Annotated in this window: 97 protein-coding genes, 5 tRNA genes and 1 pseudogene (1 of these 103 running past the window's edge); 25 read left to right on the top strand and 78 right to left on the bottom strand. The window is 71.6% G+C overall.

Annotated elements, in window-relative coordinates; translation table 11 throughout:
* Positions 1–188: 188 nt before the first annotated feature.
* From OO62_RS09925 to OO62_RS09915, 3 genes are all read right to left on the bottom strand, one after another.
* Positions 189–3,869 (bottom strand): AAA family ATPase, encoded by a 3,681-nt coding sequence (locus OO62_RS09925; protein ID WP_033266896.1) that lies wholly within the window; start codon positions 3,867–3,869, stop codon positions 189–191.
* A 304-nt stretch (positions 3,870–4,173) separates the two neighbouring features.
* Positions 4,174–4,377: a hypothetical protein gene (locus tag OO62_RS09920; RefSeq protein WP_033266895.1), complete on the bottom strand. Its 204-nt coding sequence runs from the start codon at positions 4,375–4,377 to the stop codon at positions 4,174–4,176.
* A gap of 381 nt (positions 4,378–4,758) precedes the next feature.
* Positions 4,759–5,040 carry an acylphosphatase gene (locus OO62_RS09915; protein WP_033266894.1) on the bottom strand — a complete coding sequence of 94 codons (282 nt, stop codon included), beginning with the start codon at positions 5,038–5,040 and terminating at the stop codon, positions 4,759–4,761.
* 132 nt (positions 5,041–5,172) lie between these two features.
* Here OO62_RS09915 and OO62_RS09910 point away from each other — a divergent pair, with 132 nt between their 5' ends.
* Positions 5,173–6,102, top strand: coding sequence for a CAP domain-containing protein (locus OO62_RS09910; protein WP_033266893.1), 930 nt, complete (start codon positions 5,173–5,175; stop codon positions 6,100–6,102).
* A 136-nt stretch (positions 6,103–6,238) separates the two neighbouring features.
* On the opposite strand, the gene OO62_RS09905 is transcribed toward OO62_RS09910, so the two are convergent.
* On the bottom strand, positions 6,239–6,829 hold the full coding sequence (locus OO62_RS09905; RefSeq protein WP_445655166.1) for a flavodoxin family protein: 591 nt from the start codon (positions 6,827–6,829) through the stop codon (positions 6,239–6,241).
* A gap of 150 nt (positions 6,830–6,979) precedes the next feature.
* Between OO62_RS09905 and OO62_RS09900 the strand changes: the two genes are divergently transcribed.
* Complete coding sequence (locus tag OO62_RS09900) at positions 6,980–7,405, top strand: winged helix-turn-helix transcriptional regulator (RefSeq protein WP_033266891.1); 426 nt, start codon at positions 6,980–6,982, stop codon at positions 7,403–7,405.
* 27 nt (positions 7,406–7,432) lie between these two features.
* Here OO62_RS09900 and mutM read toward each other — a convergent pair whose 3' ends face one another.
* The 9 genes from mutM to OO62_RS09855 all read right to left on the bottom strand — a co-directional run bounded on the left by mutM (position 7,433) and on the right by OO62_RS09855 (position 17,627).
* Positions 7,433–8,359: a bifunctional DNA-formamidopyrimidine glycosylase/DNA-(apurinic or apyrimidinic site) lyase gene (gene mutM, locus OO62_RS09895; RefSeq protein ID WP_033266890.1), complete on the bottom strand. Its 927-nt coding sequence runs from the start codon at positions 8,357–8,359 to the stop codon at positions 7,433–7,435.
* A gap of 106 nt (positions 8,360–8,465) precedes the next feature.
* Entirely contained in the window at positions 8,466–9,335 is an 870-nt protein-coding gene (gene rnc, locus OO62_RS09890) for a ribonuclease III (protein ID WP_180290199.1), read from the bottom strand.
* Between the two features lie 7 nt (positions 9,336–9,342).
* Entirely contained in the window at positions 9,343–9,516 is a 174-nt protein-coding gene (gene rpmF, locus OO62_RS09885; RefSeq protein ID WP_028802425.1) for a 50S ribosomal protein L32, read from the bottom strand.
* A gap of 2 nt (positions 9,517–9,518) precedes the next feature.
* A complete protein-coding gene (locus OO62_RS09880) occupies positions 9,519–10,184 on the bottom strand; it encodes a YceD family protein (RefSeq protein WP_051732929.1) in 666 nt (221 codons plus the stop codon).
* Between the two features lie 126 nt (positions 10,185–10,310).
* Positions 10,311–11,456 (bottom strand): ATP synthase subunit B family protein, encoded by a 1,146-nt coding sequence (locus tag OO62_RS40165; RefSeq protein WP_033266888.1) that lies wholly within the window; start codon positions 11,454–11,456, stop codon positions 10,311–10,313.
* 130 nt (positions 11,457–11,586) lie between these two features.
* Positions 11,587–12,069, bottom strand: coding sequence for a pantetheine-phosphate adenylyltransferase (gene coaD, locus OO62_RS09870; protein WP_180290226.1), 483 nt, complete (start codon positions 12,067–12,069; stop codon positions 11,587–11,589).
* A 26-nt stretch (positions 12,070–12,095) separates the two neighbouring features.
* The gene (gene rsmD / locus OO62_RS09865) at positions 12,096–12,695 is read right to left on the bottom strand and encodes a 16S rRNA (guanine(966)-N(2))-methyltransferase RsmD (protein ID WP_033266886.1); all 600 of its coding nucleotides are present in this window, start codon (positions 12,693–12,695) and stop codon (positions 12,096–12,098) included.
* Positions 12,696–12,874: 179 nt separating this feature from the next.
* On the bottom strand, positions 12,875–15,907 hold the full coding sequence (locus OO62_RS09860; protein WP_033266885.1) for a helicase-related protein: 3,033 nt from the start codon (positions 15,905–15,907) through the stop codon (positions 12,875–12,877).
* Positions 15,908–15,965: 58 nt separating this feature from the next.
* The gene (locus OO62_RS09855) at positions 15,966–17,627 is read right to left on the bottom strand and encodes a DAK2 domain-containing protein (RefSeq protein WP_033266884.1); all 1,662 of its coding nucleotides are present in this window, start codon (positions 17,625–17,627) and stop codon (positions 15,966–15,968) included.
* Positions 17,628–17,859: 232 nt separating this feature from the next.
* Here OO62_RS09855 and rpmB point away from each other — a divergent pair, with 232 nt between their 5' ends.
* Positions 17,860–18,045, top strand: a complete 186-nt coding sequence (gene rpmB, locus OO62_RS09850) for a 50S ribosomal protein L28 (protein ID WP_006602870.1) — start codon at positions 17,860–17,862, stop codon at positions 18,043–18,045.
* A 119-nt stretch (positions 18,046–18,164) separates the two neighbouring features.
* Here rpmB and thiD read toward each other — a convergent pair whose 3' ends face one another.
* Complete coding sequence (gene thiD / locus OO62_RS09845; protein WP_033266883.1) at positions 18,165–18,974, bottom strand: bifunctional hydroxymethylpyrimidine kinase/phosphomethylpyrimidine kinase; 810 nt, start codon at positions 18,972–18,974, stop codon at positions 18,165–18,167.
* 97 nt (positions 18,975–19,071) lie between these two features.
* Positions 19,072–20,031 (bottom strand): thiamine-phosphate kinase, encoded by a 960-nt coding sequence (locus OO62_RS09840; protein WP_033266882.1) that lies wholly within the window; start codon positions 20,029–20,031, stop codon positions 19,072–19,074.
* 158 nt (positions 20,032–20,189) lie between these two features.
* On the opposite strand from OO62_RS09840, the gene OO62_RS09835 reads away from it, so the two are divergent.
* The gene (locus OO62_RS09835) at positions 20,190–20,423 is read left to right on the top strand and encodes an Lrp/AsnC ligand binding domain-containing protein (RefSeq protein WP_033266881.1); all 234 of its coding nucleotides are present in this window, start codon (positions 20,190–20,192) and stop codon (positions 20,421–20,423) included.
* A 9-nt stretch (positions 20,424–20,432) separates the two neighbouring features.
* Entirely contained in the window at positions 20,433–20,924 is a 492-nt protein-coding gene (locus OO62_RS09830; protein ID WP_033266880.1) for a DUF3515 domain-containing protein, read from the top strand.
* Here OO62_RS09830 and OO62_RS09825 read toward each other — a convergent pair.
* The 3 genes from OO62_RS09825 to OO62_RS09815 all read right to left on the bottom strand — a co-directional run bounded on the left by OO62_RS09825 (position 20,921) and on the right by OO62_RS09815 (position 23,998).
* Positions 20,921–22,057, bottom strand: coding sequence for a D-alanine--D-alanine ligase family protein (locus OO62_RS09825; protein ID WP_033266879.1), 1,137 nt, complete (start codon positions 22,055–22,057; stop codon positions 20,921–20,923). The two genes, OO62_RS09830 and OO62_RS09825, sit on opposite strands and share 4 nt — an antisense overlap.
* An 82-nt stretch (positions 22,058–22,139) precedes the next feature.
* Positions 22,140–23,141, bottom strand: a complete 1,002-nt coding sequence (locus tag OO62_RS09820) for an NAD(P)H-dependent glycerol-3-phosphate dehydrogenase (protein WP_033266878.1) — start codon at positions 23,139–23,141, stop codon at positions 22,140–22,142.
* Complete coding sequence (locus OO62_RS09815; protein WP_033266877.1) at positions 23,138–23,998, bottom strand: lysophospholipid acyltransferase family protein; 861 nt, start codon at positions 23,996–23,998, stop codon at positions 23,138–23,140. Before OO62_RS09815 ends, OO62_RS09820 begins: the two co-directional genes overlap by 4 nt.
* 161 nt (positions 23,999–24,159) lie before the next feature.
* Here OO62_RS09815 and cofC point away from each other — a divergent pair, with 161 nt between their 5' ends.
* Complete coding sequence (gene cofC, locus OO62_RS09810) at positions 24,160–24,810, top strand: 2-phospho-L-lactate guanylyltransferase (RefSeq protein ID WP_228332543.1); 651 nt, start codon at positions 24,160–24,162, stop codon at positions 24,808–24,810.
* On the opposite strand, the gene OO62_RS09805 is transcribed toward cofC, so the two are convergent.
* From OO62_RS09805 to leuC, 5 genes are all read right to left on the bottom strand, one after another.
* A complete protein-coding gene (locus tag OO62_RS09805) occupies positions 24,791–24,994 on the bottom strand; it encodes a hypothetical protein (protein ID WP_033266876.1) in 204 nt (67 codons plus the stop codon). The genes cofC and OO62_RS09805 overlap by 20 nt on opposite strands.
* Positions 24,995–25,091: 97 nt before the next feature.
* Positions 25,092–25,751, bottom strand: coding sequence for an HU family DNA-binding protein (locus OO62_RS09800; protein WP_033266875.1), 660 nt, complete (start codon positions 25,749–25,751; stop codon positions 25,092–25,094).
* A gap of 125 nt (positions 25,752–25,876) precedes the next feature.
* Complete coding sequence (locus OO62_RS09795; protein WP_033266874.1) at positions 25,877–26,122, bottom strand: SCO5555 family protein; 246 nt, start codon at positions 26,120–26,122, stop codon at positions 25,877–25,879.
* A gap of 135 nt (positions 26,123–26,257) precedes the next feature.
* On the bottom strand, positions 26,258–26,851 hold the full coding sequence (gene leuD / locus OO62_RS09790) for a 3-isopropylmalate dehydratase small subunit (protein ID WP_033266873.1): 594 nt from the start codon (positions 26,849–26,851) through the stop codon (positions 26,258–26,260).
* 3 nt (positions 26,852–26,854) lie between these two features.
* The gene (leuC, locus tag OO62_RS09785) at positions 26,855–28,294 is read right to left on the bottom strand and encodes a 3-isopropylmalate dehydratase large subunit (RefSeq protein WP_033266872.1); all 1,440 of its coding nucleotides are present in this window, start codon (positions 28,292–28,294) and stop codon (positions 26,855–26,857) included.
* A 174-nt stretch (positions 28,295–28,468) separates the two neighbouring features.
* Here leuC and ndgR point away from each other — a divergent pair, with 174 nt between their 5' ends.
* Positions 28,469–29,185, top strand: coding sequence for an IclR family transcriptional regulator NdgR (gene ndgR, locus OO62_RS09780; RefSeq protein WP_026169203.1), 717 nt, complete (start codon positions 28,469–28,471; stop codon positions 29,183–29,185).
* Between the two features lie 69 nt (positions 29,186–29,254).
* Here ndgR and OO62_RS09775 read toward each other — a convergent pair.
* The 10 genes and pseudogenes from OO62_RS09775 to OO62_RS09730 form a co-directional block, all read right to left on the bottom strand.
* Positions 29,255–29,428: pseudogene (locus tag OO62_RS09775) on the bottom strand (monooxygenase family protein); the annotation flags it as partial.
* A gap of 278 nt (positions 29,429–29,706) precedes the next feature.
* A tRNA-Glu gene (locus OO62_RS09770) sits at positions 29,707–29,779 on the bottom strand.
* Between the two features lie 41 nt (positions 29,780–29,820).
* A tRNA-Gln gene (locus OO62_RS09765) sits at positions 29,821–29,892 on the bottom strand.
* A gap of 16 nt (positions 29,893–29,908) precedes the next feature.
* Positions 29,909–29,981: transfer RNA gene (locus OO62_RS09760), tRNA-Glu, on the bottom strand.
* A 62-nt stretch (positions 29,982–30,043) separates the two neighbouring features.
* Positions 30,044–30,116 (bottom strand) — tRNA-Glu (locus OO62_RS09755).
* A gap of 21 nt (positions 30,117–30,137) precedes the next feature.
* Positions 30,138–30,209, bottom strand: a tRNA-Gln gene (locus tag OO62_RS09750).
* Between the two features lie 87 nt (positions 30,210–30,296).
* Positions 30,297–31,034 (bottom strand): HAD family hydrolase, encoded by a 738-nt coding sequence (locus tag OO62_RS09745; RefSeq protein WP_033266870.1) that lies wholly within the window; start codon positions 31,032–31,034, stop codon positions 30,297–30,299.
* 96 nt (positions 31,035–31,130) lie between these two features.
* The gene (gene gltX / locus OO62_RS09740; RefSeq protein ID WP_033266869.1) at positions 31,131–32,612 is read right to left on the bottom strand and encodes a glutamate--tRNA ligase; all 1,482 of its coding nucleotides are present in this window, start codon (positions 32,610–32,612) and stop codon (positions 31,131–31,133) included.
* Positions 32,605–33,366: a fumarylacetoacetate hydrolase family protein gene (locus OO62_RS09735; RefSeq protein WP_033266959.1), complete on the bottom strand. Its 762-nt coding sequence runs from the start codon at positions 33,364–33,366 to the stop codon at positions 32,605–32,607. Before OO62_RS09735 ends, gltX begins: the two co-directional genes overlap by 8 nt.
* 83 nt (positions 33,367–33,449) lie before the next feature.
* A complete protein-coding gene (locus tag OO62_RS09730; RefSeq protein WP_077193543.1) occupies positions 33,450–33,641 on the bottom strand; it encodes a hypothetical protein in 192 nt (63 codons plus the stop codon).
* A gap of 599 nt (positions 33,642–34,240) precedes the next feature.
* Here OO62_RS09730 and OO62_RS09725 point away from each other — a divergent pair.
* The 8 genes from OO62_RS09725 (at position 34,241) to OO62_RS09690 (ending at position 44,569) form a co-directional block, all read left to right on the top strand.
* Positions 34,241–37,837, top strand: coding sequence for a nitrate- and nitrite sensing domain-containing protein (locus tag OO62_RS09725; protein ID WP_033266867.1), 3,597 nt, complete (start codon positions 34,241–34,243; stop codon positions 37,835–37,837).
* Positions 37,838–37,846: 9 nt separating this feature from the next.
* A complete protein-coding gene (locus tag OO62_RS09720; RefSeq protein WP_018087200.1) occupies positions 37,847–38,260 on the top strand; it encodes a roadblock/LC7 domain-containing protein in 414 nt (137 codons plus the stop codon).
* Positions 38,261–38,366: 106 nt separating this feature from the next.
* Positions 38,367–38,777: a DUF742 domain-containing protein gene (locus tag OO62_RS09715; protein ID WP_033266866.1), complete on the top strand. Its 411-nt coding sequence runs from the start codon at positions 38,367–38,369 to the stop codon at positions 38,775–38,777.
* A complete protein-coding gene (locus OO62_RS09710) occupies positions 38,758–39,351 on the top strand; it encodes a GTP-binding protein (RefSeq protein WP_033266865.1) in 594 nt (197 codons plus the stop codon). The genes OO62_RS09715 and OO62_RS09710 overlap by 20 nt, the downstream gene beginning before the upstream one ends.
* A gap of 398 nt (positions 39,352–39,749) precedes the next feature.
* Positions 39,750–42,911 carry a sensor histidine kinase gene (locus OO62_RS09705; RefSeq protein ID WP_033266864.1) on the top strand — a complete coding sequence of 1,054 codons (3,162 nt, stop codon included), beginning with the start codon at positions 39,750–39,752 and terminating at the stop codon, positions 42,909–42,911.
* Between the two features lie 10 nt (positions 42,912–42,921).
* Positions 42,922–43,335, top strand: a complete 414-nt coding sequence (locus tag OO62_RS09700) for a roadblock/LC7 domain-containing protein (RefSeq protein WP_030257992.1) — start codon at positions 42,922–42,924, stop codon at positions 43,333–43,335.
* Between the two features lie 84 nt (positions 43,336–43,419).
* On the top strand, positions 43,420–44,010 hold the full coding sequence (locus OO62_RS09695; RefSeq protein ID WP_033266863.1) for a DUF742 domain-containing protein: 591 nt from the start codon (positions 43,420–43,422) through the stop codon (positions 44,008–44,010).
* Entirely contained in the window at positions 43,991–44,569 is a 579-nt protein-coding gene (locus tag OO62_RS09690; protein ID WP_073760799.1) for a GTP-binding protein, read from the top strand. Before OO62_RS09695 ends, OO62_RS09690 begins: the two co-directional genes overlap by 20 nt.
* A 160-nt stretch (positions 44,570–44,729) precedes the next feature.
* On the opposite strand, the gene OO62_RS09685 is transcribed toward OO62_RS09690, so the two are convergent.
* From OO62_RS09685 to OO62_RS09670, 4 genes are all read right to left on the bottom strand, one after another.
* On the bottom strand, positions 44,730–45,383 hold the full coding sequence (locus OO62_RS09685; protein ID WP_033266861.1) for a DUF4360 domain-containing protein: 654 nt from the start codon (positions 45,381–45,383) through the stop codon (positions 44,730–44,732).
* A 236-nt stretch (positions 45,384–45,619) separates the two neighbouring features.
* Complete coding sequence (locus OO62_RS09680; RefSeq protein ID WP_033266860.1) at positions 45,620–45,826, bottom strand: acyl-CoA carboxylase epsilon subunit; 207 nt, start codon at positions 45,824–45,826, stop codon at positions 45,620–45,622.
* Between the two features lie 52 nt (positions 45,827–45,878).
* Positions 45,879–47,462, bottom strand: a complete 1,584-nt coding sequence (locus tag OO62_RS09675) for an acyl-CoA carboxylase subunit beta (protein WP_033266859.1) — start codon at positions 47,460–47,462, stop codon at positions 45,879–45,881.
* A gap of 209 nt (positions 47,463–47,671) precedes the next feature.
* Positions 47,672–50,095, bottom strand: a complete 2,424-nt coding sequence (locus OO62_RS09670) for a polysaccharide lyase 8 family protein (RefSeq protein WP_033266858.1) — start codon at positions 50,093–50,095, stop codon at positions 47,672–47,674.
* 257 nt (positions 50,096–50,352) lie between these two features.
* Between OO62_RS09670 and OO62_RS09665 the strand changes: the two genes are divergently transcribed.
* Positions 50,353–50,961, top strand: coding sequence for a YceI family protein (locus tag OO62_RS09665; protein ID WP_033266857.1), 609 nt, complete (start codon positions 50,353–50,355; stop codon positions 50,959–50,961).
* Between the two features lie 107 nt (positions 50,962–51,068).
* Here OO62_RS09665 and cimA read toward each other — a convergent pair whose 3' ends face one another.
* From cimA to ureA, 7 genes are all read right to left on the bottom strand, one after another.
* Positions 51,069–52,715 carry a citramalate synthase gene (cimA, locus tag OO62_RS09660; RefSeq protein ID WP_180290200.1) on the bottom strand — a complete coding sequence of 549 codons (1,647 nt, stop codon included), beginning with the start codon at positions 52,713–52,715 and terminating at the stop codon, positions 51,069–51,071.
* Positions 52,716–52,999: 284 nt separating this feature from the next.
* Positions 53,000–54,379, bottom strand: a complete 1,380-nt coding sequence (locus tag OO62_RS09655) for a S28 family serine protease (protein WP_051732927.1) — start codon at positions 54,377–54,379, stop codon at positions 53,000–53,002.
* Between the two features lie 98 nt (positions 54,380–54,477).
* Positions 54,478–55,809: an MFS transporter gene (locus OO62_RS09650; RefSeq protein ID WP_033266856.1), complete on the bottom strand. Its 1,332-nt coding sequence runs from the start codon at positions 55,807–55,809 to the stop codon at positions 54,478–54,480.
* A gap of 80 nt (positions 55,810–55,889) precedes the next feature.
* Complete coding sequence (locus OO62_RS09645; RefSeq protein WP_033266855.1) at positions 55,890–56,507, bottom strand: TetR/AcrR family transcriptional regulator; 618 nt, start codon at positions 56,505–56,507, stop codon at positions 55,890–55,892.
* A gap of 34 nt (positions 56,508–56,541) precedes the next feature.
* Complete coding sequence (locus OO62_RS09640) at positions 56,542–57,582, bottom strand: agmatine deiminase family protein (RefSeq protein WP_033266854.1); 1,041 nt, start codon at positions 57,580–57,582, stop codon at positions 56,542–56,544.
* A gap of 44 nt (positions 57,583–57,626) precedes the next feature.
* Entirely contained in the window at positions 57,627–59,315 is a 1,689-nt protein-coding gene (locus OO62_RS09635) for an urease subunit alpha (RefSeq protein ID WP_051732924.1), read from the bottom strand.
* On the bottom strand, positions 59,312–60,022 hold the full coding sequence (gene ureA, locus OO62_RS09630; RefSeq protein ID WP_033266853.1) for an urease subunit gamma: 711 nt from the start codon (positions 60,020–60,022) through the stop codon (positions 59,312–59,314). The genes OO62_RS09635 and ureA overlap by 4 nt, the downstream gene beginning before the upstream one ends.
* A 267-nt stretch (positions 60,023–60,289) precedes the next feature.
* On the opposite strand from ureA, the gene OO62_RS09625 reads away from it, so the two are divergent.
* The gene (locus OO62_RS09625; protein ID WP_033266852.1) at positions 60,290–61,735 is read left to right on the top strand and encodes a cytosine permease; all 1,446 of its coding nucleotides are present in this window, start codon (positions 60,290–60,292) and stop codon (positions 61,733–61,735) included.
* An 82-nt stretch (positions 61,736–61,817) separates the two neighbouring features.
* Here the strand turns inward: OO62_RS09625 and OO62_RS09620 are convergent, their stop codons facing one another.
* The 3 genes from OO62_RS09620 to OO62_RS41290 all read right to left on the bottom strand — a co-directional run bounded on the left by OO62_RS09620 (position 61,818) and on the right by OO62_RS41290 (position 64,753).
* The gene (locus OO62_RS09620) at positions 61,818–62,906 is read right to left on the bottom strand and encodes a branched-chain amino acid aminotransferase (protein WP_033266851.1); all 1,089 of its coding nucleotides are present in this window, start codon (positions 62,904–62,906) and stop codon (positions 61,818–61,820) included.
* A 363-nt stretch (positions 62,907–63,269) separates the two neighbouring features.
* A complete protein-coding gene (locus OO62_RS09615) occupies positions 63,270–64,310 on the bottom strand; it encodes a 3-isopropylmalate dehydrogenase (RefSeq protein WP_033266850.1) in 1,041 nt (346 codons plus the stop codon).
* Between the two features lie 311 nt (positions 64,311–64,621).
* The gene (locus tag OO62_RS41290) at positions 64,622–64,753 is read right to left on the bottom strand and encodes a hypothetical protein (protein ID WP_099055466.1); all 132 of its coding nucleotides are present in this window, start codon (positions 64,751–64,753) and stop codon (positions 64,622–64,624) included.
* Between the two features lie 350 nt (positions 64,754–65,103).
* On the opposite strand from OO62_RS41290, the gene OO62_RS09610 reads away from it, so the two are divergent.
* Complete coding sequence (locus tag OO62_RS09610; RefSeq protein ID WP_078617095.1) at positions 65,104–65,793, top strand: Uma2 family endonuclease; 690 nt, start codon at positions 65,104–65,106, stop codon at positions 65,791–65,793.
* Here OO62_RS09610 and pruA read toward each other — a convergent pair.
* Together pruA and OO62_RS09600 are read right to left on the bottom strand one after the other, a co-directional pair.
* Positions 65,741–67,381 (bottom strand): L-glutamate gamma-semialdehyde dehydrogenase, encoded by a 1,641-nt coding sequence (gene pruA / locus OO62_RS09605; RefSeq protein ID WP_033266849.1) that lies wholly within the window; start codon positions 67,379–67,381, stop codon positions 65,741–65,743. The genes OO62_RS09610 and pruA overlap by 53 nt on opposite strands.
* Positions 67,382–67,460: 79 nt before the next feature.
* Positions 67,461–68,387, bottom strand: a complete 927-nt coding sequence (locus OO62_RS09600) for a proline dehydrogenase family protein (RefSeq protein WP_033266848.1) — start codon at positions 68,385–68,387, stop codon at positions 67,461–67,463.
* Positions 68,388–68,591: 204 nt separating this feature from the next.
* Here OO62_RS09600 and OO62_RS09595 point away from each other — a divergent pair, with 204 nt between their 5' ends.
* Complete coding sequence (locus tag OO62_RS09595; RefSeq protein ID WP_033266847.1) at positions 68,592–69,851, top strand: PucR family transcriptional regulator; 1,260 nt, start codon at positions 68,592–68,594, stop codon at positions 69,849–69,851.
* Between the two features lie 119 nt (positions 69,852–69,970).
* Here the strand turns inward: OO62_RS09595 and OO62_RS09590 are convergent, their stop codons facing one another.
* Positions 69,971–71,344 carry an MFS transporter gene (locus OO62_RS09590; protein WP_033266846.1) on the bottom strand — a complete coding sequence of 458 codons (1,374 nt, stop codon included), beginning with the start codon at positions 71,342–71,344 and terminating at the stop codon, positions 69,971–69,973.
* Positions 71,345–71,437: 93 nt separating this feature from the next.
* Here OO62_RS09590 and OO62_RS09585 point away from each other — a divergent pair, with 93 nt between their 5' ends.
* Positions 71,438–72,358: a LysR family transcriptional regulator gene (locus OO62_RS09585; RefSeq protein ID WP_033266845.1), complete on the top strand. Its 921-nt coding sequence runs from the start codon at positions 71,438–71,440 to the stop codon at positions 72,356–72,358.
* A gap of 90 nt (positions 72,359–72,448) precedes the next feature.
* Here OO62_RS09585 and OO62_RS09580 read toward each other — a convergent pair whose 3' ends face one another.
* The 8 genes from OO62_RS09580 to OO62_RS09545 all read right to left on the bottom strand — a co-directional run bounded on the left by OO62_RS09580 (position 72,449) and on the right by OO62_RS09545 (position 84,128).
* On the bottom strand, positions 72,449–73,048 hold the full coding sequence (locus OO62_RS09580) for a TetR/AcrR family transcriptional regulator (protein WP_033266844.1): 600 nt from the start codon (positions 73,046–73,048) through the stop codon (positions 72,449–72,451).
* An 86-nt stretch (positions 73,049–73,134) separates the two neighbouring features.
* Positions 73,135–74,196 carry a PRC and DUF2382 domain-containing protein gene (locus tag OO62_RS09575; protein WP_033266843.1) on the bottom strand — a complete coding sequence of 354 codons (1,062 nt, stop codon included), beginning with the start codon at positions 74,194–74,196 and terminating at the stop codon, positions 73,135–73,137.
* Positions 74,197–74,348: 152 nt separating this feature from the next.
* The gene (serA, locus tag OO62_RS09570) at positions 74,349–75,941 is read right to left on the bottom strand and encodes a phosphoglycerate dehydrogenase (RefSeq protein WP_033266842.1); all 1,593 of its coding nucleotides are present in this window, start codon (positions 75,939–75,941) and stop codon (positions 74,349–74,351) included.
* A gap of 270 nt (positions 75,942–76,211) precedes the next feature.
* Positions 76,212–77,210, bottom strand: coding sequence for a ketol-acid reductoisomerase (gene ilvC / locus OO62_RS09565; protein WP_033266841.1), 999 nt, complete (start codon positions 77,208–77,210; stop codon positions 76,212–76,214).
* A gap of 113 nt (positions 77,211–77,323) precedes the next feature.
* Positions 77,324–77,848: an acetolactate synthase small subunit gene (gene ilvN / locus OO62_RS09560; RefSeq protein WP_033266840.1), complete on the bottom strand. Its 525-nt coding sequence runs from the start codon at positions 77,846–77,848 to the stop codon at positions 77,324–77,326.
* A 28-nt stretch (positions 77,849–77,876) separates the two neighbouring features.
* Positions 77,877–79,736 (bottom strand): acetolactate synthase large subunit, encoded by a 1,860-nt coding sequence (locus OO62_RS09555; RefSeq protein WP_033266839.1) that lies wholly within the window; start codon positions 79,734–79,736, stop codon positions 77,877–77,879.
* Between the two features lie 208 nt (positions 79,737–79,944).
* Positions 79,945–82,860 (bottom strand): putative bifunctional diguanylate cyclase/phosphodiesterase, encoded by a 2,916-nt coding sequence (locus OO62_RS09550; protein ID WP_033266838.1) that lies wholly within the window; start codon positions 82,858–82,860, stop codon positions 79,945–79,947.
* Between the two features lie 305 nt (positions 82,861–83,165).
* Entirely contained in the window at positions 83,166–84,128 is a 963-nt protein-coding gene (locus tag OO62_RS09545; RefSeq protein ID WP_033266837.1) for a 2-hydroxyacid dehydrogenase, read from the bottom strand.
* A gap of 88 nt (positions 84,129–84,216) precedes the next feature.
* Here OO62_RS09545 and OO62_RS09540 point away from each other — a divergent pair, with 88 nt between their 5' ends.
* Positions 84,217–85,245 carry an aldo/keto reductase gene (locus tag OO62_RS09540; protein WP_077193527.1) on the top strand — a complete coding sequence of 343 codons (1,029 nt, stop codon included), beginning with the start codon at positions 84,217–84,219 and terminating at the stop codon, positions 85,243–85,245.
* A 63-nt stretch (positions 85,246–85,308) separates the two neighbouring features.
* A complete protein-coding gene (locus OO62_RS09535) occupies positions 85,309–86,496 on the top strand; it encodes a PQQ-dependent sugar dehydrogenase (RefSeq protein ID WP_033266835.1) in 1,188 nt (395 codons plus the stop codon).
* A gap of 22 nt (positions 86,497–86,518) precedes the next feature.
* Here OO62_RS09535 and OO62_RS09530 read toward each other — a convergent pair whose 3' ends face one another.
* The 3 genes from OO62_RS09530 to OO62_RS09520 form a co-directional block, all read right to left on the bottom strand.
* Positions 86,519–89,602, bottom strand: a complete 3,084-nt coding sequence (locus OO62_RS09530) for a helix-turn-helix transcriptional regulator (RefSeq protein WP_033266834.1) — start codon at positions 89,600–89,602, stop codon at positions 86,519–86,521.
* A 69-nt stretch (positions 89,603–89,671) separates the two neighbouring features.
* Positions 89,672–89,869, bottom strand: a complete 198-nt coding sequence (locus tag OO62_RS09525) for a hypothetical protein (RefSeq protein WP_033266833.1) — start codon at positions 89,867–89,869, stop codon at positions 89,672–89,674.
* A 147-nt stretch (positions 89,870–90,016) separates the two neighbouring features.
* Positions 90,017–90,664 carry a hypothetical protein gene (locus tag OO62_RS09520; protein ID WP_033266832.1) on the bottom strand — a complete coding sequence of 216 codons (648 nt, stop codon included), beginning with the start codon at positions 90,662–90,664 and terminating at the stop codon, positions 90,017–90,019.
* 186 nt (positions 90,665–90,850) lie between these two features.
* Between OO62_RS09520 and OO62_RS09515 the strand changes: the two genes are divergently transcribed.
* Positions 90,851–91,288, top strand: a complete 438-nt coding sequence (locus OO62_RS09515; RefSeq protein ID WP_033266831.1) for a VOC family protein — start codon at positions 90,851–90,853, stop codon at positions 91,286–91,288.
* A gap of 22 nt (positions 91,289–91,310) precedes the next feature.
* On the opposite strand, the gene OO62_RS09510 is transcribed toward OO62_RS09515, so the two are convergent.
* Together OO62_RS09510 and OO62_RS09505 are read right to left on the bottom strand one after the other, a co-directional pair.
* Complete coding sequence (locus tag OO62_RS09510; protein WP_033266830.1) at positions 91,311–93,572, bottom strand: MMPL family transporter; 2,262 nt, start codon at positions 93,570–93,572, stop codon at positions 91,311–91,313.
* Positions 93,573–93,793: 221 nt separating this feature from the next.
* Positions 93,794–94,408 carry a hypothetical protein gene (locus OO62_RS09505; RefSeq protein ID WP_129322871.1) on the bottom strand — a complete coding sequence of 205 codons (615 nt, stop codon included), beginning with the start codon at positions 94,406–94,408 and terminating at the stop codon, positions 93,794–93,796.
* A 578-nt stretch (positions 94,409–94,986) separates the two neighbouring features.
* Between OO62_RS09505 and OO62_RS09500 the strand changes: the two genes are divergently transcribed.
* Complete coding sequence (locus OO62_RS09500) at positions 94,987–96,744, top strand: chitinase (protein WP_033266828.1); 1,758 nt, start codon at positions 94,987–94,989, stop codon at positions 96,742–96,744.
* A 230-nt stretch (positions 96,745–96,974) separates the two neighbouring features.
* Positions 96,975–97,859 (top strand): COG4705 family protein, encoded by an 885-nt coding sequence (locus tag OO62_RS09495; protein ID WP_063738990.1) that lies wholly within the window; start codon positions 96,975–96,977, stop codon positions 97,857–97,859.
* Here OO62_RS09495 and OO62_RS09490 read toward each other — a convergent pair.
* From OO62_RS09490 to mnmA, 15 genes are all read right to left on the bottom strand, one after another.
* Positions 97,820–98,722, bottom strand: a complete 903-nt coding sequence (locus tag OO62_RS09490) for an LLM class F420-dependent oxidoreductase (RefSeq protein WP_033266827.1) — start codon at positions 98,720–98,722, stop codon at positions 97,820–97,822. The two genes, OO62_RS09495 and OO62_RS09490, sit on opposite strands and share 40 nt — an antisense overlap.
* 184 nt (positions 98,723–98,906) lie before the next feature.
* Positions 98,907–100,415 (bottom strand): Asp-tRNA(Asn)/Glu-tRNA(Gln) amidotransferase subunit GatB, encoded by a 1,509-nt coding sequence (gene gatB, locus OO62_RS09485; RefSeq protein WP_033266826.1) that lies wholly within the window; start codon positions 100,413–100,415, stop codon positions 98,907–98,909.
* A gap of 16 nt (positions 100,416–100,431) precedes the next feature.
* Positions 100,432–100,665 carry a hypothetical protein gene (locus OO62_RS09480; protein WP_033266953.1) on the bottom strand — a complete coding sequence of 78 codons (234 nt, stop codon included), beginning with the start codon at positions 100,663–100,665 and terminating at the stop codon, positions 100,432–100,434.
* Positions 100,666–100,670: 5 nt separating this feature from the next.
* Complete coding sequence (gene gatA / locus OO62_RS09475; RefSeq protein WP_033266825.1) at positions 100,671–102,164, bottom strand: Asp-tRNA(Asn)/Glu-tRNA(Gln) amidotransferase subunit GatA; 1,494 nt, start codon at positions 102,162–102,164, stop codon at positions 100,671–100,673.
* A gap of 5 nt (positions 102,165–102,169) precedes the next feature.
* Positions 102,170–102,466 (bottom strand): Asp-tRNA(Asn)/Glu-tRNA(Gln) amidotransferase subunit GatC, encoded by a 297-nt coding sequence (gatC, locus tag OO62_RS09470; protein WP_033266824.1) that lies wholly within the window; start codon positions 102,464–102,466, stop codon positions 102,170–102,172.
* Between the two features lie 396 nt (positions 102,467–102,862).
* The gene (locus OO62_RS09465) at positions 102,863–104,971 is read right to left on the bottom strand and encodes a putative bifunctional diguanylate cyclase/phosphodiesterase (protein WP_033266823.1); all 2,109 of its coding nucleotides are present in this window, start codon (positions 104,969–104,971) and stop codon (positions 102,863–102,865) included.
* A gap of 156 nt (positions 104,972–105,127) precedes the next feature.
* On the bottom strand, positions 105,128–107,344 hold the full coding sequence (gene ligA / locus OO62_RS09460; RefSeq protein WP_033266952.1) for an NAD-dependent DNA ligase LigA: 2,217 nt from the start codon (positions 107,342–107,344) through the stop codon (positions 105,128–105,130).
* A gap of 30 nt (positions 107,345–107,374) precedes the next feature.
* Positions 107,375–108,388 (bottom strand): methionine synthase, encoded by a 1,014-nt coding sequence (locus tag OO62_RS09455; protein ID WP_033266822.1) that lies wholly within the window; start codon positions 108,386–108,388, stop codon positions 107,375–107,377.
* A 112-nt stretch (positions 108,389–108,500) separates the two neighbouring features.
* Positions 108,501–109,913, bottom strand: coding sequence for an MFS transporter (locus OO62_RS09450; protein ID WP_078617085.1), 1,413 nt, complete (start codon positions 109,911–109,913; stop codon positions 108,501–108,503).
* A gap of 158 nt (positions 109,914–110,071) precedes the next feature.
* Positions 110,072–110,449, bottom strand: a complete 378-nt coding sequence (locus OO62_RS09445; RefSeq protein ID WP_033266821.1) for a MarR family winged helix-turn-helix transcriptional regulator — start codon at positions 110,447–110,449, stop codon at positions 110,072–110,074.
* A gap of 127 nt (positions 110,450–110,576) precedes the next feature.
* Positions 110,577–111,266: an SDR family oxidoreductase gene (locus tag OO62_RS09440; protein WP_033266820.1), complete on the bottom strand. Its 690-nt coding sequence runs from the start codon at positions 111,264–111,266 to the stop codon at positions 110,577–110,579.
* Between the two features lie 73 nt (positions 111,267–111,339).
* Entirely contained in the window at positions 111,340–111,882 is a 543-nt protein-coding gene (locus OO62_RS09435) for an LOG family protein (RefSeq protein WP_033266819.1), read from the bottom strand.
* A gap of 157 nt (positions 111,883–112,039) precedes the next feature.
* Positions 112,040–113,416 (bottom strand): NADP-specific glutamate dehydrogenase, encoded by a 1,377-nt coding sequence (gdhA, locus tag OO62_RS09430; RefSeq protein WP_033266818.1) that lies wholly within the window; start codon positions 113,414–113,416, stop codon positions 112,040–112,042.
* A gap of 351 nt (positions 113,417–113,767) precedes the next feature.
* On the bottom strand, positions 113,768–114,565 hold the full coding sequence (locus OO62_RS09425) for a VC0807 family protein (RefSeq protein WP_228332541.1): 798 nt from the start codon (positions 114,563–114,565) through the stop codon (positions 113,768–113,770).
* A 159-nt stretch (positions 114,566–114,724) separates the two neighbouring features.
* Positions 114,725–115,343, bottom strand: the 3' portion of a protein-coding gene (mnmA, locus tag OO62_RS09420; protein ID WP_033266817.1) for a tRNA 2-thiouridine(34) synthase MnmA. Its footprint extends 512 nt past the window's final position; only the last 619 of its 1,131 coding nucleotides appear in the window; its start codon lies beyond the right edge, outside the window; it ends in the stop codon at positions 114,725–114,727.

Below are 115,343 nucleotides of genomic sequence, written 5' to 3'. Positions count from 1 at the left end.
AAAGCGACGTTGCAGAGACTATGCCTTCAAGTTTCGAAGTCAATACCGCGTGATGGATTTGTTTCCCGAGCGGCGAGGCGACCCTTTGTTCAAGTTGTGAAGCGATAGTGAACTGATGATTCGTCGGACACCCGACGCAGTCGGCGACGGTGCGAGGAGCGGTCCCGCCCGGCTCCGGCCCGGCGGGATCAGTGCAGCCGCTGGCTGATCACCTTCGACACACCGTCACCCTGCATCGATACCCCGTAGAGCGCGTCCGCGACCTCCATCGTCCGCTTCTGGTGCGTGATCACGATCAGCTGGGAGCTCTCCTGGAGCTCCTCCATGATCCGGATCAGCCGCTGCAGATTGGTGTCGTCCAGCGCCGCCTCGACCTCGTCCATCACGTAGAACGGACTGGGCCGCGCCTTGAAGATCGACACCAGCAGCGCCACCGCGGTCAGCGACCGCTCGCCGCCCGACAGCAGCGAGAGCCGCTTGACCTTCTTGCCGGGCGGGCGCGCCTCCACGTCCACCCCGGTCGTCAGCATGTTGTCCGGGTCGGTCAGCACCAGCCGCCCCTCACCGCCCGGGAAGAGCCGCGAGAAGACGCCCTCGAACTCCCGGGCGGTGTCGTGGTACGCCTCGGTGAAAACCCGTTCCACCCGCTCGTCGACCTCCTTGACCACCTGCATCAGATCGGCCCGGGTCTTCTTCAAGTCTTCAAGCTGCTCGCTCAGGAACTGATGGCGCTCCTCCAGCGCGGCGAACTCCTCCAGCGCAAGCGGGTTCACCTTCCCGAGCTGCTGATACGCCCGCTCGGCGGCCCTCAGCCGCTTCTCCTGCTCGGCCCGCACGTAGGTCACCGGCTGGTGACGGGGGTGGGCCGGGTCCTCGGGCAGCACCTCCCCCTCGGCGGGCGGCGACGGCGGTACGAGCTGGTCGGGGCCGTACTCGGCCATCAGCGCCGCCGGTTCCACCCCCAGCTCCTCCAGCGCCTTGGTCTCCAGCTGCTCGATCCGCAGCCGCTTCTCCGCGCCGAGCACCTCGCCCCGGTGCACCGAGTCGGTCAACTTGTCGAGCTCGGACTTCAGCTCCCGGGCCGCGGTGCGCTCGGCCCCCAGCGCCTGCTCCCGCTCGGCCTTGGCCCGTTCCGCGGCGCCCCGCTCCTCCTCGGCCCGTACGACCGACACCTCGACGTGCGCCAGCAGCTGCCGGGCACCGGAGGCGACCGCTCCGGCCACCTCCGCCTCGTGCCGCAGCCGGGCGCGCCGCCGTTCGGCCCGCGCCCGCGCCTCGCGCTCGGCGCGCGCCCCCCGGTCCAGCGCATCCGCCCGGCCGGCCAGCGCCTTCACCCGCTCCTCGTGCGTACGCGCCTGGAGCCGCGCCTCCATCTCGGTCTGCCGGGCATTGGCCCCGTCGGCCGCCAGCCGGTCCCGTACGGAGGTGTCGGGCTCCTCGTCCCCGACGCCCGGCTCCTCCTCCGCCACCAGCAGCCGCTCGGCCAGCTCCTCGGCCTCCTCGGTGGCCCGCGCCAGCGCCTCCTCGGCCCGGGCGGCGGCCGCGGCGGAACGCTCCGCCTCCCCCGCGGCCGCCCGCGCCTGCCCGCCGAGCCGCCCCAGGTCCCCGGCGACCTTCGACTTCTCCCGGTCCGCCGCCCGCCGCCGCTCGGCCAGCTCCTCGACCAGCGCGGCACACTCCGTACGCTTCTCGGCCGCGGCCCGCTGCGCCTCGGCCAGCTCCTCGCAGCGCGCCGCCAGCTCCTCCAGTTCGGCCGCCGCCTCGTCGACCGACGCCTGCACCTCCAGCAGGCTCGGCGCGCCGGCGGAGCCGCCCTGCGCGAAGTGCGCCCCGAGCAGGTCCCCCTCACCGGTCACGGCCAGCAGCTCCGGACGGGCGGCCACCAGGTCCTCGGCGTCCTCCAGCGTCCCGACCACCACGACGTCCCGCAGCAGCCGGGCCACCGCCGGCGTCAACTCCGCCGGCCCCCGGACCAGTTCACCGGCCGGCACCGGTGCGGAACGCGGCCCGGGGACCCGCGGCCCGCCACCCGGCCCCCCGGCATCCGCCACACCGCCGCCGGCACCCGCCCCACAGACACCATCAACACCACTGGTGCCGTTGAAACCATCAGCCCCTGTAGTCACAGCAGATGCCCCGGTCGCGCTCCCAGCGCTCCCCAGCACCATCGCCGCCCGCCCCGCGTCCTGCTTGCGCAGCAGCCGGATGGCCTCGGCGGCGGTGGCCGGGTCGGTGACCGCGACGGCGTCCGCGGCCGCACCGAGAGCGGCCGCGACCGGAATCTCGAAGCCGGGGGTGACGGTCAGCAGCTCGGCGGCCGGCCCGAGCACGCCGCTGAGCCGCTCGGCCGCGGCCAGCAGGGCGCCCGTACCGTCCTTGCGGCGCAGCCCGAGTGCCAGCGCGTCGTGCCGGGCGGCGGTCGCGGCGCGCTTGCGCTCGGCCGTGGTCAGCGCCTCCCGGGCGGCGGTCAGCGCGGCCTCCGCCTCCGCGAGCCCGTCGCGGGCCGCCCGGTGGGCCGCCGCGCTCTCCTCGTCGTCCGCGTCCAGTCCGTCGACCTCGGCCTTGAGCTGCTCGTACTCCTCTTGGGCGACGGCCGCCCGCTGCCGGGCGTCGTCCCGTGCCTCGACGAGCCGGCCGATCTCCGCCTGCGCGGAGGCCGCCCGCCCGCGGGCGGCGGTGACCTGCCCGCTCAGCCGGGCCAGGCCCTCGCGCCGGTCGGCGATGGCCCGGGCGACGTCCCGCAGCCGGCGCTCCTCGGCGGCCAACTGCCGCTCCAGTTCGGCCCGGTGTTCGACGGTGTCCTCCAGCGCCCGGCTGGCCGCCTCCAGGGCGGCGGTCAACTCCGCCTCCTGCTCGCGGATCCGGGCCGCCTCCCGCTCCATGTCCTCGGGGTCGCGCCCCTGCCGCTCCTCGGGCGGGGCCGCCGTGGCGCTCTTGACCCGCGCCTCGGCCAGCGAGATCGTGCCGCGCACCCGCTCCGCGAGCTGCGACAGCTCGTACCAGGTCTGCTGGGCGCGCTGCACCCGCGGCGTGAGGGTACGGACCTCCTCCTCCAGCGCCGCCTCCCGCTGCTGGGCGGTGCGCAGCCGCTCCTCGGCAGCCTGCTTGCGCTCCTTGAGCGCCGCCTCGTCCGCGATCTCCGCCCGCAGCGCCTCGCGCAGCGTGACGAGATCGTCGGCGAGCAGCCGCAGCCGGGCATCGCGCAGGTCCGCCTGGATCACCGCGGCGCGCCGGGCCACCGCGGCCTGCCGGCCCAGCGGCTTCAGCTGGCGCCGCAGCTCGTCGGTCAGGTCCTGGACCCGCGCGAGATTCGCCTTCATCGCCTCCAGCTTCCGCAGCGCCTTCTCCTTGCGCCTGCGGTGCTTGAGAACGCCGGCCGCCTCCTCGATGAAGGCCCGGCGGCCCATGGGGTCGGCGTGCAGTACGGAGTCGAGCTGGCCCTGCCCGACGATGACGTGCATCTCCCGGCCGATACCGGAATCGGAGAGCAATTCCTGGATATCGAGCAGCCGGCAGGTGTCACCGTTGATCTGGTATTCGCTGCCGCCGTTCCGGAACATGATCCGGGTAATGGTGACTTCGGCGTACTCGATCGGCAGCGCGCCGTCGGAGTTGTCGATGGTGAGCGAGACCTCGGCCCGGCCGAGCGGCGGCCGCCCGGTCGTCCCGGCGAAGATGACGTCCTCCATCTTCCCGCCGCGCAGCGACTTGGCACCCTGCTCGCCCATGACCCAGGACAACGCGTCCACGACGTTGGACTTGCCGGATCCGTTGGGACCCACGACGCAGGTGATGCCCGGTTCGAACCGCAGCGTCGTGGCGGAGGCGAAGGACTTGAAGCCTCGCAGGGTCAGACTCTTGAGATGCACGCCTTTGGACTCTACCGGCCGCCCCTCGGCGAGCGACCCCAACATTCCGGGCACGGCGACCCGCCCCGTACGGCCCCCGGGTATACCGCGCCGTTCATTTTCGGTTTCACCGAGGAAAGCGCAGGGCACATCATGCGGTAAGGGAGGGCCGGCACCGCACGGGTGGCCGTTCGGTCGGGGAAAGAAAAGCCGGCAGACGCAGAACTCGGAAACGACGAAGGGACGCCGAAGCGTCCCTTGCAGATCTTGAAAGCGGTGCCTCAAGCGGCTGGCGAGCAGCCCTACCGGCCCCGGGGGGTGAGGGTCAGGTGAGCGCGGGCTCCGCCTGGGGTACGTCGATGTCGAGCACCGACTCGTCGCGACGTGCGGCAGCCGACAGCATGTCGTTTTCGGCCTGCATCCGAATGAGTTCGGATTCAAGGTCTTGGACGCGCTGCTGAAGCCGTCGCATCTCGGAGAGGACTCGGGGGTCGGAGCCGCCGACGTAACCGAGAAGCGCCTTTGCCATGATGGATGGTCCTCCACAATGAGTGACCGACCGAAGCGGTGTGGGTCGTGAGGGATTCGCACCCGCGGTGCTTGTCATTCTCTGGTGTACTCAATGCCAAACAGCTAAGGTGCGCGGGGATTCCAGAGTCTCACCAAACGGTTTGACGGTCAACACGATCACACCCCGTATCCTCGGGCACCTGAGAGTGCGCGGCCGCGAGGGCGCTGCGCCTACTCCCCAGAAAGGTCCCGCGGGGCGTGGAGATCATCCGTACAGCGGCAGCCTTGCACGGGACGGCCGAGTTGGCAACCACCAGGGCTTATCTCCTGTAAGCAGCTGACAAAGGCACACCGGAAAGATCGCTGTCAACGCCCGTACGGACGGTTCCGGCAGGCCGGATCAGCGGATCTCGAAGCCGTCGTAGCCACCCCGGGGCGTGTCCCATATCTCAGTGACTCCGTCCACGCGCCCGGGCGTGTCTCCGGTCCGCAGCCACTCCAGCAACTGGTCGCAGTGATCCTTCGGTCCCTCGGCGACCACTTGGACCCGGCCGTCACCGAGGTTGACTGCAAACCCTGCGAGTTCGCCGATGCGAAGCGCGTTGGCGCGGGTGAACCAGCGGAAGCCCACACCCTGGACCTGACCACGCACCCACGCGGTCACACGGACATCTTCCTTCATGTGTGCACGTTAACCGGCCAATTGCTCAACGAGCACTTCGCCCCCTTGCGCCATGGCGTACAGTCCCCCGTCAGCGAGACTCACTCTTTCGGGTGAATCATCTTGACGCTGAGGACGGAAGGAAGACAGCGGATGGGCCGCCATCGACGCTCTGCCCCCCACGCGCCCGCAGCCCCCGGAGCGGGGCCTGTTGACGCCCCGACGGCAGTCCTGCCGGCCGCATCGGCTCCCGCGGCGCAGCGCTCCCACCGTGCGGCGCGCGGCCGTGGCGCGGCACCCGTACGCACCGGACTGCTCGGCGCCTCCGCCGCGGTGGCGATGGGAGCGGTGGCGGTCGCCACCGGACTGATCCCCGGCGGCGGCCAGTTCGACGGCGGTACGGGCGGCGACCAGGACCGGGTCCGCGCCGACGCCCTGCCGGAGGCCACCGCCCCGATGGGCGGCCTGTCGGTGTCGCCTTCGGACCGGGCCACGGCCCCGACGAGCCGCGGCGACGGCCGTTCCGCCCTCCCCGGCACCGGCCGCCCCTCCTCCCCCACGACACCCTCGACGTCGCCCGTACCCCAGCGGTCAGCCAAATCCCCCGCCGCGACCCCCGGTTCGCACCGCTCCACCAAGCCCCGCACGGCCCCCTCCCCGGCCGCGCCGCACCCCACCGCGGCCGCGTCGAAGACCCCCGACGCCGGATCGTCCACCGCGGCCCAGGTCCTCTCGCTGGTCAATCAGGAGCGCGCGCAGGCCGGCTGCTCCCCGGTCACTGCAGACCCGGAATTGGACGCGCTCGCACAGGGGTTCAGTGACGACATGGCCGCCCGCGGCTTCTTCAGCCACACCGACCCCGACGGCCACACCCCGTGGGACCGCGCCCGCGCCAAGGGCATCACCGACCTCGGCGGCGAGAACATCGCCCGCGGCCAGGCCAACGCCCAGTCCGTCATGGACTCCTGGATGAACAGCCCCGGCCACCGCGCGAACATCCTCAACTGCGAGTACAAGACCCTCGGCGTCGGCGTCCACTTCGGCCCGGGCGGCCCGTGGTGGACCCAGGACTTCGGCTTCTGAGCCCACCCGCAGCAGCCGCCCCGCCGGCATCCCCGGCCGCTCCTGTACCGACAGCCCGCGCCGCCCCGTGACGGATCACGGGGCGGCGCGGGCTTTTGGTTGCCGTGTCGCGGGCCTTCCGGGCCGCGGCGGCGGGTCAGGCAGCGAGGGCGGCGCGTCCCGCGAGGACGATGCGGGTCTGCTCGGCGATGCGGCGTCCGAGGTGCTCGGCGGTGGCGACATCCGCCTTGTGGACACCCTCGGCACCCTGGTCGTTGTTGGACTGGGCGGCGGCCCCGAGGAAGAAGCCGAGCCGGTTCAGGTCGTTCTCGGACGCGGTGGAGGAGTTCCAGCCCGGGAGCAGGTTGAGGCCGACCCAGCTCATGCCGTGCTGGGCGGCGAGCACCGTAAAGAACTGCAGGGTGTGCAGCTTGTCCCCGCTCTTCGAGGCGGAGTTGGTGAAGCCGGCGGCGAGCTTGTCCTGCCAGGCGCGGGTGGCCCAGCGCGCGGCGGTCGCCTCGGCGAAGACGTGGAAGGCGCCGGAGGCGGTCCCCATGTAGGTCGGCGAGCCGAAGACGATGGCGTCGGAGGCGTCGAGCTGTTCCCACTGCGCGTCGGTGATCTCGTCCACCTTGATCAGGTGGACGGTGGCGCCCGCGTCGGCGGCACCGGAGCGCACCGCCTCGGCCAGGACCGCGGTGTGGCCGTAGCCGGAGTGGTAGGCGATCGAGACGACGGGGGCGGGCAGGGCGGGGCTGGTCATGGCGGATTCTCCTCCGGGTAACGGCGTCCGGGCGGTCGTGCCTCGCGGACGGTCAGGGCGACGACAGAAAGAGAAGCACTAACTTTTAGAAAGCGCAACCCAACGGTTAGCGCTGTGCGGAGGTAAGGTGTTCGCATGGCGACCGAGAGCACCCCACAGCCGGCCGGCGAGTCCGCCGCCGGCTGTACGGACGACCTGGCCTACGACGTGTTCGCGCGCGACTGCCCCTCCCGTGACGCGCTCAAGCACATCACCGACCGATGGGGCAGCCTGACGCTGGGCGCACTGCTCGACGGGACGTTCCGCTTCAACGAACTGCGCCGCCGGGTGGCAGGGGTGAGCGAGAAGATGCTGGCCCAGACCCTGCACGCGCTGGAGCGGGACGGACTCGTGCACCGCGAGGCACAGCAGACCAACCCGCCCCGGGTGGATTACGCGCTGACGCCGCTGGGACTCCAGGTCGCCCACCAGCTGCGGCAGCTGATCGATCTCGTGGAGGACCGGATGCCGCAGGTACTCGCCGCGCGGGAGCACTACGACGCCCGGCACACCGGGGCCTGATCCGCCCGGCCCGCCGGCGCCCCGCGGTCAGGCCCGCGGCGGCCGCTGGCAGCGGGGGCAGAAGTAGCTGGAGCGGTTCATCCAGGGGCGGCGGCGGATCGGGGTGCCGCAGCGGCGGCACGGTTCGTCCTCGCGCCCGTAGGCGTCCAGGGAACGGTCGAAGTAGCCGGACTCGCCGTTGACGTTGACGTAGAGGCTGTCGAAGCTGGTGCCGCCGACGGCGAGCGCGGCGTTCATCACGTCGCGGACGTGGCCGAGCAGTTCGGTGGTCCGCGGCCGGGTGAAGGTGGCGGTGGGCCGCTCGTAGTGGAGCTTGCTGCGCCACAGCGCCTCGTCGGCGTAGATGTTGCCGACCCCGCTGATCAGCGTCTGGTCGAGCAGCGCCCGCTTGACGGTGGTCCGGCGGCGGCGCAGCGCGTCGTGGAAGGCGGCGTCGTCGAAGGCCGGGTCGAGCGGGTCGCGGGCGATGTGCGCGATGACGTCCGGCAGCTGGTCGGCGTCGCCGGGGACGGTGTCGTGCACCGAGAGGCCGCCGAAGGTGCGCTGGTCGACGAAGCGGAGCTCGGTGTCCTGGTCGTCGTCGAAGCGGACACGGATGCGCAGATGCTTCTCGTCGGGGGCGTCGTGCGGCTGGACCAGCAACTGCCCGCTCATACCGAGGTGGGCGAGGATCGCCAGGCCGTGGGTGACCGACGGCGTGACGAGCGGGCCGATGCCTTCGGCCGCGGTCTGCGCGGCCGGGCCGCCCCCGGTCACCGGGAGCCAGAGGTACTTGCCGCGCCGGCGGGCCACGCCCAGCCGCAGCCCCTTGAGCCGGGCCGCGAAGTCGGCCGCACCGGCGGTGTGCCGGCGAATGGCGCGCGGATGGTGCACCTCGACCGTGTCGATCGTCCGGCCGCTGACCCAGCGCTCCAGTCCACGGCGTACGACCTCGACCTCGGGCAGCTCGGGCACGGAGGGCTCCTCGGGACGGCGGGAGGGGGCAACTGGGGATGCGGGAAAGACTTCTGACCCCGTACGGGCGGCGCGCGGCCGCCCGTACGGGGTCAGAAACGGTGCTTCAGTGCCCCGGCGACGAGGTGTCGCCGGAGGCCGGAGCCGAGCTGTCGGAAGCCGGCGACGCATCGTCGCCGGAGGATGCCGCCTTGGCCGCCTCGTCCGCCGCGGCGCGGATCGCGCGCCACGCCGACTCGGCCGCCTGCTGCTCGGCTTCCTTCTTGCTGCGGCCGGTGCCGGTGCCGTACGAGACACCACCGACGCGGGCAGCAGCAGTAAAGGTCTTCTCGTGGTCCGGGCCGGTCTCGGTGACCAGGTACTCCGGGACGCCGAGACCTTCGGTCGCGGTGAGTTCCTGGAGGCTGGTCTTCCAGTCCAGACCCGCGCCCAGGCTGGAGGACTTCTCGATGAGCGGGTCGAAGAGCCGGTGCACCAGCTCGCCGGCCGCGTCGAGGCCCTGGTCGAGATAGACCGCGCCGATCACTGCTTCAAGAGTGTCGGCGAGGATGGATGCCTTGTCCCGGCCGCCCGTGCCTTCCTCGCCCCTACCGAGGCGGATGAAGGCGCCGAGGTCGAGGCCGCGGCCCACCTCGGCAAGCGCACGCGAGTTGACCACCGCGGCCCGCAACTTGGCCAGCTGGCCTTCGGGCAGGTCGGGGTGGATGCGGTACAGCGTGTCGGTGACCACCAGGCCGAGCACCGAGTCCCCGAGGAACTCGAGCCGCTCGTTGGTGGGCAGACCGCCGTTCTCGTATGCGTACGAGCGGTGCGTCAGCGCACGCACCAGAAGGGCGGACTCGAGCTTGTACCCGAGCCGCCCTTCCAGAAGCGTGTGAGACGAGGCCGTGTCCGCCGGAGCCGGTTCACCCTCGCGAGTGCGAGGAGTCGAATGGGCGTCTTCCGCCTTTTTGGGGCTAGACACAGTGCCTGTCACCAGCCGCTCAGACCTCGAGGACCTGGCGCTTGTTGTAGGTGCCGCAAGCGGGGCACGCGATGTGCTGCTGCTTGGGCTCGTGGCAGCGCTCGCACGCCACCAGGGTGGGGACCGCAGCCTTCCACTGCGACCGGCGGTGGCGCGTGTTGCTGCGCGACATCTTCCGCTTCGGAACAGCCACGGCTACTTCTCCTGAGGTTCATCCCCGCCGTCGCGGGGTGCGTTGTCCTTCTCGCCGTCCTTGACGGTCTCGGCGAGTCCCTGCAGTGCCGCCCAACGGATGTCGACGGCGTCGTGATGGTGGTCCGGGTCGTCCGCGAGCCGCGCTCCGCAATCGGAGCAGAGGCCCGGGCAGTCGTCCTGGCACACCGGCTGCATCGGCAGTGCGAGCACCACCGCATCGCGCAGCACGGGTTCGAGGTCGAACAGGTCGTCCTCGAGGAAGAGGGTGTCCTCCTCATCCTCGGCGTCGTCGCCGGCGTCCTTGTCATGGACGCGGGCATCGGCGTCGGGGTAGGCGAACATCTCCTGGAAGTCGCTGTCGAGCTCACGCTCCAGCGGCTCCAGACACCTTACGCACTCCCCCTTGACGGTCGCACGGCCGGTACCTGTGACAAGCACACCGTCCATGACCGATTCCAGGCGGAGGTCGAGTTCCACCGTCGCGCCCTCGGGCACACCGATGACCTCGTTGCCGAGATCCCGGGGGGCCTCGACGGAGCGGGAGACCCTCTTGAGCGCACCGGGACGCCGGCCCAGCTCACGCGTGTCGAACACGAGAGGGGAACGGTGGTCGAGGCGGGCGTTGATGGCTTCCTGCTTTCTACGGGGTCTGCACGCCGCCCGCATTCCCTCTGTGGAATTCGGGCAGCAGAGATCGCGTCAATACGCGCGACCGAAGAGCCAGGATACTGGACGGGCCCCGATAGGCCCAATCCGCTCCCGGCCGGCAAGCGGTTTCCGGCGCCGGACCGCCTACTGGCGGCCCTCCTCGTACTGCCGCAGCTGATCCAGGTCGATCATGCTGGTGTCGAAGAGGCTGGTCTCGTCCAGCGCACCGGGCTGCGGCGCGTGGTGCTGGGCCTGCTGGGGCACCTGCTGCTGGAGATAGGCGTTGGGGTCGTAGCCCTGCTGCTGGGCCTGCTGCTGCCAGTCGTAGCCGTACGGATCCTGGTGCTGGGCGTAGGCGGCCTGCTGGGGCTGCTGGTAGCCGTAGACGTCCTGCTGCTGGTAGGCGGCGGGGTCGTAGTAGTCCTGGTGCTGGGGCTGGAGCGGCTGCTGGTGGTCCTGGGGGTGCAGGGGCTGCTGGTGGTCCTGCACCTGCTGGGGCTGCACCTGCGGCATCGGGGGAACCTGGACCTGGGGCGCCTGGGCGTCCCGGTCGGCGCCGATGCCCGCCAGCTCGGCCAGATACTCGGCGTCGGCCTGCGGCTGCCCGGTCTGCGGGTCGCCGGCGCTCGCCATGTGGGCCGCGAGCTCGTCGATCGCCCGGGCACCCTGGAGCTTGTCACGGCCCCGGCCGACCGCCTCCAGCGTCTTGGTCAGCACCGCCTGGAACGCCCCGAACTTGGCGTCCACATAGGCGTCGGCGCGCTGCCTGAGGGTCTCCGGGTCGGCGCTGCGCTCGGGGGCCTGGGTGCCGTCCTCGTCGAGGTAGCCCTGCTCGTCGTGGTCCGGCCCGCGGCCGAGCAGCTTCTCGCGGCCGCGGTCGACGGATCCGATGGTCTTGGTGAGCACGACCTCGAAGTTGGCGAGCTTGCTGTCGACGTAGTCGTCGGCCTCGGCGCGGATCTCCTCGGCCTCCCGGCGGGCCTCCGCGAGGATCCGGTCCGCCTCCTCCTGGGACTGCCGGGCGATCTCGGTGTCGGAGATCAGCGAACCGCGCTGGGCGTGCGCGGACTCGATGATCCGCTCCGCCTCGGCCCGCGCGTCCTCGACCAGCTGCTCCCGGCCGCCGATGAGTTCCTGCGCCTGCGCGAGCGAGCCGGGCAGCGCCGCGCGCACCTCCTCCAGCAGGGCGAGCAGCTCGGCGCGGTTGATCACGCACGATGCCGACATGGGCATGGACCGGGCGCTGCCGACGGTCGCGACGATGTCGTCGAGCTTCTTCTGCACGTCCACCTTGGACTCGCCACTCTCTGAAGGGGGTTGGAACGACGGAACGGGTCGACTGTACGTCCACGGGCCCTCCGCCCGACACCGACTGACGCTCCATCAGTCGGGCGGTACGGCCGGTGTGCCGTGGCCGGCGTCAGTCCTTCGTGCGCAGCCGCTCGCTGAGCGCGTCGAGGACGAACGGCGGGACGAGATGGGAGACGTCACCGCCCCAGGCGGCGACCTCCTTGACGAGGCTGGAGGACAGGAAGCTGTAGGTGGGGTTGGTGGGGACGAAGAGGGTCTCCACCCCGGAGAGGCCGTTGTTCATCTGGGCCATCTGGAGCTCGTAGTCGAAGTCGCTGACGGCCCGCAGCCCCTTGACGATCGCGGGGATGTCGCGCTGCTTGCAGAAGTCGACCAGCAGGCCGTGGAAGGACTCGACCTCGACGTTGCCGTACTCGGCGGTGGCCCGGCGGATCAGGTCGATCCGCTCCTCGACCGTGAACAGCCCCTTCTTGGACTGGTTGATCATCACGGCGACATGGACGACGTCGTACAGCTTGGAGGCACGGGCGATGATGTCCAGGTGCCCGTTGGTGATGGGGTCGAAGGACCCCGGACAGACAGCACGGCGCAACTTCGGTTCCTCGCTCTCCGATCGGGTCATGACACGCTTGTTGACGTCGATCCGGCGGACGTCGAAGCGGCGCGACCGTACCAAAGCGTGCCCTCGCCGTAGCGACGGGCCTTGATCGGTTCGAAGCCGGCCGGCCACGGGAACGTGCCGCCTCTGGTGCTGCGTTCCACGGTGACGAGTGCCTGCTCGGCCAGCCACCCCTGACCACGGAGTGTGAGCAGGATCTCGCAGAGGTCCTGATCGGTCACCGCGTACGGCGGGTCCAGGAAGACGATGTCGTACGGCTCGCCCGGCGCCGCCGCGGCGGCGGTCTGCTCGGCCTTGCCGGCCCGGACCTCGACGCCCGGGAGGCCCACCGCACGGACGTTGTCCCGGATGGTGCGCACCGCGCGGGCGTCGGCCTCGACGAGCAGGACGTGCGCGGCACCGCGCGAGAGGGCCTCCAGGCCGACCGCGCCGGAACCGCCGTAGAGATCGAGCACCCGGGCGCCGGCCAGCGGGCCGTCGAGCGACTCCCAGGTGGAGAACATGCCCTCGCGCGCCCGGTCGGAGGTCGGGCGGGTGCCGTTGCCCGGTGGTACGGCCAGGCGGCGGCCGCCGGCCGTACCGGCGATCACGCGGGTCATGGGCCCGTCCTTACGTTGTGCGTGGTCGGTGTGGAGAGGCGGGAGCCGGTGGCGGCTCCGCTCCTCCACGATATGGCGTCGGCCGGGGGGCGGGCGCCCGCCGAGGACGCCGCGCGGGCCCCCGGGCCCGTGATCGATCTCACGCGGCCGGCGACCGGGGTGCGGCCGGGTCGTTCCCGTCAGCCCTTGTCCAGATACTGCTCCCGCTCCTCGTCCAGCAGGGCCGACAGGGCGGTCCGCAGCTCCGGATAGCCGGTCAGTTCGGGATCGGCGGTGACCAGTGCCGTGGCCTCCTCCCGGGCGGCCGCGATGACCTCCTCGTCGTCGATGACCGCGAGCATCCGCAGCGAGGAGCGGACGCCGGACTGCGCCTGCCCCAGGACGTCGCCCTCGCGCCGCTGTTCCAGGTCGATGCGGGAGAGCTCGAAGCCGTCGAGGGTGCCGGCCACGGCGGCGAGCCGGGCGCGGGCCGGGCTGGCCTCGGGCATCTCGCTGACCAGCAGGCACAGGCCGGGGGCCGAGCCGCGGCCGACCCGGCCGCGCAGCTGGTGGAGCTGGGAGACGCCGAAGCGGTCCGCGTCCATGATCACCATGGCGGTGGCGTTCGGGACGTTCACGCCGACCTCGATGACCGTCGTCGCGACCAGCACGTCCAGCTCGCCGGCCGCGAAGGCGCGCATCACGTCGTCCTTGTCGTCCGGCGCCATCCTGCCGTGCAGCACCGCCACCCGGAGGTCCGACAGCGGGCCCTTCGAGAGCTGCTCGGCGATGTCGAGGACGGCCAGCGGCGGACGCTTCTCCGCCACGTCCTCCGGTGAACTCGCCTTCGCCGCCGCCCCCTTGGAACTGCCCGACGCCTTCTTGGCGCCCTTCGGCGTCTCCGCGGCCGTCTCCTCGTCGTCGCCGATCCGCGGGCACACCACGTACGCCTGGTGGCCGGCGGACACCTCTTCGCGGACCCGCTCCCAGGCGCGCGACAGGAAGTGCGGCTTGTCCTTGGCGGGCACCACGTGGGTGGCGATCGGCGAGCGTCCGGCGGGGAGTTGGTCCAGGACGGAGGTCTCCAGATCGCCGAAGACGGTCATGGCGACCGTGCGGGGAATGGGCGTCGCGGTCATCACCAGGAGGTGCGGCGGCTGTTTGCCCTTGCCGCGCAGCGCGTCCCGCTGCTCGACGCCGAAGCGGTGCTGCTCGTCGACGACCACCAGCCCCAGGTCGTGGAACTGCACCTTGTCCTCGATCAGGGCATGGGTGCCGACGACGATCCCGGACTCGCCGGTCACCAGGTCGAGCAGCGCCTGCCGGCGGGCCGCGGCCCCCATGGAGCCGGTCAGCAGCACCACCTTGGTGCCCTGCTCCGCCCCGCCCAGCATGCCGCCCTCGGCCAGCTCCCCCATCATCTCGGTGATCGAGCGGTGGTGCTGCTGGGCCAGCACCTCGGTGGGCGCCAGCATCGCGGCCTGACCGCCGCTGTCGACCACGCCGAGCATGGCGCGCAGCGCGACCATGGTGTTGTGCGTGACGGTGAAGTGGTCGGTCACATAGGCGTGGTCGGGGTGCGCCACGCTGATGCACTGGACGGGCTTGCGGCCGACGTGCTCGACGGCCCGGACGGCACGCCGGAAGTCCTCGCCGCCGTCGCCGGACGCGGCGTCCGCGCCGCCCCCCGCCCGGAAGGGCGGATACCCGCCCGGCAGCGCCACGTCCACGTCGCAGGCGCCCTCCCCCACGGCACGCAGCTGCGCACGGCCCCCCAGGGAGCGCACCAGCCACCCGAGGTCGGCGGCCAGCGGGCCGGCCGCCGCGCGGAACACCGCCCGGCCCCCGGCGGGCGCGCCGCCCGCGTCCAGCAGGCCCTGCACCACGGCCAGCCGGTCCTTCAGCGGCGCGTTGCGGTAGGCGTCCGGTACGCGGTCGCCGGAGCCGCCGCCCAGCGCCTTCCCCAGTTCGTACGGATCGAGCGGACGCTCCCCGCCGTCCTCCAGGTCCACCGGCGTGGCCGGGGCGATGGACCACTTGGGGCGGCCGTCGGGCCGCAGCAGATCCGCCCGCAGCGCGCGCGTCGTCAGCACCCGCTCCGTCACCCGCTCGCCGGTGTCGCGGGTCCCGACGATCCACAGGTGCTCGTCGTCGCACTCGACGGTGCTGCCGTCGGACAGGACCAGCCGCCACACGTCGCGCTCGCCCTGTGGGAAGACGCCGTCCACCACGGCGAGCTCGCCGCTGGGCACCACCACTTCCGTGCCGACGGTCATCTCCCCCATGGGCCGGAAGCCGCGCGGGGTGAGCACCAGGGAGTCCAGCGGCTGCGCCTTGCCCGAACCGACCTCGCCCTGGAGGAGGCGGTGCATGGGGTGTTCGGTCGCCAGGTCGTCGAAGATCTCCCGGCTGACCTTCTGCTGTCCCTCGGTGAGCGTGAAGGGCAGCTTGGCGTCGAACGCGTCGAGAATGCCGCCGTCGACCAATCTCCGTGCGACGGCAGGGAGTTGGGTGTCGGCGAGGCGGCGCCGGGCGAGCGCGACCTGCATCACGAACGCCTCGTCCCACTTCAGCCGGGCCCGCGCGTCGGCGATATCGGCCTTGCCGGCCGGCCGGTGGATCTTGAGCAGTGCCTCGGTGAGCGGGACCAGCGACCGCCCCTCGCGCAGCGCCTCCGGCAGCGGGTCGACGGCGTCCTGCGCGCTGGGCAGCACCGCGTCGACCGCCTTGGCGATCTTCCACGACGCCATCTGCTGGCAGGCCGGGTAGATCGGCATCAGCTGCTGGGCGAAGGCGTCCACGGCTTCGCTGTCGGCGTCCCGGTCGAGGAGCTCGTATTCGGGGTGGGCGAGCTGGAGTTTGCGGTTGAAGACGGACACCTTGCCGGCGAACATCGCCCGGCGGCCCGGCAGCAGCTCCTTGTGCGGCTTGTGGATGCCCTTGCCGAAGAAGACCAGCTGGAGCCGGCCACTGCCGTCCGTCAGCGTCACTTCCAGCCGCTGTCCCCGGCCGGCGTTGAACTTCAGCACCCGCGCGTCGGCGACCTGCGCCACGACCGTGACGTGTTCGTCCAGCGGGAGGTCGGCGAGCCGGGTCAGCTCACCGCGCTCGGCGTAGCGCCGCGGGTAGTGGTGCAACAGGTCGCCGACCGTATGCAGGTCGAGATGCTCGGCCAGCACCTTCGCGGTGGTGCCGCCGAGGATTTTCTTCAGAGGTTCGTCGAGCGCTGCCACGCGTCTATTGCACACCACACCTCTGACAATTGCGCCGGTCCCGGCCGCCGGGGTGCCGTCACTCCACGCCTATGAGCAGGGGCGCGCCGTGCTGCCCGCCGTCGTAGACGACCGTGTCCACGGCGAGGTGCCGCTCGTGGACGTGCCGCTCCAGCCGCTCGGCGAGCGAGGGGGGCGCCTGGGCGCCCAGGACCAGGGTCACCATCTCCCCGCCGGCGGACAGCATCCGGTCCAGCACGGTCGTCGCGGTGACGGTCAGGTCGGAGCCGATCACCGCGACATCGCCGTCGATCAGTCCGAGGACGTCCCCGGCCTGGCAGACGCCGGCCATCGTCCACGACTGCCGCTCGGCGACCGCCAGCTCGGCGTAGCGGGTCGCGCCCGCGGCCGAGGTCATCGCGACCACGTCCTCGTCGAAGCTGCGGCCCGGCTCGTGCACGGCCAGCGCAGCGATGCCCTGGACCGCGGAGCGGGTGGGGATCAGGGCGACCCGGACGCCCTCGGTACGGGCCTGTTCGGCGGCGGCCGCCGCGGTGTGCCGCAGTTCGGGGTCGTTGGGCAGCAGCATCACCTCGCGGGCGTGCGCCTGCCGGATCGCCTGCACCAGTTCGCCGCTGGCGGGCGGCTCCCCCGGCCGTACGGCGACGGGGGTCGCGCCGACCTCCGAGCACAGCCCGGCGAGCCCGGCGCCCGGCACCACCGCGACCACCGCGCGCGCCGCCATCGCCGGTTCCTTGACGCGGGTGGCGCCGCCGAAGTGGGTGATGCGGATCCGGTAGGGGCGGCCCGCCTCGATGCCGGCCTCCACGGCGGCACCCGCGTCGTCGACGTGCACATGGACGTTCCACAGGCCGTCCCCGCCGACCACCACCAGGGAGTCGCCGAGCCCGTCGAGCCGGGTGCGCAGCCGCGCCACGGCGTCGTCGCCGGCCTCCAGCAGGTAGATCACTTCGAAGGCGGGCCCGTCGGGGTTGTGGCAGCCGTCCGCCGCGGCCCGGGTGGCGGCCTCGCAGCCGGCCGCCTCGGGGAGCGGGGCATCGGCCCGTACGGCGACCGGGGTCACCGAGGTCTCCCCGGAGAGCGCGTCGGCGAGCGCGCCCAGCAGCGCGACGAGCCCGCAGCCGCCGGCGTCCACGACGCCGGCCCGGCCGAGGACCGCGAGCTGGCCGGGGGTCGCCCGCAGGGCGCTGCGGGCGCCCTCGTGAGCGGCGCGGGCCACCTCGGCGGCGCCGCCGGTCCCGGCGGCCCGCTCGGCGGCGTCCGCGGCGGCGGTGGCCACCGTCAGGACGGTGCCCTCCACGGGGTGCGCGACCGCCTCGTACGTCGAGGCGGCAGCCCGGCGCAGCGCCCGGCGCAGCGCCTCGGCGGCACCGCCGGCGTCGGTGGGGGCCGCGTCGGCCGCCAGCACCTCGGTCATCCCGCGCAGCAGCTGGGCCACGATCGTGCCGGAGTTGCCGCGCGCCCCTATGAGGGCACCGTGCGCCATGGCGCCGATGGCGTCGGCGAGGCCGGGTGCGGTGCCGGCCGAGGCGTGCCCGTCGAAGGCGGCCTCGACCGCGCGGGCGGCCGATTCGAGGGTCAGGTAGAGATTGGTTCCGGTGTCACCGTCGGCCACGGGATAGACGTTGATCGCGTCGATCCGCTCGCGTTCCCGGCCGAGCGCCTCCAGGGCCAGTCCGCACCAGGCGCGGACGGCGGCGGCGTCGAGCGGGTTCGGCACGTCGTCCTCCTGGGTCGCGGGATGCACCGCACAGTAGCCGCGCGAGGACGGGGAGGCCGGGGCGGGGGCCCGCGGGTGCGTGGTAGTTTCGTTCTGCGGGAGCGGTCGTTGTATGCTGCTCCGGTTGCCCGATGCGAATCGGGCCATTCCTCTCCTGACGACGCCGGCCGGGCAATGCACTCGGCTCGTCGGGATCTCACCGTAAGTGCATCTGAAGTCTTTGGAGTGACCCGTGGCTGCCAACTGCGACGTCTGCGGCAAGGGGCCGGGCTTCGGCAAGAGTGTCTCGCACTCGCATCGCCGTACCAACCGTCGTTGGAACCCCAACATCCAGACGGTGCGTGCAGTGATCGGGCGGACGCCGAAGAAGCTGAACGCCTGCACCTCGTGCATCAAGGCCGGCAAGGTCTCGCGCTGACGCCTTAGCGGTAGCGCAGCCCGACCGGTTGCCTCTGAAGCCGGTCCACCCTCGTGGTGGACCGGCTTTTGCTTTTCCTGATCCCGTGGGGCCCTCGCGGGCCCCCGCCCGTCCGGTGGTCAGCGCTCGCCGCGCAGCCGCCAGCCGTGGTCCACGGGGCCGATGCCCGCACCCAGCCGGAATCCGGCCGCGAGGGCGCCGGTGACGTACTCCTTGGCCGCCGCGGCGGCCCGCACGACGGTGTCCCCCTTGGCGAGCCGGGCGGCGAGCGCGCTGGCGAGGGTGCAGCCGGTGCCGTGCGTGTGCCGGTTGTCGTAGCGGGGCGCGCGCAGCCAGTGCTCCTCGGTGCCGTCGGTGAGCAGATCGACGGCGCTGTCGCCGGCCCCGGCCGGCAGATGGCCGCCCTTGATGAGCACCCAGCGCGGCCCGAACTCCAGGACGGCGTCGGCCGCCCGGCGCATACCGGCCTCGTCGCGGACGTGTACGCCGGTGAGCTGGGCGACCTCGTCCAGGTTGGGGGTGGCGACGGTGGCGGTCGGCAGCAGCTTGCCGCGCACCGCGTCCAGGGCGCTCGCGGCGAGCAGCGGATCACCGTGCTTGGAGACCCCCACGGGGTCCACGACGACCGGGGCGGGCACCCCGGCGAGGAGTTCGGCGACGGTCTCGACGAGTTCCGCCGAGGACAGCATCCCGGTCTTGACCGCCTCGACGCCGATGTCGTCGACGACGCTGCGGAACTGGGCCCGCACGGCCTCGGCGGGCAGTTCCCAGGCGCCCTGCACGCCCAGGGAGTTCTGGGCGGTGACGGCGGTCAGCACGCTCATGCCGTGCGTACCGAGCGCCAGCATCGTCTTGAGGTCGGCCTGGATGCCCGCGCCGCCGCCGGAGTCGGACCCGGCGACGGTCAGGACGCGAGGAGGTATGTGCATACCGGCGAATCTACTCGCCCTCCCTCCCCCAGCTACCGCTGGGAGGGGCCCCCATCCCGACCTCCACCCCCAGAAGACGCCGCTACGCGCCGCCCCTCTACTCGTTGTCCCCGAAGTGGTCCCAGCCGGCCTTCGCCCAGGGGGCGCCGTCCACCGTCACCTGCGGCAGCGCGGACGGGTTGAGGACCTCGCCGATGACCTTCCACCGGGCGGGCAGCTTCACGTCCGGCGGGAAGGTGGCCACGATGGCGTGGTCCTCACCGCCGTTGAGCACCCACTGCATGGGGTCCACGCCGACCGCGGTACCGATGTCGGACATCTGTGAGGGGATGTCGATCGCGGCGGACCGCAGATCGATCCGCACCTTGCTCGCCTCGGCGATGTGCCCGAGGTCGGCGACGAGTCCGTCGCTGACGTCGGTCATCGCGGTGGCGCCGAGCCCGGCGGCGGCGGGGCCCGCGTGGTACGGCGGCTCGGGGCGGCGGTGCGCCTCCACGAAGGCGCGCGGCGAGCGGAAGCCGCGGGAGAGCACCGCGTGCCCGGCCGCGGACCAGCCCAGCCAGCCGGTGACCGCGACCACGTCGCCGGGCTGGGCGCCGGCCCGGGTGACCGGCTCCTGGTTGCGCAGATCGCCGAGCGCGGTGATGGCGACGGTGATGGTGTCGCCGCGTACGACGTCACCGCCGACGACCGCGGCGCCGGCGACCTGGCACTCGTCGCGCAGCCCGTCCATCAGCTCGGTCGGCCAGGTCGCGGGGAGTTCCGCGGGGACGACCAGGCCGAGCAGGATCGCGGTGGGCACCGCGCCCATCGCGGCGATGTCGGCGAGGTTCTGTGCGGCGGCCTTGCGGCCGACGTCGTAGGCGGTGGACCAGTCCCGCCGGAAGTGCCGGCCCTCCAGGAGGACGTCGGTGCTGGCGACCACCCTCCGGTCCGGCGCGGTCACCACCGCGGCGTCGTCCCCCGGCCCGATCCGTACGGCCGGGGTGGAGGTGAGCCGGGAGGTGAGCTCCCTGATCAGACCGAACTCCCCCAGTTCCCCCACGGTGCCCTTCATGATGTTGCCCTTCCCATGTGTACGGACGGTCCGTACGTGGCTGACGACTGCGCCGCACTTGCCGTGTTCACCGCGCGGGTCTCCCCGCTCCGCGCGGTGACGCGGTACCGTGGCGTCCCTTCTCCCCACATGATCCTCGTAGCCGCCCTGGAGGTTCCGTGGTACAGGCTTACATCCTGATCCAGACCGAGGTCGGCAAGGCCTCGGCGGTAGCGGAAGTCATCTCGAAGATCCACGGTGTGCTGCAGGCCGAGGATGTCACCGGCCCGTACGACGTCATCGTGCGCGCACAGGCCGACACCGTCGACGAGCTGGGACGGATGGTGGTCGCCAAGGTCCAGCAAGTGGACGGCATCACCCGCACCCTTACCTGCCCGGTCGTTCATCTGTAGCTCCCCCGTATGCTCGGCCGGGTGATCTGGACGCGCCGCCGGTACCTGGCCCTGCCCCTGCTCACCGTGCTGTTCACCACGGTGAGCTGCTCGTCTTCCGAGGAGTTGGCCGTGCCCTCGCCCACGGGGGAGGCGGCACGGCACTGCAGGGCGCTCCATGAGGCATTGCCGCGGTCCGTGGACGGGCTGAAGCGGGGTACCGCCGAGCCCGTCTCCGACTTCACTGCCATATGGGGCGATCCTGCCGTGAAACTGCGCTGCGGGGTACCGAAGCCCGACGTCCTGAGGTACGGGAATGAACATTACAACCCCAACCCCGAGGCGGCGGAAGTCAACGGCGTCCGATGGCTCTTCGAGAAGCAGGACGACGGCTACCGCTTCACGACCGTGCTGCGCAAGGTCTACGTCGAGGTGACCGTCCCGCACGACTACGCCCCCGAGGTCGATGTACTCCCCGACCTCGCGGGCGCCGTCACCAAGACCGTGCCGAAGGGCGTCTAGCGCAGCCCCGTCGAGCGCCGCAGCGCGGCCTGGAGGAGCCGGTCGATCAGCTCCGGGTAGCTCACGCCGCTCTCCTGCCACATCCGCGGGTACATCGAGATGGGCGTGAAGCCGGGCAGCGTGTTGATCTCGTTGATCACGAACTCGCCGTTGTCCTGAAGGAAGAAGTCCGCGCGCACCAGGCCCTCGCAGGAGGCGGCCTCGAAGGCCGCGACGGCCAGTTCCTGGATCTTCGCGGTCTGCTCGGCGGTCAGCGGCGCCGGGACGATTCCGGTGGCCGAGTCGATGTACTTGGCCTCGAAGTCGTAGAAGTCGTGCGCGGTGACCGGCGGGATCTCGGCCGGCACGCTGGCCCGCGGGCCGTCCTCGAACTCCAGCACCCCGCACTCGATCTCGCGGCCGCGCAGCAGCGACTCCACGAGGATCTTGGGGTCGTGCGACCGGGCCTCCTCGATCGCCGCGTCCAGGCCATTGAGGTCGTCGACCTTGCTGATCCCCATGGAGGAGCCGGCCCGGGCAGGCTTCACGAAGAGCGGCCAGCCGTGCTCACCGGCGAAGTCCACGATCTTCTTGCGGGCAGCGGCAGGATCCTGCTCCCACTCCCGGGGGCGGATGACCTCGTACGGGCCGACCGGCAGCCCGAAGGAAGCGAACACCCGCTTCATGTAGTCCTTGTCCTGGCCGACCGCGGAGGCGAGCACGCCCGAGCCGACGTAGGGCACGCCGGAGAGCTCCAGCAGGCCCTGCAGGGTGCCGTCCTCGCCGTAGGGGCCGTGCAGGACGGGGAAGACCACGTCGACCTCGCCCAGCGCCTTGGGCACCGAGCCCGGCTCGCTGTAGACGACCTCGCGGTTGGTCGGGTCGACCGGGAGCACCACGCCGCCCTCGGCCGACTCGGCGAGTTCGGCCACGCTGGGCAGCCGCCGGTCGGTGATGGCCATCCGATCGGGGTCGTCGGCGGTCAGCGCCCAGCGGCCGTCGGTGGTGATGCCGATGGGCAGCACGTCGTACTTCTCGCGGTCGATGGCGCGCAGCACGGCTCCGGCGGTGAGTACGGAGATGGCGTGCTCGGAGCTGCGGCCGCCGAACACGACGGCGACGCGGGGCTTGTGGGAGGAGGTCTGGCTGCTCATATCGCGTTGAGGGTACCTGCTGGTAGCGGCTGCGTCAGTGCTGCGGCGGCCGTTGGTGGCGTGGCGCCTCCGGGACGGTCGCTCAGTGCCGCTCGGACTTCGCGCTGCGCGACATCAGCTCCTTGAGAGCCACCATCGGCGGCTTGCCCTCGTGGACGATGTCCACGACGGTCTCGGTGAGCGGCATGTCGACGCCGTGCCGGCGCGCCAGATCCAGTACCGATTCGCAGGACTTGACGCCCTCGGCGGTCTGCTTGGTGACCGCGATGGTCTCCTGGAGCGTCATGCCGCGGCCGAGGTTGGTGCCGAAGGTGTTGTTGCGCGACAGCGGCGAGGAGCAGGTGGCGACCAGGTCGCCCATGCCGGCCAGGCCCGCGAAGGTGTGGGCGTCGGCGCCCATGGCGAGGCCGAGCCGGGTGGTCTCGGCCAGCCCGCGGGTGATCAGGGATGCCTTGGCGTTGTCGCCCAGGCCCATGCCGGTGGCGATGCCGACGGCCAGCGCGATGACGTTCTTGACCGCGCCGCCCAGTTCGCAGCCCACCACGTCGGTGTTGGTGTAGGGCCGGAAGTACGAGGTGTGGCAGGCGGTCTGGAACCGGCGGGCGACCGCCTCGTCGGTGCAGGCGATGACCGCGGCGGCCGGCTGGCGGGCGGCGATCTCCTTGGCGAGGTTGGGTCCGGTCAGCACCGCGACGCGCTCCGCGGGCGCCTTGGCGACCTCCTCGATGACCTCGCTCATGCGCTTGGCCGTGCCCAGTTCGACGCCCTTCATCAGGGAGACCAGGACGGTGTCGGCGGGCAGCAGCGGCGCCCACTCGGCGAGGTTGCCGCGCAGCGTCTGGGAGGGGACGGCGAGGACGGTGAACTCCGCGCCGCGCGCCGCCTCCGCGGGGTCGGTGGTGGCCCTTACGGACGCGGGGAGCTCGACCCCCGGCAGGTAGTCGGGGTTGGTACGGCCGTTGTTGACGGCGTCGACCAGGGCCGCGCGGCGCCCCCACAGGGTCACCTCGCATCCCGCGTCGGCGAGCACCATCGCGAATGCGGTGCCCCAGGACCCCGTGCCGTAGACGGCGCAGCGCGTCACTTGCCTTCATCCTCCTGTGCCTGCTGGGTGCTTCGGGCCTGCTGCGGGGCGACGGCGCCTTCGGTGGCGGCGGCCGCTTCGGCGGGGGCCGCGGCGGCGGCCCGCTCGGCCTTGGCCGCTTCGCGGGCGGCGCGGCGCTCCTGGGCGATCGCCTTGCGCCAGTCGTACGGTTCGGCCGGCGCGGGCTCGCCGCGGAGCAGGGCGAGCTGCTCGGTGATGGCGGCCATGATGGTGTCGGTGACCGCCCGCAGCACCTCGGCGGTGGGCTCCCGGTCGTAGAACGCGCTCAGGTCGACGGGCGGGCCGGCCTTCACCCGCAGCGTCTTGCGCGGGAGGAGCTGGAGCTTCTTCTCCTTGGCGTACGGCGGCATCGCGTCGTTGGCGCCCCACTGCGCGACGGGGATGACCGGCGCCTTGGTCAGCAACGCGACCCGGGCGGCTCCGGTCTTGCCCTGCATGGGCCACAGCTCGGGGTCGCGGGTGAGGGTGCCCTCGGGGTAGAACGCGACGCATTCGCCCTTGTGGATGGCGGTGACGGCGGCGCGGAACGCGGTGGCCGCGTCGGTGGTTTCCCGGTAGACGGGGATCTGGCCGGTGCCGCGCATCATCAGGCCGACAAAGCCGCTCCGGAAGAGTCCGGCCTTGGCGAGGAATCGGGGGACCCGCCCGGTGTTGTACTGATAGTGCGCATAGGAGAGCGGATCAAGATACGAGTTGTGGTTGACCGCGGTGATAAATCCGCCGTCGGCCGGAATGTGCTCCATTCCCTGCCAGTCCCGCTTGAACAGAACCAAGAGCGGCGGTTTGCAGATGACCGCGGCCAAGCGGTACCAGAAGCCGATTCTGCGGCGGGACACTGGGACACCCTCCTTGTGGGACCTGCGAAGCTGCTACGGGCCGGCAGCCGCACAAGTGTCGCCCCAGGTACCCGCTATGTCGAGGACACCGTAACCCCGGCGCTCCCGGAGAGCGGCGGCAGCAGGTGAGAATGGCGCGGATGCGAAGAGACGGAGCGGGTGTGGGCTGGAGCCTGGTGGTGCCGCTGAAACCGCTGGTGCGAGCCAAGAGCAGGCTCTCGCGGGCCGCCGGGGAGGAGTTCCGGCCCCGGTTGGCCCTCGCCTTCGCCCTGGACACCGTGGCGGCGGCGCTGGCCTGCGCGAACGTGCGGGATGTGGCGGTTGTCACGGACGATCAGCTGGCCACGGAGCGGCTGGTGGCCCTCGGCGCGTCCGTCGTGCCCGACACACCGGGGGCCGGACTCAACGCGGCGCTGGCCCACGGGGCGGACGTCATCCGCTCCCGCCGCCCGGGCGCGCCGGTCGCCGCGCTGAACGCCGACCTGCCCGCGCTGCGCCCGGCCGAACTGGAACTGGTGCTCCATTCCGCTTCGCTATTTCCCCGTGCATTTCTCGCGGATGCGGCGGATATCGGGACAACACTTCTGACCGCGACTTCCGGAGTGGAATTGGAACCGGCATTCGGCGGTGCGTCCCGGGCGCGTCACCTGGCATCGGGAGCGCGGGAGATCGTCGCGGCGAACGTGCCGTCGGTACGCCGGGACGTGGACACCGGCGAGGATCTGCGGGCGGCGCTGGCGCTGGGCGTGGGCCCGCACACGGCGCTCCAGGCCCCGCGGCTGCCGTCGCAGGTCAGAGCGTCTGGAGCGTGATCAGCTCGATGTGCCGGGCGTCGCCCTCGCCGGTGACCTCGATACGGACCCGCTGACCGGGCCGGAGCAGCAGCAGACCACCGGCGTCGAACGCCGCGGTGTCGAAGGTCAGCGGGGTGCCGTCGTCCAGCAGCACGCTGCCGGAGCGGGTCTCGGAGTCGTACGTGTACGCGGTGGCCTGCATGGAAGAGAGCCTAGACGGCGACGTGCGGCCACATGCACCGCGGGCCGGGCTCCCCGGAGGGAGACCGGCCCGACGCATGGCGTCGCCGCTGCTGTGGTCACCGCTTGCGAGCGGTGGTCTTCTTCGCGGTGGTCTTGCGCGCGGTGGCCTTCTTGGCAGGGGCCTTCTTGGCGGTGGCCTTCTTGGCGGGGGCGGTCTTCTTCGCCGTGGCCTTCTTGGCGGTGGTCTTCTTCGCCGGCGTGGCCTTCTTGGCGGCGGCCTTCTTCGCCGTGGTGGCCTTCTTGGCCGGCGTGGCCTTCTTGGCGGTGACCTTCTTCGCGGCGGTGGTCTTCTTCGCCGTGGTCTTCTTCGCCGTCGTCTTCTTGGCGGCCGCCTTCTTGGCGGTGGCCTTCTTCGCGGCGGCCTTCTTGATGGCGGCGCCGCCGGTGAGGCTGCCCTTGGGGGCCTTCTTGACGGACACCTCGCCGCCCTTGGGAAGCTTCTTCGAGCCGCTCACCAGGTCCTTGAAGCCCTGACCGGCGCGGAAACGCGGCACCGACGTCTTCTTGACCCGCACGCGCTCACCCGTCTGCGGGTTGCGGGCGTAGCGGGCCGGGCGGTCGACCTTTTCGAACGAGCCGAATCCGGTGACCGAAACGCGGTCGCCGTTGACCACTGCGCGGACGATTGCGTCCAGCACTGCGTCGACCGCGTCTGCGGCGGCCTGTCGGCCGCCGACCTTGTCGGCAATGGCTTCTACGAGCTGCGCCTTGTTCACGTCTTCCCCTTCGGAGACATTGCTGGAAGGAAAGTTTCCAAGCTTTTTCGCACGTTAGGCAGATATATACCGCAAATCAAACACGAAACGGGCTAATCACCCTTGTGCCGCAACGAACTCGACCTTCACGGACTTCCGTCGGCGTGCACATCTTCGGGGTAACGACCTTCGTCGAGGTCTTCCATGAACCACTCCAGACGCCTTGCCGCGTCCGCAAGATCGTGTTTAGCCGCGGCCGTGATGACGAGCAGCTTCCGGGTCAGCGCCATCCGTACGCCCTCCGGGACTTGCAGTGTCCGCACACTTGCGTGTGCGTCCTTGAGTCGGTCGGCGACAAGACCGTAGAGCTCGAGTTGGTCGTCGCGTTCCATGCGCTAATTGTGCCATCTGCGGCGAGTTGTCGCTTCACGGGGCCTCAACAGCCGCCTCCACACACGGATGCGCCCCCTGCCAACTGCACAGGGGGCGCATCGTACGCAATAACGCTTTGAGCCAAAAACCCGAGGTCAGACCTCGATCGTACGCGGCTTGAATGACGGGCGATTTGCCTCGTACGCCACGATCGAGGTCTCCTCCCGAAGGGTGAGGCTGATGTCGTCCAGCCCCTCCAGCAGACGCCAACGAGCGTTCTCGTCCAGCTCGAAGTCGGCGGTGACGCCCTCGGCCCGGACCTGCCGGGAAACGAGGTCGACGGTCACCTCGGCGGCCGGGTCGGCCTCCACCAGCTTCTGCAGCCGGTCCACGGTCTCCTGCGGCAGGACCACCGTCAGCAGCCCGTTCTTGAGGGAGTTGCCGCGGAAGATGTCCGCGAACCGCGAGGAGATGACGGCCTTGAAGCCGTAGTTCTGCAGGGCCCAGACCGCGTGCTCACGGGAGGAGCCGGTGCCGAAGTCGGGACCGGCGACCAGCACCGTGGCGCCCTTGTACTGCGCCTGGTTGAGGACGAACTCGGGGTCCTTGCGCCACGCCTCGAAGAGCCCGTCCTCGAAGCCGTCGCGGGTGACCTTCTTCAGCCAGTGGGCCGGGATGATCTGGTCGGTGTCGACGTTGCTGCGGCGCAGCGGGACGGCCCGGCCGGTGTGGGTGGTGAAAGCTTCCATGGTTCAGACTCCCGCGGGCGTGGCGACGTCGGACTGGCCGGCCGTGGCCAGGTCGGCCGGTGAGGCCAGATGGCCGAGAACAGCCGTTGCGGCGGCGACCTGCGGCGAGACCAGGTGCGTACGACCGCCCTTGCCCTGGCGGCCCTCGAAGTTGCGGTTGGAGGTGGACGCGGAGCGCTCACCGGGCGCCAGCTGGTCGGGGTTCATGCCCAGGCACATCGAGCAGCCCGCGTGCCGCCATTCGGCGCCCGCCTCGGTGAAGACCTTGTCCAGACCCTCGGCGACGGCCTCCAGGGAGACCCGGACCGAACCGGGGACGATCAGCATCCGTACGCCGTCGGCGACCTTGCGGCCCTGCAGGATCGAGGCCGCGGAGCGCAGGTCCTCGATGCGGCCGTTGGTGCACGAACCTACGAAGACGGTGTCCACGTTGATCTCGCGCAGCGGCTGACCCGCCGTCAACCCCATGTATTCCAGGGCCTTTTCGGCGGCGAAGCGCTCCGAGGCGTCCTCGTACGAAGCCGGGTCGGGGACGTTCGCCGAAAGCGGTGCGCCCTGGCCGGGGTTGGTGCCCCAGGTGACGAACGGCGACAGCGCGGAGGCGTCGATGTGCACCTCGGCGTCGAAGACCGCGTCGTCGTCGGTACGCAGCGTCTTCCAGTACTCGACCGCGGCGTCCCAGTCCTCACCCTCGGGGGCGTGGTCGCGGCCCCGGAGGTAGTCGAAGGTGGTGCGGTCGGGGGCGATCATGCCGGCCCGGGCGCCCGCCTCGATCGACATGTTGCAAATGGTCATCCGGGCTTCCATCGACAGTTTCTCGATGGCCGAGCCGCGGTATTCCAGGACGTAGCCCTGGCCGCCGCCGGTGCCGATCTTGGCGATGATCGCCAGGATCAGGTCCTTGGCGGTGACGCCCTCCGGCAGCTCACCGTCGACGGTGATCGCCATGGTCTTGAAGGGGGCCAGCGGCAGCGTCTGGGTGGCCAGGACGTGCTCGACCTGGCTGGTGCCGATGCCGAACGCCAGCGCGCCGAAGGCTCCGTGGGTGGAGGTGTGGCTGTCACCGCAGACCACGGTGGTGCCGGGCTGGGTCAGCCCCAACTGCGGCCCCACGACGTGGACGACACCCTGCTCGACGTCGCCCAGCGGGTGCAGCCGGACCCCGAACTCGGCGCAGTTCTTGCGCAGCGTCTCCAGCTGGGTGCGCGAGACCGGGTCGGCGATCGGCTTGTCGATGTCGAGGGTCGGGGTGTTGTGGTCCTCGGTGGCGATGGTCAGGTCCGTGCGGCGCACCTGGCGGCCGGCCTTGCGGAGGCCGTCGAACGCCTGCGGGCTGGTGACCTCGTGCAGCAGGTGCAGATCAATGAAGAGGAGGTCGGGCTCGCCTTCCGCGCGCCGGACGACATGGTCGTCCCAGACCTTCTCCGCGAGTGTCCGTCCCATCGCTTTCCCTCCGGCCGGCCACTGTGCCGGCCTTGCTCGTCCATGCGTGGTGCCCACAGATATCCCCCTGCCGGGCCTTACGCGGGGCCCTGGTCGAGGGCCACATCTACAGACTGACGACTTCCCTGGAAAATTGAACTTGCGTTTCACAGTGTGAGACGTGAGTATCGTTGCATGGACAACTCTAGCGGCGTCGGCGTTCTCGACAAGGCAGCTCTGGTTTTGAGCGCTCTGGAGTCCGGTCCGGCCACCCTCGCCGGGCTGGTCGCGGCGACAGGGCTCGCACGACCCACGGCCCACCGGCTGGCCGTGGCACTGGAACACCACCGGATGGTGGCGAGGGACATGCAGGGCCGGTTCATCCTGGGCCCGCGGCTCTCCGAGCTGGCCGCGGCGGCCGGCGAGGACCGCCTGCTCGCCACGGCCGGACCGGTACTCACCCACCTCCGCGACGTGACGGGCGAGAGCGCCCAGCTCTATCGACGGCAGGGCGACATGCGGATCTGCGTGGCGGCCGCGGAACGGCTGTCCGGACTGCGGGACACCGTCCCGGTCGGCTCCACGCTCCCGATGAAGGCCGGCTCGGCGGCCCAGATCCTGATGGCCTGGGAGGAGCCCGAGCGGCTGCACCGCGGCCTGCAGGGCGCGCGCTTCACGGCCACCGCGCTGTCCGGCGTACGGCGCCGCGGCTGGGCCCAGTCGATCGGCGAGCGCGAGCCCGGCGTGGCCTCCGTCTCCGCGCCGGTACGCGGCCCCTCGAACCGCGTGGTGGCCGCCGTGTCGGTCTCCGGCCCGATCGAGCGGCTGACCCGCCACCCGGGCCGGATGCACGCCCAGGCGGTCATCGACGCCGCCGCCCGCCTCTCCGAGGGACTGCGCCGCACCGGCTGACCCACCGCACCCGGCCCCGTACGGCCCGTTCCGTACGGGGCCGTCCCGCGCCCGGCCCGCGGCCGCCCCTCAGGCCGCCGGCCGGTCCGCCGCCCGCTCCCCGCGCCGGCCCACCGGCGCCACTCCCCGGGCCTCCCCCAGCCCGTACGCCGGCATGTTGACGTAGCTGCTCTCGAACGACCCCGCGGGCACCACGAAGGTCGCGTGCCAGAAGCCGACCTCGCCCCTCCCCTGCCGCGCCCTCTCCCGGTCACCGGCCAGCTCCTTGATCATGCGGGGCATCACCCGGCCAACCGGTCCGCGACGACGGGAACCACTGCGGCGGCTGCGGCCGGTCCGGGCGAGGAGTGCGGGACTCCGGCGGAGCAGGCGGGGGCGGCGGCAGTGCTGAGCATGCTCTGCGGGCCGGTGCCGTTGAGCCTGCGTCGGCGGGCGGAGGCGGAGGCGGTCAACAGGCGCTTCGAAGAAGGCAGTTGACAAGAGAAGGCCCCCCGCATGACGCGGAGGGCCTTCTCTCTACGTACCCCCGACCGGATTCGAACCGGCGCTACCGCCTTGAGAGGGCGGCGTGCTAGGCCGCTACACAACGGGGGCAAGATTTCCTGCAGTTGAGCCTGTCACGAGGACACGCTGCGCTGGGCTACCAGGACTCGAACCTAGACTAAATGAACCAGAATCACTCGTGCTGCCAATTACACCATAGCCCATGGTGGTTTAGACCAGTACCCCCGACCGGATTCGAACCGGCGCTACCGCCTTGAGAGGGCGGCGTGCTAGGCCGCTACACAACGGGGGCCCTAGCGATCCTGCATGAGAGGCAGTGGGTGCGACCCGAACTGTCTCCCTGGGAAGGATCTGTACCCCCGACCGGATTCGAACCGGCGCTACTGCCTTGAGAGGGCAGCGTGCTAGGCCGCTACACAACGGGGGCTTTGCAGATGAGCTCTGCGAGCTGGCCTACCAGGACTCGAACCTAGACTAACTGAACCAGAATCAGTCGTGCTGCCAATTACACCATAGGCCATCAAAGCGCAACCCCCTGTAGGGGGCTGATTTGATCTGCGCCTCCCGGCCGGACCTCTCGGCCCTCTCGGGCGGCGCAGGAAGAACATTACCTGATCGTGGACGGGGCACCAAAACCGATAACTCCGCGCAACAGCTCGGGGAGCTCCGCCAGGCTCGCGATCCGCCGTACCCCCGGCGGCAGCTCCGCGCCGGCCTCGCCGTCCGGGCCCGTGCGGTCCAGCCAGACGGCGGCCAGCCCGGCGTCCCGGGCGCCCAGCGCGTCGATGTCCAGCCGGTCCCCGACGTAGACGACCTCCTCGGCGGCGAGCCCCAGGGCCGCGCAGGCGCTCGCGAACGCCTCGGCGGCGGGCTTGGCGTGCCCCAGTTCATCGGCGCACAGCACGGCCTCGAAGCGGGCCCTGATGCCCAGCGCGGCCAGCTTCCGCTCCTGGTTGGCGGTGGAGGAGTTGGACAGCACCGCCTGCCTGAGCAGCGGGGCCAGCGCCTCCAGGGCGGGCAGGGAGTCCGGGAAGAGCACCCAGGACGCTTCGTAATGCGCGATGTACCGCCCGAACCAGGCGTCCGCCTCCTCGTCGCTCAGCGGCCTGTCCAGAAACGTCCGGGCGCGGGCCCTGCGGTGGTCGAGGAACCCCACCTCGCCGGCGAGGAACCGGGCGAACTCGGTCTCCATGGCGTGGCGCCAGCGGGCCAGCGCCGCCTCCTCCCCGCCGTACGCGGCGAGCAGCCCCTCCGCCCGGAGGTGGCGCAGCGCGCCGGTCCGGTCCGACCCGGTGTAGTCGAACAGGGTGTCGTCGATGTCCCACAGAACGGCGCGCAGAGCCATGCGAGCAATCTAGCGGCCCGCCCGGGAGCGCCGCCGGGGAATGCCGCGGGCCCGGACACCGTGCGGCGTCCGGGCCCGGAGGCGTGCGTACGGAACTCAGCCGGCCAGCTTGGCCAGCGCGGCGTCGATGCGCTGGAGGGTGCGCTCCTTGCCCAGGACCTCCAGGGACTCGAAGAGGGGCAGGCCGACCGTGCGGCCGGTGACGGCCACCCGGACGGGGGCCTGCGCCTTGCCGAGCTTGAGGCCGTGCTCCTCGCCGGCGGCCAGGACGGCCTCCTTGAGGGGCTCGGGGCCGGCGCTCCAGTCGGCGGCCGCGAGCTTGGCGCGGGCGGTGGTGAGCAGGCCCACCGGTTCGCCCTTCATGGCCTTCGCCCAGGACGCCTCGTCCTCGACGGGCTCCTTGAGGAACAGGAAGTCGACGTTGGCGGTGATGTCCGACAGGACGGTGACGCGGGTCTGGGCGTGCGGGGCGATGGCGCGCCAGGCGGCCTCGTCGAAGTCCTCGGGCGCCCAGTTGGCGTACGGGGCCTTCAGCCAGGGCTCGCAGGACTTGACGAAGTCCTCCGGGTCCAGCCGGCGGATGTGGTCGGCGTTGATCGCCTCGGCCTTCTTCAGGTCGAAGCGGGCCGGGTTCGCGTTGACGTCCGCGATGTCGAACTTCTCGATCAGCTCGGACACCGTGAAGAGGTCCTGGTCCGCCGAGAAGGACCAGCCCAGGAGGGCGAGGTAGTTCAGCAGGCCCTCGGGGAGGAAGCCGCGCTCGCGGTAGAGGTTGAGGGATGCCTGCGGGTCGCGCTTGGAGAGCTTCTTGTTGCCCTCGCCCATGACGTACGGCAGGTGGCCGAAGGCGGGGATCTCCTTGGCGATGCCCAGCTCGATCAGGGCCGCGTAGAGGGCGACCTGGCGGGGGGTGGAGGAGAGCAGGTCCTCGCCGCGCAGGACGTGGGTGATCCCCATCAGGGCGTCGTCGACCGGGTTGACCAGGGTGTACAGCGGCGCGCCGTTGGCGCGGACGATGCCGTAGTCCGGGACGTTCTCCGGGGTGAAGGTCAGCTCGCCGCGCACCAGGTCGTTGAACGTGATCGGCGCGTCGGGCATCCGGAAGCGGACGATGGAGCTGCGGCCCTCGGCCTCGTAGGCGGCCTTCTGCTCGGCGGTCAGCTCGCGGCACGTGCCGTCGTAGCCGGAGGGCCGGCCGGCCTTGCGGGCGGCCTCGCGGCGCTCGTCGAGCTCCTCGGTGGTGCAGTAGCAGTGGTAGGCGTAGCCGCCCGCGAGGAGCTTGTCGGCGACGTCCTGATAGATGTCCATCCGCTGCGACTGGCGGTACGGCGCGTGCGGGCCGCCGACCTCGGGGCCCTCGTCCCAGTCGAAGCCGAGCCAGTGGAACGAGTCCAGCAGCTGGTTGTAGGACTCCTCGGAGTCGCGGGCCGCGTCAGTGTCCTCGATACGGAAGACCAGGGTGCCCTTGTTGTGGCGCGCGTAGGCCCAGTTGAACAGGGCCGTACGGATCAGGCCGACGTGGGGGTTACCGGTCGGGGAGGGACAGAAACGGACGCGGACGGGGGTCGCGTTAGCCACGCTTGATCACCTTGTTGGTGAGAGTGCCGATGCCTTCGATGGTGACGGCGACCTCGTCGCCGACGTTGAGGGGGCCGACCCCGGCCGGGGTGCCCGTGAGGATGACGTCGCCGGGAAGCAGCGTCATCGCCTCGGTGATGTGGACGATCAGGTCCTCGATCGGGCGCACCATGTCGCTCGTGCGGCCGAGCTGGCGCTGTTCGCCGTTGACCGTGCACTGGATGGTGAGGTCAGCGGGGTCCAGCTCGGTCTCGACCCAGGGGCCGAGCGGGCAGGAGCCGTCGAAGCCCTTGGCCCGGGCCCACTGCTTCTCGCGCTGCTGGACGTCGCGCGCGGTGACGTCGTTGGCGCAGGTGTAGCCGAGGATGACGTCCTTGACGCGCTCGCGGGGCACCTCGCGGCACATCCGGCCGATCACGACGGCCAGCTCGGCCTCGTGGTGCACCTCCTGGGAGAAGGAGGGGTACGCGATGGGGTCGCCGGGGCCGATCACCGAGGTGGACGGCTTGAAGAAGGTGACCGGTACGTCCGGGACGGCGTTGCCCAGCTCGGCGGCGTGTTCGGCGTAGTTGCGGCCCACGCCCACGACCTTGTTGGGCAGGACGGGCGGCAGCAGCCGGACCTTGTCGAGGGGCACCTTTTGGCCCGAGCGCTCGAATTCCGCGAAGGGATGCCCCTTGATGACGTCGAGTGCGTCGTCTTCGACGACGCCGAAGCCGACGTTGCCGTCGATGGAGAATCTGGCGATGCGCACGGGTTGCCGCTGCCCCTCATTGATCATTGGCCGGAGTTGACACTCCAGGCTATCGCGGGGGCACGGCCGGTCCGCTGCGCCGCTTACGCCGGTACGTCCTGCTCGGGGGCGACCATCAGGACGGTGCGGCGGGGGTTGGCGGTCTGCGTGGGCAGTTCGACGGTGTGCTCCGGGACCTCGGGGGCCGCGTTGCCGAGCTCGTCGGCGTCCTTGAGGTGGGCCAGGGTGGTGCGCCGCGGGTTGGCTATGTTGCGGAACATCATCGTCGTCTTCACTGCTGCATGCCTCGCGTGGTCGGGTCTCGGACGGCTGAAAAGCCGTTGCGGAAAGCTGCCTTGTCGTATTCGGCAACCATGTAAAGCGTCAGGCTATGCGCGCTATTCCCTCCGAAGTGGTGGGGAACTCGACGATCTCCCTGTGAGTTTGCTCACCACCTGTACGACAAATGCCGCATTTCCCATGATCAACAACCTTGGGCGAATCGGACAATGACGGATTGAACCGCACGTTCCGCTCCCGATCACCGCACCTGGGACAGCCGGTCCGAGCGATCGATTCGAGGGCAAAAGTCCGGTATTTACTGCAGTACCTTGTACAAGTCGTAACGCGCTCCGTACATTGCGTCACGCAGGTCACAGCGAGCGGCTCCGCTCTTGTTGGAGATCCTGCACTGTGCTGGAATTCCACGGACCGCCGCACGTTTCAGCCGGCGCGCAGGGCGCAAAGTCGCGCCGCGCGGTGGTGCCGCTCTCTCGGCCAGAGGGGGCAGCCCGCCGGTCATTTCACGACCGCCATGAGGGGACTTCGCGGTCTCCGACACGACTCGACACCGTCCCGCCGAGGTGGGACGCCTGGTCCAGAGGTTGCGACGCTAGTGCAGGGACGTTTCAAGAGGGATGGCAGCGCTGCGGCGGACCCGGAGCTGCGCGGCGGAAGCGACCGCGCCTCCTCGCCCCAGCGCGACCGCAACAACGGCTCCGCCGGTGGCACGTTGCCCACCGAGGTGAGCGGCCAGGCACCGGGCGGTGAGGGCACCGAGGGCCAGTCCAAGGCGGCGAAGGGCCCCACCGGGCCCGGCTCGCGAATAGCGCTGCGCAACTGGCGCATCAGCACCCGCCTGGTCTCCCTGCTCGCGCTCCCGGTGGTCGCCGCGACCACGCTGGGCGGCATGCGCATCGCCACGCAGCTGGAGAACATCGACCAGCTGGACAAGATGCAGCTGCTCACCGAGATGACCCGGCAGGCGACCGAGCTCGCCGACGCGCTGCAGATCGAGCGGGACAAGTCGGCCGGCCCGCTGGCCGGCAGCGGCAACGTCAAGGACGACGCGAACGTGGTCGCGCCCCGCGAGGCGACCGACCACGCCAAGCTGAAGTTCAACCAGGCCACCGACGACATCCGGGGCCAGGACGCCACGATGGCCGGTGTCCGGGCGACCGTCCTGGAGATCACCCGGCAGCTGAACACCCTCAACGAGATCCGCGCCACCGCGTACAAGGACGACAACAACGCCGCGCGGACCGTCACCAGCTACAACCAGCTGATCAACTCGCTGCTGTCGCTCTCCCAGGACATGGCGCAGGCGACCAGCAACCCGGAGATGATCCGCTCGACCCGTGCGCTGGCGGCGTTCTCGTCGGCCAAGGAGTACGCGTCGATCCAGCGGGCCCTGGTCAGTGCCGGTCTCGCCCACTCCGGCGGCCCCCAGCTCTCCTCCAACGACCGGCTGGCCGGCCGTAACGCCGAGGACAGCGAGAAGGCGGCCCGCGACCGCTTCCAGCAGATCTACGCCAACAACGCCGGCTCGCTCACCCGCGGTCTGGACGGCAACAACGACGAGATCAAGGCCGCGGTCGCCTTCGCGCACCGCGCCTTCGCCAGCGGCTCCGGCATCCGCAGCCAGGACTACCGGTACCTCGACTGGTACGACTCCGACACCGTCAAGATCGACGAGATGTCGCGGATCGAGACCAGCCTGCTCTCCGAGATGGAGCAGAAGTCCCGCGAGCTGCGCAACGAGGCGACGCAGGACGCCATCATCAACGGTGCGGTGATCCTCCTCGTCCTCGGCGTCTCGCTGGTCGGCGCGTTCGTCGTGGCGCGGTCCATGGTCCGCTCGCTGCGCCGGCTCCAGGACACCGCCCAGAAGGTCGCCCAGGACCGGCTGCCCGAACTGGTCAAGCAGCTGTCCGAGTCCGACCCGCAGGACGTGGACACCTCCGTCGAGTCGGTCGGTGTGCACAGCCGGGACGAGATCGGCCGGGTGGCCGCGGCCTTCGACGACGTGCACCGCGAGGCGGTCCGCCTCGCCTCCGAGCAGGCGCTGCTGCGGGGCAACGTCAACGCGATGTTCACCAACCTCTCGCGCCGCAGCCAGGGCCTGATCCAGCGCCAGCTGTCGCTGATCTCCGAGCTGGAGTCCCGCGAGGCCGACCCGGACCAGCTGTCCTCGCTGTTCAAGCTCGACCACCTCGCCACCCGCATGCGCCGTAACGGCGAGAACCTCCTGGTCCTCGCCGGTGAGGAGCCGGGACGCCGCTGGACGCGGCCGGTGCCGCTGGTCGACGTCCTTCGTGCCGCCGCCTCCGAGGTGGAGCAGTACGAGCGCATCGAGCTCAACGCCGTACCGCAGACCGAGGTCGCCGGCCGGGTCGTCAACGACCTCGTCCACCTCCTCGCCGAGCTGCTGGAGAACGCCACCTCGTTCTCCTCGCCGCAGACCAAGGTCAAGGTCACCGGCCACGCCCTGCCCGACGGCCGGGTGCTGGTCGAGATCCACGACACCGGCATCGGCCTGTCGCCCGAGGACCTGTCGGCGATCAACGAGCGGCTGGCCAGCCCGCCGACCGTGGACGTCTCGGTGTCCCGCCGGATGGGTCTGTTCGTGGTCGGCCGGCTGTCCCTGCGGCACGGCATCCGCATCCAGCTGCGGCCCTCCGACTCCGGCGGCACCACCGCGCTGGTCATGCTGCCGGTCGACCTCGCCCAGGGCGGCAAGAAGCCGGCGCCGAGCAACGCCAAGGGCGGTGCCGGCGAGCCCGGCGGCGCGCCCTCCAGCCGGCTCGCGGGGCTTCAGCCACGCGGCCAGGTCGGTTCCGGACCGGCGTCCGGGCGCCCCGCGCTGCCCGGTCGCGGTGGCCCGGGCGGCGGCGCCCCCAACACGTTCGGCTCCCCCGCGCCGGGCGGGCGTGCCACGCCGCCCGCCGCCGGCTCCCAGGGCGCGCCCGCCGCGGGCCGTCCCGGTGCCCAGCGCCCGTCGCTGCCCACCCGTGGTGCGGACGCCGGCCCGACGCCCACCGTGGCGCCGCCGACCGGTGCGCCGCGCCGTGAGGAGCGTCCGCAGCTGCCGCCGCGCAACGCCGCGGCCGAACTGCCGGGCGGTTCGCAGAGCGGTCCCCGGGGCGGCCAGGACAGCGGCTCCGGTCAGCAGCCCGGCGGTACGAGCTGGGGCGCCCGCCGTGAGCGCGGCGGCGCCGACGACTGGCCGCTGGCGCCCCGCGAGGCGCAGGACCAGCCGCGCGGCCACGAGGAGCCCGAGAGCACCGGCAGCTTCGAGCGGCCCGCTCCGGGCGGTGGCCCCGGCGACACCACGGCGTTCGCCCGTCCCGACTTCAACGGCCCGCCGCCCGCCGCGGACGGCTCGCAGGGCGGCCGTCCGGCCGGCCGGGGTGCCGCCGACGGCGCCGGTGACACCGGCCGGTTCGCCCGGCCCGGGAGCGGTCCGGACCAGTACGACACCGGCCGGTACGAGACGGAGCGGTTCCAGCCGCCCGCCGCCGAGGCCGACCCGTACGAGACCGGGCAGCTCGACACCCGGCAGTTCCAGCGGCCGGCCGGCGAGCGCGCCGGGTACCCCGACGAGGTGCAGGCCACCGGGCAGTTCCCGGTGCCGCAGCAGGACCGCGGCTCGTCCGACGACGTGCTCGGCGGTGCGGACGCCGGTCCCGGGGACGGCCGAACGCCGATCTTCGACACGATCGAGTCCGACTGGTTCAACCACCCGGCGGCGGCCGCTGCCGGGGTGCCCCCGCAGGGCACCGACGCGGGAGAACCGGCGGGCCGGGCCGAGACGCCGCAGCTGCCCCGCCGGGGCAGCGGGCAGGAGGCCGGCGGGCGCGCTGACGCACCCGTCAACGGCGCGCGCAACGGAGCGCAGCCCGACGCCGCCTCGCAGTGGCGCAGCTCGCCGAACGACGAGACCTGGCGGCAGGCGGAGCAGATCCGCCAGCCCGCCTCCGGCGGTGTCACCACCTCCGGGCTGCCCCGCCGGGTCCCGCGTGCGAACCTCGTCGCGGGCACCGCGCAGCAACAGCAGCCCCAGCAGAGCGGTCCCCAGGTCTCGCGCGCGCCCGGTGACGTGCGCGGGCGGCTGACCAACCTCCGTCGGGGTATCCAGCAGGGCCGGCAGGCAGGGACGTCGAGCACCGGCACCCACGGCATTGTCGATCCCACACACCAGCAGGAGCGTTAGTTGAGTCCGATGAGCCAGGCGGCGCAGAATCTGAACTGGTTGATCACCAACTTCGTGGACAACACCCCTGGGGTGTCGCACACGGTGGTGGTCTCCGCGGACGGGCTGCTCCTCGCGATGTCCGAGGGCTTCCCGCGCGACCGTGCCGACCAGTTGGCGGCGGTGGCCTCCGGGCTGACCTCGCTGACCTCCGGCGCCTCCCGCATCTTCGAGGGCGGGACGGTCAACCAGACGGTCGTGGAGATGGAGCGCGGCTTCCTCTTCATCATGTCCGTTTCCGACGGATCGTCGCTGGCGGTGCTGGCGCACCCCGAGTGCGACATCGGCCTCGTCGGTTACGAGATGGCCCTGCTGGTCGACCGCGCGGGGACGGTGCTGACGCCGGACCTGCGCGCCGAACTCCAGGGCAGCCTGCTGCACTGAGGCGTCCGCAGCGCCTTTCCGTGCAGCACCCGACCACCCATTCGACCGCCGCCACCCCCCACCGGCCCAGACCGACGACAGAGCTTCTGTCCCGTCCGGAGGACCCATGACCCCGCCACCTGCCACTTCCGGCCCGTACGGCGCGTACAGCCAAGCGCCGTACGGGGGCGAAGGTGACCAGCCGCTGGTGCGCCCGTACGCGATGACCGGAGGCCGGACCCGGCCGCGCTACCAGCTCGCCATCGAGGCGCTGGTCAGCACGACCGCCGACCCCTCACAGCTGCCCGGGCTGCTGCCCGAACACCAGCGGATCTGCCACCTGTGCCGCGAGGTGAAGTCGGTCGCCGAGGTCTCCGCGCTGCTGCACATCCCGCTCGGTGTGGCGCGGATCCTGGTCGCGGACCTGGCGGAGGCCGGCATGGTGGCGATCCACCAGCCCGGCGGCAGCGGCGAGGCCGGCGGCACGCCGGACGTGACCTTGCTGGAGAGGGTGCTCAGTGGACTTCGCAAGCTCTGACAGCGGCCTCGACGGGGGTACGGCCCGCGCCACCACGTCCGCCAAGATCGTGGTGGCGGGCGGCTTCGGCGTGGGCAAGACCACCTTCGTCGGCGCCGTCTCGGAGATCAACCCGCTGCGTACGGAGGCCGTGATGACCTCCGCCTCGGCGGGGATCGACGACCTCAGCCACGTCCAGGACAAGACCACGACGACCGTGGCGATGGACTTCGGACGCATCACGCTGGACCAGGACCTGATCCTGTACCTGTTCGGTACGCCCGGTCAGGACCGCTTCTGGTTCATGTGGGACGACCTGGTGCGGGGTGCGATCGGCGCGGTGGTCCTGGTGGACACCCGGCGGCTGGCCGACTGCTTCCCGGCGGTCGACTACTTCGAGAACAGCGGGCTGCCGTTCGTCATCGCCCTCAACGGGTTCGAGGGGCACCAGCCGTACACGCCCGACGAGGTGCGTGAGGCGCTGCAGATCGGTCCGGGCACCCCGATCATCACCACCGACGCACGGCACCGCAACGAGGCCAAGAGCGCGCTCATCACGCTCGTCGAGCACGCGCTGATGGCCCGCCTGAAGTAGGACACCGACGGCCCGCCGCCGCATCCGGCGTGGGCCGTACGGAAGTTGTCTTCCACTGGGTGTGTCGCCTGCCCAGGGCCGGTTCCCCTCATCCTTGAGTGGATCTGTGTCCTTCGACACGCCCACAAATTTGCTTCATAACGTTTCGACAGTGAATCAGCGCGGTTTCGACACCCCGCGCGCATGCCCGGCTTCGCTGTGCGCACACAACGCCTGTCTTTTGGCGCCTCTCGCCCCTAACGCCCCTTTTATCTCAGGCACTTCCGTGCCCTCTCCGGCTTTGCCCAGTGTTTGGAACGCACCGCCCTGACGTGCTGAAATTCGCTGAACTCCGGAGTAGGAACGCCCAGAAGAAACGGCACAGCAGGTAGTGCCGGCGCCGAGAGGTTGTTGGTCGAGTGAGGCGAAGCAAGGCGAGCCCCGAGCCGCAGGAACCGCGGCGGGGCAACTTCACCCCGCCACCCAGAGGTGGCGTACCGGCTTCCGACGCGCCCGAAAACACGGTCGCGAAGCCTCCGGTCAGCGGCAGCAAGTACGCGCCGCGCAACTGGCGGGTGGCGACCCGCCTGAACGCCATTCTGCTGATCCCCGTGCTCGTCGCGCTGGTCTTCGGCGGTCTGCGGGTGGACAGCTCCTTCGCCACCTGGCAGGAGGCGCAGGACGCGGAGAACACCGCGAAGCTGGTGCGCGCGGCGCTCTCCTACAGCACCGCCCTGATCGACGAGCGGGACCGCACCGCGGCGCCGCTGCTCCAGGGCAAGAAGGACGACCCGGCGGTGCAGGAGGCGCGGGACGCCACCGACGCCGCGGCCAACACCTTCCACCAGGCCGCCAAGGCCATGCCGGACAAGCCGGGCCTCAACCGCCGGCTCGCCGCGTTCGAGAAGACCGAGCCCAAGCTGGCGAAGCTGCGCCAGGCGGCCTACACCTCCAAGCTGCACGGCGTGCAGACCGAGGAGGGCTACGTCGAGGTCCAGCACCCGCTGATGGAGTTCGCCAACGAACTCGGCCTGGGCACCGGCAACATCACCTCCTACGGCCGCACCGTCTACGCGATCTCGCTGGCCAAGGCCGCCGAGTCGCTCCAGCGCTCCATCGGCACCCACCTCCTGGTCGACCCGGCGTCCCCGCAGGGCGGCAAGGAGCACAAGCTCCAGCTGACCGCCTTCGCGTCGTACCGCTACCTGGAGGGCATCGCCATCGGCGAGTACACCTCCGGCGGCACGCCCGAGGACGTCCAGCGGCTCCAGAAGGACGCCGCGGCCCTCAAGCAGGCCGCGCAGCAGAAGATCGCACAGGCGAAGGCCCAGGCGGAGGCCGCCAACCGGCCGTTCCGCACCCCGCCGTCGATCGACCAGATGTCCACCCTGATCGCCACCGGGGCGGCGCCGGAGACGCTGAGCCTGAAGGGCATCACCTCCGACACCTACTTCGCGACCGCGACCGGCAAGTTCAACATGTACCGGTCCATCGAGAAGGACCTGGCGGACAAGGCGGTGAACGAGGCGGCGCAGATCGCCGACGACGCCAAGCAGTCCACCTTCGTCGACTCCGCGATCGTGCTGGCCGCGCTGATCATCGCCTTCGTCGTGGCCGGCCTGATGGCCCGCCGGATGAGCCGCAACATGCGCCAGCTGCGCAACGCCGCCTTCGGTGTCGCCGAGCAGCGGCTGCCGATGCTGGTCGACCAGCTCTCGCGGACGGACCCGGGCCGGGTCGACACCCGCGTGACGCCCATCCCGATCGCCACCACCGACGAGATCGGCGAGGTCGCCCGCGCCTTCGACCAGGTGCACCGCGAGGCCGTCCGGCTCGCCGCCGAGCAGGCGCTGCTGCGGGGCAATGTCAACGCGATCTTCACCAACCTCTCCAGCCGCAACCAGGGCCTGATCGAGCGCCAGCTGGAGCTGATCACGGACCTGGAGAACAACGAGGCGGACCCGGACCAGCTGGAGAGCCTCTTCCGGCTCGACCACCTGGCCACCCGCATGCGCCGCAACGGCGAGAACCTCCTCATCCTCGCCGGCGAGGAGCCAGGCCGCCGCTGGAACCAGCCGGTCCCGCTGGTCGACGTCCTGCGGGCGGCGATCAGTGAGGTCGAGTCGTACGAGCGAATAGACCTCACCGGGGTCCCCGAGAGCGAGATCCACGGCACCGCCGTGACCGACCTCATCCACCTGCTGTCCGAGCTGCTGGAGAACGCCACCACGTTCTCCTCGCCGCAGACCAAGGTGCGGGTGGCCGCCACCCGGCTGCCCGACGGCCGGGTGATGATCGAGATCCACGACAAGGGCATCGGGCTCACCCCCGAGGACTTCGCGGACATCAACCACAAGTTGGCGAACCCGCCGAGCGTGGACGCCGCGATCTCCCAGCGCATGGGCCTGTTCGTGGTCGGCCGGCTGGCCGACCGGCACGGGATCCGGGTGCAGCTGCGCCCCTCCGGCGAGCAGGCGGGCACCACGTCGCTGGTCATGCTGCCCGAGGCGATCACCCACGGTGGTGGCGGCGACGACCGGTACGAGGACGACTTCACGGTGTCGCGGATCGTGCCGGAGCACCAGCAGGCGACGTTCGACGACCGCCAGCGCACCGCTGCCGAGCTCGGCTTCGACGACACCCGCTACGGCCGGCCGGACACCGCGGACATGGACATGGCCGGCCGCTCCCTGATGCGGGAGGAGCGCCGGGCGGCCCTGGAGGCCCAGGCGACCGGTGAGCAGCCGGCCGACGGCCGGCAGGACTTCGGTCACGAGGGCGGCAACCCGCTCTTCCGCGACCAGGCGCCGTCCGCGACGGGCTACCAGGATTTCCCGTCCCAGGACTTCCGGTCCCAGGACTTCCCGGCTCAGGAATACGCCCCCCAGGACTACCCGTCCCAGGGGTATGCGGAAGCCGATCAGCCGCTCTATGACGACCGGTCGCACGGCAGTCAGGCGTTCGGCGAACCGCACCTCGGCGAGACCACCGGCCAGCAGGCATACGGCTCCCATGAACCGGCACAGCCGGACGAATGGGCCGAACGCCCCTCATTCGAGGGCTACTTCGGGACCGAAGCGGAATCTGACCGGAATGCAACTGCCGCTCCCGCTGACGCGTCTGAGCGCGTACCATTCGAGCGTCCCGGCCCCACACCGAGCGATGCCCCCTCGCTGACGGACGCCGGCCTTCCGCGCCGCGGAGGCCGCGACCAGCAGGCACAGCAGGTTCAGCAGCAGCGGGGCACGCCGGAGACCGGCCAGGACGGCTCGGACTGGCGCAGCTCGAACGACGAGCGCTGGGTGCGGGCGGAGCAGCTGCGCGAGCCGAAGGCGGGCGGGGTCACGGCCTCCGGCCTCCCCCGGCGCGTGCCCAAGGCCAACCTGGTCGAAGGCGCGGCGGAGGTGACCCCGCAGGGCGGCCCCCAGGTCTCCCGTGACCCGGAGGACGTCCGCGGCAGGCTGAGCAACCTGCGTCGCGGAGTCCAGCAGGGACGCAGCGTCGGCACGGACCCTTCCGGGGTCCCCCACAATGACCAACAGGGCTTCGGCCCCGGCAGCACCTACGATCAGGAGCGTTAGTGTGAGCCCGATGAGCCAGGCGGCGCAGAATCTGAACTGGTTGATCACCAACTTCGTGGACAACACCCCCGGGGTGTCCCACACGGTCGTGGTCTCCGCGGACGGGCTGCTCCTCGCCATGTCCGAGGGTTTCCCTCGTGACAGAGCCGATCAGTTGGCGGCGGTGGCCTCCGGGCTGACGTCGCTGACCTCCGGCGCGTCCCGCATCTTCGAAGGCGGGAGCGTCAACCAGACCGTGGTGGAGATGGAGCGCGGCTTCCTCTTCATCATGTCCGTCTCCGACGGATCGTCGCTGGCCGTTCTCGCGCACCCCGAGTGCGACATCGGCCTCGTCGGTTACGAGATGGCCCTGCTGGTCGACCGCGCGGGCAGCGTCCTGACGCCGGATCTGCGCGCAGAACTGCAGGGCAGCCTTCTCAACTGACAAACAGGCAGTGCGTTTCCCGCCACCGGGCCTTAAGGTTCGGTGGCGCGACCGGCGTCAGACAGGCAAGTTGGAGGAGGAGACGTGGCAACGCCCCCGAACGGATACCCGTACGGTTCCGGGCAGGAGTCCGGACCTGTGGGCGAGACCCATAACAACCGCTTCAACTTCCCGTCCGCGCCGAGCCGTCGGCCGCAGCGGCTCCAGCAGCCGCAGCAGCACCGGTCGTACGACTCCCAGCCGTACGAGCCGTCGGTGTACGACGAGCCGCAGGTGCCGCGCATCCAGCCGGTGCAGCCCCCGCGGAAGCCCGAGCCCGCCCCCAGTGGCGCGAACAACCCGCTCGTGCGCCCGTACGCCATGACCGGAGGCCGGACCCGGCCGCGCTACCAGCTCGCCATCGAGGCGCTGGTCAGCACGACCGCCGACCCCTCCAAGCTGCAGGGCCAGCTGCCGGAGCACCAGCGCATCTGCCACCTCTGCCGCGAGATCAAGTCAGTAGCCGAGATCTCCGCGCTTCTCTCCATCCCCCTCGGCGTCGCCCGGATCCTCGTCGCCGACCTGGCAGAGGCCGGACTCGTCGCCATCCATCAGCCCGGCGGGGACGAGACCGCCGGCGGACAGCCAGATGTGACACTGCTCGAAAGGGTGCTCAGTGGACTTCGCAAGCTCTAGCGGTGCAGCCCGCTCCACCACCTCCGCGAAGATCGTGGTGGCGGGCGGCTTCGGCGTGGGCAAGACCACGTTCGTCGGGGCCGTCTCAGAGATCAATCCGCTGCGTACCGAAGCCGTGATGACCTCCGCCTCGGCGGGGATCGACGACCTCACGCACGCGCCGGACAAGACGACCACGACGGTCGCGATGGACTTCGGCCGTATCACCCTGGACCAGGACCTGATCCTGTACCTGTTCGGTACGCCGGGTCAGGACCGCTTCTGGTTCATGTGGGACGACCTGGTCCGCGGCGCCATCGGCGCGGTGGTCCTGGTGGACACCCGCCGCCTGGCCGACTGCTTCCCGGCCGTCGACTACTTCGAGAACAGCGGCCTGCCGTTCGTCATCGCCCTCAACGGCTTCGACGGACACCAGCCCTACACGCCCGACGAGGTGCGTGAGGCGCTGCAGATCGGCCCGGACGCGCCGATCATCATCACCGACGCACGGCACCGCAGCGAGGCGAAGAGCGCGCTCATCACGCTCGTCGAGCACGCGCTGATGGCCCGCCTGCGCTAGGACGCCGCGTACGGGCCCCCCGTGCCCGTGTACGCCGCGAACGACGAAAGGCCCCCACACCCTTGCGGTGCGGGGGCCTTCGTCGTGCACGGGCGCGTGTGCCGTCCCGGACGGGACGGTCCCGGGGCCCGCACGCACCGGCGTGCGGGACCCGGCCGGCTCACTTGCGGGCCGGGCACTCCTTCCAGGCGAAGTGGTAGACGGTGTTGATGCTGCCGTCGGTGGAGTCCATGGCCATGAAGCTGGTGGCCTTCGAGTCCGCCGACTTGCCGTCCACCCTCAGCTCGGTGTTGATGTTGAAGTAGCGCTCCTCGCCGCAGGGCGCGTAGACGAGGGCGTCGATGTCGGTCTCGTCCGAGGACTGCCAGTTGTTGTCGTAGGGGCCGGCGAAGTTGTGGCTCTTGCGCGCCGTCTGCTGCTGGCCCTGGAAGTAGTAGTTCGCCTGCTCCAGTCCCTTGGCGCCGGGGGCCAGCGAGGCGTAGCCGCGGTAGTCGGCGCGGGCGATCGCGTAGGTGAAGCCCTGGGGGACGTGGACGTTGAGCGCGATCTGGCAGTTCTTCCGGGCGTCGGTGGGCTTGCTGGAGCCGCCCGCCTGCGCGAGGTACTCGCTGTACGTCACCGTGAAGGCGGTGTTGTCGGGTGCGATGGCCACCGCGGCGCTGCCGGGTCTGCAGCCCGATCCGTTGACCGTGGCGACGGTTATGGTGATCTTTCCGGTAGGCGGATCATCGCCGAACCGTGCCGGCGTGGTGGGGGATGCCGATCCGAGGAGCAAGGATGCCACTGCGGCACCAGCACTGAGCGTGCTGAGCATGGGCACGTCCTTCCGGTCGTCCTAGGGCCCGCGGCGCGGGAACACCAGGTGTGGGATGACGAGCGCATGCCAGCACGAGGATCTCCCCTTGAACAGCTCTGCTCCCCAGGGTTGGGGCGAACCTACGCCTCTATCCGGCCGCCCCGGGCGCAGCGGGGAGGGGCGCCGGTATGCAGACGCCCGCCGCAGGCGGGAGGGCCTGCGGCGGGCGTTCCGGAGCGTGCGGGTGCGGCGGGTCAGCGCTGCCAGCTGGTCGCGCTGTGGAAACCGTTCTGGCGCTCCAGGCGGCGCCAGCGGGCGGCGGTGGCGCGCGGGCGGGCCGGGGCGTCGGCCGGCCGGTGGGCGGCGCGGGCCAGCAGGACGGCGGTCAGGGCGGCCAGCTCTTCCTCGCTGGCCTGGCCCTTCTCCACCCGGATGGCGTCGGTGCGGTGGGCAGGGTTCACGGTGTCTTCTCCGTCGTCGCGGTGGGCGGTGGGTGCCGGGTGCGGGGCGCGGTTACTGGGGCGGGTTGCCGTGCTTACGGGCCGGCAGGTCCGCGTGCTTGGTGCGCAGCATGTCCAGGGCGCGGATGAGCGTGTGCCGGGTGTCGGCGGGGTCGATGACGTCGTCGACCAGTCCGCGCTCGGCCGCGTAGTACGGGTGCATCAGCTCGGACTTGTACTCCTTGACCATGCGGGTGCGCATGGCGTCGGAGTCGTCCGCCTCGGCGATCTGCTTGCGGAAGATGACGTTGGCGGCGCCCTCGGCGCCCATCACCGCGATCTCGTTGGTCGGCCAGGCGTAGGTCAGGTCGGCGCCGATGGACTGCGAGTCCATGACGATGTAGGCACCGCCGTACGCCTTGCGCAGCACGATCGAGATCCGCGGGACGGTGGCGTTGCAATAGGCGTAGAGCAGCTTGGCGCCGTGCCGGATGATGCCGCCGTGCTCCTGGTCGACACCGGGCAGGAAGCCGGGGACGTCCAGCAGGGTGACGATCGGGATGTTGAAGGCGTCGCACATCTGGACGAAGCGGGCGGCCTTCTCGGACGCCTCGATGTCCAGCACACCGGCCAGCGACTGCGGCTGGTTGGCAATGATGCCGACGACCTTGCCGTCGAGCCGGCTCAGTGCGCAGATGATGTTGGTCGCCCAGCGCTCGTGGACCTCCAGGTACTCGCCGTCGTCGACGATCTCCTCGATGACCTTGCGCATGTCGTACGGGCGGTTGCCGTCGGCCGGGACCAGGTCCAGCAGCGCGTCACCGGAGCGGTCGGCGGGGTCCTCGCTGGCCACCGTCGGCGGGTTCTCGCGGTTGTTGGCCGGCAGCAGCGACAGGAGGTAGCGGACCTCCTCCAGGCAGGTGGCCTCGTCGTCGTACGCGAAGTGCGCCACACCGGAGGTCTCGGCGTGCACGTCGGCGCCGCCCAGGCCGTTCTGGGTGATCTCCTCGCCGGTCACCGCGCGCACCACGTCGGGGCCGGTGATGAACATCTGCGAGGTCTCGCGGACCATGAAGACGAAGTCGGTCAGCGCGGGGCTGTAGGCCGCGCCGCCCGCGCACGGGCCGAGCATGACCGAGATCTGCGGGATGACGCCGGACGCCTTGGTGTTGCGCTGGAAGATGCCGCCGTAACCGGCGAGCGCGGAGACGCCCTCCTGGATACGGGCGCCGGCGCCGTCGTTGAGCGAGACCAGCGGGGCACCGGCCTGGATGGCCATGTCCATGATTTTGTGGATCTTGGTGGCGTGCGCCTCGCCGAGCGCACCGCCGAAGATCCGGAAGTCGTGTGCGTAGACGAAGACGGTCCGCCCGTGCACGGTGCCCCAGCCGGTGATCACACCGTCGGTGTAGGGCTTCTTGGCCTCCAGGCCGAAGCCCGTCGCCCGGTGCCGCCGCAGCGGCTCGACCTCGTTGAACGAACCCTCGTCCAGCAGCAGCTCGATCCGCTCGCGCGCCGTCAGCTTGCCCTTGGCCCGCTGCGCTTCGGTCGCGCGCTCGCTGGGTCCGCGCCGGACCTGCTCGCGGATGGCGTGCAGCTCGGCGACGCGCCCGCGGGTGTCGTTGGCGCCGGCGGGCAGATCTTCGACAGTGGTCATGTATCGACGGTACGTGTGCGGGGCGCCGCACACCGATGTCGGTTTCGTACAACGTCCCACGTGTTTTCGTGGGCAGGCAGTACAGAACCGACCTGGACGAGCCCCGCGCCCCGGCACCCGTTCGGGTGGGCCGGCCCCGTCCGTCTGTAGAGGCCCGACAAACGCGACCCTGTGATGTTGTCGTGTCCGGTAGGCCGGGCGGGGGCCGCTCAGCCCGTCCGGAACGTGCAGGTGTGGGTGGCACAGCCGGTGCCGGGGGTGAGGCGCAGCCGCAGCGCCGGCCCGGTGGCCAGCACCTCGACCGCCGGATCGTGGGCGAGGACCGCGCGCACCGGCCGCGACCAGGTGATCTCCAGCGTATCGCCGGACCGTTCGGGGGCCGCGACGCACAGCCGCGCGGTCCGGCGGTCGCGCTCCTCGCGGACCAGGACGCTCGACGGGCCGCTGCTCATGAGGGCTCCGGCGCGGCCCGCCCGCCAGAAATTGGCGGCCGTTACGCCGAGCGGGTCGACCGCGACCGCCTGCCGCCCTTCGTCGTTGGCGAGCACGGTCAGCCAGCGGTGGTCGGCGGCCCGCGCGGCGAGGGTGCGGGGGGTGGCGCCCGGCATGAGGAGGTAGGCGTAGCGGGCGCCGTCCGGGTCGGTCCCGTGGTCGTGCCGGAGGGTGAGGTAGCGGCGGGTGAACGGCTCCGTGGAGGAGGTCGTGTTGATGTCGTGCCAGGAGCCGGTGCGGGCCTCGCGCAGCGCCGTGAGCGGCGCGCCGCCGGGGAAGACCCAGCCGCCGTGGCCGGCGAGGTGGGCCCAGTGGGCGCGGCGGAAGCAGGTGGTGCGGCCGAGCGCGCCGGACTGCCGCACGCCGTCGACGGTGAGCGCCTGGGTGCCGTCCTCCCCCAGGCAGCGGTTGTCGACGACGGTCTCGACGGGCACCCCGTCGCGGGCGGTGATGCCGGAGCCCAGGCAGACCACGCAGTCCGCGAGCGCGAACCAGGACTTCCGGGCGGTCAGCGTCGAGGACAGGCCGCGCAGGTCCTGGCCGATCGCGGCGAACTCGCCGTCGGTGGTGCCGCCGACCCAGCGGGCGGCGGGCTTCGGCTCGCCCCAGCCGCCGCCCTCGTTGTCGGCGAGCCGCTTGGTGGAGACGGTCGTGCCGGGCAGCCGGTAGGGGTCGACGGTGGGCCAGAAGGCGTCGGTGTACTGGTCGCCGCCGAAGTCGGCGCCCCACCAGTAGAGCATTCCGGCCCCGGTGTGCCAGCCGCGCGGGTTCTCGCCGTTGCCGTTCTCGTAGTACGCGATCCGGTCGGAGGCCATCGCGAGGCCGGCGGCCCACCCGGGGCGGCGGTGCACGGCGCGGTCCATGGCCGGGAAGAGCCGGTGGCCGACGGGTTCGGGGGCGGCGGGCACCGGGCCCTCGGCGATCTTCCGCAGCCGGGCCAGGTCGGCGACGGCGTACTGCCGGTCGGTGAGGACCGCGAGCGTCCGGTCGCGGGCCGCCCAGCCCTTGACCATGGCGTGCCAGCGGGTGCGCTCGGCGGGGCTCGCGCTCTCGGCGAGCAGGGCGACGGCGGCGATCAGCGCATGCCCGTGGAAGTGGTCGCTGCGCAGGATCCGCCGCTCGTCGCTGCGGAGGTAACCGCGGCTGACGGCACGGCCGTTGACGCTGTCCATCATCAGCCCGTTGAAGAGCAGCGGGGCGTAGGCGTGCTCGACGCTGTCGAGGACGATCTGCCGGGCCGGGTCGGTGACCTGCCAGGGCGAGGTGTCGAGCAGGGCGAACAGCCGGCCCAGGCCGTCCAGAAGGACGTAGCCGTAGGTGCCGGAGTAGGCGACCCAGGTGTGCTGGACGAACGAGCCGTCGGCGTAGAGCCCGTCGCCCTTGGTGACGTACGGGAAGACCGGCGAGAGGGCATCCCGGGCCAGCGCGATCTTCTGCGGGGACCGGCCGAGGATGCCGCGCAGGGCGACCACCCGGCACAGGTCGACGCGGTTGGCGCCGGTGCTGGTGCCGGTGTAGTCGCCGAGCATCGCGTCGGGGACGAAGTGGTCGACGGCGGCCAGGCAGCGGGTGCGCAGGTCACCGGGCAGGCCACCGCCGTCGGGCAGGTGCTCGTCCAGGATCGCGAGGGTGTCGAGGAGCAGCCTGGGGCTGCCGATCTGCCAGTCCCACCAGTTGCCGTAACGGGTGGTGTCGGTGTTGTAGACGGTGACGTCGAGGTGATCGAGGCCGGTGCGGACGGCGTCGGCGAGGCCGGGGTCGCCGGTACGGCCGGTGCCGCGCTGCGCGTACGCCTGGGCCATGGTGTTCAGCCGGCCGTAGCTCTGGGTGATGCCGGAGGACGAGTCGTAGCGGCAGTCGGGCCAGAGGGAGCCGGCGGTCGGCCGCATGCCGGCCCGGAAGGTGTCCGCGAGGTCGCCGGTCTCCTTCAGGGCGGCGGCGTACGGCGGGGCGGCGGCGTCGAAGCCGGCGCCGAGGGTGAGCGCACACCAGCGACTGCGCAGGGTGTCGTACACCTCACCGGCGGCGGGCAGGGGGGCGGCGGACGCGGGGTGGACGGCGGCGAGGGCGAGTGCGCTCGCGGTGGAGACGGTGAGAAATCCTCGGCGTGACCAGACGGACGGGGCGGGCTCGGTCGGCACGATCGGTCCTCTCCATGGCGTCAACTGGGGTGTGGCGCTGCGCACTTGGGAGTTTCCGATGGTCTAGCACGACCCCTCGCGGCACGGCAATGACCGCGCCGCAACGCCGCCCACCACCCGTCCGGCCGAGCCCGGCACCCCCTCCCGGAAGCCTTTTTTCGAGAGAGGTTGAAGATTGAACTAAATACCGCTACGCTGGCGATGTCGTTGAACGTTAAACCACCTGCTGTCCGCAGCACCCGTCCTGAGGAGGAGCCATGGCTCTGTTCACCCGCAAGCGCACCGCCGAGACCGCCGCCCCCGCCGCCGTCCTCGAGGCGGACCCCGCGCTCGCCGCGCTGACCGGCGACTACACCATCGACCCGGCCCACAGCAGCATCGGCTTCACCGTCCGGCACGCCATGGTCACCAACGTCCGCGGCACGTTCGGCGCCTACGAGGGCACGCTCGCCCTGGACGGCACCGACCCGTCCCGGTCCGCCGCCTCCCTGGACATCGAGATCGCGAGCATCGACACCGGCATCGCGGACCGCGACGCCCATCTGCGCGGTGCGGACTTCTTCGACGCCGAGAACTTCCCGCAGATGACCTTCCGCAGCACCGCCGCCGAGCGCGTGGACGGCGACCGCTACCGCATCACCGGCGACCTCACCCTCCGGGGCGTCACCAAGCCGCTCACCATCGACCTGGAGTTCAACGGCTCGGCCACCGATGTCTACGGCGCCCAGCGGGTCGGCTTCGAGGGCAGCGCCGAGATCCTCCGCTCCGACTGGGGCCTGACCTGGAACGCGGCACTGGAGGCCGGCGGCGTCATGGTCAGCGACAAGGTCAAGCTCAGCTTCGACATCTCCGCGGTCAAGGCGTAGCCGTTGGCCGACCGGGGGGCCTTGGTTGTGGACGTAAAGCGAAGCAGTCCACAGCCAAGGCCCCCCGGCCCGTTCCCTCCCGTTGGGGGAAAGTTGAAGGCCGGTGGCTACTCCTGCGGGTCGACCCCCGCCCGCAGCAAGCCGTACGCGTACGCGTCGTCCAGGGCCTGCCAGGACGCGGCGATGACGTTCTCCGCGACGCCGACGGTGGACCACTCGCCCCGGCCGTCGCTGGTGGAGACCAGGACCCGGGTGATCGAGCCGGTGCCCAGGGCGCCCTCCAGGATGCGGACCTTGTAGTCGACCAGTTCCATCGTGGCCAGCTGCGGATAGATCCGCTCCAGGCCGACCCGCAGCGCCCGGTCCAGGGCGTTGACCGGGCCGTTGCCCTCCGCGGTGGAGACGATCCGCTCGCCCTTGGCCCACAGCTTCACGGTCGCCTCGTTGGCGTGCGTACCGTCCGGGCGGTCCTCGACGATCGCCCGCCAGGACTCGACGTTGAAGTAGCGCAGCGGCTTGCCCTGCACCTCCTCGCGCAGCAGCAGCTCGAAGGAGGCGTCCGCGGCCTCGTACGTGTAGCCCGCCAGCTCGCGTTCCTTGACCCGGGCCACGACCCGGCCGACCAGCTCGCGGTCGCCGCCCAGCTCGAAGCCCAGCTCCTTGCCCTTGAGCTCGATGGAGGCGCGGCCGGCCATGTCGGAGACCAGCATCCGCATGGTGTTGCCGACCAGCGCCGGATCGATGTGCTGGTAGAGGTCCGGGTCGACCTTGATGGCGGAGGCGTGCAGCCCGGCCTTGTGCGCGAAGGCGGAGACGCCGACGTAGGGCTGGTGGGTGGAGGGGGTGAGGTTGACGACCTCGGCGATGGCGTGCGAGATCCGGGTGGTCTCGGCGAGCTTGCCCTCGGGCAGCACCCGGCGCCCGTACTTGAGCTCCAGCGCGGCGGCCACCGGGAAGAGGTTGGAGTTGCCGACCCGCTCGCCGTAGCCGTTGGCGGTGCACTGGACGTGGGTGGCGCCGGCGTCCACGGCGGCCAGGGTGTTGGCGACCGCGCAGCCGGTGTCGTCCTGGGCGTGGATGCCCAGCCGCGCCCCGGTGTCCGCGAGGACGGTCCGGACGACCGCGGTGATCTGCGCCGGCAGCATCCCGCCGTTGGTGTCGCAGAGCACCACCACATCCGCACCGGCCTCGCTCGCGGTGCGCACGACCTGCTTGGCGTACCCGGGGTCGAGCGCGTAGCCGTCGAAGAAGTGCTCACAGTCGAGGAAGACCCGGCGGCCCCGGTCACGGAGGTACGCGACGGTGTCCCGCACCATCGCGAGGTTCTCCTCCGGCGTGGTGCGCAGCGCCAGCTCGACGTGCCCCAGGTGGGACTTGGCCACCAGCGTGATGACCGGGGCCCCGGAGTCCAGGAGCGCGGCGACCTGGGGGTCGTCCTCGACGCGGACGCCGGCCTTGCGGGTGGCGCCGAACGCGACCAACTGGGCGTGCCGGAACTCGATCTCCGCGCGGGCACGCTGGAAGAACTCGGTGTCCCGCGGGTTGGCGCCGGGCCAGCCGCCCTCGATGAAGCCCACTCCGAAGTCGTCGAGGTGCCGCGCGATGGTCAGCTTGTCGGCGACGGTGAGGTTGATGCCCTCGCGCTGCGCGCCGTCGCGGAGGGTGGTGTCGAAGACGTGGAAGTCGTCGGACACCGCGCCGGCGGGGCGGGGGTCGGGCGTCGGCACCGGGTGGGCTGAGTGTGCGTCCGTCATGCTGGTCTGGCTCCTGTCGGGGATCTCGGTCTACCGGAATGACCGGTTCCACCGTCCCTCCATGTTCCCTCGCGCTCCGCGTCCGGTGGGGTGTGGGCCGGAAACGAAAAAACCTCTCGCGGGTGCGAGAGGTCTGCGCGCGGGTCTGGGACGACGGTGGCCGCGCCGTACTCGGGTCGTACGGGGCGGTCACTGCGGACCGGCGCGCCTGCTGCCAATAATCATGGCGAACGAGAGCACGGTCCGCAGTGTGCCATATCGGACGCACCGCGCACCCGGCGGTCTCACCATTCGGGCGAACTGTCCACGCCCGCCCAGCGGCGGAGCGCGGCGGTGGCCCGGTCCCGGTCCCGGGGCGCCAGCTGGGCGATGCTCGTGAGGTGGCCCGCGCCCGGCGCCAGACGGACGTGCGCGTCCCGGCTGCCCGGCCCCGTACGGAACGGTTCGGCCCGGGTGGGGTCATTCTCGCCGTACACGAAGAGCAGCTCACTTCCGTGGTTCCGGACCCAGCGGTCGATGTCGGGCATGGCGCCGGGCTGGAAGCGCAGCGGGATGCTGCGCGGTACGTACGTCCGCATCGACTGGATGCCCGGATGGCGCAGCAGGCCGGCCAGCTGCGGGGCGGCGAGGTCGACGAAGCCGAGCTGGGTGCCGAGCTGGTAGTAGGAGGCGCCTTCGCGGGCGAGCCAGTAGTCGCTGTAGCCCGCCAGTTGCATCTCCCCGTCGAACCAGGCGTACAGCGCGTCGGCGCCGGCCGTGGGCCGGGGAACGCTGCCGCAGTCCGCCCCTCCCCGGTGCATCCAGAAGCGCAGCGGCAGTTGCAGCACGGTGAGTTCCAGCACCCGGTCGGCGCTGCCGACGGTGTGGAAGGTGAAGCCCTGGCCGGCGGCCTCCCGTGCGACGCGGCCCGCCATCTCCGTCCGCCGGGCGCCCAGCATCTCGCGCTGCAGCGCGGTGAGCGCGGCGCGGCACTCAGGGGTGCCGATCCCCGCCAGGAAGCGGTCCTCGGCGGTGTCGTCCGTGTCGTCGGTGTTGTTCGGCGCCGAGTAGACGACGGAGCCGGCGACGTCGTGCGGGTGGAAGCGCCGGTGGTAGACGGTGGCCATACCGCCCTTGCTGGCACCGGTGGAGATCCACGCGGCGCGGTAGACCGTTCTGAGCGCCTGCACGATCCGGTGGTGGTCGTCCGCGGCCTGCCGGATGTCGAGCTTCGTCCAGTCGGTGGGGCGGGGGTGGGAGGTGCCGAAGTAGCGCTGCTCGACACTGATCTGGTTGCCGTCCAGGAGCCGGGTCGGCTCGGCACGGGACGCGGGGTCCTGGAAGTCGAGGTCGTAGCCGCCGGTGTGGAGCACCATCGGCCGGTCGGTGGACCGGTGGAGCAGGAACAGCCGCTGCTCGAAGCTGCCCCGGCCGGGGTGCCGGTGGTCGACGGGCTGGCGGTAGGCGAGCGCGAAGGAGCGGTAGCCGGTCGGCGCGGGGTTCTCCTTGACCACCCGCATTCCGGGGACGGCCGCGATCCTGGCGCGGATGTCGGTGGCGGCGGTGCGGGGCGGGGCCGGGTGTGCCGCGGCGGGCCGGGCGGTGGCCACGGACGGCGACGCGGCGGCCGGGACCAGCAGCCCGGCCAGCAGCAGCGGCATGAGCAGGTGCCTCGTTTTCCTCATGCCACCCAGCCAAGCCGCCCGGCACCGGGCCGCGGATCCCCCGCTCATGGGAACGGCCTCCCCCGGGTGGGGGAGGCCGCATGCCCGCGGTGGCGCGCTCAGTCGGCGACGGCCGCCCGGCCGGGCACCACCGGGCCGGTGGCCGGATCCGCTTCGGCGCCGACCCGGTGCAGATCGATGGTGCGGGTCTCCCGCATGGTGATGTAGACGATCAGCGAGACGGCCGCGCATCCCGCCACGTACCAGTAGTAGCCGGATTCGATGCCGCCGTCCTTGAACCACAGGGCGACGTACTCCGCGGTGCCGCCGAACAGCGCGTTGGCGATGGCGTACGGCAGGGCGACGCCCAGTGCGCGGATGCCGGTGGGGAACAGCTCGGCCTTCACACAGGCGTTGATCGAGGTGTAGCCGGTGACCACGACCAGGGCCAGCAGCGAGAGCCCGAGGGCCGGCCAGAAGCTGCCGGCGTGCTTGAGCAGCGTCATGATCGGCACGGTGAGGAACGTCGAGCCGACCGCGAAGGTGATCAGCAGCGGCCGCCGGCCGATCCGGTCGGAGAGCTTCCCGGCCAGCGGCTGGAGGCACATGAACAGGAACAGGGCGCAGAAGCTGACCAGCGAGGCGGTCGGCTTGGCCATCCCGGCGCTGCCCGAGAGGTACTTGGTGAGGTACGTCGTGTACGTGTAGTACGCGACGGTGCCGCCCATGGTGAGCGCGATGACCAGGAACGCCTCGCGCTTGTGGGCCAGCAGCGCCTTGAGGGTGCCGCGGGCCGGGTCGGCGTGGGCGCCCTCGTCCTGGGCGTAGACCTCGGTCTCCAGCATGTTGCGGCGCAGGTAGAAGACGATCGCGGCGCCGAGCGCGCCGATGATGAACGGGATCCGCCAGGCCCAGCTGTGCAGCGCGTCCTCGGACAGCGTGCGCTGGAGCACGATCTGCAGGCCGAGGCCGACCAGCTGCCCCGCGGTCATCGACACGTACTGGAAGCTGGAGGCGAAGCCGCGCTGGCCGGGCGCGGACGCCTCGGTGAGGTAGGTGGCGCTGGCCGCGTACTCCCCGCCGACCGAGAGCCCCTGCAGCATCCGGGCGAGGAGCAATACCGCCACCCCGCCGTAGCCGGCGACGCCGTACGTGGGCGCGATCGCGATCAGGATCGCCGAGGCGGACATCAGCGTGACGGTCAGCGTCAGCGCGGCCTTGCGGCCCCGCCGGTCGCCGACCCGGCCGAGCACCCAGCCGCCCACCGGTCGCATGAAGAAGCCGACGGCGAAGATCCCCATGGTGTTCATGAGGTTGGCGGTGTCATTCCCCTTCGGGAAGAACGCATCGGCGAAGTAGACCGCGAAACTGGCGTAGACGAACCAGTCGAACCACTCGACCATGTTGCCGGCCGAGCCGACCCAGATCTTCTTCCATTGCTCTCGTCCCATAGCCGATCACGGTCTCGGACCGGGGGGCCTTCGGCAAGAGCCGCGTCGGCAACGATCGCGCGTACTTGAGTGCGTTGTGGTCACGGACGCGGGACGCTGAGCGACTCGTCCAGAAAGTCGCGTATGTGCGTCCGGACCTGTTCGCGGTCGGTGCCCGGCAGGCCGACCACGAGGTGGGTGCCGAAGCCGTCGAGGAGCGCCCGCAGGCGGGTGGCGAAGCGCTCGGCGTCGACCGGCCGGAACTCGCCCTTCGAGGCGCCTTCGACGAGGAGGGCCACCAGGTCGCGGTGCCAGGCGAGTTCCAGGTCGAGCTGGCGCTCGCGGGTCTCCTCGTCGGCGTTCTGCGAGCGGTTCCACACCTCCAGCCACAGCGTCCAGCGCGGATCGCGGTGGCCCTCGGGGAGATAGAGGTCGACCAGCGCTTCCAGGCGTTCCCGGGCGGGGTCGCGGCGGGAGAGGGCGGCCCGGCGCTCGGCACCGAGCTGCTCCTCGCTCCACTGGAGGGTCTGCAGCAGCAACTCGTCCTTCGTACCGAAGTAGTAGAGGATGTGGCCGCTGCTCATGCCGACCTCGCGGCCCAGCCCCGCCATCGTCAGCCGGTCCAGGCCCTCCTCCGCGATGGTCGCCATAGCGGCGGCGAGGACCTGCTCACGGGGCTGGCTGAGCCGGCGCCGGGGACGGCGCACGGGACCGGGCACGGGGACCTCCGGGTCGCTGGACGGGGCCTGGTGGTCAGGCCGACGGCTGCTGCTGGGTGATGCAGTGGATACCGCCACCCGCTGCGAAGATCGTACGGGCGTCCACGAGGGTCACCGTCCGCCCGGGGAAGAGCCGGCGGAAGATGGCGGCCGCCTCCTCGTCGCGCGGATCGTCGAAGGCGCACAGCACCACGCCATCGTTGCAGAGGTAGTGGTTGATGTAGGAGTAGTCGACCAGCTCGCCGTGCTCCTCGATCACGGTCGGCGCGGGGATCTCGACGACCTCCAGCTCCCGGCCCCTGGCGTCCGTGGACGCGCGCAGCAGCTTGACGATCTCGTTGCAGATGGCGTGGTCGGGGTGGTCCGGGTTCGGCTGGGTGTGCACCATCACGACACCGGGGCGGGCGAAGGCGGCGACGATGTCGACGTGGCCGCGGGTGCCGAACTGGCCGTAGTCGGCGGCCAGGCCGCGCGGCAGCCAGATCGCCTTGGTGGTGCCGAGGTGGGCGTGGATCTCGGCCTCGACCTCTTCCTGGGTGCGGCCGGGGTTGCGGCCCGGGTCGAGCTGCACCGTCTCGGTGAGCAGGACGGTGCCCTCGCCGTCGATGTGGATGCCGCCGCCCTCGTTGACCAGCGGGGTGGCGTAGCGGCGGGCGCCGGCCAGCGCCGAGACCTGCTCGGCGATCTTCTCGTCGAGTTCCCAGCGGGCCCACTCCTGGGCTCCCCAGCCGTTGAACACCCAGTCGGTGGCGGCGAGGTTGCCCTTGCCGTCGGTGAGGAAGGTGGGGCCGATGTCGCGCATCCAGGCGTCGTTCAGCGGGCGCTCGACGACGTCGATGTCGTCGCCGAGGAGCGCGCGGGCGCCGGTGAGCTGGCCGGGGCCGGCCACGACGGTGACCGGCTCGTACCGGCGGACCGCGCGGGCCACGGCGGCCCATGCCGTACGGGCCTCGGCCAGCGTCTCGCCGCCCTCCTCGCCGAACGTGAAGTTGGGGCCGGGCCAGGCCATCCAGGTGCGCTCGTGCCGGGCCCACTCCGGGGGCATGCGGAAGCCGTCGGCGGCAGGGGTGTTCATGCGGGGGTCCTCAGGGTCGTGGCCGAAGGGGCGGGCGGGGCGGGTCACAGGAAGTAGAGCCGGGACAGCGAGACGGTCTCGGCCGCCTCGGAGCGCATCGGGTCGCCGTCGAGGGTGACCAGTCCGCTGCGCCCGTCGACCTGGACGTCGCCGACCCGGGAGTTGTGGACGAGGTCGCCCGGGCCGATGCCGCGGGTGCCGCGGACGGCGACCCGGCGGCGGCGGGTGGGCAGGTGGTCGCCGCCCTGCGCGACCGCGGCGGCCGCGACGAAGGCGACCGAGATCTCGGCGGGCGTCGCGCCGTGTGCCCCGAACTGCGGGCCGAGCACCAGCGGTTCGCAGGTGTCGGTGGCGGCGTTGGGGTCGCCGGTGACGCCGTACGCGGGGAAGCCGGACTTCAGCACCAGCTGCGGCTTGGCGCCGAAGAACTGCGGCTTCCACAGCACGATGTCGGCCATCTTGCCGACCTCGATCGACCCGATCTCGTGCGAGAGGCCGTGGGCGAGGGCCGGGTTGATGGTGAGCTTGGCGATGTAGCGGAGCACCCGGGCGTTGTCGTCGTGCGGGCCGTCCCCCTCCATCGGACCGAGCTCGGCCTTCATCTTGCCGGCCATCGCGAACGTACGGCGGACGGTCTCGCCGGCCCGGCCCATGCCCTGCGCGTCGGAGGAGGTGATGCCGATCGCCCCGAGGTCGTGCAGCACGTCCTCGGCGCCCATGGTCCCGGCGCGGATGCGGTCGCGGGCCATCGCGGCGTCACCGGGCAGGTCGGTCTTCAGGTCGTGGACCGAGACGATCATGCCGTAGTGCTCGGCGACCGCGTCCCGCCCGAAGGGGAGGGTGGGGTTGGTCGACGAGCCGATGACATTGGGGACGCCGGCCATCTTCAGGACGTTGGGGACGTGCCCGCCGCCGCAGCCCTCGATGTGGAAGGCGTGGATGGTGCGGCCGTCCAGGACCCGCAGGGTGTCCTCGACGGTGAGGCATTCGTTGAGGCCGTCGCTGTGCAGGGCGACCTGGACGTCGTGGTCCTCGGCGACCCGCAGCGCGGTGTCCAGGGCGCGGGCGTGCGCGCCCATGTCCTCGTGCACCTTGAAGCCGCAGGCGCCGCCCTCGGCGAGCGCCTCGACCAGCGGGGCGTCGCCCGAGGAGGAACCGCGGCCCAGGAAGCCGATGTTGACCGGCCAGGCGTCGAAGGCGCCGAAGGCGTGCCCCAGTGCCCAGGGCGAGTTGACGCCGACGCCCCAGACCGGGCCGAACTCCTGGCCGATGATCGTGGTGACGCCGGACGCCAGCGACGCCTCCATGACGCGCGGCGAGAGCAGATGGACGTGGGTGTCCACGGCGCCGGCGGTGGCGATCATGCCCTCGCCGGAGACGATCGAGGTGCCGGTGCCGACGACCACGTCGACACCGTCGAGGGTGTCGGGGTTGCCGGCCCGCCCGATCGCGTGGATCCGGCCCTCGCGGATGCCGATGGACACCTTGCGGATGCCCTGGATCGCGTCGATGACCAGGACGTTGCTGATCACCACGTCGCAGGTCTCGCGGACCGCGGCGGCCTTGAGCAGCAGCCCGTCGCGGGCGGTCTTGCCGAAGCCGGCCAGGAACTCGTCACCGGGCTTCTGTGCGTCCGACTCGACCCGGACGACCAGGCCCGAGTCGCCGAGGACCACCCGGTCGCCGGCCCGCGGGCCGTGCACCGACGCGTACTCGTGAGGGTCGATGGTCATGCCTGCTCCTCCGCTCCCAGGTAGCCGCAGGCGACGGCTCGCCGCAGCGCTTCTTCCTTCGCGCCCGGCGCGTCCAGCGGGCCGTCGACGAGACCGGCGAATCCGATCGCGATCCGGTCGCCGCCGATCGGCACCAGACCGACCTCCGCGCTGCCGCCGGGGTCGAACCGCACCGACGAGCCGGCCGGCACGCACAGCCGCATGCCGTACCCGGCGGCGCGGTCGAACTCCAGCCGCGGGTTGGCCTCGAAGAAGTGGAAGTGCGAGGTGACGCTGATCGGCACCGCCGCGGTGTTGCGCACGGTCAGCACCACCGCGGGCTCGCGCTCCGGGTCCGCCGGGCCGGGGAGCACCGCGCCGGGCGCGGGCGCCGCGGCCAGCTCGGCCGCCGCGGCCGGCGCACCCGCGCCGATCGGATCGCTGACCACCGCGAGCCGGGAGCCGTCGTCGAAGACGGCCTCCACATGCACCTCGGTGACCACGTCGGCCACGCCCGGCAGCACATCGTCCGGGCCGAGCACGCTGCGTGCCGCCTCGATGGCTTGAGCGAGGCGGCGCCCGTCCCGCGCCGCCTCGCAGACTGTGTCCGCGATCAACGCGGTCGCCTCGGGCACATTCAGCCGCAGTCCGCGGGCCCGGCGCGTCCGCGCCAGCTCGGCTGCGCCGAACAGCAGCAGCCGGTCGCGTTCCGTCGGAGTCAGCCGCATCCCGTCACACCTTCCAGCTCGATTAGAGCATCACTCTAACCATGAAATCAGTCAACACGAAAGCATTGACCTGAGCCATTGGGATGAGCGACATTGAACGCTGTTCTAAATAAGCGGTGAATAGAGCACCGCTCAAATGATCTCGCCGGCGGCCCCACAGCGGCCGCGGGCCCGGGCCCCGCCCGTCACGGGCACCGCCCCACCTCTCGGAGCACTGCACGCAGAGCACTGCTCACACACTGTTGTCCGGCCTCTCAGGGGAGCCTCATGCCGATCGAACAACGCGGAGTCGACACCATCCCGGACGAGGAGCGCACCAGCGGTCCCCGCGACCTGATCTCGATCCTGCTCGGATCGAACCTCGCTCTCGGCGTGGTGATCTTCGGTTGGCTACCGGTCTCGTTCGGCCTGGGCTTCTGGGGTTCGGTCAGCTCCCTGGCGGCCGGCACCCTCGTCGGCGCGGTCCTCACCGCCCCGCTCGCGCTGGTCTCGCTGCGCAGCGCGACCAACCTCTCGACCAGCAGCGGCGCCCACTTCGGCGTGCGCGGGCGGCTCATCGGCTCGGTGATCGGCCTGCTGCTGTCGCTCGGCTACACCGCGCTGACCCTGTGGGTCGGCGGCGACGCCATGGTCGGCTGTCTGCACCGCCTGGTCGGCCTGCCGGCCGGCGGCGCGTCGTACGCCGTCGTCTACGCGGTGCTGGCGGGCTGTACGGCCGTGGGCGCGGTGTACGGCTACCGGGTGCTGCTGCGGATGAGCAAGGTGCTCTCCGTCGGTCTTACGGTGCTGCTCGCGGTCGGGGTGTTCGCCTACGCGCAGCACTTCACCACCGCGCCGGTGCCCGGCACCTCGTACGCGCTGGGCGGCTTCTGGCAGACCTGGCTGCTGGCGGCCGTCTCCGCCGGGCTCAGCGGCCCGATCGCCTTCATCACCCTGCTCGGCGACTACAGCCGCTACATCTCGCCCCGCCGCCACTCCTCGAAGAAGGTCTTCGCCGCCACCTACCTCGGCCTGGTGGCGGGACTGCTGGTGCCGCAGCTCTTCGGCACCTTCAGCGCCCTCGCGGTCGGGGCGGGTGACGACTACGCGGGCCCGCTGGTGGCCGGCGCCCCCTTCTGGTACCTGGTCTTCCTGCTGGCCAACGCCTCGGCCGGCTCGGTGGGCAACTCCGGCCTGATGCTCTACAGCATGGGCCTCGACCTGGACGCGATCCTGCCGCGGGCGACCCGCACCCAGGCCACGTACGTCGTCGCGGCCGTGGCGACCGCGCTCGTCTACGCCGGCCACTTTCTGTGGGCGGCGCAGGACGCGATGACCTCGTTCGTGCTGCTGATGACCGCCATCGGCACGCCGTGGGCGGTGATCACCGTGATCGGCTTCCTGCGGTGCCGGGGCGCGTACGACCCGGAGTCGCTGCAGGTCTACAACCGCGGCACCCGGGGCGGCGTGTACTGGTACAAGGCCGGCTGGAACGTCCAGGCCACCGTCGCCTGGGCGCTGGGCTCCGCGGTCGGGCTGATGGGCGTGGACACGCCCTTCTACCAGGGGCCGCTGCTGCCGTACACCGGCGGCATCGACATCAGCTTCCTGCTGGCGGCGGCGGTGGCCGGCGTGGCCTACCTGGCGCTCACCGCCCGCGACCCGCGGCCGGTCCCGGCGCTGCGGACCGTCTCGCCCGCCGTCGCGCCGGAGACGCCCGCGGAGGTCGGCTGACGCCCCGCCGCGACGCCGAGGCCGCCCCCGACACACGTCGGAGGCGGCCTCGGTCATGTCCGGGGCACGCCCGGTGGGCGGATCAGCCCAGGGGGTGCATCCAGCCGTGCTCGTCCTCGGTGATGCCGCGCTGGATGTCCAGCAGCGCCTCGCGCAGCTTCAGCGTGACCTTGCCCGGCTCGCCGCCGGACTGGTTCCACTCGCCGCCCGCGCTCTTGACCGTGCCGACCGGCGTGATCACGGCGGCGGTGCCGCAGGCGAAGACCTCGGTGAGGGTGCCGTTCTCGGTGTCGGCCTTCCACCGGTCGATGGAGACCCGGCCCTCCTCCGCGGTGTAGCCCAGGTCGCGGGCGACGGACAGCAGGGAGTCACGGGTGACGCCGGCGAGCAGGGAGCCGGTGAGCGTGGGCGTGACGATCTTGTCGCCGTAGACGAAGTAGAGGTTCATCCCGCCGAGCTCCTCGACCCACTTGTGCTCCACGGCGTCGAGGTAGGCGACCTGGTCGCAGCCGTGCACCGCGGCCTCGGCCTGCGCGAGCAGCGACGCGGCGTAGTTGCCGCCGGTCTTGGCGTCGCCCACACCGCCGGGGACGGCCCGCACGCGGTTCTCCGACAGCCAGATGGAGACCGGCTTGACGCCACCGGCGAAGTACGCGCCGGCCGGCGAGGCGATGACCACGAAGAGGTACTCGTTGGCGGGCTTGACCCCGAGGCCCACCTCGGTGGCGATCATGAACGGCCGCAGGTAGAGCGACTCCTCGCCGCCGTGCGCCGGCACCCAGTCCTTGTCCTGCTGGACGAGCAGGTCACACGCCTCGATGAAGGTCTCGACGGGCAGCTCCGGCATGGCCAGGCGGCGGGCCGAGGACTGGAAGCGCCGGGCGTTGGCGTCGGGGCGGAAGGTGGCGACGGAGCCGTCGGGCTGGCGGTACGCCTTGAGGCCCTCGAAGATCTCCTGTGCGTAGTGCAGGACGTTGGTCGCCGGGTCGAGGGAGAGCGGTCCGTACGGCACGAGCTGTCCGTCGTGCCAGCCGCGGCCCTCCGTCCACTTGATCGTCACCATGTGATCAGTGAAATGGCGGCCGAAACCGGGGGCCGCCAGGATCTGCTCCCGCTCCGCTGCGGACAGCGGGTGCGAGGAGGGCTTGAGCTCGATCGTGGGCGTCGTCATGTATGCGTGTCCTTCACTGCGTGTTCCGATACCGCTCGTCACCGGCCCAGCCCTCCGGCCGGGGGTCGGGGGGTCGGCCCCCATCTTGCGGTACCGGTGCGGTCTGTGGCAGCCGCGCTCACGAGGATCTTCTGAACGTACCGGTCGTTACTGGGACGTCCGAGTTTCCTCGCGGACGGCGCTACCACGTCCGATTATCGCTCGTGGGTGTCCGCCGCCGGAACCGGTGTGCGCGGTCCGGGTCCGATGGTCGCACTCAACCGGGCGGGAGCCCAGGGGTGCCGACGCGGACAGCGCCGGGCCTGGACGATGAGGTCCGGGCCCGGCGCTGTCCGTGCTGCTGCTGGTGTGCTGCCGCGGGCCTCAGCCCGCTACGCGTGCGGCGAGCGCGTCGCCGATCTCGTCCGTGCTGCGGGCGGTGCCGTCCCGCGCCTCCAGGTCGGTCGCGACGGCCTCCTCGATCCGGGCGGCCTGCGGCGCGAAGCCGAGGTGGCGCAGCAGGAGGGCGACGGAGAGGATCGTCGCGGTCGGGTCGGCCTTGCCGGTGCCCGCGATGTCCGGGGCGGAGCCGTGCACCGGCTCGAACATCGAGGGGAACTCGCCGGTCGGGTTGATGTTCCCGGAGGCGGCCAGGCCGATGCCGCCGGTGACGGCCGCGGCGAGGTCGGTGAGGATGTCACCGAAGAGGTTGTCGGTGACGATCACGTCGAACCGCTCGGGCTGGGTGACGAAGAAGATCGTCGCGGCGTCGACGTGCAGGTAGTCGGTGGTGACCTCGGGGTACTCCGCACCGACCTTGTCGAAGATGTTCTTCCACATGTGGCCCGCATAGACCAGCACGTTGTTCTTGTGCACCAGCGTCAGCTTCTTGCGGGGCCGGGCGTTGGCCCGCTCGTACGCGTCCCGGACCACGCGCTCGACGCCGTAGGCGGTGTTCAGGCTGACCTCGGTGGCGACCTCGGCGGGCGTGCCGGTGCGCAGGCTGCCGCCGTTGCCGGTGTACGGGCCCTCGGTGCCTTCCCGTACGACGACGAAGTCGATCTCGGGGCGGCCGGCCAGCGGGGTGGCGGTGTTCGGGAAGAGCTTCGACGGGCGCAGGTTCACGAAGTGGTCGAAGGCGAAGCGGAGTTTGAGCAGCAGCCCGCGCTCCAGGACGCCGGACGGCACGGACGGGTCACCGATCGCGCCGAGCAGGATGGCGTCGTGCTGCTTGAGCGACTCCAGCTCCGCGTCCGGCAGCGTCTCGCCGGTCGCGTGCCATCGCTTGGCACCAAGGTCGTACTCCTTGGTTTCCAGCTTGACGTCCTGCGGGAGGACCGCGGTCAGGACCTTCAGGCCCTGGGCCACGACTTCCTGGCCGATACCGTCACCGGGGATCACTGCGAGGCGAATGCTGCGAGACATGTCTGGACCCTACTCTTCGTCCCATTCATTGACACGTCATGTCCGCCATCCGGACAGCGGTGCCGGTCAACCCGTGGGTCGACCGGCATGACTGAAGGTCACCGCGCTCGCCGAATCCGGCGCGCGCATCGACCACTTCGAGGTCACCCGGTCGCACCGGGCCGGCTGACGCCCGCGCGGGGCACCCGGGATCCGGGTGCCCCCGTGGCGTTCCTCAGGGACAGATCAGACGGGCCAGCGAGCACCGGAGCCGCCACCAGCAGCGGCACGGCACCGACGACAGCGCCGCCCCGGCGTGTGCGCGCACCGTCTCAGTGCCCGGTCGAGCCGCCGTTGTCACGGCGGTCGAGGGCGCGCTGGAGAGCGGCCGCGGCGTTCCTGCGGTCGGCTTCGTTGGTCGTACGGGCGGAGTGACGGGTCCTGCGGACGGCAGTCTCGGCCATGATTCACGTCTCCAATGCCTGAGCCCCGAGAAGGATGGATGCGTCGATCCAGAAGCGGCCGGAAGGGGCGGGGGCCTCGGCACGGCAGGGGTCACCTGCACTGACGCACCGGGCCGCATCCGCATGCGCTCGATGGAGCGGTACGTTCGGCTCCTACAAAGCTAGGACAGCTCGGCCGTGATGTCTGCACAATTACTTGGGCTTCCTACTATTTGAGACGGCGACCGTGTGCTCGAACGAGTGCTCCTCGGATATTTGCTGGTCAGGGCCGTACATGCGCTGGCTAACGTCGCGGTGTCGCTTGTGCCACGAGGCCGAGCCCGCCCACACTTGAGGAGGAGGTGCTGCACATGACCGCTCTCGCATACGAGGCGCCGGAGGCCACGATGCCCGGACCTGACCGGGACGAGTATCTGTGGCAGACATGGAAAGCCATGGAACTCCCCGAGGGCCTTCACGCCGAGATCATCGAGGGGTCCATCGAGGTGTCGCCCACCGGTCGCTATTCGCACGGCCAGATCACCAACCTGCTGCGGGACAAGCTGGTGGTGTTCCTCGCAGACAGGGGGTACGTCGCACGCCAGGACATGAACGTCGTCCACGAGCGCAAGGTCTGGATCCCCGACCTTTTCGTCACGCCGGCGGACGCCGATGGGCACATGACTGACGACGGCATCGGTGTGGCGGCATCCGCCGTACCGCTGATCGTCGAGGTCGTCTCACCCGGTCACGACGACACGCTGCGCGTCCGCAAGCGCCGCGCCTACGCCCGCGCCGGCATCCCCGTCTACGTCATCATCGACGACTACGACGACCACGGTCACGTCACCGTACTCACCTCCCCTTCTCCTGAAGAAGCGAACTACGGCGACTCGATGCGGAGACCGTACGGGACCGACATCACGATCCCCGAAGGCCCTGTCAAAGGCTTCGTCATCGGCAAGGCAATCACCGGCCAGGCCCGCTCCGCCGGCGTGCGTACGGGCGTCAGCCCATGTGCGGGTAGCGGTAGTCCGTCGGCGGGACCAGGGTCTCCTTGATGGAGCGGGTGGAGGTCCAGCGCATCAGGTTCTGCTTGGCACCGGCCTTGTCGTTGGTGCCGGAGGCACGGCCGCCGCCGAAGGGCTGCTGGCCGACGACGGCGCCGGTGGGCTTGTCGTTGATGTAGAAGTTGCCGGCCGCGAAGCGCAGCTTCTCGCAGGTGGCGGCGGCCGCCGCGCGGTCCTGGGCGATGACGCAGCCGGTCAGGCCGTAGGCCGAGGCGGACTCCATCTGGGTGAGCATGGCGTCGTAGCCCTCGGCGCTCTCGTCGTCGTAGACGTACACGCCGAGGATCGGGCCGAAGTACTCGTCCTTGAAGATCTCGTTCTCCGGGTCGGTGGAGACCAGGACCGTCGGACGGACGAAGTAACCCTCGCTGTCGTCGTACGTGCCACCGGCCACGACCTCGACGGTCGGGTCGGCCTTGGCGCGGTCGATCGCCGCCTTGTTCTTGGCGAACGAGCGCTCGTCGATGACGGCGCCCATGAAGTGCGACAGGTCGGTGACGTCACCCATGGCGAGGGACTCGACCTCGGCGGCGAACTCCTCCTTGAGGCCGGAGTTCCACAGCGAGGCCGGGACGTAGGCGCGGGAGGCGGCGGAACACTTCTGGCCCTGGAACTCGAAGGCGCCACGGGTCATGGCGGTCTTCAGCACGCCGCGGTCGGCCGAGGGGTGGGCGACGATGAAGTCCTTGCCACCGGTCTCGCCGACGAGCCGCGGGTAGGTCTTGTACTTCTCGATGTTCACGCCCACCGTCTTCCAGAGGTACTGGAAGGTCTTGGTGGAACCGGTGAAGTGGATGCCCGCCAGGTCGGGGTGGTTCAGCGCCACCTCGGAGACGTCCTTGCCGTCACCGGTGACGAGGTTGATCACGCCCTTGGGCAGCCCGGCCTCCTCCAGCAGCTGCATCAGCAGCACGGCGGCGAAGGTCTGGGTCGGGGACGGCTTCCAGACGACCACGTTGCCCATGAGGGCGGGCGCGGTCGGGAGGTTGCCGGCGATCGCGGTGAAGTTGAACGGCGTGATCGCGTAGACGAAGCCTTCGAGCGGGCGGTGGTCGGAGCGGTTCCAGACGCCCGGGGAGTTCGCCGGGGGCTGCTCGGCGAGGATCTGGCGCGCGAAGTGCACGTTGAAGCGCCAGAAGTCGATCAGCTCGCAGGGGGTGTCGATCTCGGCCTGCTGGGCGGTCTTGGACTGGCCGAGCATGGTGGCGGCGGCCATCGTCTCGCGCCAGGGGCCGGAGAGCAGGTCGGCGGCCTTGAGGATGATCGCGGCGCGGTCGTCGAAGGACATCGCGCGCCAGGCCGGGGCGGCGGCCAGCGCGGCGTCCACCGCGTCCTGGGCGTCGTCGACCGTGGCGTTGGCGTACGTGCCGAGCCGGGCGCGGTGGTTGTGCGGCTGGACGACGTCGAAGCGCTCGCCGCGACCCATCCGCCGCTCGCCGCCGATCGTCATGGGCAGTTCGATCGGGTTGCCGGCCAGCTCCTTGAGCTTGGCCTCCAGGCGGGACCGCTCCGGGGTGCCGGGGGCGTAGGTGTGGACCGGCTCGTTCACCGGCACGGGGACCTGGGTCACAGCGTCCATGGCCGTTCTCCTTCGATCGTCGGTTCGTACGTACGTAAAGGGCCGGGGGCTCAGCCGATCAGCCGGTCGCCCGCCACCGTCATCCTCGGGTCGCCAGCGACCGGAGGAAGAATCCGAGGTTCGCGGGGCGCTCGGCGAGCCGGCGCATGAAATATCCGTACCAGTCCGTGCCGTACGGGATGTACACCCGCATACGGTGCCCCTCGGCGACCAGCCGCTGCTGCTCCGCCTCGCGGATGCCGTACAGCATCTGGAATTCGTAGTCGGCCGGCTTGCGGCCGTTGCGGTGCGCCAGCTCCTGGGCGATGGCCACCATCCGCGGGTCGTGCGAGCCGACCATGGGGTAGCCCTGCCCCGCCATGAGGATCTTCAGACACCGCACATAGGCCCTGTCGACCTCTGCCTTGTCCTGGAAGGCGACGGTCGCGGGCTCCTTGTACGCGCCCTTGACCAGCCGCACCCGGGAGCCTTCCCCGGCCAGCGCGTGGCAGTCGTCCTCGGTGCGGAAGAGGTAGGACTGCACCACCGCACCTGTCTGGGGGAAGCGCTCCCGCAGCTCGGCGAGGATCGCCAGGGTGGAGTCGACCGTGGTGTGGTCCTCCATGTCCAGGGTCACCGTCGTGCCGGCCTCGGCGGCGGCCTCGACCACCGGAGTGACGTTCTTGAGCGCCAGCTCGTGGCCGCCGGACAGCGCCTGGCCGAAGGCGGACAGCTTCACCGACATCTCGGCCTTGACGCCGAGCCCGTGTTCCTTGAGGGCCGCCGCCAGCTGGAGGTAGGCGTCGCGGTTGCGCAGCGCCTCGGCCGGGTCGGTGATGTCCTCGCCGAGGTGGTCCAGGGTGACCTCCAGGCCGCGCGCGGCCAGGCCCCGGACGGCCGCCATGGACTCCTCCAGGTGCTCGCCGGCGACGAACCGCTCCACCACGGGGCGGGTGACCGGCGCGGCCGCGACGATGCGGCGGATGCTGTCGCTGCGCGCGGCGGCGAGAAGCACGGGACCCAGCATGGGGCACCTCCACGATTCAGGATGACAAATGCCTGCGACGCCGGCGGCGCGAACGCGTCGGCAAGATTGAGCCACCTGAAATTTAAGGATCGCGCCACTTCGCGGCCATCGACAGCTGTCACGCCTTCGTGGCCGGGATCTCAGACAGATGTATGAGAATGGTGGCGGGAGCGACCAGTGCGACAGGAGAGGGCCGGGTGACCGATGCGGGGCGACTACCAACAGCTCGTGGACGAGATCTCGGCGGCGCTCGGCGCACCCGCGACCCTGGAGGACCGCGACTTCGGACTGATCGCGTTCGGCGCCCACGAGAGCGAGGACGACGAGGTCATGGACCCCGTGCGGACCCGTTCGATCCTCCAGCGCCGCTCCTCGGCGGCGGTACGGGCCTGGTTCGAGGCATTCGGCATCGCCCGTGCCAAGACGCCGCTGCGCATTCCGCCGGACCCGGCGGCCGGCGTCTTCAAAGGCCGGATCTGTCTGCCCGTACGCCACCGGGGCATCGTGCACGGCTACGTCTGGCTGCTGGACGACGGACACCTGACCGATCTGGCCCTCGGCGGCCACGGCGCACGGCCCGACCCGCGCATCGCGCAGGCCATGGAGACCGCCGCCCGGATCGGCGCACTGCTCGCCGACGAGGCCCGCGCCGGGACCGAACTCGGCGATCTGCTGAGGGAGTTGCTGGTCACTCCGGCCGACGGCCGGCCCGCGGCGGCGGCCGCGCTGGGCGAGGCACTGCGCGACACCCTGCGCTTCACCCCGGGCACCCCGCTCACCCTGGTGGCGGTGACCCCCTGGGACACCTCGGACACCGGCGCGGCGCCGCTGCCGAGCCTGCCGGGCCTGCTCGCCGCCTGTCCGCTGCGGCCGGGGCAGCAGGCGGCGGCCGTGCCCGCCCTGGCCGCGCTGGTCCGGCTGCGTCCGGCCGGCGCGCTCGCCCCCGCCCATACCGTCGCCGAGCATCTGCTGCGTTCGCCGCGGGCGGGCGGCGGACCGGCCACCGCGAGCCCGCGCGGGCCGGCCCGGGCCACCGTCGCCGGCCCGCCGCACCGGCCGGGGGCCGCCGGAATCGGCCTCGGCACACGGGAGTTGACCGAGCTGCCGGCCACCTGGCGGGAAGCGCTGGACGCGGCCCGCGCGGCCCGCGCCGAACCCCGGCTGGGCCCGGTCGCCCAGTGGGACGACATCGGCTCGTACCGCATGCTGACCGCCCTGCCGGCCACCGGCCCCGACCCCGCCATCGGCCCGCTCCTCTCCCCCGCGCACGCCGAGCTCGCCCGCACCGCCGAGGTGTTCCTCGACTGCGCGGGCCAGGCGAGCCGTACCGCCCAGGTGCTGGGGATCCACCGCCAGACGCTCTACTACCGCCTGGGCAGGGTGGAGAAGCTGACCGGCCTCGACCTCGACGACGGCGGACACCGCCTGCTGCTGCACATGGCGCTCAAGGCGGCGCGGCTGTGAAGGGGGCCCCGGGACGCCCGGTTCCGTGCGCGCCGACGGCCGGTCACGGGCACGGACCGGGCACGGGGGGGGGCTCGTCCGGCTGACCAGGAGCACCGCCCGAGGTCGGCAGGCACTCGTCAGGGCGCGGTCCTCCGGGGCCGGGTCCCGGTGCGGAAGACGAGCAGGACCGCGACGAGCCCGGTGGCGAGGAGCACGCCGCCCGCCGCCGGCAGGGTGGCGAGGGTGCCGAGCACCGCGACGCCGAGCGCCGAGCCCGCCTGCCGGACGCCGTTGAGCGCGCCCTGGCCGGTGGCGGCGAGCTCGGGTGGCGCGGAGACGGCCATCTCGGCGGCGGCACCGGGGATGGAGAGGGTGCCGGTGGCGGCGAGCGCGAGTTCGGCGGCGACGACCAGGGCAAGTGGGGGGTGGTGGCCCCCGCAGAGGGCCAGCAGCACACCGGCCGCCACGGACGCGGACATGCCGGTCAGCAGCACCGGGCGGGCCCCGTACCGGGCCACCAGCCGGCCGGTGAAGAACGGCATCACCCACACCGGGAAGGTGAGGGGCAGGGCGGCCAGGCCGGCCTCGAACGGGGACAGCGCGTAGGTGTGCTGCAACCAGAGGGCGAGCAGGTACATCCCCCCGAAGAAGGCGAAGCAGGACACCGCGGCGGCCACCATGGCGGCCCGCACCCGGGGCAGCGCGAGCAGGGCGGGCGGCAGTACGGGAGCGGCGATGCGGCGTTCCACGGCGGTCAGCGCGGCGAGGGCGAGCAGCGCGCCGGCGAGCGGGCCCCACGAGTACGGCGAGGCCCAGCCGTACAGGCCCGCCTCGACCAGGCCGAAGGTGAGGGCGCCGAGCGCGGCGGTGGACAGCAGCAGCCCGCAGCGGTCCAGGGCGCGCACCGTCCGAGTGGGGGGCTTCGGTAGGCGCCGGGCGAGCAGCAGGGCGGCGAGCGCGAGGGGCGGGTTGATCAGGAACACCAGCCGCCAGCCGCCGAGTTCGACCAGGCCGCCGCCGAGGACGGGTCCCGCCGCGGCGCCGAGGCCGCTCAGCGCGGTCCAGGCGCCGATGGCGCGGGTGCGGCGGGCGGGGTCCGGGTTGAGGGCGATGAGCAGGGCGAGCGAGGCGGGCACCAGGCCGGCGCCGGCGGCGCCGAGCAGCGCCCGGCCGGCGATCAGCGTGCCGGCGTCGGGCGCGGCGGCGCAGAGCGCGGACAGCACGGCGAAGGCGGCGAGCGCGACGCGGTAGACCCGGCGCGCCGTCCACCGGTCGGCGAACACGCCCCCGGCGAGCAGCAGTCCGGCGAAGACGACGGTGTAGGCGTCCACGGTCCAGGGCAGCGCGGCGGCGGCAGGGTGCAGGGAGCGCTGGACGTCGGGGACGGCGACGTTGAGGACGGAGGTGTCGAGGAGGACGAGCAGGTTGCCGGCCGCGATGCCGGCGAACGTCAGGCGGGACCGTGCGGGTGGAGCGGCGGCGATCGGGCGTGCCGTGGTGTCGGTGGTCATGGGAGAAAGGTGGCCCGACGCCCCCTGGGCGGGCGACGCCGCAATGTCGATGCCCCCATCGGAATGTCCGATGGGGCGTGGCATGCTGACGCGGTGGACTCCCGTTATCTGCGCGCCTTCGTCGCCGTCGTCGACCACGGCGGGATCTCCGCCGCCGCCAAGGAGTTGGGGTACGCCCAGTCGAGCGTGAGCGCCCAGCTCAAGCGGCTGGAGGCGGATTTGGGCGTCGCCGTGCTGGTGCGCGCCGGGACGGGCGCCACGCTCACCGAGGCGGGGCAGCGGCTGGTGCCGTACGCGCGCGAGGCGCTGGAGCTGGAGGAGCGGATGCGCCGGGCCGCGCGGGGCGACCGGCCCAGGCTGCGGATCGGCGCCCAGGAGTCGCTGGCGCACGCGTGGATGGCGGATGTGCTGGCGGCGCTGGAGCACGGCGCGGCCGGTCCCTGTGCGCGCGCCGACGTCGAGCTCACGGTGGGAAACCGTCGGCACCTCGAACGGGCCTTCGCGGCCGGGGAGTTGGACCTGGTCCTCCAGTACGACAACGGGGCGCGGGCGCTCGGTCCGCACGCCGTGGTGGGGCACGACCGCACGGTGCTGGTGGCGGCACCCAGCCATCCGCTGGCACCGCTGGCGTCGGTGCCGGCGGAGCGACTACTCGCGTACGACTTCCTGGTCGCCGAGCCGGGCTGCACCTCGGAGATGATGGTGGACCGCTTCGGGCGGGACCTGCTCGCGGGGGCGCACCTCGCGACGATCACCGGCTCGCTGTCCGCGCTGCTGCGGCTGGCCGGACACGGGCACGGCGTCTCACTGCTGCCGGAGCTGGCGGTCGCGCGGGAGCTGGAGCGGGGCGAACTGGTCGAGCTCCGGCTCGCCGAGCCGCTCCGCCCGGTCAGCATCGTCGCCCAGTGGCGGCCGCGCCTCGGCCGCGCCGAACGCCCGCTGCACGCCCTGCTCGACCTGGCCCGCCGCGCCGACCCGCTGCCCGAGGCCATGCCCCGGGCGGAGGTCTCCTGAGCCGCGCAGGGCGCACACGGCGCGCCACGGCCGAACGGAGCCGCACCGACCGGGCCGTCGACCGTGTGCCGCCCGCGGCACGGCGGCCGGTCACTTCCGGCCCAGCACCTCGCCCGCGGTGACCCGGCGCAGCGCCTCCGCGAGATCGGCACCGGACGGCATCGCGTCCGGGGTGATCAGCGACTGCACCATCAGGCCGGTGAGCAGCGCCTGGTAGAAGGAGCCGACGACCCGGGCGGCGTCCGCGTCGACCTGGGTGTCCGGCACCCCCTCGAAGACCGCCACCAGCCCCTCGCCGCCCTCCGGCAGCACCTCACCGATCGCCTCGCGCAGCCCCGCGTCGCGCGGCAGCAGCCCGAGCACCTCGACCTGCGCGGCGATGAACTCCCGTTCCGTGGTGATCCGTTGGAGCACCTTGTCCCAGCTCGCGGCGAACCGCTCCAGCGGGTCCGCGTCGGCCGGGGGCGCCGCGTCCCCGGCCGACGGCGCCTCGGCGACGCTCGCCCCCCACTCCTCGCTGGACGCGATGACGGCCTGGCGCATCAGGGCGTCCTTGGAGCCGTAGTGGTATCCGATGGAGGCGAGGTTGGCGCCGGAGGCCGCGACGATGTCGCGGGCGGTGGTGCGCGCATAGCCCTTCTCCAGCAGACAGCGCTTGGCGCCTTCCAGCAGGTCTTCACGGTGTCCCATGCCGGCAGCCTAGCCCCGTACATACGCCCGTACCAGACAGCTGTCTAAAACGTACGTATACGACCGCCGGGAGGAAGGAGCCGAGGTCAGCGGGGCCGGTCCGGGCCGGGTCGCGTGCCCTGGCCGGTGCCGTCGTCGATCTCGACCTCCTCCCGGTGGATCTCGGTGGTGATCTCCCGCTGCTCGGTCACCCGCTCGGTCTCCAGCCACACCCGCTCGACCGGCACCATCTTCTTGCTGACCGTGGGCTGCTCCTCGTGCAGCACGACCTCGGCCTGCTCGCCACCGGACCGCGGACCGGTCCGGCCCGCCAGCCGGTCCTCCTCGGTGATCTTTTCCCGAACCACCCGCACCTCCTCGTGGCTGACCGGGACGGTGCGGTGCACCTCCTCGGTGACCACGTGCTTCCTCAGGTACGCCCGGCCGCTCACCCGCTCCTCGGTGCCGATCTCGATCCGCTCCTCGGAGAGCACGACCTCGTGCACCTCCTGCCCACGCGGCTCCCCGTCCCGGCGGGCGTCCGTGCGGTCGCTCCCCCGGCTGCCTGCACCCGCCCCCGCCGTGGGCCGGTCGATCAGCTTGTTGCGTTCGCCGCGCGGCGGGACCTGGTGGGCGGTGTCCGCCATCGCCCGGGTCCTGGCGGCGGCGCGCGGCGCACCGTCGGCGGGCGGTGACCCGACGGCCGGGGGCGCGTCCGAGACCACCGTGGGGCCCGCGGCGACGCTCTCCTGCCCGCCCGGGTCGTCCGCACCACCGGCCTCATCCGCACCGCCCGGGTCGGCCGCACCGCCCGGGTCGGCCGCACCGCCCGGGTCCGGCGCCTCGCCCGGCCGGTTCAGCCCGTAGTGGCGGTAGAGCCGCTCCTCCTCCGACGGGTCGAGATGGCCGTCGGCGTCGATCCGCGGCGCCTGCTTGATGGTGTCCTTGGTGTACGGAACGTGCAGGTCACCGCCGGTCCGCCGGGCCCCAGGCAGCGGGATGAAGGTCTCCTTCATCCCGAACAGTCCGGTACGCACGGTGACCCACTCGGGGTCGTTGGTGGCATCGTCCCGGTAGACCTGCTGGACCGTGCCCACCCGCACGCCGTCCGCGTCGACCACGTGCAGGCCGGTCAGACTCTGCGGGGAGTCTCCCAGGGGTGCGTTCATGGCGTCGTCTCCTTCTGCCCGCGCCGGCGGGGACCGCACGGTGCCCCGTGCCCCGTTCCCATTGCGCGTCGCCGGGCGGGGGCGCGCAAACGCGGACGGGCCCGGACCCCGCCGAAGCGGGGCCCGGGCCCGTTGGCCGTGCGCGGGACCGGTCAGTGACCGAGGTTCACCGCACGCGCCGAGGTCGCGCCGATCTCCTCGGCGATCTCGTTGAGCACCTGCGCCGGAATCGTGTCGTCGACGGTCAGCGCCACCAGCGCCTCGCCACCGACATCCGCCCGGGAAACCTGCATCCCGCCGATGTTGATGCCCGCCTCGCCCAGGATCCGGCCGACCGTGCCGACGACGCCCGGACGGTCGCTGTACCGCAGGAACGCCATGTGGTCGGCGAGCGACAGGTCGATGGAGTGCTCACCGACCGCCACGATCTTCTGGATGTTCTTGTGGCCCGCGAGCGTGCCGGAGATCGACACCTCGTCGCCGCCCGTCAGGGTGCCGCGCACGGTCACCACATTGCGGTGCTCGGGCGACTCGCTGCTGGTCGTCAGCCGCACCTCGACGCCGCGCTCCTGCGCGAACAGCGGGGCGTTGACGTAGCTCACCGTCTCGTCCACGACGTCCTCGAACACGCCCTTGAGCGCGGAGAGTTCGAGCACCTTGACGTCGTGCTGGGTGATCTCGCCGTACACCTCGACGTCGAGCCGCATGGCGACCTCGCCGGCCAGCGCGGTGAAGATCCGGCCCAGCCGCTCGGCCAGCGGCAGCCCCGGCTTGACGTCCTCGGCGATCACACCGCCCTGGACGTTGACCGCGTCCGGCACCAGCTCGCCGGCCAGCGCCAGGCGCACCGACTTGGCGACCGCGATACCGGCCTTCTCCTGCGCCTCACCCGTCGACGCGCCCAGGTGCGGCGTGGCGACGACCTGGTCGAACTCGAAGAGCGGGGAGTCCGTGCACGGCTCGACGGCGTAGACGTCCAGACCGGCGCCGGCCACCCGGCCCTCCTTCAGCGCGCTGGCCAGCGCCACCTCGTCGACGATCCCGCCGCGCGCGGCGTTGACGATCCGGACGGACGGCTTGACCTTGTGCAGCGCGTCGTCGCCGATGAGACCGACGGTCTCGGGCGTCTTGGGGAGGTGGACGGTGATGAAGTCCGCGACCTCCAGCAGCTCGTCCAGGGTCAGCAGCTTGACGCCCATCTGCGCGGCACGGGCCGGCTGGACGTACGGGTCGTAGGCGACGACCTTCATGCCGAAGGCGGACATCCGCTGCGCGACCAGGACGCCGATCCGGCCGAGGCCGACCACGCCGAGGGTCTTCTCGCTGAGCTCGACGCCGGTGTACTTGCTGCGCTTCCACTCGCCGTTCTTCAGGGCGGTGTTGGCCTGCGGGATGTTGCGGGCGGTGGCGACCAGCAGACCACAGGCGAGCTCGGCGGCGGTGACGATGTTGGAGGTCGGGGCGTTCACGACCATCACGCCGGCCTTGGTGGCGGCGGACACATCGACGTTGTCCAGGCCCACACCCGCACGGGCGACGACCTTCAGCTTCTTGGCGGCGGCGATGGCCTCGGCGTCGACCTTCGTCGCGCTGCGCACGAGGATGGCGTCGACGTCGGCGATCGCGGGCAGCAGCTCGGCGCGGTCCGCGCCGTTGCAGTGCCGGATGTCGAAGTCCGGGCCGAGTGCGTCGACGGTGGCGGGCGACAGCTCTTCGGCGATCAGTACGACGGGTTTCGAGCTCACGTGGTCTTCATTCCTCACTAGTCCTTCGCGGACGGCCGTCCCGACGGCCGAAGGCGGTGAAGGGGGAAAGCCGCGTGGAAGACGCACGACGCTGTGAGCCTGACGCGCTTGTGTTGGCAGTGTAGTGGCGGTGCGGGGCCGGTCCTGTGCCGTTGCGGAAGGATCACCCGTGCGTGGTTCTACGCGGTGGACAAGGCGCCCGACCGGCGGAAGGCCGGGCACATGGACGAGGGGGCCGCGAGTTGCTTCGCGACCCCCCGTCCAGTTGGCTTACGCCTCGTCGTCCACCCAGCTCATCAGCTTCCGCAGCTGCTTGCCGGTGGTCTCCAGCAGGTGGTCCCCGTCAGCCTTCTTGTACTCGTTGTACTTCGGCAGACCGGCGTTGTACTCCGCCATCCAGTTGTTGGCGAAGGTGCCGTCCTGGATCTCCGTCAGCACCTTCTTCATCTCCGCCTTGGTCTGGTCGGTGATGATGCGCGGACCGGTGATGTAGTCACCCCACTCGGCGGTCTCCGAGACCGACCAGCGCATCTTCTCCAGACCGCCCTCGTACATCAGGTCCACGATGAGCTTCAGCTCGTGCAGGCACTCGAAGTACGCGATCTCCGGCTGGTAGCCCGCCTCGACCAGGGTCTCGAAACCGGCCTTGACCAGCGCCGACGCACCGCCGCACAGCACCGCCTGCTCACCGAACAGGTCGGTCTCGGTCTCCTCGGTGAAGGTCGTCTTGATGACGCCCGCACGGGTGCCGCCGATGGCCTTGGCGTACGACAGCGCCAGCGCGAACGCGTTGCCCGACGCGTCCTGCTCGACGGCCGCGATCGCCGGAACGCCACGGCCCTCCTCGTACTGGCGGCGCACCAGGTGGCCCGGACCCTTGGGGGCGACCAGGGCGACATCCACGCCGGCCGGGACCTTGATGAACCCGAAGCGGACGTTGAAGCCGTGGGCGAAGAACAGCGCGTCGCCGTCGTTGAGGTTGTCCTTGATGGACTCCTCGTAGACCTTCGCCTGGATCGGGTCCGGGATGAGGATCATGATGACGTCGGCCTCGGCCGCCGCCTCGGCGGGGGTCACCACGCGCAGGCCCTGCTCCTCGGCCTTCGCCTTGGACTTGGAGCCCTCGTGGAGGCCGACGCGCACGTCGACGCCGGAGTCACGCAGGGAGAGCGCGTGGGCGTGGCCCTGGCTCCCGTAGCCGATCACCGCGACCTTGCGGTTCTGGATGATGGACAGGTCGGCGTCGTCGTCGTAGAACAGCTCGGCCACTTCGGGTATCTCCTTGGATCTAGCGGGTGCCCACACAGTACGTCGGGCGGGGTGAGGAAGGTCGGTGGGTCTCGCCATGCGGTCCGGTACCGGGCCGCGGCGGACCGGGAGGATCAGGCCGTACGGTCCAGGGCGCGCAGCGAACGGTCGGTGATGGACCGGGCACCACGGCCTATGGCGATGGTGCCGGACTGCACCAGCTCCTTGATGCCGAACGGCTCCAGCATCTTGAGCATCGCCTCCAGCTTTTCACTGGATCCGGTGGCCTCGATCGTCACGGCCTCCGGGGAGACGTCCACGGTCTTGGCGCGGAACAGCTGGACGATCTCGACGATCTGCGAGCGGGTCTCGTTGTCCGCGCGGACCTTGACCAGGACCAGCTCGCGCTGGATCGCGGCGCCGGGCTCCAGCTCGACGATCTTCAGGACGTTGACGAGCTTGTTGAGCTGCTTGGTGACCTGCTCCAGCGGCAGCGACTCGACGCTGACCACGATGGTGATGCGGGAGATGTCGGGGTGCTCGGTGACGCCGACCGCGAGCGAGTCGATGTTGAAGCCGCGGCGGGAGAACAGCGCGGCGATCCGGGCCAGGATGCCGGGGGTGTTCTCCACCAGGACGGAGAGCGTGTGCTTGGACATGGTCTTCTCTCTTTCGCTCTTCGTCGTCTCAGTCGTCTTCGTTGTCGCCGAAGTCGGGACGCACGCCCCGGGCGGCCATGACCTCGTCGTTGGAGGTGCCGGCGGCGACCATCGGCCACACCTGGGCGTCCTCGTGGACGATGAAGTCGACCACGACCGGGCGGTCGTTGATCGCGTTGGCCTTGGCGATGACCGCGTCCAGCTCGGCCGGGTCCTCACAGCGCATCGCGACACAGCCCATCGCCTCGGACAGCTTCACGAAGTCCGGGATGCGGGTGCCCGCGCTCGGCTGCTTGCCGTCGGCGTCGGGGCCGCTGTGCAGCACGGTGTTGGAGTAGCGCTGGTTGTAGAAGAGGGTCTGCCACTGGCGGACCATGCCCAGCGCGCCGTTGTTGATGATCGCGACCTTGATCGGGATGTTGTTCAGCGCGCAGGTGACCAGCTCCTGATTGGTCATCTGGAAGCAGCCGTCCCCGTCGATCGCCCAGACCGTGCGGTCCGGCTGCCCGGCCTTGGCTCCCATGGCGGCCGGCACGGCGTAGCCCATCGTCCCGGCGCCGCCGGAGTTCAGCCAGGTGGCGGGCTGCTCGTAGTGGATGAAGTGGGCGGCCCACATCTGGTGCTGGCCGACGCCCGCCGCGTAGATCGTGTCGGCCGGCGCGAGCTGACCGATGCGCTCGATGACCTGCTGCGGGGAGAGGCTGCCGTCGTCCGGCTGCTCGTAGCCCAGCGGGTAGGTGTCGCGCCAGCGGTTGAGGTCCTTCCACCAGGCGGTGTAGTCGCCCTTGTGGCCGGCGTCGTGCTCGGCCTGGACGGCGACGATCAGGTCGGCGATGACCTCCCGCGCGTCACCGACGATCGGCACGTCGGCGGCGCGGTTCTTGCCGATCTCCGCCGGGTCGATGTCGGCGTGCACGACCTTGGCGTACGGCGCGAAGGAGTCCAGCTTGCCGGTCACCCGGTCGTCGAAGCGGGCGCCGAGGGTGATCAGCAGGTCCGACTTCTGCAGCGCGGTGACCGCGGTGACCGCGCCGTGCATGCCGGGCATGCCGACGTGCTGGGGGTGGCTGTCGGGGAAGGCGCCCAGCGCCATCAGCGTGGTGGTGACCGGCGCGCCGGTCAGCTCGGCGAGCACCTTCAGCTCGGCGGTGGCGCCGGCCTTGAGCACGCCGCCGCCGACGTACAGCACCGGGCGCTTGGACTCGACGATCAGCCGGGCGGCCTCACGGATCTGCTTGGCGTGCGGCTTGGTCACCGGGCGGTAGCCGGGCAGCTCGGTGTGCGGCGGCCAGCGGAAGACGGTCTGCGCCTGGAGGGCGTCCTTGGCGATGTCGACGAGGACCGGGCCGGGGCGGCCGGTGGAGGCGATGTGGAACGCCTCGGCGATCGTCCGCGGGATCTCGGCGGGGTCGGTGACCAGGAAGTTGTGCTTGGTGATCGGCATCGTGATGCCGCAGATGTCCGCCTCCTGGAAGGCGTCCGTACCGATCGCCTTGGACGCGACCTGACCGGTGATCGCGACCAGCGGGACCGAGTCCATGTGGGCGTCCGCGATCGGGGTGACGAGGTTGGTGGCACCCGGCCCCGAAGTCGCCATGCACACGCCGACCTTGCCGGTGGCCTGGGCGTATCCCGTAGCGGCGTGGCCGGCGCCCTGCTCGTGGCGCACCAGGACGTGCCGGACCTTCGAGGAGTCCATCATCGGGTCGTACGCCGGCAGGATCGCACCGCCGGGAATGCCGAACACGGTGTCGGCCCCGACCTCCTCCAGCGCACGGATCAGGGACTGCGCACCCGTGACGTGCTCGACGGTCGCGGGCTGCTGCGGTCCGCCGGCGGTACGGGCCCGCGGCTGCGGATGGTGGGCCCCGGTGGCCTGCTCGGTCATCTGCGTCTCTTCTCGAAGCTGAGGGTTTTGGCGGGATTTGTGAGGTTGCTGTGCAACAAAAAACCCCCCGTGCCATGTGGCAAGCGAGGGGAGCGCGTCGGTGCGGTCAGCTGGGTCTCTTCAGGGCCCAGCTTCAGCCGACGCGCTTTCCAAGTACGAGAATTCGGGTGCGCATGGCACTGACCCTCCCCCCGCCGTGCACCGAGTGTCAAGTGGGTGGGACAGAGGTCTCACTATTTGAGCGCAATGGCGGATGCACGAGCGAATCCGGGCCCGCCGGACCACCGTGCCGCACCGTCACGCCACGGCCGCTGAGCACCACCTCGCGGCTCTGGCCGGGCAGCTCGGGCACCGGGTAGCCGGTGTGCGTCAGCGTCCGGCGCAGCCGGTGTTCGTCGAGCGGGCCGGAGAAGGCCAGACCCATCCCGTGGGTGCAGCCCATGGACCGCAGCGCGAGGATCTGCTCGGGCAGGTCGACGCCGTCGGCGACGGACTGCAGGCCCAGGTCACCGGCGATCCGCAGCAGACCGGCGGTGATCTTGTGCAGCCGGGCGGACTCCACGACCCCGTCGACCAGCCCGCGGTCCAGCCGCAGCACGTCGATGGGCAGCCGGCGCAGCGCGCTGATCGCGGCGTACCCGGTGCCGAAGCCGTCCAGGGCGATCCGTACGCCGAGCCGGTGCAGGGCGACCAGCCTGCGCTCCAGGTCGTCCAGCGGGAGCCGGGGGTCACTTTCGGACAGTTCCAGGACGAGCGACCGGGACGGCAGGCCGTGCCGGGCGAGCAGCGATTCGACGCCCTTGGGGGACAGCGCCCGGTCCAGCAGCCGCCGGGCGGAGAGCCGGACGGCGACCGGGATCTGGTGCCCGGCGCGGTGGCGCGCGGCCGCCTGCGCGACGGCCTCCTCCAGCTGCCAGCGGTCCAGCTCGGCGGCGCGGTTGCCGTCGTCGGTGAACCGGCCGCGGTCCCCGACCCGCAGGAATTCGGCCGGCGTGAAGAGGATGCCCTCGTCGGAGCGCCAGCGGGCGTGCGCCGCGACCGCGGTGACCCGCCCGGTCGCCAGCTCGACCACCGGCTGGTGCAGTAAGGCGAAAGCGCCGTCGTTGAGCGCGGTACGGAGCTTGGTGGCGAGCTCGGCGCGGTGCGCCACCTCGTCCTGCATCTGCGGGGCGTACAGCTCCACCCGGCCCTTGCCTGCCTGCTTGGCGCGGTACATCGCGAGGTCGGCGTTGCGCAGCAGACCGGCGGGGGTGACGCCGGGCTCCGCGAAGGCCACGCCGATGCTGGCGGCCACCCGGACGTCCCGGCCGTCGATGCGGTACGGCTCGGAGAGCTTGATGCGCAGCCGGTCGGCGATCTCCAGGATGCGGAACTCGCGGGCCGCGTGGTCGCGGGTGCCGTCCCCGGTGATCAGCGCGGCGAACTCGTCGCCGCCCAGCCGCGCCGCTATGTCCCCGGAGCGCACCGAGTCCCCGAGCCTGCGGGCGGCCTGCACCAGCAGCTCGTCCCCGGCCTGGTGCCCGATGGTGTCGTTGACCTGCTTGAAGCCGTCGAGGTCGATGTAGAGCACCGCGGTGTCGTGGTCGCTGGCCCGGCGGCCGGTGACGGCCTTGGTGACCCGTTCGGTGAACAGCGCCCGGTTGGGCAGGTCGGTCAGCGCGTCGTGCGAGGCGTTGTGCTGGAGCTGGGCCTGCAGCCGGACCCGTTCGGTGACATCACGGGAGTTGAAGATCAGGCCGCCGTGGTGGCGGTTGACCGTGGACTCGACGTTCAGCCAGCCGTCGCCGCCGGAGCGCCGCGCGCCGGCCCGGAAACGGCACTCGATGCGGGTGGTCGGTTCGTCCTGCGGGTCGGCGGCGAGGAATCTGCGGACCTCGTGGACGACCCGTCCCAGGTCCTCGGGGTGGATCAGCGAGGCCAGCTCGGAGCCGACCAGTTCGTCGGCGTCCCGCCCGTAGACACCGGCGGCGGCCGGGCTGACGTAGCGCAGCACACCGGAAGGGGCGGCGATCATGATGACGTCGCTGGAGCCCTGCACCAGGGAGCGGAAGTGGTTCTCCTTCTGGGCCAGCTCCTGGGTGAGGGTGATGTTGTCGAGCAGCATGATGCCCTGGCGGACGACCAGCGCGAGGACGACCGTGCAGCCCGTGAAGAGCACCACCCGGTCGATCCGGCGCCCGTCCAGGACGTTGGTGAGGATGCCGAGCGTGCAGACCGCGGCGGCGAGGTACGGGGTGAGCGCGGCGAGCGAGCCGGCGATCGGGCGGTTGCCGTGCGGCTCCGGGCGGGCGACGGCCGGCGCGAGCTCCTCCGGGTCCTCCTCGCCGGCCCGCCGGGCGACCCAGGGGGCGTACGCGAGCAGCATCGAGCCGGCGAACCATCCGGCGTCCAGGATCTGGCCGGAACGGTAGTGCTCACGCAGCAGCGGCGAGCTGAACAGGGCGTCGCACAGTACCGTCAACGCCAGTGCCGCGACCGCGGTGTTGATCGCGGAGCGGTGCACCGAGGAGCGCCGGAAGTGCAGCACGAGCACCATGCTCACCAGCACGATGTCCAGCAGCGGATACGCCAGCGACAGCGCGCACTGGGCCACGCTGCGGCCCTGGAAGTGGGCGGTGTGGGCGAGCGCGAGGCTCCACGAGAGGGTGAGCAGCGACCCGGCGATCAGCCAGGAGTCCAGGCCCAGGCAGACCCAACCGGCCCTGGTCACCGGCCGCTTGGCGAGCACCAGCAGGCCGACGATGGCCGGCGGCGCGAACAGCAGAAAGCAGAAGTCCGCCGGCGAGGGGCTGGGGACCGGCGTTCCCTTGACGACCTCGTACCAGCCCCATACGCCGTTGCCGAGGCCGGCCATCCCCGAGGAGACGGCGAACAGCAGCCAGGCCGGGCGGAACCGGCTGCGGTGCCGGCGGGCGTACAGACCGCAGGAGACGGCCGCCACCAGCGCGGCGAAGCTGAGCCCGAAGTCCCCCATGAACAGGGCGACTTCGTGGGAGCCCCAGCCGAGCGCGGCACCGAGCGCGTAACCGCCGCAGACCACGGCCAGGACGACCTGCGGCACCGCGCTGGGCGGACTGCCGGCCGGCACCGGGGGCCGGGAGAGCATCGCTCCGGGGGCGCTCACCGCGCTCTCCCGCTGTCCCGTACCGGCTGCCACCGCGAGCGGTGCGCCTGGGGTCGTCGCCGCGTCCCCGCGAATGCTTGTGGATAGCGCCTCTCACGGATCGTCCATCGGCCGTCCATCGCCCGTCGCCCCCCTCGCGTTCCGGATCTTTCACACTGCGCCGCTTTCGTCCGGCGCTGTCCCCGCTCGGACGATACACCAGTTCCGTCACTCAGCGACATAGCACTTCTACGGAGCGTGACGGGGGCGAGTTTTTGAATACCCCCCGCAGTCGTACGGCCTCGTAGTGCTACGCGCAACCCGTTTCAGTCGGCGGTGGCGATCACGTTCCGGAGGGGCTCGCGGGCCGCGAAAAGCGTCAACTGGTCCCGCAGCAGCCGCTTCGCACGGGGCAGGAAGGCAGAACTGGGGCCACCGACGTGTGGAGTGATGAGCACGCCGGGAGCGTGCCACAGCGGATGTCCGGCGGGCAGGGGTTCCGGATCCGTGACGTCGAGCGCCGCGCGCAGCCGCCCCGACTCCAGTTCGGCGAGCAGCGCCTTGGTGTCGACGATCCCGCCGCGGGCGATGTTCACCAGCAGGGCGCCGTCCTTCATCCGCGCCAGAAAACCGCTTCCGACCAGGCCACGGGTCTCTTCGGTGAGCGGCGTGGCCAGCACCACGACGTCCGCCGCGGGCAGGAGGGCGGACAGGTCGGAGAATGGGTGCACAGGACCGCGCACAGTGTCACGCGCGGTGCGAGCGACGCGCACCACCCGCGCACACTCGAAAGGCGTGAGCCGGTCCTCGATGGCACTGCCGATCGAACCATAGCCCACAATGAGGACCGACTTGTCGGCGAGGGCGGGCCGGAAGCCCGGCCGCCACTCCCCCGCGTCCTGGCTCCGTACGAACCCGGGGACGTCGCGCAGCGCCGCCAGGATCAAAGTGAGCGCGAGCTCGGCGGTGCTGGCGTCGTGCAGCCCGCGGGCGTTGCACAGTTGGGCACCGGACGGCAGCTGGGCGAGGCCGGGCAGCATGTGCTCGATACCCGCGGTGAGGGTCTGCACCACCCGCACCCGGCTCATCCGGGACAGCGGGCGCAGGCTGACTTCGGCGCCCTTCATGTAGGGGACGGCGTAGAAGACGCACCGGGCCGGGTCGGCCGGGTAGTCGGGGCCGGCGTCCCAGTGCACGTAGTGGAGACCCTCGGGGAGGCCCTCGATCTCACCGGGGGGAATCGGGAGCCATACGTCGTTCGCATCGGTGCGCTGGTCTGCGGTTGCCATGGCTCGAGGCTATGCGAAGAGATGTTCTGCTCAGACGTTAGTTTGGTCTGGCCCTTGACCGGGGGCGAGGGGACGGAGGCACAACCAGGTGGAGCGCAGGACAATCGGTGCGGCGGCCCTCGAAGTGGGCTCCATAGGGCTCGGCTGCATGCCGATGAGCTGGGGGTACACCGAGTCGCAGCGCAGCGGGGAGAGCTCGCTGCGGGCCGTGCACACCGCACTGGACCGGGGCTGCAGCCTGCTGGACACCGCCGACATGTACGGGCCGTTCACCAACGAGCTGCTGGTGGGACGGGTCCTCAGGGAGCGGCGCGCGGAGGCGTTCGTCTCGACCAAGTGCGGGCTGCTGGTCGGTGAGCAGCACATCGTCGCCAACGGGCGGCCCGGCTACGTCAAGCGTGCCTGCGATGCCTCGCTGCGCCGGCTGCAGACCGACCGGATCGACCTCTATCAGCTGCACCGCGCCGATCCCGAGGTGCCCATCGAGGAGACCTGGGGGGCGATGGCGGAGCTGGTGGCGGCCGGGAAGGTGCGGTCGCTGGGGCTGTGCGCGGTGGGCGCGCGGGCGGTACGGCAGGCCCGCGCGACCCGTACGGTGCGGGGGTCGGGGCTGCGGGCGCGCTCGCGGATGCACGACCTCACGCTCGCCCAACTGGAGCGCATTCAGCAGGTGTTCCCGGTCAGCAGTGTGCAGGCCGAGCTGTCGGTGTGGTCGCCGGAGGCGCTGGAGGAGCTGCTGCCGTGGTGCGAGTCGCGGGGTGTCGGCTTCCTGGCGGCGATGCCGCTGGGCAACGGCTATCTGACCGGCACCCTCACCCCGGGGCAGGGCTTCGAACCGGAGGACATACGGGCCCGCCATCCGCGCTTCACCGCGGAGATGATGGCCGCCAACCAGCCGGTGGTGGCCGGGCTGCGGCGGGTCGGCGCCCGGTACGGCGCGACACCGGGGCAGGTGGCCCTGGCGTGGGTGCTCGCCCAGGGCCGGCACGTGGTCCCCGTACCGGGGACGAAGAAGGAGCGCTGGGCCGCGCAGAACGCGAAGGCCGCGGAGCTGCGGCTGACCCGGGAGGACCTGGCGGAGATCGCGGCGCTGCCGCCGGCGCGGCAGTCCTGGTAGCCCCCGCGCGGGCCCGCGATGTGGTGGGGTGGTGCCAGCCCGGACGACGAGAGGATCCCCGCCGTGCAACGCCGTTCCCTCACCACCCTGTTGGCCGCCGCTTCGCTGCTCCTGGCAGCGGGCTGCTCGTCGGGCGGTGGGCTGCCCCAGGGGGGCGGGAGTACCCCCGCCCCGGCGAAGAGCCCCGGTGCCTCCGCCGGGGCCGGCGCACCGAGCGCCACGCCGTCCGCCACCGCGCCGCCCGCCAAGGGCTCGGTGAAGGTGACCGCCACGCTCACCACCGGGCTGAAGTCCCCGTGGGGCGTGGCGGTGCTGCCGGGCGGCGACCTGCTGGTCGGCTCCCGTGACACCGGGAAGATCGTCCGGGTCGCGGCGGACGGCGGCAAGACCACCGAGCTGGGTTCGGTGCCGGGCGTGGACCCCGGCGGCGAGGGCGGGCTGCTGGGCATCGCGGTGTCCTCGACGTTCGGCACGGACCACCAGGTGTACGCGTACTTCACCACCGCGTCCGACAACCGCATCGCCCGCATGATCTACGACGAGAAGCGCCCCGCGGGCGACCAGCTCGGCGCGCCGGACACGATCCTGCGGGGCATCCCCAAGGGCCAGATCCACAACGGCGGACGGCTCGCGTTCGGCCCGGACAAGATGCTCTACGCCGGTACCGGCGAGACCGGCGACAAGGGGCTGGCGCAGGACAAGGCGTCGCTGGGCGGCAAGATCCTGCGGATGACGCCGGACGGCGAGCCCGCGCACGGCAACCCCGCGGCGGACTCGGTGGTCTACGACTACGGGCACCGCAATGTGCAGGGCCTGGCCTGGGACAGCGACCACCGGCTGTGGGCCTCGGAGTTCGGGCAGGACACCTGGGACGAGCTCAATCTGATCGAGCCGGGCCGGAACTACGGCTGGCCGGAGGTCGAGGGCAAGGCCAAGGGCGGGCAGACGGGCGCCGGCTTCACCGACCCGGTCGAGGTGTGGAAGACCAAGGACGCCTCCCCCAGCGGCATCGCCTACGCCAAGGGGTCGATCTGGATGGCCTCGCTGCGCGGCGAACGGCTGTGGCGGATCGCGCTGAACGGCACCGAGCCGGTCGCGGCGCCCGAGGCGTTCCTGAAGGGCACCTACGGGCGGCTGCGGACGGTCGTCGCGACCGATGACGGCGGCCTGTGGCTGGTCACCAGCGACACGGACGGCCGGGGCACGCCGCACAAGGGCGACGACCGGATCCTGCGCCTGAAGGTGACCTGACCTTCGGCGCGGCGGGGCCGGCCTAGCTCGGGGCCGGTTCGCCGAACAGGCGCAGGCGGTGGGCCACCGCGCCCGCCTCGCCACGGCCGGAGACCCCCAGCTTGGCGAGGATGTTGGAGACGTGCACGCTGGCGGTCTTCGGCGAGATGAACAGGGCGTCGGCTATCTGGCGGTTGCTGCGCCCCTCGGCGACCAGGCGGAGCACGTCCCGCTCGCGCGGGGTGAGCCCGAGCGCCGCGGCGGAGGGGGCGTCCCCGGCGTCCGCGGCGCCGGCGTCGGGTGCCGCCGGCTGCGGCGGTATCAGGCCCGGCAGCGGGATCCGGGCGCGCTGGGCGAGCTGGGCGAGTTCCTCGGCGAGCGGCCGGGCGCCCATCGCATCGGCGGCGGTGCGGGCCTGGGCGAGCAGCAGGACGGCGGCCTCGCGCGGGGTGCGGCCGTCCAGTCCGGCGGTGGCCGGCTCGCCGCTGTGCAGCAGGGACTCGGCCCAGCGGTAGCAGGACCGGGCGAGTTCGTGCGGGCGCTCCAGGGGCTCGAAGGCGGCGACCACCGCGGCCCAGGCGTCGGGGGCCTCGCGGCCCTCGGCGCGGCGGAGTTCGGCGTCGACCGCGAGGCCGTACGCCTCCCACACCGGGGCGACGCGGGGCAGCTTCTTGGCGGCGTCCCGGATGCGGGCGAGGACGGCGGGCCGGCCCGCTTCGGCGGCCGGCAGGCCGCGGGCGTCCGACTCGGCGGCGGCCGCCCACCACAGCAGCGGCCAGGCGTAGCGCTGGATGCCGGGCGGGAAACCGCCTTCCAGGGCCTGTCCGAGGATGGCGCGGGCATCGAGGAGCCGGCCCTGGCGGGCGGCGATGCGCAGGGCGTGCCGCGCCATGGGGAGGGCGTGCTGCGGCTGCGGATCGTGGGTGCCGTAGTACTCGCGGGCGACGACCAGTTCGCGCTCGGCCTCGGCGAGGTCGCCGCGGTCCAGGGCGAGGGCGGCGAGGTGGTTGGCGGCCAGCGCCATGCCGCGGCGGTTCTGGGCGAGGCGGCGGGCGTCGGTGGCGGCCCGGCCCGCCTCCTCCCAACGGCCCAGCGAGTGGAGCGATTCGGCGCGGTTGCCCAGCACCCAGCTGGTGGTGTCCTTCAGGCCGTAGTGGGTGGTGAGTCGGACGCCCTGCTCGGTGACCTCGACGGCCTCGCGCGAGCGGCCGACGCCCTCCAGCGCGGACGGGAGGTTGACGTGGCCGCGTCCGATGACGGCGAAGTAGCCGCAGTCGACGGCGCGGCCGAGGGCCGTACGGAGGTCGGTGAGGCCCTCGTCGACCTCGCCGGAGTCGATCCGCAGCCCGGCGAGGGTCACCCGGGAGTTGAGCTCGGCCTCCTCGTCGCCCACCAACTGGGCGAGCTCCACGGCGCGTTCGGCGGTGGTGTAGGCGCCCGGGCCCGGGTCGTGCAGCGCCGACCAGCCGGCGACGGCGGCCATCACCTCGGCGTGCACCGAGGACGGCGGCAGGCCGCGCACCAGCTCCTGCGCCCGGCCCAGGTCCTCCCAGCCGTTGCCGCGGCCGGTGCCCTGGCACAGCCGGGAGCGCTGCACCAGGAACCAGGCGGTGCGCAACGGGTCGTTCTCCTCGCGCAGGGACCGCAGGGCCCGCTTGGCGATCGTGAAGGCCCGCTCGCTGTCGCCGGACAGCCGGGCGGCCACCGCGATCTCGGCGAGCAGGTCGAGGAAGCGCAGCGCGTCGTCGTCGCAGCCGCAGGCCGGGTACGCCTCGGTGTAGTCGACCGGGCGCACCCCCTGGCGGACCTCCGGCGGGGCGTCGTCCCACAGCTCCAGGGCGCGGTCGAGCAGCCGCAGTTGCTCGGCGTAGGCATGGCGGCGGCGGGCCTGCACGGAGGCGGCGAGCACGGCGGGCAGCGCCTTGGCGGCGTCGTGGGCCTTGTACCAGTAGCTGGCCAGCCGGGCGGCGCAGACGTCGCTGCGTACCAGCGACGGATCGGCCTCCAGGGCCTGGGCGTAGCGCCGGTTGAGGCGGGTGCGTTCGCCGGGCAGCAGGTCGTCGACGACCGCCTCGCGCACGAGGGCGTGCCGGAAGCGGTAGCCCGTGCCGTCCTGGGTGGGCACGAGGGTGTTGCTGCCGACGGCGGCCCGCAACGCCGCGATGAGGTCGTCCTCGGGCATCCCGCAGACGGCGGAGAGGAGTTCGTGTTCGACGGTCGAGCCGCCTTCGGAGGCCGTGCGCACCACTCGCTGGGCGTCCTCGGGCAGTGCCTCGACGCGCACCAGCAGCAGGTCGCGCAGCGGGTCGCTCAGGCCGTGCAGACAGCCCTCGGCGAGGCTGCGGGCCAGCTCCTCGACGAAGAAGGCGTTGCCCTCGGAGCGCTTGAAGACCCGGTCGACGGTGTCCTCTTCGGGAGCGCTGCCGTTGATCCCCGCTATCTGGGAGCGGACCTCGTCCCGGTTGAAGCGGGCCAGTTCGATGCGGCGTACGGTCCGCATCCGGTCGATCTCGGCGAGGAAGGGCCGCAGCGGGTGCCGGCGGTGGATGTCGTCGGAGCGGTACGTCGCCACGAGCAGGACGCGGGCGTCGTGCAGGGCCCGCAGGAGGTAGGCGAGGAGTTCGCGGGTCGAGCGGTCGGCCCAGTGGAGGTCCTCGACGACGATGACGAGCGTACGGTCGGTGGCGAGGCGCTCCAGCAGGCGGGCGGTCAGCTCGAAGAGGCGGGCGCGGCCGATCTCCTCGTCGTGCGCGTCGCCGGGTGTCTCGCCCAATTCGGGCAGGATGCGGGAGAGTTCGCCCTCCTGGCCGGCGACGGCCGCGGCGAGCTCGTCGCGCAGGTGCCAGTTGAGGGTGTGCAGGATCGCCGAGAACGGCGCGAAGGGCAGGCCCTCCGAGCCGATCTCGATGCAACCGCCCAGGGCGACCAGCGCGCCCCGGGCGCGGGCCGCCTCGGCGAACTCCTCGATGAGGCGGGTCTTGCCCACCCCGGCCTCGCCCCCGATGAGCAGGGCCTGGGGCTCACCGGTCGCCGCGATGCGGGCGAGCGCCTCGCCCAGCGCGGCGAGTTCGGCTGCGCGGCCGACGAACACGGGACTGACGGACCTGGTCTCCACGCTGCTGAGCATCGCACAGGCGTCTGACAATCCGGCAGTGGGATTCACCGCGGGGCCCCGGTCCCTGGCGTCCGCGGCGGGTCAGGCGGCGGCACGGCGTACCCGCCACCGCCCGCCCCGCCCGGAACTCACCCGCCCCTCGGCATCGTTCTCCCCGGAACGGCCGGCCGCACGCCCGGCGTGGCCGGCCGCGCGGGCCTCGCGCACCAGGTGCTGCCGCTGGGCCTCGCGGCGCAGCTCTTCGTAACGGACGCGCATTTCCAGCTCGTAGTGGAACACGGTGACTCTCCTCGGACGACGTGGCTCGTTGACGGGATCAAGCCTCGTCTCCAAGGGGGGTCGGCCACATCGGGAGAGTTCCCGATCTTTGCCCGCGGGCGGTGCTTAGAAACCGGCCCGCGGGGACCTCAGGAGCCGCCGCGGTCCTTAGGCACCGGGCGCGGCACCCTTAGGAATGCTGGGCATGCTCCCGAACAGGTCGAGGTACATGCCGGCGGAGATCAGGATCCCCAGCACGGCGAGCGCCAGCCCGCCCCATGCGACGGCCCGCACCCAGCCGGCGCGCGGCCGGCTCAGCACCACCGCGGCGACGATCCCGGCCAGCAGCGCGAAGACGCCGTTGACCAGGGCGGTGGTGTGCCAGGGGGTGCCGTACATGGCGGAGATCTGGTCGGTGGCCTGGTGCGTCTGGAGCTTGATCTGCCCCATCAGCGTCTGCCGCTCGGCCATCAGCGTGCCGAGCCAGGTGCCGGTGACGGACGCCAGCCCGAGCCCCGCCGCGACGACGGCGCCGGCCCCGGCGGCGACCCCGGTAGCGGGCCGCGCGGAGGCGTGGTCCGCCTCCGTGTCACCGAGGTCGGCGGTGTCGTCCTCCGCCTCGGCGTCACTGGACTCGTCCTGTTCGGCGAGGATCGCGTTCTCGTCGGTCCGCTCGTCGGCCTTGGCGCTCGCCTTGGCCGCCGCCTCCGCCTCCGTGGTCTCCGGGAGCGCTGCGGTCTCCGTGGCCGCACCACCCGCCTGCGCGGGCACGGTCTCGTCGTCGGTTCGCTTCTCGGTCGTCCTGGTCGTTCCCATGGGCGCGACCGTAGGTGCCGCGTCTGAGAGCGAGATGAGAAGACCGGAAGACCGGCACTGACCTGGGGAAATGTCCGCGGCGCGGGGCGTCGGACGGCGTGTCGAGGGGGTGCGCCGCACGGTCGGCACCGGGCGGACGGCCGCCGCCTCCGCCCTGCCGGCAGTCACTGACGGCACAGTAGGGACATGAATGCAGACAACAGCGACATTCTGCCCCGGGCGCGCGCGGTGACCAGGCTGCCGGCCCAGGACCTGGACCGGGCGCGGCGCTTCTACGCCGAGCGGCTCGGCCTGGAACCCGTCGACGAACGGCCCGGCGGGCTGCTGTACCGGACCGGAGGGACGGAGTTCGTCGTGTTCCGGTCGGCGGGCGCCGCGTCCGGCACCTGTACGCAGATGGCGTGGGAGGTCGACGACATCGAGGCGGCCGTCTCGGCGCTCAAGCGGCGCGGCGTGGTGTTCGAGGACGTCGAGCTGCCGGGGCTGCTGGGCGGCGGGCGGACGCAGGACGGGATCGTCGAGGTCGTGGGGAACTACCCGAGCACGGGCGCGCGGGGTGCGCGCGGCGCCTGGTTCCGTGACAGCGAGGGCAACTTGCTCGCCCTCGACGCACCCGTCAGGTGACCGGCGCGCGCAACGGTAATGGCTAGGCCCCCACCAGGGGCCTGTCCCCCTCCCGGGGGCCGGGCGGGACCGGCGCGTCCTGCGGCTCCGGCGGCGGTTCGATGCTGATCCGGGGCAGCCACCGGTCCAGCCAGGACGGCAGCCACCAGTTGGCGCCGCCCAGCATGTGCATCAGCGCCGGGACCAGCAGCGTACGGAGTACGAAGGCGTCCAGCGCGACCGCGGAGGCCAGCCCGATCCCGAACATCGCGATCGTCCGGTCACCGCTCAGCACGAAGGCCGCGAACACCGCGATCATGATGACCGCCGCCGAGTTGATCACCCGGCTGGTCTCGGCCAGGCCGACCCGTACCGCCCGGCAGTTGTCGCGGGTCAGCTGCCACTCCTCGTACATCCGCGAGACCAGGAACACCTGGTAGTCCATGGACAGGCCGAAGAGCACCGACACCATGATGACCGGCAGGAACGGCTCGATCGGCCCGGCACTGCCCAGCCCGAGCAGCTCGCTGCCCCACCCCCACTGGAAGACCGCGACCACGACGCCGAAGGCCGAGGCGACCGCCGCGACGTTCATCAGCGCCGCCTTGAGGGGGATGCCGATGCTGCGGAAGGCGAGCAGCAGCAGGATCGACCCGAGCGCCACGACGACACCGATGAACAGCGGCAGCTTGCCGACGATCACCGACGCGAAGTCGTCATAGCTCGCGGTGACCCCGCCGACCCGCACCTGCAGCGTGGTCCCGTCCGCAGCCTTCGGCAAGACCTCGCTACGCAGTCGTTCCACCAGGTCAGAGGTCTGTCGCGACTGCGGGGAGCTGTCCGGTACGACGGTGATCACGCCGGTGCTGCGGCTCCCGTCGAACTCCGGGCCGCCGACCTGGGCGACGCCGGGGGTGTGCCGCAGCCGCTGCGGCAGCTTGTCGAAGGCGATCCGGTCGCCGGGGCCGTCGAGGGTGCCGACGAGGGTCAGCGGCCCGTTGAACCCGGGCCCGAAGCCACTTCCGTGACCGTCGCCGGTCCGCTCCCCCGCCAGCAGGTCGTACGCCTTGCGGGTCGTCGACGTGGCCGGGTTGTTGCCCTGGTCCGAGGTCCCCAGATGCAGGCCGAAGGTGGGCAGCGCGAGGGTCAGCATGACGGCGCCCGCGGCCACCCCCAGCAGCTTCGGGTGCCGCTCCACGAATCCGGACCAACGGGCGGCGATCCCCGCGTGACGCTCCGGCCCCGGTCCCTGCTCCGCCAGCCGCCGCCGCTCCCGCCGCCCGAGCGCCCGCATCCCGATCACGCCGAGCAACGCCGGCAGCAGGGTCACGGACGCGGCGACGGTCAGCACGACCGTGAGCGAGGCGGCCAGCGCGACGCCGTTGAGGAAGCTCAGCCGCAGGACCAGCATCCCCAGCAGCGCGATGCACACCGTCGCCCCGGCGAAGACGACGGCCCGCCCGGAGACCGACACCGCGCGCTCGGCGGCCTCCTGGACGGGCAGCCCCGCCCGGAGCCCCTTCCGGTGCCGGGTCACGATGAACAACGCGTAGTCGATGCCGACCCCGAGTCCGATCAGACTGCCGAGCATCGGTGCGAAGTCGGCGACGGTCATCGCATGACTGAGCAGCGCGATCCCGGCCGAGGCCGTCCCGACCGCGGCCACCGCGGTGACGATCGGCAGAAACGTCGCGGCGAGCGACCCGAAGGCGAGGAACAGCACCACGGCCGCCGCGCCCAGCCCGATCATCTCCGGCAGCTGCGCCCGCGGCGCCTCGGCCAGCGCGATCCCGGCGCCGCCCAGCTCGACCTGCAGCCCGTCCCCGTTGGCTGCCCGCGCGGTCTCGACGACCTTGCGGACCTGCGCCACGCCCAGTTCCTCGGTGGGCCGGTCGAACACGACCGCGGCATAAGCGGTACGCCCGTCCCTGCTGATCTGCCGCGCACCCTGCGCCCCGCCGACGTCCGTCTTGGCATGCCTGCCGTAGGGCCCGTGCACCTCGGCGACGCCCGGCAGCCGAGCGACCTCCCCCAGCGTCCGCCGCATGGTCTTCTCGACCGCGCCGGCCCGCACCGTCCCGCGATCCGTGTGCCACACGATCGTGTCGCTGTCCCCGGACTGCCCGGGGAAAGCCTTCGCCAGCAGCGCGCCGGCCTGCCCGGACTCGGTCCCCGGCACCTCGTAGTCATTCGAGTACGCGGCGCCGCTCACCCCGGCGGCCACCGCGACGCCCGCGAAGGCGGCAAGCCAGAGAACGATCACCACGATGCGGCGCCTGAGACACCACCGAGCCAGAGCCGTCACGGTCCTCGACTGCTTCCCGGGTTGTGCGTCGATAACTCCCGGGTACGGGTGGTGCCGAGCGCGGACGAACGGGTACAGAGGCCCTCGCCACCTACCGATCAGGCAGGCGGCCCCGGGCCCTCATCAGAGCAGGGTGACACCCCGAAAAGATCCTTTGCCCCCTTTGTGGCCTTCACCACACACAACCCGGAAAAGGAGCCTCGCGCCCGGATCACCCATGGTCAGCCACCCGCCGGCACCTGCACCTCGGCCCGGATCCTGCTCGCGTCATCGGCGAACGCCTGGAGGTCGATCGACCGCGGGTCCTTCCCCAGATCGGCAGCATCCGTCTCCGCGACACTGACCGTCGTGCTGAAGGTCCCCCACACACAGAACGGCAGCGTGATCTTCTGCCCTGCCGTGCTCTTCACCTCCACCCCGCACGAGAGCGGGTCCCCGCCACCGCTCGGCGTGAACTTCTTGTCGCTCACGACGACGTCGACGTCCGGAGAGCTCGACAACCCATGGATCATGCGGTTGACGCCCTCCTCGGGGTCATCGATGGTGCCGTAGATCCCCATCATCACCAATGACTTGGTCCCGCCGGTGTACTGACCGCCCGCCGAACGCATCCCGTGCGCGTTCACTCCGTCATGGGGCACCTGGCCGTCCGCCATGCTGGAGATGTCCTTGGCCAGCGAGTACTTCCCGCCGACCAGCGACTGCGGCACCGTGATCTTGTACTTCGGCCCGGCGGACTGCTTGCTCCCGCCCCCGCTGCCGCCGCCCCCGAGAACCACGGCCGACGCCACACCACCCAGGACCAGGACCCCCACCACCGCCCCGACAATCCCCAAGACCTTCCCCGTATTGCTCTTGGGCGCCGGCGGCGGCTGCGGCACCATCCCCGGCCCGCCGTACCCGTACGGAACCTGCTGCGGCACCCCGTACGGCCCCTGCGGCGGCGCTCCATAGGGACCCTGCGGACCGTACGGCCCTGGCGGCACCTGCCCACCCGGCCCCTGCGGCGGATAACCCCCCGGCTGCCCGTCCTGCGGCACACCCGACGGCACACCACCGAATCCGTTGTTCGCCTGCTGCGGCGTATTCACTTACCGACCTCGGTCTCTTCCATGCCAGTTGTCGGCCTACTTTGGCATACCGCACCGACAACGGAACCGGCCTGGCATGCAAGGCAGTTGAGCGGTCGCACCCTGGCCGGGGCGCGGCGGGGACGGGTCGGCTCCGTACCCGAACTCGGTCTTGTCGCGCCCCTTGACCGGCCCATTGGTCTGAACCATTCTGTGGCCAGGGTCGGACCGGTGTCGGATCGGTGTCCGGAGCGGTGTTCGGGCCGGCCCTCGTTGCGGTGGCCACCGTCTCGTGCAGTTCTGCCCGGGTTTCGGGCTCCCCCTCTTCGGCACTGGAGACAGGTATGCCTCGTACCGCGCTCACCCGACCGTCGCGCCACAGACGCCTGTTCGGCGGGCTGCTGGCCGTACTCGCCACCGCCGCGGTCACCACGACCGCCACCCTCACTCCGGCTTCGGCCTCTCCGGTCCCTCCGGCCTCTGCAGCCACAGGCGCGGCAGCGGCCGACGTCAATGTGGCCAAGAACGCCGGGTATGAGGCCGGGCTGAGCAACTGGACCTGTTCGGCGGGCAGTGGCAGCACCGTGGGCTCGCCCGTGCACGGGGGCGTCGCCGCGCTGAAGGCCACGCCCAGCGCGTCGGACAACGCCACCTGCTCGCAGGTCGTCGCCGTCAAGCCCGGTGCGACGTACCGGCTCAGCGCGTACGTGCAGGGCTCGTACGTCTATCTGGGCGCGTCGGGTACCGGGACCACGGACGTCTCGACATGGACTCCGTCCGCCACCGACTGGCAGCAGCTCGCGACCACGTTCACCACCGGCCCCGCCACCACCTCCGTCACCGTTTACACCCATGGGTGGTACGGGCAACCCGCCTATCTGGCCGACGACTTCACCGTCTTCGGGCCCGATGGTGGGGGCGGCACCGACCCCGGTCCCGGAGTGCCGGCGTCCCCCGGTGGTCTGGCCGCCGGCGCCGTGACGTCGTCGTCGGTCGCGCTGTCCTGGAACCCGGTCGCCGGCGCCACCGGTTACACCGTCTACCGCGACGGAGCCAAGGACCGCACGGTGAGCGGCACCTCGGCCACCGTCACGGGGCTGTCCCCCGCCACCGCCTACCGCTTCCAGGTGACCGCCGGCAACGCGGCCGGGGAATCCGCACGGTCGGCGGAGGTGTCCGCGACCACCGCGCCGTCCGGCGGCGGCACCGACCCCGTCGTCCCCAAGCACGCGGTCACCGGCTACTGGCAGAACTTCAACAACGGCGCCACCGTCCAGAAGATCAGTGACGTGCCGGGCCAGTACGACATCATCGCGGTCGCCTTCGCCGACGCCACGACCACGCCCGGTGCCGTCACCTTCAACCTCGACTCGGCCGGTCTCGGCGGCTACACCGTCGACCAGTTCAAGGCCGACATCAAGGCCAAGCAGGCGGCCGGCAAGTCGGTCGTCCTCTCCGTCGGCGGCGAGAAGGGCACCGTTTCCGTCAACGACTCCGCCTCGGCCGCCAACTTCGCCGACAGCGTCTACGCCCTCATGCAGCAGTACGGCTTCAACGGCGTCGACATCGACCTGGAAAACGGGCTCAACCCCACCTATATGACGCAGGCGCTGCGCTCCCTCTCCCAGAAGGCGGGCGGGAAACTCGTCCTCACGATGGCGCCGCAGACCATCGACATGCAGTCGACGTCGGGCGGCTACTTCCGGACCGCGCTGAACGTCAAGGACATCCTCACCGTCGTCAACATGCAGTACTACAACAGCGGTTCCATGCTGGGGTGCGACGGCAAGGTGTACTCCCAGGGGTCGGTCGACTTCCTCACCGCGCTGGCCTGCATCCAACTGGAGGGCGGCCTCGACCCCTCGCAGGTGGGCCTCGGGCTGCCCGCCTCCACGCGTGGCGCGGGCAGCGGCTATGTCGCGCCGGGCGTCGTCAACGCGGCCCTGGACTGCCTCACCAAGGGCACTGGTTGCGGCTCCTTCAAGCCCGCGAAGACGTACCCCGGCCTGCGGGGCGCCATGACCTGGTCCACCAACTGGGACGCGGCGAACGGCAATGCCTGGTCGAACGCGGTCGGCCCGCACGTCCACGGGCTGCCGTAGCCCTTTTCGTAGCCGCGGCACCCGCCCCGCACGTGCTTACCCGCCCCTGCCCCGCCCTCGTCCCGGGCGTACGGGTGCGGGTGCCCGCGGCACACCCGGACCCATCGTCTACAGTCTTGTAGACGATGGGTCCGGGCGGTGACCAGCTATCACGCGTGGTCGGCTGACCGGCGCCCGACATGCAGAGGGTTGCCGACACGGCGCACCGCGCCGGGAGGGCGGACAGGACGATGGCGCAGTCGAGCAGCGAGGCGCTGGCACGGCCCGTGCACGGGGAGCGGTCCCGCACCCCCGTGCCTCAGGTCGGAAACGGACCGGGCTGGAGCAAGGTACCTCAGGTCACGGCCCTGTTCTGGGGGGTGAAGGTACTCACCACAGGCATGGGCGAGACGGCCTCGGACTACCTCGGCCGGACGCTCGGGCCGATCCCGGCCGGCAGCCTCGGGCTGGCCGGCCTGGTGGCCCTGCTGGTCCTCCAGTTCCGGACCACCCGTTACCGGCCCTGGGTCTACTGGTCCGCCATCGTCATGGTCAGTGTCTTCGGCACCATGGCCGCCGATGTCGTGCACGTCGTGGCCGGCATCCCCTACCCGGTCTCGGTCATCGCCTTCTCGCTCGGACTGGCCGCGCTGCTGACCGTCTGGTACGCGTCCGAGGGAACGCTGTCCATCCACAGCATCCGCACCCGCCGCCGCGAGACGTTCTACTGGGCGACGGTGCTCGCCACCTTCGCCCTCGGCACCGCGGTCGGCGACCTCACCGCGGGCACCCTGCACTGGGGCTATCTGGCCTCCGGCCTCCTGTTCACGGCCCTCATCGCGGTGCCCGCACTGTCCGGACGCTTCCTCGGGCTCAACGCCGTCGCCGCCTTCTGGTGGGCGTACGTGCTGACCCGTCCGCTCGGTGCCTCCTTCGCCGACTGGATGGGCGTCTCCACCGCCCGCGGCGGCCTCGGCTGGGGGACGGGTCCGGTCACGCTGGCGCTCGTCGTGCCGATCGTGCTGCTCGTGGGCTACCTGGCGATCAGTCACAAGGACACCCCGTCCGGGCAGCCGGCGGGTACCGCCCCCAGGACTCAGGACCCGGTCAACGCCGGTGCCAGCGCACGGAGTTGATCGAGGCCCAGGTCGCCGTCCGCGGCGAGCGGCTGGAGGGCCACGTGGTCGGCGCCCGCGTCGAGGTGTTCCTGTACGCGGCGCCGGACGGCGTCCACGTCGCCCCAGGCCACGAGCGCGTCGACCAGCCGGTCGCTGCCGCCGCCGGTGAAGTCGTCGTCGTCGAAGCCGAACCGGCGCAGATTGCCGACGTAGTTGGGCAGCTCCAGGTAGAACCGCGTGTGGGCGCGGGCGGCGGCGCGGGCCTTCGCCGGGTCGGTCTCCAGCACGACGGCCTGTTCGGGGGCGAGCAGCGGGCCGTCCCCGAGGATCTCGCGGGCGCGGGCCGTGTGGTCCGTGGGCACGAGGTACGGGTGGGCGCCGGCCGCCCGGTCCCGGGCCAGCTCCAGCATCTTCGGGCCCAGTGCCGCCAGCACCCGGGCCGGCGGTGGTTCGGCCACCGGGCCCTCGTACGGGGCCGCGTCCATCCCGTCGAGGTAGTCCCGCATCGCGGCGAGCGGCTTGGCGTACGTGTGGCCGCGCAGGCTGACGATCGGCGCGTGGCTGGCACCCAGGCCGAGCAGGAAACGGCCGTCGTACGCCTCCGCGAGGGTGTGCGTGGCGCCGTTCGCGGCGGCGGCGTCCCGGCCCCAGATGTTGGCGATGCCGGTGGCGACGGTGATCCGCTCGGTGGCGGCGAGCAGCAGCGCCGCGTGGCTGAACGCCTCCTTGGTGCCGGGCCCTTCGCCGAACCACAGTGCGCCGTAACCGAGTTGCTCGATCTCGGCGGCCGCCCGGCGGGCGGTGGCGGCCGGGATCCGGCCGAGCCCGCCGTGCCAGACGCCGATCCGGCCGATCCGCGACGCAAGAGCCTGCTGCTGCACCGTTCCTCCACTGGCTGAGGGGCGGCCCGCCCGCGCGCGCGAAGGGGCCCGTCATCGATCAGAGCACGGCGGGCCGTCCTGGCATTCCGCACCGGGCCGATCGGGTGAGACGGGGGCGGGCCCCGGTACGCCGAAGCGGCCGCCCTTCCGTGGGAAGGACGGCCGCTTCGGCGGGAACCGGGTGTCAGCCCTCGACGCCCAGCTTCTCCAGGATCAGCTCACGGACGCGCGCCGCGTCCGCCTGGCCACGGGTGGCCTTCATGACCGCGCCGACCAGCGCGCCGGCCGCAGCCACCTTGCCGCCACGGATCTTGTCGGCGATGCCGGCGTTGGCGGCGATCGCCTCGTCCACGGCCGTGCCCAGCGCGCCCTCGTCGGAGACGACCTTGAGGCCGCGCTTCTCGACGACGGTGTCCGGGTCGCCCTCGCCGGCCAGCACGCCCTCGATGGTCTGGCGGGCCAGCTTGTCGTTGAGGGAGCCCTCGGCGACCAGCTGCGCGACCCGCGCGACGTCCTTCGGGGTGATCGGCAGGGCCGCCAGCTCGACGCCGTCCTCGTTGGCACGACGGGCCAGCTCGCCCATCCACCACTTACGGGCCGCGGCGGCGTCCGCACCGGCCTCGACGGTGGCCACGATCAGGTCGACCGCGCCCGCGTTGAGGATCGACTGCATGTCGTGCTCGCTGATGCCCCACTCCTCGCGGAGCCGGTTGCGGCGCACCCGGGGAAGCTCGGGCAGACCGGCCCGCAGCTCCTCGACCCACTCGCGGGAGGGCGCCACCGGGACCAGGTCGGGCTCGGGGAAGTAGCGGTAGTCCTCCGCCTCCTCCTTGATCCGGCCGGGCGTCGTGGAGCCGTCCTCCTCGTGGAAGTGACGGGTCTCCTGGACGATCGTGCCGCCGGAGGAGAGCACGGCGGCGTGCCGCTGGATCTCGAACCGGGCGGCCCGCTCGACGGAGCGCAGCGAGTTGACGTTCTTCGTCTCCGAGCGCGTACCGAACTTCTCGGTGCCGTGGGGACGCAGCGAGAGGTTGACGTCGCAGCGCATCTGGCCCTGCTCCATCCGGGCCTCGGAGACGCCGAGCGCCTTGATGAGCTCGCGCAGCTCGGCGACGTACGCCTTGGCGACCTCGGGGGCGCGCTCGCCGGCGCCCTCGATCGGCTTGGTGACGATCTCGATGAGCGGGATGCCGGCGCGGTTGTAGTCCAGCAGGGAGTGCCGGGCGCCGTGGATGCGGCCGGTGGCGCCGCCGACGTGCGTCGACTTGCCGGTGTCCTCCTCCATGTGGGCGCGCTCGATGTGCACCCGGAAGATCTCCCCGTCCTCCAGCTGTACGTCGAGGTAGCCGTCGAAGGCGATCGGCTCGTCGTACTGGGAGGTCTGGAAGTTCTTCGGCATGTCCGGATAGAAGTAGTTCTTCCGGGCGAAGCGGCACCATTCGGCGATGGAGCAGTTCAGCGCCAGGCCGATCTTGATCGCGGACTCGACGCCGATCGCGTTGACGACCGGCAGCGAGCCGGGCATGCCCAGGCAGGTGGGGCAGGTCTGCGAGTTGGCGTCCGCGCCGAGAGCCGTGGAACACCCGCAGAACATCTTGGTCTTGGTGCCGAGCTCGACATGGACCTCCAGGCCCATGACGGGGTCGTACGTCGCGAGGGCGTCCTCGTACGACACCAGGTCAGTGACAGTCACGGTGAAACAATCCCTCTCAGCCCAGCAGGACGTCGTCGTCGCCCAGGCGCTTCAGTTCGCGGTAGAGGATCGCCAGGCCGGTGACGATCGCCGCGGCCGAAACGGCGGCGTCGATCAGGCGGAGCGTGTCGTTCTCCTTGCGGGCCAGCTTGGCCTGCTTGGCGACGCTGATGGCGCCGAACGCGGTGCTGCCGATGGACAGGTACAGGCCGGACTTGGACTTCTTGAAGTTCTTGGCCTTCTTGGTCATGGCGGTCACAGTGCAGGTGCCTCCTCGAGCAGCGGGTGGCCCCACTTGCCGGTGAACGCGGCCTCGACCGCGGCACCGACCTTGTAGAGCCGGTCGTCGGCCATGGCAGGGGCGATGATCTGCAGGCCCACCGGCAGCCCGTCCTCGGGGGCCAGGCCGCAGGGCAGCGACATGGCCGCGTTGCCTGCCAGGTTGGTGGGGATCGTGCACAGGTCGGCGAGGTACATCGCCATCGGGTCGTCGGCCCGCTCACCGATCGGGAAGGCGGTGGTCGGCGTGGTCGGCGAAACGATCACGTCGACCCGCTCGAATGCCTTCTCGAAGTCGCGGGTGATCAGCGTCCGCACCTTCTGGGCGGAGCCGTAGTACGCGTCGTAGTAGCCCGACGACAGCGCGTACGTGCCGAGCATGATGCGGCGCTTGACCTCGGGGCCGAAGCCGGCCTCGCGGGTCAGGGCGGTGACGTCCTCGGCGGACTTCGTGCCGTCGTCGCCGACCCGCAGGCCGTAGCGCATGGCGTCGAAGCGGGCCAGGTTGGAGGAGCACTCGGACGGCGCGATCAGGTAGTACGCCGCGAGCGCCAGGTCGAAGGACGGGCAGTCCAGCTCGACGATCTCGGCGCCCAGCTCCTTGAGCAGCTCGACGGACTCGTCGAAGCGCTGCAGGACACCGGCCTGGTAGCCCTCGCCGCGGAACTGCTTGACGACGCCGACCCGCATGCCCTCGACGCTGCCGTTGCGGGCCGCCTCGACGACCGCCGGGACGGGCGCGTCGATGGAGGTGGAGTCCAGCGGGTCGTGGCCGGCGATCACCTCGTGCAGCAGCGCCGCGTCCAGGACCGTACGGGCGCAGGGTCCGCCCTGGTCCAGGGAGGACGAGAAGGCGACCATGCCGTAGCGGGAGACGCCGCCGTAGGTGGGCTTGACGCCGACGGTGCCGGTGACGGCGGCGGGCTGGCGGATGGAGCCGCCGGTGTCCGTGCCGATGGCGAGCGGGGCCTGGAAGGAGGCGAGCGCGGCGGAGGAGCCGCCGCCGGAGCCGCCGGGGATCTTGGTCAGGTCCCAGGGGTTGCCGGTCGGGCCGTAGGCGCTGTTCTCCGTCGAGGACCCCATGGCGAACTCGTCCATGTTGGTCTTGCCGAGGATCACCACGTCGGCGGCCTTGAGCTTCTTGGTGAGCGTGGCGTCGTACGGCGGGAGCCAGCCCTCAAGGATCTTGGAGCCGACGGTGGTGGGGATCCCCTCCGTCGTGAAGATGTCCTTGAGCGCGAGCGGGACGCCGGCCAGCGGGCCGAGCTTCTCGCCGCGCGCCCGCTTCTCGTCCACGGCACGGGCCTGGGCGAGCGCGCCCTCACGGTCGACGTGCAGGAAGGCGTTCACCTTCTCGTCGACGGCCTCGATGCGGGCCAGGTGGGCCTCGGTCACCTCGACTGCGGTGAGCTCGCCGGAGGCGATCTTCGACGCGATCTCGGCAGCGGTGAGCTTGATCAGGTCTGCCATGTCGGTCACTCCTCCCCCAGGATCTGCGGCACCTTGAAACGCTGCTGCTCCTGGGCCGGGGCGCCGGACAGCGCCTGCTCGGGGGTCAGCGACGGACGGACCTCGTCCGGCCGCATGACGTTGGTCAGGGGCAGCGGGTGGGAGGTCGGCGGTACGTCTTGGTCGGCGACCTCGGAGACGCGGGCGACCGCGCCGATGATGTCGTCGAGCTGCGTGGCGAAGTGATCGAGCTCTTCGGCCTTCAGCTCCAGACGTGCCAGCCGGGCGAGGTGGGCGACCTCCTCGCGCGTGATGCCAGGCATGCAGCGATCCTCTGCTGGTTCTCGGAGTGTTCTTGGCTGTAGCTGTATATGCGGCCCCAATCCTATTGCGTACCGCAGCGGAATCGCGCAGGGCTTTCCCGCGGGGGCACCCGGGCCCGCCGCAGGCCGCCGGCGCCCGGGGCCGGCCGGCGGTCGCCGGATGACGGGCCGGGCCGGTGCTCCCCGCCGGCGGGTCGGCCTACGTTTCGCCGGCCCCGGGATCGTCGGCCTCGGGATCGTCGGCTTCGGGATCGTCGCGGGCAGGCTCGGTGGGCGCATCTCTCCGGCCGGGCGGGAGCTGCGGCGCCGGGTGGGGTGTCGGGTCCTCCGTAGGGGCGTCGACGTCGGATTCGGGGTGTTCGTCGGAGCGGGGACACGGGACGGCCGGTGGCCGGGTCAGTTCAGGACCTGTCCCGAAGGGCGCTCAGCTGCCTTCTCCGCCGCCAGGGCGGCCGTCTCCGACTCGCGGTGCCAACCGCGCTCGCCGCGGGCCCTCAGCCAGGCCGTGGTCTCGTCCGGTGGCATCGCGGCCGCCACCAGCCAGCCCTGTACGGCGTCACAGCCGAGGTCGCGCAGCCGCTCCCAGGTCTCGTCGTCCTCGACGCCTTCGGCGACGACCAGGAGGCCGAGGGAGTGGGCGAGGTCCAGGGTGCAGCGGACGATCTCGGCGTCCTCCGTGTCGACGGCGAGCCGGGCCACGAAGGAACGGTCGATCTTCAATTCGCTGACCGGGAGGCGCCGCAGGTGGACCAGGGAGGAGTAGCCGGTCCCGAAGTCGTCGAGCGACATCTTCACGCCGTGGGCGGTGAGCGCGGCGAGGGTGTCGGCGGCCCGCTGCGGGTCCTCCAGGAGGACGTGCTCGGTTATCTCCAGTTGGAGCGCGCCCGGTGGGACGCGATGTCGGGCGAGCCGGGCGGCGACGGCGCCGGCGAAGCCCGGGGAGTGCACATCGCGCGGGGAGACGTTGACGGCGACCGGCACCTCAAGGCCCATCCCCCGCCAGCGCGCCACCTGGGCGAGCGCCGTCTCCAGGACGTACTCGGTGAGCCGGGGCATCAGGCCGGAGGACTCGGCGATGGCGATGAACTCGTCCGGTGGTACCCGTCCGCGGTCCGGGTGCACCCAGCGGACCAGTGCCTCCAGGCCGGCGACATGTCCGTCGAAGCCCACTTTGGGCTGGTAGTGCAGCTCGACGTCGCCGGCGTCCAGGGCCCGCCGCAGATCACCCAACAGGCCGAGCCGGTCGGGGGTGTTGCCGTCCCGCTTGGCCTCGTAGAGCTCGACGCCGCTGCGGTCCCGCTTGGCCTGGTACATCGCCACATCGGCGCGGCGCAGCAGCCCTTCGGCGTCCAGGGCGTGGTCGGGGAAGACAGCGACCCCCGCGCTGGCTTCCAGCACGAGGGTCAGTCCGTCGAGGTCCAGGGGGGAGCCGAGGGCCGCGACGAGGTTGCGGGCCACCCGCTGGGCGCTGGTGAGGGAGTCGGCGGTGGGCAGCAGGACGGCGAACTCGTCGCCGCCGAGCCGGGCCGCCTCGGCGCCGCGCGGGAGGGCGTGCCGCAGGCGGTCGGCGATCTGGAGCAGCAGCCGGTCGCCGGCGAGGTGGCCGAGGGTGTCGTTGACCGAACGGAAGCGGTCCAGGTCGATGAGGACCAGCGCCGAGCGGACGCCGACGCGTTCGGCCTCGTCCAGCGCGGTCCAGGTGCGTTCCAGCAGCCACTGGCGGTTGGGCAGCCCGGTGAGCGGATCGCGCAGCTGCTCCTCCGCGCGGGCCCGGGCTATCCACAGGGTGGAGTCCAGCGCGATCAGCGGGACCGCGAACAGCGGCAGCAGCAGCGGGGCGTGGACGGCGCAGACGGCGATCAGCGGGGAGATGCCGAGCAGCGCGATGCCGACGAGTGCCTGGCGTACGACGGCCGTTCGGGGAATGGCGGGCAGTGTGCCGCTGCGCGGGGTGAGGCTGATCCACAACAGGCCGCGGCTGACGATGAGGTAGCCGGCGGCGGTGACCAGGACTTCGGGCAGGACGGTCAGGTCCCATGCCCTGGGCGTCCACGGGTGGCGAACGCTGGAGACCACGCCGAACGCGGCCAGGCCCAGCGCCGCGGCGCCGATGCCGAGGACGTCCACCGCGCCGTGCACCACGGCCTGTCGCCAGCGGTGCCGGCGGGCGGCCCCGACGAGGACGACGACCGAGAGGCTGACGAGGGTGGCCGGCACCCAGCCGTGGAGCAGCAGGACGGCGAGGGCGAGCGCGGCCCCCGAGCCCGTGCCGCCCCACCAGCGGTCGCGGCCCAACGCGACCAGGTGGCCGACGATGACGCCGGTGAGGATCGCCAGCGACCATCCCACGGACCCCCCGGGGAACAGCGCGTCACCTTCGCCGAGGGTCCGGATCACGCCCGTGGCGAGCGCGAGGCTCGCCACGGTGACGATGGTCGCGGGCAGCGCGGGCACGACGAGCCGCCGGAGCCGCGACGCCGGAGCGGCGCTGTCGGTCGGTTTCATTCCGATCCCTCTCACAGCCGGCTGTGCCCGCGCCACGGCAGGCGCACCCCTCAAGGTTAGGCCGCGGAAGGCCGCCACGGGCAGCGATCGGCGACGGTTGCCCGAATGCGACCCGGCGTCCGGGATCAATCTGGTATGCGCCGATGGGGTGACACCTCACTCCTCCTCAGGCGGAGTGACAGCTACCGCTCGTGCCGCCTCGGGACCCTGTTCCAGCAGCACTGCAAAGCCGTCATCGTCCAGGACGGGGACCTTCAACTGCATGGCCTTGTCGTACTTCGAGCCGGGGTTGTCGCCCACCACTACGAAACCGGTCTTCTTCGAAACGGAACCGGTCACCTTCGCTCCGAGCTTCTGGAGGGCCTCTTTCGCGCCATCTCTGGTGTGTGACTGAAGTGTGCCCGTTACGACGACGGTGACGCCTTCCAGCGTGCGCGGTCCCTCTTCACCCGTTTGCTCCTCCTCCGTCCGGACACCGGCGGCCCGCCACTTCTCGATGATCTGCTGGTGCCAGTCGACGGCGAACCACTGCTTCAACGAGGCGGCGATGGTGGGGCCGACGCCGTCCACGGCGGCCAGCTCCGCCTCGTCCGCGTCCCGGATGCGGTCGATGGAGCGGAACTCCCGCGCCAGCGCCTCGGCCGCCACCGGGCCCACGTGCCGGATCGACAGACCGGTCAGGATCCGGGCGAGCGGGCGCGCCTTGGCCGCCTGGATGTTCTCCAGCATCGCCAGGGCGTTCTTCTTCGGTTCGCCCTTCTGGTTCGCGAAGAAGGTGACGATCTTCTCCTCACCGGTCTTGGGATCGCGCTTGGGCAGACCGGAGTCGGGGTCGAGCACATAGGACTTGATGGGCAGCAGCTGCTCGATGGAGAGGCCGAAAAGATCCCCTTCGTCCTTCAGCGGCGGCTCGGCCGGCTCCAGCGGCTGGCTCAGGGCGGTGGCCGCGACATAGCCGAAGTTCTCGATGTCCAGGCACTTGCGCCCGGCCAGATAGAACAGCCGCTCGCGGATCTGGGCGGGGCAGGAACGGGCGTTGGGGCATCGCAGGTCGATGTCGCCCTCCTTGGCGGGCTGCAGCGCCGTCCCGCACTCGGGGCACTCCGCCGGCATCACGAACTCCCGCTCGCTGCCGTCCCGCAGATCGACGACCGGCCCCAGGATCTCCGGAATGACGTCACCGGCCTTGCGGATCACCACGGTGTCCCCGATGAACACGCCCTTGGCCTTGACCACGTCCTGGTTGTGCAGGGTCGCGAACTCCACCTCGGACCCCGCCACCGTCACCGGATGGACCACGGCGTACGGCGTGACCCGGCCCGTGCGCCCGACGCCGACGCGGATGTCGACCAGCTTGGTGTTGACCTCCTCCGGCGGGTACTTCCAGGCGATCGCCCAGCGCGGCGCCCGGGAGGTGGAGCCCAGCCGTCCCTGGAGCCGGATCTCGTCCAGCTTGACGACGACACCGTCGATCTCGTGCTCCACGGCCGTGCGGCGGGTGTCGGCGTCGCCGTAGTGCGCGATGAAGTCCCGCACCTCCGCCAGGGAATCGACGACCCTGTTGTGCGTGGCCGTCGGCAGGCCCCACTCCTTGAGCAGGTCGTACGCCTCCGAGAGGCGGCCGATCTCCAGGCCGTCGCGGGCGCCGAGGCCGTGCACGACCATGTGCAGCGGGCGGCCGGCGGTGACCTTGGGGTCCTTCTGGCGCAGCGAACCGGCCGCGGCGTTACGGGGGTTGGCGAACGGCGGCTTCCCGTCGGCGACCAGCCGCTCGTTGAGTTCGAGGAACTTCTCCATCGGGAAGTAGACCTCGCCGCGCACCTCGACCAGGTCCGGGACCCGGTCGCCCTTGAGGCGCTGCGGGATCTCGGTGATGGTGCGGACGTTGGGCGTGATGTCCTCGCCCGTCCGGCCGTCGCCCCGGGTGGCGGCGCGGGTCAGCCGGCCCTTCTCGTAGGTGAGGTTGACGGCGAGGCCGTCGACCTTCAGCTCGCACAGGAAGTGGTACCCGGCGCTCCTGGGGTCGCCGCCCAGCTCACCGGCGAGGCGCTCGGCCCAGGCCGCCAGCTCCTCGTCGTCGAAGGCGTTGTCGAGCGAGAGCATCCGCTCGCGGTGCTCGACCTCGGTGAAGTCCGTGGCGTACGCGCCGGCGACCTTCTGGGTCGGCGAGTCCGGGGTGCGCAGCTCGGGGTACTGCTCCTCCAGGGCCTCCAGCGACCGCAGCAGCTTGTCGAACTCCGCATCGCTGACGATCGGGGCGTCCTTCACGTAATAGCGGAAGCGGTGCTCCTCGATCTGCTCAGCGAGCTGCGCGTGCTCCTCCCGCGCCGCCGCGGGCACCGTGGACTCCGCTGCGTGCTGTTCGCCAGCCACCGTCATTCCTCCCGTTGTCCTCGAGTGCGGTCACTCAGGGTTGTCTGCGAGTGATCTCGCCGCCCGGACGCAGTGGGCGAGAACCGAACGGGCATAGCCGGGCGAAGCGCCCGCCAGCCCGCACGAAGGGGTGATGACCACGGACTCGCTGAGAGTCCCCGGCGTCAGCCCCAGCCTGCGCCACAGCGTCCTGACACCCATGACGCTACCGGCAGGGTCTGACAATCGGCCGTCCACGCCCGGCACCACGCCCGCGAACAGCGCCGTACCGCCTTCGACCGCCTCGCCGATCGCCTCCTCCTCACGCTCGGTGAGCAGCGCGAAATCGAACGAGATGCCCGTGACGCCGGACCGCCGCAGCAGCGCGAACGGCACCTCGGGCGCGCAGGAGTGGACGACCACGGGGCCGCCGTCCGCGACCGCGACGAGATCACGCAGCGCGCCCTCGACGACCGCGCGGTCCACGGCCCGGTGGGTGCGGTAGCCGCTCGCGCTCTTCACCCGCCCCTGCAGCACCGCGGTCAGCGACGGCTCGTCGAGCTGCAGCACGACCTGGGCGCCCGGTACCCGCCGCCGTACGTCGGCGAGATGGCCGCGCAGCCCCTCCGCCAGGGACCCCGCGAGGTCCCGGCAGGCCCCGGGGTCGCTGAGGGCCGCCTCGCCGTTGCGCAGTTCCAGGGCGGTGGCCAGGGTCCACGGGCCGACGGCGGAGACCTTCAGCGGCCCCTCGTATCCCTGGGTGAACTCCTCCAGGGCGTCGAGGTCCTCGCCGAGCCAGGAGTGGGCGCGCCGGGTGTCGCGGCCGGGCCGGTCGCTGATCCGCCAGCCGCTCGGCTCCACATGGCCGTAGACCTCGACGAGCATCCCGAGGGTGCGTCCGATCATGTCGGCGCCGGGCCCCCGGGCCGGGAGCTCCGGCAGATACGGGAAGGTCTCCAGCGATCCGGTGACGGTCTTCGCCGCCTCGCGCGCATCGCCGCCCGGCATCGACCCGATGCCGGTCGCGGCGCCCGCGGGCCACTTCTGCGTGCTGTTCTCGCTCACCCAGGAAGGGTATGCGGCGACGGGGCGGGGACGCCCACCCCGTCCGGCCGCCGAACACCCTGTCGCCCCGGCCGGCGCCCGGCCCGTCGCCGCCCGACTGACCGGCGCCCCGTCACCCCCGGCCGCGTACGCCCAGCCAGCCGGTCAGGGCCGCGGCCGCCAGTGCGAGCGCCGTCAGCGCGAAGGCGTACCCCGCACCCTGGTAGCCGCCGCCCGCCGCGGTCAGCACCGCGCCCATCCCGGCGATGCCGACCAGGGAGCCGATCTGGCGGTTGGCGTTGAGGGTCGCGCTGCCGATGTCGGCGTGCTCGCGTCCGGCGGCCTCCATCAGGACACCGGTCAGCGCCGGGGAGCTGATCCCGCTGCCGAGGTTGGTGGCGGCGAGGAGCACCGCGATCGTCCAGTACGGCAGGCCGGGCGCGAGGATCAGGAACAACAGGACGTACCCGGCGGCGGAGACCGCCAGCGACCCCGCCAGCGCGGCCCGGTTGCCGATGCGCAGCCCGATCCGGGCGTAGAGCATGTTGCCGAACGGGATGACCAGGACGGCCGGCAGCATCTGGAGCCCGGCCGTCACCGGGCTCGCGCCGCGCGCGGTCTGGAGGAACAGGCCGAGGACGAACAGGGCGCCGTAGAAGGCGAAATTGAAGAGGAAGCCGACCGTATTGGCCGCGGAGAAGCTGCCGTCCGCGAAGAGCGAGACCGGCAGGATCGGCGAACGGGAGGTCCGTTCGCGGAGCACGAACCCGGCCGCCGCGGCCACCGTGACCGCGAACGCGCCCAGGACGGACGGCGCGGACCACCCCTGGTCCGGTCCCTCGATGAGGGCGTAGCTCAGCGATCCGAGGGCGAGCAGGCCCAGGACATGACCGCCGCCGCCGAGCGCCGAGCCCCGGCCCGGGACGGCCGCGACGACCCGCCGGGTGAGCAGCAGCCCCACGAGGCCGATGGGCAGGTTGACCAGGAAGATGGAGCGCCAGCCGAGGGTGCCCACCAGGAGGCCGCCGAGGGTCGGCGCGAGCGCTACGGACGTGGAGACGATCGCCGACCAGATCCCGAGGATCTTCGCCCGGCGGGCCGGCTCCGGGAACGCGTTCATCAGCAGCGACAGCGAGCTGGGCATGAACAGCGCCGCGCCCACGCCCTGCGCGAAGCGGGCCGCCACCAGGACGTCGCCGTTCGGCGCGGCGGCACCCAGCAGCGAGGCGGCGGTGAAGGCGGCGAGCCCGATGAGGTAGATCCGGCGCGCCCCGAACCGCTTGGCCAGCGAGCCGGCGAGCAGCAGCAGCGCGGCGAAGGCGAGGACATAGCCGTCGACGACCCAGGTGAGGCCGGACATGCTCAGCCCGAGCCGGGCACGCAGGGCGTTCGCGGCGACGTTCATGATGCCGGTGTCCAGGCTCGCCATCACGAAACCGAGTGCCAGGACGAGGAGTTGGAGCCCGCCCCGGGGCTGCTGGTGCCGGTCCGACGGGGTCTGCGCCACGCTTGCGACCGCGTGCGGCGCGGCCTTCTGAGTGATCATGGATTTAGTTAAAGCTGTATCCATCACGGCGGGCAATAGTTACAGCTATAACTTTACTGAACGCATACGAAACCCCGGAGGGGAAGGGTGGGACACGAATCCCCGCAACGGACCGGGCCGCGCGGGCAGGAGTCAGCCAGGGGCCGCGCGGGCAGAGTTCAGCCGGCCCGGCCCAGCGCCTTCAGCAGGTCGTCGCGCAGCGCGGCGCGTTCCTCGTGCGAGAGATGGTCCAGCGGTGACGCCGTACCCATCCGGCGCAGCAGATCGAGCCGCAACTCCCGCCCCGCCTCGGTCAGTACGAGCTGCTTGGCGCGCCCGTCCAGCGGATGCGGCTGACGTATGACCATGCCCTGCTTCTCCAGCTTGGAGATGACATAGGTGACGTTCGGCGGCTCGCAGCACAGCACCGCGGCCAGCTCCCGCGCGGTCTTCGGCTCGCCGAGCTCCTCCAGCGCCTTGGCCTGCGTCGGCGTCAGATCCAGCTCGGCGATCCGGCTGCGCTGATGGGCGTCCAGCCGGCGGCTCAGTTCGGTCACCAGCCCCCGGATCTCCCGGAACCCGCACCCGGCCGCCGCGGTCGACTTCGCTTCAGTGGTCACTCATGCAGCGTACGTCGCCGCGGCGCGGAGCAGCGGACGGCTGTGGGCGCCCCACCGCGGCGCCTCAGCGGCCCGGCCGCACCGAGACATCGTTGATCTCCGCGTCCCGCGGCAGGTCGATGGCGGTGATGATGGCCGTCGCGACCGACTCGGGGTCGATCCAGCGGGACGCGTCGTACTCCTTGCCCTCCTGCTGGTGGGTGCTCTCCTGCATCGGCGTGGCGGTGCGCCCCGGGTAGACCGACGTCACCCGGACGCCGTTGTCGTGCTCCTCCGCCCGCAGCGAGTCGGCCAGCGCCTTCAGCCCGTGCTTGCTCGCGGCGTACGCGCTCCAGTTGGCGTGCGCGTGCAGCCCCGCGCCCGAGTTGACGAAGACGACGTGGCCCTTGGCGGCCCGCACCAGCGGGAGCAGCAGCCTGGTGAGTTCGGCGGGCGCGACGAGGTTGGCGGCGAGCTGCCGCTGCCACGCCTTGGCCGGCAGGTCGCCGACCGCGCCCAGTTCGATGACGCCGGCGATGTGGTGCAGGGTGTCGATACGGTCCGGGAGCGGCTGGTGCCCGAGCGCCCAGGACAGCTTCTCGGGGGTGCCGAGGTCACCGACGAGCGTGCGGGCGCCGGGGAACTGCTCGGCGAGCGCCTTGGCCCGGACCGCGTTGCGCGCCAGCAGCCACAGGTCCTCCCCGCGCTCCGCGAGCCGCCGCGCGACCGCCGCTCCGATGCCCGAACCTGCCCCGGTGATCAAGTGCGTACCCATGGGGCCGATCCTAACGAGCACACGGGGGAGAAGGACGAGGGCAGGGGCCACAGGCGGGCCGGGGCCGGGCGGCTCAGCCCTGTACGCCCGCCCGCTCCTCCAGGTAGGCCAGCGCGCCGATGCCGTCCGCCGCGAAGAACACCAGGTCGGTCAGCGGCAGCGGCAGGAAGCCCTCTGCCTCCATCCGCTGGAACTGCTGCCGCAGACCGTCGTAGAAACCGGCGGTGTTCAGCAGCACCACCGGCTTGGTGTGCAGCCCGTGCTTGCGCAGCTCCAGCATCTCGGTGGCCTCGTCCAGCGTGCCCGTTCCGCCCACCATGATCACGATGGCGTCGGCGCGCGCCAGCATCTGCGCCTTCCGCTCGGCGAGGTCCTTGGTGACGACCATCTCGTCGGCGCCCGCGCGCGCCTTGTGCGCCAGGAACTCCACGGAGACACCGATCAGCTTGCCGCCGGCCTCCTGCACCCCGTCGGCCATGACCTTCATCAGCCCGGTGTCCGAGCCGCCCCAGACCAGCGCATGCCCGCCCTTGCCGATCAGCTCGGCGAACTCGCGGGCGGGGACGACATAACGGTCGTCGAGGTCGGCGGCGGAACAGAACACGCAGATATTCATGCGACTCACCTTACGAGCCGGGCCGGCGCGGAGGACGACCGCACACCTGACGAGCCGGGCCGCCGGGCCCCGGGATCAGCCCCCGGGGCCCACGGGCCCCAGCCCGCTCGGATCGCCCCCGCCTCGGATCAGGCCCCGCCTCGGATCAGGCCCTGGTTCAGATCAGGCCCTGGTTCAGCATCGCGTCCGCGACCCGTTCGAAGCCGGCGATGTTGGCGCCCGCGACGTAGTCGCCCGGGAGGCCGAAGCGTTCGGCGGTTTCGTAGCAGGTGCGGTGGATGTCACGCATGATCGCCGCCAGTTCGCCCTCGGTGCGCTCGAAGGACCAGGTCTCGCGCGCGGAGTTCTGCCGCATCTCCAGCGCGCTGGTCGCCACGCCGCCGGCGTTGGCCGCCTTGCCCGGGCCGAAGGCCACGCCGGCCTCCTTGAAGAGCGCCACCGCGTCCGGCGTGGTCGGCATGTTGGCGCCCTCGGAGACCGCCGTGACGCCGTTGCGGATCAGGATCCGGGCGGCGTCCGCGTCCAGCTCGTTCTGGGTCGCCGACGGGAGCGCCACCTCGCACGGCACGTCCCACACCCGCCCGCCGGGCACGTACGTGGCCGACACCCCGCGCCGCTCGGCGTACTCGCTGATCCGGCCGCGCTCGACCTCCTTGATCTGCCGCAGCAGCGCCAGGTCGATGCCCTTCTCGTCGACGACGTAGCCGCCGGAGTCCGAGCAGGTCAGCACGTGGGCGCCGAGTGCCTGTGCCTTCTCGATGGTGTAGATCGCGACGTTGCCGGAGCCGGAGACCACGACCTGCTGCCCGTCGAGCTCCTCACCGCGCTGCTTGAGCATCTCCTCCGTGAACAGCACATTGCCGTAACCGGTGGCCTCCGTACGGGCCTTGGAGCCGCCCCAGGACAGGCCCTTGCCGGTGAGCACACCGGCCTCCCAGCGGTTGGTGATCCGCCGGTACTGGCCGAAGAGGTAGCCGATCTCGCGGCCGCCGACGCCGATGTCCCCCGCCGGTACGTCCGTGTGCTCGCCGAGGTGGCGGTGCAGCTCGGTCATGAACGACTGGCAGAAGCGCATCACCTCCGCGTCCGACCTGCCGTGCGGGTCGAAGTCGCTGCCGCCCTTGCCGCCGCCGATGTTCAGCCCGGTCAGGGCGTTCTTGAAGATCTGCTCGAAGCCGAGGAACTTCACGATGCCGAGGTTCACCGACGCGTGGAAGCGCAGCCCGCCCTTGTAGGGGCCGAGCGCGCTGTTGAACTCCACCCGGAAGCCGCGGTTGACGTGGACCGCCCCGGAGTCGTCCTGCCAGGGCACCCGGAACATGATCTGCCGCTCCGGCTCACAGATCCGCTCCAGGATCTTCGCCTCGGCGAACTCCGGGCGGGCGGCCAGCACGGGGGCCAGCGTTTCCAGCACCTCCAGGGCCGCCTGGTGGAACTCCGGCTCCCCGGGATTCCGCCGGACCAGCTCCGCGTACAGGGATGCCGGCCCGGCGGTATGAACGCCCGGATTGACCTCAGATTGCACAGTCGACATGACTTCCGTTCCCTTCGTCGCCGAGGAAAGGCCACCCTCGGTCCGGACCGTGACGTCTCCTCATACGTCCTTGAACAGCCCTCGGGCCCTGGGCGTCACCGGTCCCTCGCGCAAGCGCCTTCGACGTCCGTTCGCTGCGCAGACCCTATGCGGCGGCCCGCCCCTGTCGACTGTGGGATGAGCGACACCCCGCTCCTCTGTGCACTCCCGCCTTCTCCGCCGGCGCCCCCGCCCGACCACTCCCCCTCCGCATAGCCGCAGGTCAGCGGCGATCTGCGGGCGATCGAGCGGCGCGCGTCCAAGGTGCGCCCTGTGCGGCAGCTCACAGCGCGACGGCGCCGCCGCCGTCACTCAGCCGGCCGAACCCGCCGCGGCCGGGTGGGCGGTTTCCGGCACGTCGTGCGCCGTGCCCGTTTCGTCGTACGACGTGTCCTTCGCGTCGTACGCGGTGCCCGCCGCCCCGGACGCGGTGCCGGCCGCGCGCTCGCTCTCGGCCTTGACCATCTTCTCCATCGGCTCGGCGCAGCTGCCCCCGGCGATGACCATCGCCAGCAGGATGAACACCACGGTCAGCACCGTGCCCAGCCAGACCATGGTGTGCACCGGCAGGGTGTAGGCGCCGATGACCTTGAGCACGCACTCGGTCAGCAGCGCGCCGCCCCAGATCGCCGAGAAGCGGCGCTCGGCCCGCCGGAACCGCTCGGAGCTCGCCAGCAGCCGGTCCCAGGCCGCGTTCCCGACCGGGCTGCCCTTGGTGACCCACGGCTTGAGCCCCGCGGTCATCAGCGGCCGGCGGGACCGCAGCGACAGCAGGATCACGATCCCGACGGTGCTGCTCACCGCGCTGTCCTTGGCCATCATCAGCCGGGCGTCGCCGGCCACCACGCTCGTGGCCAGGCCGACGACGTTCACGACCAGCATCAGCAGCGCGAGGCCGTTGACGGCGCGGCTGCGCACCAGGCCCCACACCGTACGCAGCGCCGGGACCACGCTGCTCCAGCCGAGCGCGGCGACCGTGCCGAGACCGAAACCGTCACTGAGGACGAAGTACGAGGCGATCGGGATCCCCGCGTCCACGATCAGTGGCACCAGGCTCTGCACGAGCGGGTTGCCCGGTGTGCCCTCGGCGGCGGTCTGGTGCTGGCTCACGGCGTACTCCCCCAGGTCGGACGGTGAACTGCTGCTCGGTGTCGGGTTTTCCGACCCCTTGAGCTTCGTTCATCGTCCGGCCCGTGTGCAGCGCCGACTGTCCCGGCTTCGCCATGACATTTGTCAGTGCCGCGCGCCGGCGCGGCACCGAGGAGCGGCTTACGCCCCGGCCCGCACCCGGCGTTCCGTGGTGGCGATCGTCGCCGAGCCGACCACCCGGGTGCCGTCGTAGAGGACGATCGCCTGGCCGGGTGCCACGCCGCGGACGGGCTCGGTGAAGGTCACCAGGAGTTCGCCGTCGTCGGTCAGCTCGGCGGTGACCTCGGTCTCGCCGCCGTGGGCGCGGAGCTGGGCGGTGTAGTCGGCGGGGCCGGCCGTCGGGGGGCGGCCGCACCAGCGGGGGCGGATGGCGGTCAGGGCCGTGACGTCGAGGGATTCGACGGGGCCGACGGTGACGGTGTTGTCCACCGGGGAGATGTCGAGGACGTAGCGCGGCTTGCCGTCGGGGGCCGGGTGGCCGATGCGCAGGCCCTTGCGCTGGCCGATCGTGTAGCCGTACGCGCCCTCGTGCGTGCCGAGGCGGTTGCCGGCCTCGTCGACGATGTCGCCCTGGGCGGCGCCCAGCCGCTTGGCGAGAAAGCCCTGGGTGTCGCCGTCGGCGATGAAGCAGATGTCGTGGCTGTCCGGCTTCTTGGCGACGAACAGGCCGCGGCGGGCCGCCTCTTCGCGGATCTCGGCCTTGGTGGTGCGGGTGTCACCGAGCGGGAACATGGCGTGC

This window comes from Streptomyces lydicus, from assembly GCF_000717345.1.
GTDB classification, from domain to species: domain Bacteria; phylum Actinomycetota; class Actinomycetes; order Streptomycetales; family Streptomycetaceae; genus Streptomyces; species Streptomyces lydicus.
This window is presented reverse-complemented; position numbering and strand designations above follow the sequence as displayed.

Excerpts from the sequence above, each read along its gene's own strand:
- OO62_RS09920 (WP_033266895.1), bottom strand. The coding sequence starts at position 4,377 with ATGGCAAAGGCGCTTCTCGGTTACGTCGGCGGCTCCGACCCCCGAGTC.
- OO62_RS09915 (WP_033266894.1), bottom strand. The coding sequence starts at position 5,040 with ATGAAGGAAGATGTCCGTGTGACCGCGTGGGTGCGTGGTCAGGTCCAG.
- OO62_RS09910 (WP_033266893.1), top strand. The coding sequence starts at position 5,173 with ATGGGCCGCCATCGACGCTCTGCCCCCCACGCGCCCGCAGCCCCCGGA.
- OO62_RS09900 (WP_033266891.1), top strand. The coding sequence starts at position 6,980 with ATGGCGACCGAGAGCACCCCACAGCCGGCCGGCGAGTCCGCCGCCGGC.
- OO62_RS09880 (WP_051732929.1), bottom strand. The coding sequence starts at position 10,184 with ATGCGGGCGGCGTGCAGACCCCGTAGAAAGCAGGAAGCCATCAACGCC.
- rsmD (WP_033266886.1), bottom strand. The coding sequence starts at position 12,695 with ATGACCCGCGTGATCGCCGGTACGGCCGGCGGCCGCCGCCTGGCCGTA.
- thiD (WP_033266883.1), bottom strand. The coding sequence starts at position 18,974 with ATGCACATACCTCCTCGCGTCCTGACCGTCGCCGGGTCCGACTCCGGC.
- OO62_RS09840 (WP_033266882.1), bottom strand. The coding sequence starts at position 20,031 with ATGAAGGGCACCGTGGGGGAACTGGGGGAGTTCGGTCTGATCAGGGAG.
- OO62_RS09830 (WP_033266880.1), top strand. The coding sequence starts at position 20,433 with ATGCTCGGCCGGGTGATCTGGACGCGCCGCCGGTACCTGGCCCTGCCC.
- OO62_RS09825 (WP_033266879.1), bottom strand. The coding sequence starts at position 22,057 with ATGAGCAGCCAGACCTCCTCCCACAAGCCCCGCGTCGCCGTCGTGTTC.
- OO62_RS09805 (WP_033266876.1), bottom strand. The coding sequence starts at position 24,994 with ATGCAGGCCACCGCGTACACGTACGACTCCGAGACCCGCTCCGGCAGC.
- OO62_RS09795 (WP_033266874.1), bottom strand. The coding sequence starts at position 26,122 with ATGGAACGCGACGACCAACTCGAGCTCTACGGTCTTGTCGCCGACCGA.
- leuD (WP_033266873.1), bottom strand. The coding sequence starts at position 26,851 with ATGGAAGCTTTCACCACCCACACCGGCCGGGCCGTCCCGCTGCGCCGC.
- leuC (WP_033266872.1), bottom strand. The coding sequence starts at position 28,294 with ATGGGACGGACACTCGCGGAGAAGGTCTGGGACGACCATGTCGTCCGG.
- ndgR (WP_026169203.1), top strand. The coding sequence starts at position 28,469 with ATGGACAACTCTAGCGGCGTCGGCGTTCTCGACAAGGCAGCTCTGGTT.
- OO62_RS09745 (WP_033266870.1), bottom strand. The coding sequence starts at position 31,034 with ATGGCTCTGCGCGCCGTTCTGTGGGACATCGACGACACCCTGTTCGAC.
- OO62_RS09720 (WP_018087200.1), top strand. The coding sequence starts at position 37,847 with ATGAGCCAGGCGGCGCAGAATCTGAACTGGTTGATCACCAACTTCGTG.
- OO62_RS09715 (WP_033266866.1), top strand. The coding sequence starts at position 38,367 with ATGACCCCGCCACCTGCCACTTCCGGCCCGTACGGCGCGTACAGCCAA.
- OO62_RS09700 (WP_030257992.1), top strand. The coding sequence starts at position 42,922 with ATGAGCCAGGCGGCGCAGAATCTGAACTGGTTGATCACCAACTTCGTG.
- OO62_RS09685 (WP_033266861.1), bottom strand. The coding sequence starts at position 45,383 with ATGCTCAGCACGCTCAGTGCTGGTGCCGCAGTGGCATCCTTGCTCCTC.
- OO62_RS09675 (WP_033266859.1), bottom strand. The coding sequence starts at position 47,462 with ATGACCACTGTCGAAGATCTGCCCGCCGGCGCCAACGACACCCGCGGG.
- OO62_RS09665 (WP_033266857.1), top strand. The coding sequence starts at position 50,353 with ATGGCTCTGTTCACCCGCAAGCGCACCGCCGAGACCGCCGCCCCCGCC.
- cimA (WP_180290200.1), bottom strand. The coding sequence starts at position 52,715 with ATGACGGACGCACACTCAGCCCACCCGGTGCCGACGCCCGACCCCCGC.
- OO62_RS09655 (WP_051732927.1), bottom strand. The coding sequence starts at position 54,379 with ATGAGGAAAACGAGGCACCTGCTCATGCCGCTGCTGCTGGCCGGGCTG.
- OO62_RS09650 (WP_033266856.1), bottom strand. The coding sequence starts at position 55,809 with ATGGGACGAGAGCAATGGAAGAAGATCTGGGTCGGCTCGGCCGGCAAC.
- OO62_RS09640 (WP_033266854.1), bottom strand. The coding sequence starts at position 57,582 with ATGAACACCCCTGCCGCCGACGGCTTCCGCATGCCCCCGGAGTGGGCC.
- OO62_RS09635 (WP_051732924.1), bottom strand. The coding sequence starts at position 59,315 with ATGACCATCGACCCTCACGAGTACGCGTCGGTGCACGGCCCGCGGGCC.
- ureA (WP_033266853.1), bottom strand. The coding sequence starts at position 60,022 with ATGCGGCTGACTCCGACGGAACGCGACCGGCTGCTGCTGTTCGGCGCA.
- OO62_RS09625 (WP_033266852.1), top strand. The coding sequence starts at position 60,290 with ATGCCGATCGAACAACGCGGAGTCGACACCATCCCGGACGAGGAGCGC.
- OO62_RS09620 (WP_033266851.1), bottom strand. The coding sequence starts at position 62,906 with ATGACGACGCCCACGATCGAGCTCAAGCCCTCCTCGCACCCGCTGTCC.
- OO62_RS09615 (WP_033266850.1), bottom strand. The coding sequence starts at position 64,310 with ATGTCTCGCAGCATTCGCCTCGCAGTGATCCCCGGTGACGGTATCGGC.
- OO62_RS41290 (WP_099055466.1), bottom strand. The coding sequence starts at position 64,753 with ATGGCCGAGACTGCCGTCCGCAGGACCCGTCACTCCGCCCGTACGACC.
- OO62_RS09610 (WP_078617095.1), top strand. The coding sequence starts at position 65,104 with ATGACCGCTCTCGCATACGAGGCGCCGGAGGCCACGATGCCCGGACCT.
- pruA (WP_033266849.1), bottom strand. The coding sequence starts at position 67,381 with ATGGACGCTGTGACCCAGGTCCCCGTGCCGGTGAACGAGCCGGTCCAC.
- OO62_RS09600 (WP_033266848.1), bottom strand. The coding sequence starts at position 68,387 with ATGCTGGGTCCCGTGCTTCTCGCCGCCGCGCGCAGCGACAGCATCCGC.
- OO62_RS09595 (WP_033266847.1), top strand. The coding sequence starts at position 68,592 with ATGCGGGGCGACTACCAACAGCTCGTGGACGAGATCTCGGCGGCGCTC.
- OO62_RS09590 (WP_033266846.1), bottom strand. The coding sequence starts at position 71,344 with ATGACCACCGACACCACGGCACGCCCGATCGCCGCCGCTCCACCCGCA.
- OO62_RS09580 (WP_033266844.1), bottom strand. The coding sequence starts at position 73,048 with ATGGGACACCGTGAAGACCTGCTGGAAGGCGCCAAGCGCTGTCTGCTG.
- OO62_RS09575 (WP_033266843.1), bottom strand. The coding sequence starts at position 74,196 with ATGAACGCACCCCTGGGAGACTCCCCGCAGAGTCTGACCGGCCTGCAC.
- ilvN (WP_033266840.1), bottom strand. The coding sequence starts at position 77,848 with ATGTCCAAGCACACGCTCTCCGTCCTGGTGGAGAACACCCCCGGCATC.
- OO62_RS09555 (WP_033266839.1), bottom strand. The coding sequence starts at position 79,736 with ATGACCGAGCAGGCCACCGGGGCCCACCATCCGCAGCCGCGGGCCCGT.
- OO62_RS09545 (WP_033266837.1), bottom strand. The coding sequence starts at position 84,128 with ATGGCAACCGCAGACCAGCGCACCGATGCGAACGACGTATGGCTCCCG.
- OO62_RS09530 (WP_033266834.1), bottom strand. The coding sequence starts at position 89,602 with ATGCTCAGCAGCGTGGAGACCAGGTCCGTCAGTCCCGTGTTCGTCGGC.
- OO62_RS09520 (WP_033266832.1), bottom strand. The coding sequence starts at position 90,664 with ATGGGAACGACCAGGACGACCGAGAAGCGAACCGACGACGAGACCGTG.
- OO62_RS09515 (WP_033266831.1), top strand. The coding sequence starts at position 90,851 with ATGAATGCAGACAACAGCGACATTCTGCCCCGGGCGCGCGCGGTGACC.
- OO62_RS09500 (WP_033266828.1), top strand. The coding sequence starts at position 94,987 with ATGCCTCGTACCGCGCTCACCCGACCGTCGCGCCACAGACGCCTGTTC.
- OO62_RS09495 (WP_063738990.1), top strand. The coding sequence starts at position 96,975 with ATGGCGCAGTCGAGCAGCGAGGCGCTGGCACGGCCCGTGCACGGGGAG.
- OO62_RS09480 (WP_033266953.1), bottom strand. The coding sequence starts at position 100,665 with ATGACCAAGAAGGCCAAGAACTTCAAGAAGTCCAAGTCCGGCCTGTAC.
- gatA (WP_033266825.1), bottom strand. The coding sequence starts at position 102,164 with ATGGCAGACCTGATCAAGCTCACCGCTGCCGAGATCGCGTCGAAGATC.
- gatC (WP_033266824.1), bottom strand. The coding sequence starts at position 102,466 with ATGCCTGGCATCACGCGCGAGGAGGTCGCCCACCTCGCCCGGCTGGCA.
- OO62_RS09465 (WP_033266823.1), bottom strand. The coding sequence starts at position 104,971 with ATGAAACCGACCGACAGCGCCGCTCCGGCGTCGCGGCTCCGGCGGCTC.
- OO62_RS09450 (WP_078617085.1), bottom strand. The coding sequence starts at position 109,913 with ATGATCACTCAGAAGGCCGCGCCGCACGCGGTCGCAAGCGTGGCGCAG.
- OO62_RS09440 (WP_033266820.1), bottom strand. The coding sequence starts at position 111,266 with ATGGGTACGCACTTGATCACCGGGGCAGGTTCGGGCATCGGAGCGGCG.
- OO62_RS09435 (WP_033266819.1), bottom strand. The coding sequence starts at position 111,882 with ATGAATATCTGCGTGTTCTGTTCCGCCGCCGACCTCGACGACCGTTAT.
- gdhA (WP_033266818.1), bottom strand. The coding sequence starts at position 113,416 with ATGTCGACTGTGCAATCTGAGGTCAATCCGGGCGTTCATACCGCCGGG.